The organism is Myxococcus sp. CA056 (assembly GCF_013336715.1).
Lineage (GTDB): Bacteria > Myxococcota > Myxococcia > Myxococcales > Myxococcaceae > Myxococcus > Myxococcus llanfairpwllgwyngyllgogerychwyrndrobwllllantysiliogogogochensis.
In genome coordinates this window covers 1-113,307 of the sequence record NZ_JABUMT010000001.1, presented here as the reverse complement: position 1 = coordinate 113,307, position 113,307 = coordinate 1, and the positions used below count along the sequence as shown (strand labels likewise).

The following is a 113,307-nucleotide window of genomic DNA, read 5'->3' as shown; positions in this document are numbered from 1 at the left end:
GAGGACGTGGACACCCTGTACCTCCTCGGCGTGGCGTACCTGGGCTCCGGAGACGCGCGCCGCGGTGAGCTGCTGTTGGACGAAGCGGCCAAGCTGGACGCGGGCTACCGGCAGGGCGCCATCGACCTGGAGCGAGGCCGCTTCCGGCTGAAGCGCGGCGAGGTGAAGGGCGCGATTGAAGCCCTGGAGCGCTTCTGCGCGGTGCGGCTGGGCTCGGTGGAGGGGCGCTATCTGCTGGCGCGCGCGCTGGCGAAGGACGGGCGCGCGGCGGACGCGGCGCGGATGCGAGAGCTGGCGTGGGGCGAGTACGTGGCGGCGCCGGGCTTCCAGCGTCGCCGCGAGCGCCGGTGGGCGTGGCTGTCGCGCCCCAGCCGGCCTCTCACCTACGCGGTGCTGCTGGCGTTGGTGCTGGGGACGGGCGCGGCGGTGGCGAACCAGCTGGGCCTGTTCGCCCCGCGCGCGCACGGCCGCCACGGGTATTACGGCGACCGGTACTCCGGCGAGATGCCCTCGGCCACCGGCCTGGAAGAGGACGTGGACTAGCCTGGAGGTCGCCGCGGGCCCGCGTTGCAATGACAGACCCGGGCGCGCGGCTCGTGATGCGAGGGCCCGTTCAGGGCCCGTCGTAGCAAGCGAAGTTGCAGTATGGCTTGCTCTGGTTGCCGTTGGGCGCCAGGTATCCGGGGCAGCACTGCACGCTGCCGCAGACCACGGTGGGCGCGGCGAGGTCACACGTTGGAACGCAGGTGCCCACGACGCAGGTCTGGGTGCTGGGACATTGAGATTCGTGCGTGCACGGCCGGCTGTGTTGCTCCGTCGTGCCCAGCTCCTGACCGGGGTCCTCCACCGAGCCGCCACAAGCGGCGGTGAGACAGAGCAGCGTGACAGCGATGCTGCGTGAGAGTGACTTCATGGGAGTCCTCCAGGGGTGTGGAGCCCCATCCTAGACCCCTCCGGGGCCAAGCCCGCGCCGTGTTCGAGTGACACAAGGGGCCGTCGCCCCGCGTCACCGTGGTGCCCCGGGCGCACCTGGCCGTGCGAGTCGTCAACGGTTGCATGTGAGGCTTCGCACCCTGAGTGAATCCGCCTTCGCTCGCTGTTCGAATCTCTCCGTGAAAGTACGACTCCCTGGAACATGTCTGGAGTCACTGGACAGCGGGAGCGAGGGGGAGCGTAGGCTTCCGGGGCCAGCCCTTCTCGCGTCCACAGCCGAGGCACCGCTCCATGTTTCCCACCCCGTCGCAGGTGCTCCGCCAGCGCGAGGGCTTGCTCGCCGACACGCCGTTCCCCCTGCTGGTGCATGCGCTGATGGTGGAGGAGCGCACCTGCACGCTGGAGCTGAAGGTGCGGCAGCGCGAGAAGCGCATCCTCTTCGAGGACGGCTCACCAGTGGCGTGCCAGTCCAACCTGCTGCACGAGACGCTGGGCAAGTACCTGGTGGAGAAGGGCCGGCTGACGGAGGCGGACTACCAGAAGTCGCTGGCGGAGAGCGTTTCCACGGGCATGCAGATGGGCGGGCTCCTGGTGCAGAAGGGGCTCATCAGCCCCTTTGACTTGTACAAGCAGCTCCAGGCGAACCTGGCCCACAAGCTCCTGGATTGCTTCCGGTGGGTGGACGCGAAGTACCGCCTCATCGCGGACGCGGAGACGCCGGACGCGAGCGTGCGGACCAACCCCGCGCAGCTCATCCTGACGGGCGTGGAAGGGGTGATGCCCTTCGACGCGGTGGCCACCCACTTCACCTTCACGGACGAGCGGAGATTCGGGCAGATGCCCGGCGTGGAGTCCGGGCCCAAGCTGTCGTCCAAGGACGCGCGGCTGTTGCAGCAGCTCCGGCAGCGGCCCACGTTCAACGAACTCCAGGAGCGCACGGGCTTCGACACGGAGACGGTGCTGCGGCGGCTCTACGCGCTGTGCCTGCTGGGCGTGGCGGGCTTCGTGGAGGACGCGGACGCGAAGGCGGCGGAGCTGTCCGCGCGCGCCGCGCCGGTGCCCGTGGCGCAACCCCCGGAGCCCGTCGCCCCGGAGCCCGTCGCCGCGCGGGGCACGCCGTTCGCCGACGAGGACGTGGCCGCCAGAGACGCCCTGGTGACGGCCTTCCTCGCGCACCGGAGCAAGGACCCGTTCGCCCTGCTGGAGGTCCCCGAGGACGTGCAGCCCCTGCCCCTGCGCCGCGCCTTCCTCGCGTGGGCGGAGCGGTACTCGCCCCTGCGCTTCCAGACGCCGGAGCTGAAGGAGAAGGCGGAGGCCCTGCTGGCGGCCTCCGCGAAGGCGTACGGCGTGCTGTCGGACGCGGAGCAGAACCTCTTGTGGCGCAAGCGCCGCGCGGCGCACCGCGAGAAGGAGCGCGCCACCACGGGCCGCCCCAGCACCGCCGAACAGTTCCGCATCCGCACCGACCTGCTGGATGCGACCACCCAGTTCGACGAAGCCCGACGCAGGCTCGCCGCGAAGCACTACGCGGGCGCGTTCGAGTACTTCGAATACGCCTGCGACATCGAACCCAAGCCGCTGCATCACGCCTGGCGCGCCTGGGCTCGCTACCTCATGAAGCCGGAGGCCCACGGCCGCCTGGCACTCCAGGAACTCCAGGAAGTCGTGCGTCAGGAGCCCGGGCTGGAGGACGGCTGGGGGTTCCTGGGCGAGGTGGCCCAGGGCGAGGGGCAGTGGGCCCTGGCGGAGGACTCCTTCCGCAAGGCGTTCAAGCTCAACCCCAAGAACCGCCGCTACGTGGAGCTCATCCAGGAGATCGCCCGACGGCGCTGAACCCGGGCACGGGACTCGCTCATCCGCCCGCCATGCGGGCGCGCCCATGGCCATCCGCGTCACTTGCTTTTGCAACCGTTGAGAGTTTTGGCGCGACCCATCGGTCATGTGGCCGCCGAGAGTCTTCTGGCGCGGCTTTTTTCCCAGGGAGAGGGATGCTTCGAGCCTGCGATGACGGCCCGCGAAGTTTTCGTCTCCGCGCCGGCAACATTAGGGTCGTGAATCGCGAGATCAGATTGTCAGTGTAACTTCGTGGTGCTCGGGGCGTGCGGTACCCCAGCGCCCTTTCGCGAGGCTGGATGCGCTCCCTCACCACAGCGACCCAATCAGGCCAGGCCGCGGTGGAGTCCGCCATCGTCCTGCCGCTCTTCGTGTTCCTCATCCTGGGCACGCTCCAACTCGGGCTGATGCACCAGGCCCGGCTCCTGACGAAGTACGCCGCCTACAAGGCGGTGCGAGCCGGCTCCCTCCACAACGCCAACGTGAAGACCATGGAGGCCGCCGCGCTCGGGGTGCTGCTGCCCATCCTCAGCAGCCGGGCTGGTGGCGCGGGTGGCATCGAGTACACCCGCCCGGTGGGCAGCGCGCAGGAGTTCGAGACCAAGTTCAACGAGCTGAAGAGCAACGAGATGCCCGGCGTGGACCTGAAGTACGCGGAGGTCACCGTCTGCGGCCCGACGCAGGAAGAGGTCTCCGGAGGGGCGGAGTTCGACTTCGACGACCCCAAGAACACCAGCCCGGCCAACTGGCGGCAGAACCACCGCACCAAGCTGCGCATCCAGCTCACGCTCAACTACCGGCTGCTGATTCCCTTCGCGGACTGGGTCATCTACCAGGCCGCGCGCGGCCGTGAGATGCCGATGCTGATGCGCATGGGGAAGGTGAAGGCGGCGGAGCAGGCCAAGGTCTCCACCCGCCGCTTCGGAGGCGCCGCCACGGGGGAGAGCCCCTACGAGAGCGCCGCCGGCCAGGGCATCTACATCATGCCCATCCGCGCCACGTACACCATGCGGATGCAGTCCAATCTCTATCTCAACACCAACGCCCTGCCAGCGAGCAACGCATGCATCTTCCCGTTCTCCTACTGAGCCGGTCGCGCCGTCGCATCCAGCGGGGGCAGGCCATCGTCCTGGGCTCGCTGTCGTTCCTGGTGCTCGCGCTGATGGTGACGCTGAGCTTCAACCTGAGCCACGCGCTGCGCCAGAAGATGAGCCTGCAGCAGCACAGCGACACCCTGTCGTTCTCCATGGCGGTGCTGGAGGCGCGCGCGCTCAACTACTACGCGGTCAGCAACCGGGCCATCGCCACCTCCTACGTGGCGATGAACAGCCTGCACGCATACATGTCCGCCGCCAGCCTCACCGGCGAGATGATGCGGGCCTCGTCCAACAACTTCATGCAGATCGCCCTCATTGAGTTCGGTCTGTGTGTCGCGTGCGAGTTCATGTGCGACCACTGCGAGCACATCGCGGAGGCGATCCAGATCGCCAACGACTTCAGTGACGCCGGCGACGACTACGACGACAAGGTCAAGGACTTCGAGTCCAACTTCAACACGGCCATGGAGGGGCTGGACCTGATGGTGGACAACATCCACACCGCCCAGCGCTCGGTCCACGACAAGACCCTTCAGGCGGTGAAGGATGGCAGGAGCCACGGCCTGTCCCAGCTCAAGAGCTACACCGCGCCCAACGCGAGCGAGCTCGTGTCGGCGGTGGGTTCCATCAACGCCAACGAGTTCAACTGCGCCGTGGATGGGATGGAGTGCCAGGGCAGCGAGAGCAACTCCTCACCGGAGGCCCGCGCGCGGGTGATGACGGAGATCGCCAACGCGACCCGCTCCGGATGGCCCGCGACCCGGACGAGCCCGGGAATGGGCTCCCCGATGAACAAGCCCAAGTACCTCAACGCCCAGTTCTTCCAGGAGATGGACGACATCCCGAACAACGAAGCCCAGAAGATGATCAACGGCACCCGGGGGACGGCCAAGACGGTGAAGGACAATGGACAGCTCACCCAGGGCGGCCAGGAGGGGGGCAACGAGGGCTCCATGGTGGCGGCGCAGGATGAGGGCAACATCACCCACCAATGGAAGCACGGCTTCGGGTTCAGTTCCTTCAAGTCGGAAATCTGGAGCGACGACAGCGGCGGCGACCACAAGGGTGATGGCGCACACTCGGGCCAGCATCGGTTCGAGGGCGTCAACGTCCGGGCGCTCACCGGCTGCGCGGGCTCTGGAAACTGCTTCATGAAGTTCCGCGCCAACCCGGACCCGGACCGGGACTGGGGCCAGCCGCGCGTCTACAGCTACCTGTCCATGCGCTTCCGCGTGGGCGACACGAAGCGCGCGCCCTGGGAGCTCAACTCCTCGGCGCAGGTGAAGCTCACCCATGGCCAGCAAGGCGATGGAAACCTCACCGTCGCGGCGACCGAGGGCATGGCCATGTCCAAGTCGCTCGTCTACTACCACCGCTTCGGCGACGACGGTTGGAAGGAGGCCCCCAACCTCTTCGCGCCCTACTGGCGCGCCAAGCTGCACCCCTACACCAAGGGAGATGCGCAGCAGGTGCTGGAGGCCGCGGGCAACTCGGAAGCCGCCCAGATGTCGCAGGTGGAAGGGGTTGCGCTGTGAGGACTTCCAGACATCGCGCGGCCAGGGGCGCCGCCGCCGTGGAGACGGCGCTGTGCATGTTGGTCATCATCCCCGTCTTCATGTACGCGCTCTTCCTGGACGACCTGCTGAGGCACACGCTGGATTCGCAGGAGACGGCGCTGTCCACTGTCTGGGATTACGCCGTGCAGGACTATCCGACCCCGCCCAAGGACCCGCCCGAGTCCGGCCCGGAGCCCTTCAATGGCTTCACCGGCGCGCAGTACTTCGCGCGGCTCATGTACTGCGACCACGAGTCGGGCCTCGACAGCTTCGGCCCTGGCAAGGGTCCCGAGTGTGAGAACGACGAGGGCCACCACGCGGAGGTGTCCGCGCATGCGTGCTGGCTCAACCCGGGAGCGCAGCAGGTGCAGTGCACGCTGAACCAGGCCGACCCCAATGGCGGCGGTGGTGGCGGTCCCGCGGGCGCGTACAACGTGGACCTGCACCAGTCGTACATGGACCAGTTCGGCAAGGGTGGCGTCATCCGCTGCTCGGCGCGCCTGGGCGTGCAGAACTACCTGCTGCCCAAGTCCTTCCTGCAGGACTTCAGTCAGGTGGGGCTCGCGCGGCAGACGAAGAAGCGCTCCGATGGCATCCACGGCAACGCGACGGGGGGCGACTTGCAGGACGACCCGCGCGGGCTCGAGGGCGACGTCTACCTGCTGCCCTGGGAGCGCATCGCCATCGTCACCGATACGTGGGCGCTCACGAAGGCCGCGAACCAGGGGCCGGGGACGGCGAACGGCGAAGAGGACAACCTCTACGTGCGGCTGGCACAGGTCTACAAGAACCAGGACAACGCGGGGTACACCCAGATGTCCTCGGCCGCCGAGGCGCTCGTCAGTCAGGCCACGCAGGAAGTGCTCAACAGCGCGATTCGCCTGGACTCCATGCCCCCCGGGGATGACCCGCGCGAGCCCAGCCTCTCCATCAAGCCCTTCCCGTCGAGCGGCGGGCCGGTGCAGACCCTGGATCAGAACGGCGGAAGCGCCAGCTACTTCAACAGCGAGTGGAAGGACTGGGACAAGGACAACAACGAGGCCACGCACAACGCCCGAGGGAACAACTACCTGGGCTGTGCCCAGGCGGAGAGCTGCTGATGTCGCGTGCCTCGAGCCTGGTCATCCGCGTGCCGGCGCTGCTGTTCTCCGTGGCCGTGGTGGGCTCGTTGATTGGCTTTGCCTGGGAGGGCGCCGTCTACGGGCGGCGCGACGCGACGGAGGAGTGGGCTCCTCCGCCCTCGCTCGATGATGCGCCCCCCGCGAAGCCCGCGGGGCGCTCGCCCGAGGAGGAGGCCGCGCTGAAGCGCGCGCTGGTGCACTTCCCCGCGTATCCCCGGGCGAGCCGCGCGGAGCTGCTCGCGGTGGACTACCTGGGCCCGGACGTGCCCATCGCCGTGGCGTGGTTCTCCACGAAGGACACGCCGGAGCAGGTCCTCTCCCATTACCGGCAGGTGCTGCTGGACAACGGGCTGCCGGTGCTCGGCGAGCGCCATGGCGAGCACGGGGGCTGGGTGGGGTACTGGAGCCCGGCGACGGAGGAGATGCGGCTCGTCTCCGTGCTGGCGCAGGGAGGAGAGACGCTGGGCTTCGTGTCGGCGGGGCAGGTGGCGCCGCTGTTGAAGCGGGCCTCGCGGGTGCCGCCCTGGATTCCGCTGCCGCCCGAGCTGGGTCAACCCGTCACGCTCTCCTTCTCCATGGAGGGGGCCTCGCACCACGTCGTCTCCGGCCAGCTGCCGGAGGGCTCTCCGACCTCGGTGGGCGAGCGGTACCGGAACCTGCTCACGCAGCAGGGCTGGGACGTGGGGGCCGTGGAGCCGGTGGATGCGAACGGCATCGCGTTCGAGTTGATGAAGGGCACCACCCTGGGGCGGGCCACCTTGCGCACGCGCGCGGAGGCGCCAGGAGTGGAGCTTCAGGTCTCGCTGCTCCAGCGAGGTGCCGCTCCGTGAACGACAGGAAGGATACAGCGATGGCGAAGTCACCCCGGAGGCTGGGGCTTGTTCGGGCGCGCGGTCAGTCGATGGTGGAGTACGCCGTGGTCACCGCCGCGCTGATGGGCTTTACCGTGATGGGCTGGCCGTTCCTGGTGCAGTTGCTGAACGCACTGCAGCGGTACTTCGGTTCCATCTACTACGTCATCCAGTCGCCCATCCCGTAGGGGCGTGGAGTCGCCCCCGGCATGGGGGCGGGGCCCGTGGCATCGAGGCCAGGACGGAGTTGTGACCCGCGGACGCCGTGAGTGAGGCCGCGCGGGCTTTCCCGTACGTGAGCGCACCGGAACCGCGCCACCTACGTGTTTCCCCCGAAACATCTGCTCAAGCGTGCGAGGGAGGCCTGGCTGCCCCACGGGCCAGCAGGCAGTGCATGGCCTCTCATGCCTCCCAATAATGTCGGGTGTTTGTCATATCTCCGTGTCGTGGGTTCCCACCATGGAGCATGGCTGTATTTGTCCGGTGCATGTGAGGGCAAGCGGCCAAGGTGACGCGATTGTGACGAAGGCAACGCCTCGTGGGGAATGATTGTCATTCGTGTGCAGGGGGCAACATTGCGGGTTTTGAGTGGAGGTTTTGAATCCCCGGGGTTTTGAGGGGGGCGCTGTGGGTGTGGTAGTGATTGGTGTATGCGATGTCGCCTCTGCCTTCGCCTTGCAAGGGCACAGTCTGGACAGGCCGCGGTGGAGTCCGCGATTGTCCTGCCGCTCTTCGTCTTTCTCATCCTGGGCATCCTGCAGTTGGGGTTGATGCACCAGGCGCGGCTCCTGACGAAGTACGCCGCCTACAAAGCGGTGCGGGCCGGCTCCATCCACAACGCGAGCGTGAAGGAGATGGAGCGGGCGGCGGTCGCCGTGCTCCTGCCGATGCTGGCCAAGCGCTCCTCGGGGCCGGACGGCATCGAATATGTCCGCCCGGTGAACAGCGGGCAGGACTTCACGACGAAGTGGAGCGAGCTGAAGAGCAACGAGATGGCGGACACGGACTTGAAGTACGCCGAGGTCACCATCTGCGGGCCGACGAAGGCGGACGTGGGCGGCGGCGGTGGTGAGCTGGACTTCGACGACCCGGACAACGCGACCTCCGACGACTGGAAGCAGAGCCACCGCACCAAGCTGCGTGTGCAGGTGACGTTCAACTACCGGCTCGTCATCCCGTTCGCGGATTGGGTCATCTACAACGCCGCGCGCGCCCGCGACATGCCCATGGTGGTGCGCATGGGCGAGGTGAAGGCGGCGGAGAAGAGCAAGGCCTCCGGGCGCAGGTTCGGGAGCGCCGGCAAGGGCGAGAGCCCCTACGACAGCGCCGCCTCCAAGGGCATCTACATCGCGCCCATCCGCGCCACGTACACGATGCGGATGCAGTCGAATCTCTACCTCAACACCAGCGACCTTCCAGGGAGCAACGTATGCCTCTTCCCGTTCTCCTACTGAGCCGGTCGCGCCGTCGCATCCAGCGCGGACAGGCCATTGTCCTGGGCTCGCTGTCGTTCCTGGTGCTCGCGCTGATGGTGACGCTGAGCTTCAACCTGAGCCACGCGCTGCGCCAGAAGATGAGCCTGCAGCAACATGGCGATGCCATGTCGTTCTCCATGGGCGTGTTGGAGGCGCGGGCACTCAACTATTACGCGGTGACCAACCGGGCCATCGCTGGCTCCTACGTGGCGATGAACAGCCTTCACGCGTACATGGCCACCGCGAGCATCACCGGCCAGATCATGCGCGCGGGGCAAATGAGCTTCCCCCTGATTATCGCGCAGGAGACCGCCAGGTGCGTCGCCTGCAAGGGGACGTGCCCTTGCTGCCAGCACGCGGTGGACGCCGGGCGGGTCATGGAGAAGTTCAGGAAGCAGGGCGATATGTACGACCGGAAGGTCAGGGGGCTGGAGGGGAACTTCAGGAGTGCCATGGAGGGACTGGACCTGATGGTGGACAACATCCACACCTCGCAGCGCTCGGTCCATGAGAAGACCGTGCAGGCGGTGAAGGACGGCTCCAGCCATGGCCTGTCCCGGCTCAAGACCGACGCCGCGCCCAATGTGAGTGACCTGTCTTCGGCGGTGGGTGCCCTCAACGCCAACGAGTTCAATTGCGCCGTGGATGGGATGCAATGCCAGGGCAGTGTGCCGAACTCCTCGCCCGAGGCCCGTGCGCGCGTCGTGACGGAGATTGGCAATGCGAGCCGTTCGGGATGGCCCGCGAACCGGAATATCACTGGGGGTATTCCGACGAATCTTCATCCTGAGTTCGTGAAGGAGGTCCTGGATCTTCCCGGCACGGGGGTGAACACACTGACCCTCCACAAGGGCTCTTCCAAGACGGTGCAGAGTCAGAACAATGTCTACGGAGGCGGTCAGAGTCCGGGCAACCAGGGGTCCACAGTGGCCGCCGCCGAGTCGGGGATCTTCACGCAGGTCTCCTGGCACGAATCGACAGGCCTGCCGTTGCCCTATGACGCCTCCATCTGGAGTGACTCAGGAGGCGGTGGTCACTCCGTCGGTGGGGCGCACCGGGGCCAGCATCGCTTCGAGGGCACCAACGTGCGGGCGCTCACGGCGTGCGCGGGCTCGGGCAACTGCTTCATGAAGTACCGCGCCAACCCGGATGTGAGACGGGACTGGGGTCAGCCGCGCGTCTACAGCTATTACACGATGAAGCTGAACGTGGGTGACCCGAAGAAGGCCCCGTGGGAGCTCAACAACTCCCGGCGCGTGAAGTTCGAGCACGGCGAGCAGGGCGCGGGGGACCTGACGGTGGCGGCTGGCGAGGGCATGAGCCTGTCCAAGTCCCTGGTCTACTACCACCGCTTCAAGCAGGGCGGCTGGTCGGAGCCTCCCAACCTCTTCGCTCCCTACTGGCGCGTGAAGCTGCATCCCTTCACCCCGGCGGAGGCCAAGAAGGTGCTGGAGGACGCGGGCAACAGCGACGCGGCCACCATCGCCGAGGCACCGGAGGTGTCGCTGTGAGGCCCATGAAGAGAGCTGGAACGCGAGTCGCTCGGGGTGCCGCCGCGGTGGAGACCGCCCTGTGCATGCTCGTCATCATCCCCGTGTTCATGTACGCCATCTTCCTGGACGACCTCTTGCGCCACGTGCTGGACGCGCAGGAGACCACGCTCTCCACCGTCTGGGATTACGCGGTGTCGGACTACGCGGCGGAGCCCAAGGGAGGGGATTCCTTCGCGGGCTTCGCCCAGACGCAGGGCCTGGCCCGGCAGATGTATTGCGACCACGAGTCGGGCCTCGACAGCTATGGGCCCGACAAGGGAATCGAATGCAAGGATGACGTGAGCCACCACCAGGAGTTGGTGGCCCACGCGTGCTGGCTGCACCCAGGAGCTCAGCAGGTGGAGTGTACGGTGGAGCAGCAGGCGGTCGGCAGCTACGGGGTCACGCTGCATGCGGCGTACATGACCCGGTTCAACCGGGGCGGGCTCATCCGCTGCTCGGCGCGGAGCGGCGTGCAGAACTACCTGCTCCCCAAGACGCTCTTCTCGGAGTTCAGCGACGTCGACCTGGCCAAGGAGCCGAAGGACAAGGGCGCCAAGGACGTCCACGGGAACGCCAAGAAGAAGCGTGACGTGGAGCAGGACACCTACCTGCTCCCCTGGGAGTACATCGCGCTGGTGACGGACACGTGGGCCCTCACCGAGAGCCAGAGCTTCCAGCCCGGCGACTCGCAGAAGAAGGCAGGCGACCTCTACGCACGCGTGGCGCAGGTGTACACGAACGGCGAGAACGCGGGTTACACCCAGATGCAGACCGCTGCCCAGGCGCTCGTCACGCAGGGCATCAGCAACAAGCTGCTCTCTCCCACGCTGGAGCTCAGCCTCTCGAAGCCCGGTGATGACCCGACCCGGGTCAGCATGTCCATCCGGCCCCAGAACGGTGGCGCGCCGACCCAGCGAATCAATCAGGGCCAGGGCAGTAGCACCTACTTCAACAACGAGTGGCGCGACTGGGACTCCGACAACAACCAGAAGACGCACGACAAGCGCGGCGACTACTACATGGGCTGCAAGAAGCCGGGGGAGTGCTGATGGCGTCGTTGTCGCGTCGCAAGCTGCACGGCCAGTCGATGGTGGAGTACGCCACCGTCACGGCCGCGCTGATGGGCTTCACGGTGATGGGCTGGCCGTTCCTGGTGCAACTGCTCAACGCGCTCCAGCGGTACTTCAGCTCCGTCTACTACGTCATCCAGTCCCCCATCCCTTGAGGACGGGGGACCGGGGCGTCACTACGGCTTCACCGTGGTGACGAACTCCGCCTTGCCGCCGGCGACCTTCAGGACGACGGCTTCCTTCACCGCGTCCCGGTTCGCATCCAGGGTGATGCGCCCCGCCACGCCCGGGAAGTCCTTCGTCGCGGCAATCGCGTCGCGCAGCGCCGGGCCGCTCGTGTCCGGGGCGCGCTTGAGCGCCTCCACCAGCACCCGCGCCGCGTCGTACGACAGCGCCGCCACGCTGTCCGGCACGCTGCCGTACTTCTCCTTGTACCGCGCGAGGAACGACTGCAGCACAGGGTCCGGGTTGCCCGGCGAGTAGTGGTTGGAGAAGTAGCTGCCCTCCAGCGCGGACCCGCCCAGCTCGAACAGCTTGTCGGAGTCCCAGCCGTCACCGCCGAGCAGCGGCACCTTCAGCCCCACCTCGCGCGCCTGCCGCGCGATGATGCCCACGTCCGTGTAGTACCCCGGCACGAACACCGCCTCCGGCTTCACCTGCTTGAGCGCCGTCAACTGCGCGCGGAAGTCCGTGTCGCCCTTCGAGTAGCTCTCGTTGCCGACAATCGTCCCGCCGAACTCCTGGAACTTCGCCGTGAAGACTTCCGCCAGTCCTATCGAGAAGGCGCTCTTGTTGTCCGTCAGCACCGCGACCTTCGACAGCTTCAGGTTCTCCCGAGCGAACTTCGCCATCACCAGGCCCTGGAACTCGTCGATGAAGCAGACGCGGAAGATGTAGTCGCCCTTCTTCGTCACCTCGGCGCTCGTCGAGGTGGGCGTAATCATCGGCACCTTGCCCACCTGCGCCTTCTCCGCCATCGCCATGGATACGGAGGAGGCCGCCTCGCCCAGGATCGCCACCACCCTGTCTTGGGTGATGAGCCGCGTCGCCGCCTGCGCCCCTTCCTCCGGACGCCCCTGGCTGTCGTACACGCGCACCGCCAGCGGGCGGCCCCGCACCCCGCCCGCGGCGTTCGCCTCGTTGAGGGCCAGCTCGATGCCGTTGCGCGCGGAGACGCCGAACGTCGCCTCGCTGCCCGTCAGGCTGCCCACCTCGCCGATGAGGATGGCCCCCTTCGAGTCAGGAGCCACGGCCTGGGCGTCCGAAGCCGCGGGCGCTTGCGCGGGTGTGCCTGCCTGGGTGCCAGCGGCCTGCGTGTCGCCAGCCTGCCCGGTGGGCGGAGTCTCGGTGGGGGCGGACTTCTTCTCGCAGCCCGCCAGGGCCAGGGCCAGCGTGGCGAGCAGCAGCAGTGAACGCATGAGCGGATTCCCTCCGGAAATCAGGACTCCCACCCTAGCCCTCTCCCCCTTGCCCTCCAACCCGGCGCATTTGAGCACGCGGCCCAAAATGCAATGTGGACTAAATCGGTCCAGATTACATATGACGCGCCCGGTGGCCATGAGGCCCCGTGGGAATGGACCCAGAGAGGAGAGGCGTCCCGCATGCTCCGGATGAGCAAGATGACCGACTACGGCATCGTGCTGATGACCGAGCTGGCTCGCGCGGAGGGTGGCACCCGCACCACTCGCGAGCTGGCGGCGCGCACCCGTGTGCCATTGCCCTCGGCCAGCAAGGTGCTCAAGGGCCTGCTGCAGGCGGGGCTCGTGGTGTCGCACCGGGGCGCCAACGGCGGCTACGGGCTGGCGCATCCCGCCGCGTCGCTCTCCCTGGCGGAGCTGGTGGCCTCGTTGGAGGGCCCCGTCTCGCTCACGGAGTGTGGCGTCCACACCACCGGCGGCGCGCCCTGTGAGCTGGAGGCCGTGTGCCAGGTGCGGGGCCACTGGCGGCTCATCAATCAGGCCATTCAGGAGGCCCTGGGGCGCCTGACGCTGGCGGACCTCATCGCCCCTGCGCCGCGCATGCCCGAGCGCCTCATCGGCCTGGGCATCCCCGCGCGGGCCGCCCCGGCAGCCGCCGCCAACACCTCGACATCTTCCGCCACGACAGGAGTTCGCTCATGACCACCGACACCCTCCAGGAACTGACGCGCCGCCCGTACGCGGCCGGCTTCGTCTCCGCGGTGGAGGCGGACACCTTCCCGCCGGGGCTGAACGAGGACGTCATCCGCGCGCTGTCGGAGAAGAAGGGCGAGCCCCCCTTCCTGCTCGAGTGGCGCCTGAAGTCCTACCGCCACTGGCTCACGCTGCGCGAGCCCACGTGGCAGGCCGTCACCTACAAGCCCATCGACTACCAGGCCATCAGCTACTACTCGGCGCCCCGGTTCAAGCCGAAGAAGGACAGCCTGGACGAGGTGGACCCGGAGATTCTCCGCACCTACGAGAAGCTGGGCATCCCCCTGGTGGAGCAGCAGCGGCTGCAGAACGTCGCGGTGGATGCCGTGTTCGACTCGGTGTCCGTGGCCACGACGTTCAAGGACAAGCTGGCCAAGGCGGGCGTCATCTTCTGCTCGTTCTCCGAAGCCGTGCGCGAGCACCCGGAGCTGCTCCGCAAGTACCTGGGCTCGGTGGTGCCGCACTCGGACAACTTCTTCGCGGCGCTCAACTCGGCCGTGTTCAGTGACGGCTCGTTCGTCTACATCCCCAAGGGCGTGCGCTGCCCCATGGAGCTGTCCACGTACTTCCGCATCAACGCCGCGGAGACGGGCCAGTTCGAGCGCACCCTCATCGTCGCCGACGAGGGCTCGTACGTGAGCTACCTGGAGGGCTGCACCGCGCCCCAGCGCGACACCAACCAGTTGCATGCGGCCGTGGTGGAGTTGGTGGCGCTCGAGGGGGCCACCATCAAGTACTCCACGGTGCAGAACTGGTATCCGGGTGACGCGGAGGGCAAGGGCGGCATCTACAACTTCGTCACCAAGCGCGGCATCGCCCACAAGCGCGCGAAGATTTCGTGGACGCAGGTGGAGACGGGCTCGGCGATTACGTGGAAGTACCCGAGCGTCATCCTCAAGGGGGATGACTCGGTGGGCGAGTTCTACTCGGTGGCGCTCACCAACAACCTCCAGCAGGCGGACACGGGCACGAAGATGGTGCACCTGGGGAAGAACACCCGCAGCACCATCGTGTCCAAGGGCATCTCCGCGGGACGCGGGCAGAACACGTACCGCGGGCTGGTGAAGGTGCTCAAGAGCGCGGAGAACGCGCGCAACTACACGCAATGCGACTCGTTGCTCCTCGGAGACAAGTGCGGCGCCCACACGGTGCCGTACATCGAGGTGAAGAACGCGTCGGCGCAGGTGGAGCATGAGGCGTCCACGTCGAAGATTGGCGAGGATCAGCTTTTCTACTGTCGGCAGCGCGGCATCTCTCAAGAGGACGCGGTGTCGATGATTGTGAATGGCTTCTGCCGGCAGGTGTTCAAGGAGCTCCCCATGGAGTTCGCGGTGGAAGCACAGAAGCTGCTCGGAGTGAGTCTGGAAGGGAGCGTGGGGTAGGTATGGCTTTGCTGTCCGTTCGGAATCTGCACGCCCGTGTGGGCGACAAGGACATCCTCAAGGGCATCGACCTGGAGGTGGGCGCCGGAGAGGTGCACGCCATCATGGGGCCCAATGGCTCTGGGAAGAGCACCCTGGCGAGCGTGCTCGCGGGGCGGGATGCCTATGAAGTGACGAAGGGCGAGGTCCTCCTCGACGGCAAGCCGTTGTTGGAGCTGGCCCCCGAGGCGCGCGCCGCCGAAGGTGTCTTCCTCGCCTTCCAGTACCCGGTGGAGATTCCGGGCGTGGGCAATCTGCACTTCCTTCGCACCGCGCTCAACGCGCAGCGCCGGGTGAAGGGGCTGGAGGAACTGGACGCGATGGACTTCCTCCAGATGGCCAAGGAGAAGTCCAAGCTGGTGCAGCTCGACGCGGCCTTCATGAACCGCTCGGTGAACGAGGGGTTCTCCGGCGGCGAGAAGAAGCGCAACGAAATCTTCCAGATGGCGGTGCTGGAGCCGCGTCTGGCCATCCTCGACGAGACGGACTCAGGGCTGGACATCGACGCCCTGCGCACGGTGGCGGGTGGGGTGAACGGGCTGCGCTCGCCCCAGCGCGCCATGGTGGTGATTACGCACTACCAGCGGCTGTTGGACTACATCGTCCCGGACAAGGTCCACGTCATGGCGGGCGGGCGAATCATCCGCTCCGGTGGACGCGAGCTGGCGCTGGAGCTGGAGGAGAAGGGCTACGGCTGGCTGGGGCTTCAGGACGGCAAGGGTGCCGCGACGAAGGGCGGGGAGGCACGGCGATGACGCCGGGGCTGACTCGTTATGTGGACGTGGCCTCGCGCTTCCAGGCGCGGGACACGGCGACCACGCCCGCGTGGCTCCAGCGCGTGCGGCAGGAGGGGCTCGCGCACTTCGCGCGGCTGGGTCTGCCCACGACGCGTGACGAGGCGTGGAAGTACACGAACCTCGCGCCCATCGCGGACGGGGCCTTCGTGCCTTCCGCGACTGCGGGGAGCACGGCGGAGCTGGCGGCGGTGGTGGCGCGGCTCGCGCTGCCCGGTCCCCGGCTGGTGTTCGTGGATGGTCGGCTGTCGCCGGAGCTGTCGTCGGTGGCGGGCCTGCCGCGGGGCCTGACGCTGAAGCCGCTGCGCGACGCACTGGTGGAGGACGGGGCATTCCTGGAGGCGGAGCTGGGGCAGCGGGCGCTCGCGGCGGAGCATGCCTTCACGGCGCTCAACGCGGCGTTGCTGGAGGACGGGGCCGTGCTGCGCCTGGCGCCGGGGGCGCTGAGCGAGGTGCCCGTGCAGCTCGTCTTCCTGACCCGGGGTGATGCGCCGGTGCTGGCCAGTCCGCGCATCCTCGTGGTGGCGGGAGAGGGCAGCGAGGCGACGCTGGTGGAGACGTATGCCAGCGCGACGGGCGGCGGCTCGGGCCAGGGCTTCACCAACGCGGTGACGGAGGTGACGCTCGGCGACAACGCCAGCTTGAAGCATTACCGGCTCCAGGCGGAGGGTGACGCGGCGGTGCACGTGGGAGGTCTGCACGTGCGGCAGGGCCGTGACAGCCGCTTCGTGTCGCACACCTTCGCCTTTGGCGGCGTGCTGGCTCGCAACGAGGTGCATGTCACCTTCGCGGGCGAGGGCGGCGACGCCACCCTCAATGGCCTGTACGTGGGGCGCGGAACGCAGCACCTGGACCAGCGGACGGCGCTGGACCACGCAGTGCCCCGCTGCACCAGCCGCGAGCTGTACAAGGGCGTGCTGGATGACCGCGCGCGAGGCACCTTCCACGGACTGGTGAAGGTGCGGCAGGACGCGCAGCGCACGGACTCGCGGCAGCAGAACCGCAACCTGCTCCTGTCGGAGCACGCGCAGGCGGACACCCGGCCGCAGCTCGAAATCCTGGCGGACGATGTGAAGTGCGCGCACGGCGCCGTGGTGGGGCGGCTGGACGCGCAGGCGCTGTTCTATCTGCGCTCGCGAGGCATTCCCCGCGCGGAGGCGGAGCGGTTGCTCACGTATGCCTTCGCTCGGGAGTTGGTGGATGCGGTGCCGGAAGGGCCGGTGCGCGCGAGCGTGGAAGGGCTGCTCGCCCCGAAGCTTCCGGGTGCACCCCGGACGGAGGTGACGGCATGAGCACGTTCGACGTGCAGCGCGTCCGTCAGGACTTCCCCCTGCTTCACCAGGAGGTGCGGGGCCGGCCCCTGGTGTACCTGGACAGCGCGGCGACGGCGCAGAAGCCGCAGGCCGTCATCGACGCCATCGTCCGCTTCTACCAGCACGACAACGCCAACGTTCACCGGGGGGTCCACGTCCTCTCGGAGCGGGCCACCGAGGCCTACGAGGGCGCGCGTGAGACGGTGCGTGGCTTCCTCAACGCTCGGGACGCGCGGGAAATCATCTTCGTGCGCGGTACCACCGAGGCCATCAACCTGGTGGCGCAGACGTATGGCCGCAAGCACGTGGGGCCCGGGGATGAAATCCTCATCACCCAGATGGAGCACCACGCGAACATCGTCCCCTGGAAGATGCTCTGCGAGCAGACGGGGGCGACGCTGCGGGTGATTCCGGTGGATGACCGGGGCGAGCTCGTGCTCGACGCGGTGGACGCGCTGCTCACGGAGAAGACGCGCATCCTCGCGGTGACCCACGTGTCCAACGCGCTGGGCACCGTGAATCCGGTGAAGGAGCTGACGCGCCGGGCCCACGCCAAGGGCATCCCCGTGCTGGTGGATGGGGCGCAGTCGGTCACGCACTTCCCGGTGGATGTGCAGGACCTGGGCTGCGACTTCTATGCGCTGAGCGGGCACAAGCTGTTCGGCCCCACGGGCATCGGCGTGCTGTACGGGCGCCTGGAGCGCCTGGAGCCGATGCCTCCGTATCAGGGCGGCGGCGACATGATTCTCTCCGTGACGATGGAGAAGATTACGTACAACCGCGTGCCGCACCGGTTCGAGGCGGGGACGCCGAACCTGGAGGGCGCGGTGGGACTGGCCGCCGCCATCCGCTATCTGCAGACGTTGGGGCTGGACGCCATCGCCGAGCATGACCGGGCGTTGATGGCCTACGCCACGCAGGCGCTGGAGTCGGTGCCGGGGCTGCGGCTGGTGGGCACCGCGCGCGAGAAGGCGGGCGTGCTGTCCTTCACGCTGGAGGACATCCATCCGCACGACGTGGGGACGATTCTGGACCGCGAGGGCATCTGCATCCGCACGGGCCACCACTGCGCGCAGCCGGTGATGCAGCACTTCAAGCTGCCGGCGACGGCGCGGGCGTCCCTGGCGCTCTACAACACGCGCGAGGATGTGGACGCGCTCGTGCGGGGACTGCACAAGGTGAGGGAGGTGTTCCGATGAGCTCGGGCTCGGACGACTTGAAGGACCTCTACCAGGAGGTCGTGCTGGAGCACTCCAAGAGGCCGCGCAACTACCGCGTGGTGGAGGGCGCCAACCACGAGGCGGCGGGGCACAACCCGCTGTGCGGAGACCAGCTCTCCGTGACGATGAAGGTGGATGGAGACGTCATCCGCGACATCGGCTTCCAGGGGCAGGGGTGCGCGATTTCCCGCGCGTCGGCGTCGCTGATGACCGGGGTGGTGAAGGACAAGACGCGCGCGGAGGCGGAGGCCCTCTTCGAGAAGGTGCACAAGCTGGTGACGGAGGGGCCGGAGTCGGTGGACGTGGAGGCGCTGGGCAAGCTCGCGGTGCTGTCCGGCGTGAGCGAGTTCCCCGCCCGGGTGAAGTGCGCCAGCCTCGCGTGGCATACGATGCGCGCGGCGCTGGAAGGGCGAGATGAAGCGGTTTCCACGGAGTAGGGAAGGAGGGAGCGGACCATGCGAGGCGTGACGGCGATGCTGGAGCGGGAGGTTCCCGCGACCATCATTCCCAGTGGTGACAGGGTGGTGCTGCCGGAGGGCGCGGAGCTGCGGGTGATGCAGACCCTGGGCGGCAACATCACGGTGCAGGACCCCTACGGGCAGCTCTTCCGCATCGACGAGAAGGACGGCGCGGCGCTGGGCGCGGAGTATGCGCCGCAGGAGAAGGCCGCCGGGGACGCGAGTGCCTTCCACGAGGAGCAGGTCTGGGAGCAGCTGCGCACGGTGTATGACCCGGAGATTCCGGTGAACATCGTGGAGCTGGGCCTGGTGTACGCGTGCAAGGCGGAGCCGCTGCCGGAAGGCGGCCAGCGCGTGGACATCCAGATGACCCTGACAGCGCCCGGCTGCGGCATGGGCCCGGTGCTGGTGGACGACGTGCGCACCAAGGTGGGCTCGGTGCCGGGCGTGAAGGAAGCCAACGTCGAGCTGGTCTGGGACCCGCCCTGGGACCAGGGCCGGATGACGGACGTGGCGCGGCTCCAGCTCGGCTGGATGTGACGCGCGGAGCGGCTGTTCGCGCGTGAAGTCGTCGTCGCCGAGCCGTGTGCCCCCGCACGCGGCTCAGGCGTGCGCCCGGGGTACCCTCGTGAGGTCCCCGCTGTGCATGAGGCGCGTCAGCGTGACGCGAGCCTGCGGACGCCGAAGCTCAAGGCCGCCGTGGCGAGGCTCCCCGCGAGCAGCCGAGGCCAGCGGCGCGTCGGCTCCGTCGGAGCATGGTAGCGCGCGGGCGCGGGGTGCTCCCCGGCGTGGCGGATGCGCTCGCGCACCTCCGGCATCTTCTCCTCGAACAGCTCCACCATGGCGCGCTCGAAGAGGGGCAGGTCTTGCGGCCCCCGGCTGGAGACCCAGTTGTCGTCGCGCACCATCGCCTCGTCGCGCCACTGCGCGCCGGAGTTCTTCACATCGTCGCGGATGCCGGGCCACGAGGTGAGCGTGCGCCCCTCGGTGAGCCCCGCCGAGATGAGCAGCCACGGCGCGTGACAGATGATGGCGATGGGCAGGTTGAGCGAATCCGCGTCGTGGATGAAGTCCTTCGCGAGCGCGCTCTGCCGGAGCGTGTCCGGGTTGATGAGACCTCCGGGCAGGAGCACCGCGTCGAAGTCCGCCGCCTTCACGTCCTTCAGCGTCGCGTCCACGCGGACCTTCTTGCCGGGGAGCATGTGGTTCATGCCTCGGATGTGGCCGGGCAGGAGCGACACGAGGGTCACCTCCGCTCCCTGGCGCTCCAGCTTCTTGACTGGCCGCGTCAGCTCCACCTGCTCGAAGCCGCTCGTCGCCAGCACCGCCACCCGCAAGCCCTTCAGCTTCTTCATCGCGCGCTCCTGTCCCCTGGACGCTCCGGACTCTGTGCATGGTGGTGCGTCCCTGCATGACGGGATGAAGCAGGCAGGCGGGCAGGCGTCGTTGTGCCTCCCGGGTCGCCGTGCTACCGACCCGACACCCTGTCCGGGACATCGGGTGTTGGTGCCACACACGCCTTGTCTCTCGGTTGCCGCTGGAGGTCGCCGAATGTTCGCTTCGCTCCCTTCTCTTCCCCGGAGCCTCGTCGCGGGGACCGCGCTGCTCCTCATTCCCATGGGCTGCACCAGCGCGGAGTCCGCGCGCGTCGATGATGCCCGGCTCACCCAGGAAGGCTCCGCTGCTCGCAAGCCACGCTGGGGTCTGGTCATCCACGGAGGCGCGGGGGGCATCTCCCGGGAGAACCTCTCCGCGGAGCGCGAGGCCGAGGTTCGCGCCGTGCTCCAGCAGGCACTCCAGGCCGGGCACTCGGTCCTTGCTCAGGGCGGCAGCAGCCTGGATGCGGTGACGGCGGCCATCCGCATCCTGGAGGACTCGCCCCACTTCAACGCGGGCAAGGGCGCGGTCTTCAACCATGACGGCATCAACGAGTTGGACGCCGCCATCATGGACGGAACGACGCGCGCGGCGGGCGCGGTGGCGGGCCTGCGGCACGTGAAGAACCCCATCGAGCTGGCGCGCCGGGTGATGGAGAAGTCGCCGCACGTGATGATGATTGGAGAGGGCGCGGAGTCCTTCGCGAAGGCCCAGGGCGTGGAGCTGGTCGACGCGAAGTACTTCTTCACAGAGGAGCGGTGGCAGAGCCTCCAGCGCGCGCTGGAGAAGGAGCGCGCCACGCCCGCTCCGGGACAGCCCTCGTCGTCGCTGCGTCCCGGCTATGACCCGGTGACGGGCGACCACAAGTTCGGCACCGTGGGCGCGGTGGCGTTGGACCAGGCTGGCAACCTCGCGGCGGGCACGTCCACCGGAGGCATGACGAACAAGCGCTACGGCCGCGTGGGCGACGCCCCCATCATCGGCGCAGGCACCTACGCGGACCCGCGCTGCGCGGTCTCCGCCACGGGCCATGGTGAGTTCTTCATCCGCTACACGGTGGCGCGCGACATCTGCGCACGCGTCGAGTACCAGCAACTCCCCCTGCCCGAGGCCGCCAACGTCGTCGTCCATGACGTGCTGGTGAAGGCTGGAGGCGAAGGCGGAGTCATCGCCATGGACCGCGAAGGCAACGTGGCCATGCCCTTCAACTCGTCGGGCATGTACCGGGGTTATGTGGGACAGGACGGCCAGCCGCACGTGGCCATCTTCAAGGACCCGGCGCCTCCTGCGTCGAAGTAGGCCGCCGTTGTCGGTCTGGGTGGGCGCGTGACGGGGAAGCGCGCCTGGAGTGCAATCGAGTTGCTCCTGTAGACTGTATCCAGGTCCGCGCAATGCCGCGCGGCCTGTGTGTGAGTCGAAAGGAGCATCCTCATGGTGTCACTTCGCAAGCACCTGCCGTGGAGCGTCGCGGCCCTTCTCGCCCTCTTCGCGGGAATCTTCTCCGCGCTGCCCGCCCACGCGGAATCCACGGAGGAGGCCGTCTGCATCGGCGGTGAGCAGGAGGCGGAGCGTGCCTCGCTCGCCATCTGCCACCAGTCCTTCTGTTCCGACGTGAGTGATTGCTGGGAGGCGTGTCCGAACGCGCGGACGGCGGCCTGTGTCGAAAGTGCGTGCGAGTACACGTATCCGAGCGGGGGTGGCGGTGGTGGTGGCCCTCTCTGCCACCAGCAGTTCTGCTCCGAGGATTCCCAGTGCGTGTGCAACAACGCTCAGGGCTTCTGCGGCGCCGACAGCACCTGCTACTTCTGACGCGCTGAGAGGGGCCTTCGAGAGGCGCCTTGCGTGTCTTCTCAGGGCGCCTGGGTCCGCTGTCGGGTCCGCGACGAAATCGCCGCGGACCCTTTTCAGAAAAGTCCGAGCGCGGTGTCTTGGAGGACATGCGCACGATACTGCTCGCACTGGCCCTCCTGGGATGCTCCGCCTCCGCCTCGGACGTCGAGGGCGTGTCTCCCGACACCACCGAGCTCGCGAATCCCGCCTTGTCGGTGACGGTGCTGGGGTCCGGGCAGGCGGAGGCTGGAGGTCAGCTCTGGCAGTACCATTTGCTGCGGCTCCAGGAGGCCGGCAAGGCGCCCACCTATGCCCAGTGGTTCCCGCCCCGGAACCCGGGCTTGTGGCCCACGATGATGCTCACCCGTCCCTATGACGGAATCACGTGGACGGGCGAGGTGGTGGACCAGAAGTGGGCCCTGCGAGGGCCTGGCATCCATCCAGACGACAGTGAGCCCCACCACCACGCGGGCTCGTCCGCCATCGCCTTCTCCATCAGCCCGCCCGAGTTCATCGCCGCGGAGTCGTTCTTCTATCTGTTCCACGACTTCGGCGTGCTCAACGTCTTCGGTCGCTTCTATGCGGGCGGCGACATCCAGAACGACCGGGACGACATGCACGCGGGCATGCGCTTTCTCGCGCAGGCCCCCGGCGTGGACCGCTCGCGCATCGGTGTCCATGGCGGCTCATGGGGCGGCTTCGAGGCGCTCTACGCCGCGGCGGATGCTCCGGTGGAGGCGCGGCCCAAGGTGGGCGTGGCGCTCTTCCCGCTGTCCGACTTCGCGCGCCAGTACGAATACCTCACGTCCGTCATCCCCGCGCGGGTGTCGGACCCGGTGGTGCGCAACCAGTACGCCACCTTCTTCGAGCCCTACCTGCGCCGCATCAACGCCACCACGGGAGGCGCTCCAGGCACGGCGGGGGCGGACTACAGCCGGTGGACGCGCGAGCACCTGGCACCGAAGCTCTCCACGCCGTTCCTCGTCATCCACGAGGACTGGGACACGCTCGTGCCGGTGGAGCAGACGCAGACGCTGGCGTCCCTTGTCGGCCCCAGCCTGACGGCGCTGTACCTCCTGCACCTGGACGCGCCGGACTGGAACACGCGAGGGCTGGACCACGGGCTGCTGGTGGGCCAGTACGGCCACGCGGTCAACACGGTGACGCTGGGGCACCTGCTGACGAATCTGGGGGGCCCGTCACAGGTGCTCTTCGTCCCCTTCGTGCAGGACACGCTGGTGGCCTGGCTGTGGGAGGTGCGCGTCCTCCAGTATTACGGCCGGGACATGTCCGCGGTGGCCCCCCGCCTGCGCGAACTGGCGGACCCGCGCGTGGGACTCTTCGAGCTGACCACGGGTGGGGTCGTGCTCGGCGCGGAGTGGGTGGCCCTGGCGGTGAACGCCCTCTGGGGAACGCAGTACACGGCCGCCAACATCCGCGAGGCGCTGTCCGCCGGACTGCCTCCCTGAGAGGACGGCACGAACTCCCGCTGCTACCGATGCGCCGTTGGAGCGCCTGACGTGGCCACGGAGCCGAGTGTTCCGGCCGCCGCTCGCGCCATGGCGCCGACGACCAGGTGATGGAAGGGCCGGATGACGTTGAAGTACACCGGCCCCGCCCAGTTCCGGTAGCGCACCACCGTCACGACGTGGAAGCGGCGCGGGAGGGTGGGGCCGGGCTCCACGCAGACGGCGAGGACCGCATCCAGGTGCGAGTCCTCCGCGCCCACCACCCAGGCGCGCTCCTCCTCCGCGTGGCGTACGGTGAAGAAGGAGGCCGTGGCGCCCCGGCTCATGGGCACGTCCTCCGCGCGCAGACGCCGGGGCTGAGGCACGCCGACCTGTCGCAGGCCGAGCAGACGGACGAAGACTCCGCGCACCCTGAACAGCGCGGTCACCCATGCGGGCTGATACGACATCAGCCGGGCGACGAACTCGCGCAGGGAGAGCTCCGACTCCACCGTCTTCACGTCCACGTGGTGGGCGCCCTCCAGGAACTCGGGCGGCACACCGGGCAGCGCCTTCACGAAGCGGCGCGCCCGCCGGAGCGCGAGCAGGCCCAGCGGCAGCAACACCCAGCCCCCTGTCACCGGCATGGGCACCACCAAGAACACGCCAAGGCCCAGCAGTCCCCAGCCGAAGCTCGCCGGGGGCGGGCGGCCCGTCTCGCGTTCCACCCAGCGCGCCAGGGCACCCAGCAGCACCATTCCCCAGCCAGCGACGAGGAACCAGAAGGCCGCCGCACGGGCGCCCATGTCCTCCGGCACGCTGGCGAGGACTCCCGCGCTCGCCATCTCCCACAAGGGCCCCCGGTAGAGCACCAGCCCCACGAGCTGGTGCAGCCCTCCGACGACCATCAGCAGCGTCCCCGTCGTCACTCGCATGCGCGGCCTCCCCTCTGACATACGGCTCCGAATGTCCATACGGTACCGTATGGAGGAGACGTAACAAGAAGAGGGTCCTGGACGCCAGTGGCGCGGTCCGCCAGACTTCGAGGGGCGATGAGCCGCGCTTCTTCCCGCCCGCCGAGTCCTTCCACCTTTCGGACCTTCGAGGAGATTCGCGCCCGGCGTCGGGGCCCTGGGCTGACGGCCGAGGACTGGGCGGACGCGGCGCTGTGGAGCCTCGTCGATGGCGTGGATGCGCTGTCGGTGGAGCGCCTGGCCGGGAAGCTGGGGGTGACGAAGGGCAGCTTCTACTGGCACTTCAAGGGGCGCCCGGCGCTGGTGCGGGCCGCGCTCGAGCGGTGGGAGCAATTGGCCACCCAGGATGTCATCACCCGCCTGGACGCCCTGCCGACGCCCGAGGCGCGGCTGCGTCAGTTGCTCGTGGTGACGTTCGAGCCCGAGCCCGCGGGCAGAATCGAGGTGGCCATCGCCGCCGCCGCCGCGAATCCACTCATCCAGCCGGTGCTCGCGCGCGTGTCCCGACGGCGCATCGACTATCTGGTGTCGTTGTACCGCGCCATGGGCATGCCACTTCGGGACGCTCGCGCGTGGGCGCTCCAGGCGTATTCCACCTACGTGGGCCTGCTGCACCTGTCCATCGCCAGCCCGGACACGCTGCGCTCCGCGAGGGAGCGCTCCGACTACGTCAAGCACCTCGCCCGGGCGCTGATGCCCTCCACGTGAGGCCTGGCAGGTGGAGGGGCGCTGGCGGTGACTACGGCGACGGTGGTCGATGGACGGTGCCGATGTAGTTGATGCGGCGGACCTCTCCGCCGCCCTCGTACGTCGTGTAGTAGAGCGACGTCCCGGTGCTGGAGGGGCCGAAGCGCAGCGACACCGCGGAGCCGCTGCCCAGGCCCGTGGCGAACGCGCTCACCGTCACTGCGCCGCCAGGGCCTTGGGTCAGCTTGAACACCTTGCCGCAGACGAAGTCGCTGAAGAAGTACGCGTCGTCATCGTTGGACGCCCATGCTCCCTGCGGCACGAAGGCACCCCCGGTGATGGAGTTGCAGCCCTGGAAGGGGGAGCCGCCGGGGTTGGCGCCATGCTTGTAGTCGAACAGCGGATTGGTCATCCCGGCGGGAGGTGCTCCACAGTTCGTGGCGGAGGCGGTGACACAGTGTCCCTCCCGTGTGTTCCAGCCGTAGTCCGCGCCCTCGATGCCCTCGTCGATTTCCTCCCAGACGCTCTGGCCCACGTCGTTGATGAAGAAGCTGCTCGTGCCGGGACGGAACGCGATGCGGAACGGGTTGCGCAGGCCCGTGGCGTAGATTTCCTGGCAGGGACCGGTGCCTGGCGGAACGCCCGCGGGGTTGCCACAGCGTCGGGCTCCTGGCGCGTCGAACCAGGGGTTGTTCGGGGCCATGTTGCCGTCCTTGCGGACGCGCAGAATCTTTCCCAGCAGCACGTCCAGCCTGCGCGCCGTGTTGTTCAGTCCGCCGCAGCGGCTCGGGTCCCCGAGCTGGCAGCCACCGTCACCCACGCTGATGTAGAGCCGCCCGTCCGAGCCGAAGGCCAGGTCCCCTCCATTGTGGTTGCCTGCTGTGGAGGGGATGTTGTCCAGCAGCACCACCTCGCTGGCGGGATTGATGGTGTTTCCATCCGACAGCGTGAAGCGCGAGACGCGGTTCACCGGCACGTTGGGGATGTTCGTCCCGCAGGTGTTGAACTTGTTGAACGTGTAATAGAGGAAGATGTGGGCCGTGTTGATGAAGTTCGGGTCCACCGCGATGCCCAGGAGGCCTCGCTCCGAATCGCTGCACAGCCTGGCGGAGAGGTTCAGTGCCGGCGTCGGCAAGAGCACGCCCCCGGTGAACACTCGCAGCTGTCCCCCTTGTGTGGTGATGAGCAGCCGCCCATCCGGCGTGAAGGCGAGCGCGGTGGGCTCCGAGATGTTCGTCACCAGTGCGTCGGTATACGACGGCGGCAGGGTGACGGCGGCGCGCGTGGCACTGACTTCGTCCGGGGCTTCGGCCATGTCGGACGAGGGTTCGGGCGCGCAAGCCACGGACAGGAGGAGCAGGGGCAGTACCCGCGCGAAACGACAGGGCCAGGGGGGCATGGGAGACTCCGAAAGAGGGGCGTGAGGCGCATGGCCCTTGGCGCCGGCGCCGACTTTTCGCGAGCTTGAACGAGGCTCCTTGTCGGTGGGTGAACGGGGATGCCTGGGGCCTCCACCGGGGCTGTCCGCCGGCGCTCAGTGGTGGTGGTCGCCGGGGCGTCGTTCCTGTCCTGCGCGCCGCCGCCGGCGGGCGTCGTGTCCTGTGCACGAAGGCGGTGGCGGGGTACGCCTCGCCCGGGCGCGACTGACTGCGTACGGGAGGCAGCGCTGTCCCGGGCGAGGTGTGTCCTGGACTACTGCTGCTCCACGTCCACGAAGTTGACCTTGTTGTTGGCGGCGCCGCTGCCGTTGGTGAGCGTCAGCCTGCCGTCGGAGACGTTGACGGTGGTCGTCGTGGTGAAGAAGTGCGTGGTGGCGGTGGGCGTTCCGGACAGCGCGGGCTGTCCTTCCAGCGCGAGCGAGAAGACGCTGTCGACGTGGTCCGGGTCTCCAGCGGCAATCGTCACGCGGTACTGGCCGGAGGGCACGGCGAGCTCCCACACCGCGTTCGGGTTCTCCGTCTTCTGCAGGTGCGTGAAGGTGTCGTAGCGCGCGTCCGGTGAAGCCGCGCTGCCCCTCGCGCGGGTCTGCGTGGAGTTGTCCGTGTTCCATCCGTAGGACAGCCCGTTGCCCCGGTCACCGAATGTCAGTCCGGTGTCCGCGACGTAGCCGGAAGGTACGGCCGAGGTGGCGGGCAGGAAGTCCACCCGGGCCGCGAAGCCGTTCTGATAGGTGGCGGAGAGGCTGGAGTTGGACGCGGGCGTCAGGTAGCCGTGCGCCAGCGCGCCGCCGTCGGACCAGGAGGCCCAGACCTTCCACACCCCGCTGGAGTCGGTCTGTGAGGGTGCCGCCACGTTGAGCGTGTAGCGCTCCCAGGACTTGATGACGGTGGGCGTGGTGAAGGAGGTGCCATTGACCTCCAGCGTCAGCCCCGAGGGCACCGAGTCCAGCGCCACGTCGACGATGTGGGGCAGCAGGTTGCGCGTCACCGTGGTGGTGCGGCCCTGGGAGTCGGTGGCGGTGAGCTGCACTTCCACGAAGTTCGTCAGCACCGCGGGCAGGTCTTCCGGCTGGGGCGCGGTGAGGGGAATGTTGTTGCCGTTCGTCGCCGCGAGCAGCGGGTGCGTGTGCTCGTTGTGGTGCAAGAGCGCGCGCCAGGTGAGCTGCGTTGCCGGCAGGGTGCCATCCTCCGCGTCGGTGGCGCTGCCCGTCAGCACCAGCGGCTGGCCCGCGTAGAAGCGCAGGCTCTCCAGGGGACCGGTGATGACGGGCACGGGCGCGGTGTTGCCCGCGTCGATGCGGAGCGTGGCCGCCTGCGCGGACGTGGCGCCGCGCGCGTCGCGCACCGAGAGGGAGGCCGTGAAGGCGCCGCTCGCGGTGTAGACGTGGCTGGTGGTGGCGGTGGTCGTCTCCACTCCGGCGCTGCCGTCCCCGAAGTTCCAGACGTACGTCAGCGCATCCCCGTCCGGGTCGCTGCTGGCGCCGCCGTTGAAATTGACCGTCAAGGGCGTGGCGCCCGCGGTGGGGCTCGCGGACAGCGCGGCCGTGGGTGCCCGGTTGCGCGTGCCGGTGAAGTCGATGCGGCGGACCTCTCCACCGCCCGCGTACGTCGTGTAGTAGAGCGACTGGCCCGTACCGGCGGGGCCGAAGCGCAGCGTCACCGCGGAGCTGCCCCCCAGGCCGGTGGCGAACGCGTCCACCGTCACGGCGCCCCCCGAGCCTCGCGTCAGCTTGAACACCTTGCCGCAGACGTAGTCGCTGAAGAAGTACGCGTTGTCATCCGAGGAGGCCCAGGCCCCGGGAGGCGCGAAGGTGCCACCGGTGATGGAGTTGCAACCCTGGAAGGGCGAGCCCGTGGGGTTGGTGCCGTGCTTGTAGTCGAACAGCGGATTGGTCATCCCGGCGGGAGGCGCCCCACAACTGGTGGTGGAGTTGTTGGCGCAGTGGCCCTCGCGCGTGTTCCAGCCGTAGTCCGCGCCCTTGATGCCCTCGTCGATTTCCTCCCAGACGCCCTGGCCCACGTCGTTGATGAAGAAGGTGTTGGTGCCCGGCTGGAAGGCGAAGCGGAACGGGTTGCGCAGGCCCGTGGCGTAGTTCTCCTGGCACGGCCCGGTGCCTGTCGGCACGCCCGTGGGGTTGCCGCAGCGACGGCTGCCGGAGGCCGCGTACCAGGGGTTGTCCGTGGGGATGGTGCCGTCCTTGCGGATGCGCAGCATCTTCCCCAGCAGGACGTCCAGGCGGCGCGCGGTGGTGTTCTGGCCCGCGCAGCGGCTCGGGTCCCCGAGCTGGCAGCCACCGTCACCCACGCTGACGTAGAGCAATCCGTCCGCGCCGAAGTGCAAATCACCTCCGTTGTGGTTGCCCGCCGTGGAGGGGATGTTGTCCAGCACCACCAGCTCGCTGGCCGGGTTCACCACGTTCCCCGTCGACAGCGTGAAGCGCGAGACGCGGTTCACCGCGACGTTGGTGATGTTCGTGGTGCAGGTGTTGAACTTGTTGAACGTGTAATAGAGATACAGATGACCGGTGCTGCTGAAGTCCGGGTCCACCGCGATGCCCAGGAGCCCGCGCTCCGAGTTGGTGCACAGCCTGGCGGCGAGGTTCAGCGCCGGGGTCGCCACCAGGACGCCGCCCGCGAAGACGCGCAGCTGGCCTCCCTGGGTGGTGATGAGCAGCCGCCCATCCGGAGTGAAGGCCAACGCGGTGGGCTGGGAGACAGCCGTCACCAGCGCATCGGCATATGACGGCGGCAGGGTGATGGCGGCGCTCGTGGTGCCGACCTCGCTCGGGGCTTCCGCCGCTTCGAGCGAGGGCTCGGGCTCACACGCCACGGCCAGCAAACACAGGGGTACCAACCACGCGAAACCACGAATCCAGGATGTCATGGAGCACTCCAGGGGGAGGGTCATGAAGCACCTTGGATTTGCTGTTTAATCTTGATTTTCGCGAGTCTGAACGAGGCTGCTGTCTGCCAGTGAACGGCGGAGGCCGGGGCGCCTCCGCCTTGGGTGCCGGGCGATGTTCAGTGGCGGTCACCACGTCCCCGGCCGCGGCCATGGCCATGGGAGCCACCGCCGGCGGGCGTCGCGTCGTGGGTGCGCGAGCGCTGGCTGGGGGAGCGCCAGCGGTCCTGGCGTCGCGACGGCTGCTGACCCTTCCAGCGGTCATCGCGGTGCGAGCGGTCATTACCACGGTTGCGCCAGGAGTCATCGCGGTCGTGGTGCCTGGGGCCGCCGCGGTCCCTCCAGTAGCTGTGGTAGGTCGGCGAGCGCCAGACGCGGTCATGCCGGTAGTAGTGGCCGGAGGTCCGCCACGGGCGGTGGTAGTAGTAGCGGACGGCCGGCGCGCGGTACCACGTGTGGGCGAAGTAGTTGGGGTGGCCCCAGCCCACGGTGACGCGCGCGTGGCGGAAGACGGGGATGGTGACATTCACGGAGCCGCGAGGCGCCCAGCCTCCGCCGAGGAAGTGCCACGCCAGTCCGCGCTGCACCCAGCGGGGCGAGACGAAGACCAGGTCGGCTCGCGGCGGCGCGGCCCACGTGCCGTCCACCCAGTCCCAGTCGTTCCCGGACCAGTACCAATAGCCGGGCTCCCACACGAGGTTCGCGGAGGGCGCCGCCGGGCGCATCTCCTGGCGAGGCGCGGGAGGCGCCTGCTGGGTGGAGAGCGTCTCCGCGGAGACGGCAATGGGAATCTCCACCTCCGTGGTGCCCTGGCGCGCCCAGCCGCCGGAGACCCAGTACCAGGAGCCCCGGTCCTCTTCCCAGTAGCCGTTGACGAACTGGTAGCCCGCCATGGGGGCTACCCAGGTGCCGGGGTTGAAGCGCCACTCGCCGCCGTCCCAGTACCAGTGACCGGAGGCCCACACGGCGCCGGAGTAGGGCCGCCGCGACGGCCGCTCCGTGGGCAGCGACGGAGGAGGCTGGGGGGCCATGGGCGCCATCTCCTCGTCGGAGTCCTCGTCGTAGTCGCCGTCGGCGTACTCGCGGCCGTCATCGGCATAACCCGTGTCCGAGGGCACCGGGGCTGTCTGCGCCTGCACCACCGGGGCCGACAGCAGGGCCACCATCCAGAGCCAGCTTCGAGGACTCATGACGTCGTCTCCGTGTTGAGAATGCCATCCCCCTCGCGAGGGACTTCGATGGGCCTTCAGACGCGAGCGGGCCTCCCGTATTCAACCCGGGAGGCCCGCCGAAGTCGCCTGAAAGGGTGGGACGCCGGGGGGCCAGGCGGGCGACGGAGCGTCCGCTTCCCGCTGGCCAGCTCGGCCTGGACTACGGCTTCACGAGGAACATCTCGCGTGTCTGGATGAGGTCCACGTCGCCGGTGAAGCCGGAGAACTGCTCGTACTGGCGCGGGGCGACGCGCGCGCGGGGCAGCCGCAGCGACTCCGTGATTGTGAGCGTCGAGCCCTCCTGCTTCTCCGTGCGGGTGAAGCGGCCGAACGGGTTCTTCACGTCGAGCGCCGGCTGCGGGTCCGGCAGCTTCCAGCCGGAGGGCAGGGCCACCGTCACCTGCGTGCTGCTGGCCTCCGTGTTGTCGATGTACAGCGGCGTGCGGCGCGAGCTGAGCTGCACGTAGCGCCGTCCGAGCTGCGCGGGGAAGGTGAGGGGCCCCAGCGCCATGCGCTTGTCGCCTTCCAGTCGCCCGAAGCGCGGCACGGTGAACTCGTAGCGCAGCACGAAGGGCGCGCCCACCACGTCCTCGTGGTCCAGCTTCACGCTCGACAGCGCCGCGCCTCCGAAGTACCGCGCCACCGCGCCCTGGAGCGCCTGGTTGCGGCTCTCCGCGGACAGCTGGTTGAAGGCCTCGGCCAGCTGCGCCGCCTCGAACCCCAGGTATGTCTCCTCGCCCTTGCCGCTGAGCTTGCCTTCCGCGTCGAGCGACAGCGTCAGCCGCACCTGCTTGCCCGCGGACTCCTTCATCGCGGGCGTCTTCACCACCTCCAGCTTCCGGCCCGGCTCCGGCACCAGGTACGCGTCACGCCCGCCCATGGCGAACTCCGGCAGCTCGCCGAAGGGGCCAAAGCGCACCGACGTATCCACCCACACCGGCTCGCTGCCCGGCACCTCCACGCGCAGCGCCGCGTAGGGCAGCAGGCTGTCGTTGGGGAAGAGGTAGTCGTTGGGGTCCACGTTGAAGGTGCGCACCGCCGCCACGCGCGAGGGGATGCCCAGCTCCTCCAGGCCCGCCTTCAGCACCGCCAGCCGGCTGCCCCGGTCCTGCGCCACCGTGGACGCCGCGGACTGGCCCAGCCCGTTGTCCCGTCCGGAGAAGCGCTGCATCACCGCCGCATGCAGCGCCTTCACCGCGTCCAGGCCCTGCTTGCCCTGGGTGGCCTTGCGCGTGAAGTCCACGACTTCCGCCGTGCGCAGCCAGCGGTCCTGGAAGGCGTCGCCGTAGACGCGAATCAGGCCCTCGTTGCCCGTGGCGCCCGCGCCCACCATGACGAAGGGCAGGTACTCGTTGCCGGAGGGAGGGGCGTCCGGCTCGGGGATGAACGGCGGCACGCGGCGCGCCTCGTAGTGGAAGACCTCCTCGTCGCCCTTCACCGTCGGCGGGGGCGCCTTCATCCCGTGCGCGTCCACCTTCATGCCCGAGCCCTTGGGCGCCACCACCGTGTACGTGGTCCACGCGTTGGGCTGGTTGGCGATTTGGAAGTAGAACGCGGACGCCGTGAAGCCCGGCTGCGCGGGGCCGCGAGGGCTCTCCGCGAGCAGGTACTCCACTTCCACGCTGTCGCCCACCTGCACGCCGGGCAGGCTCACCGTGTCCTTGCCCTCGATGTTCTCCGGCTCCAGCACGCGCCCGTCCGCCTTCAGCGTGCGCAGCGCCAGCACCTGCGCGCCGCGCGGCACGTTCACCTCCGCGATTTCCTGCACGCCCGACTGCTCCAGCGCCTTCTGGATGGTGTGGATGCGGTTGACGATGCTGCCGTCGGGGTACACGCGCACCGCCGCCGCATCCAGCACGAACACGGCCGCGCCGCCGGTGACGGGCTCCGCGTCGTAGGCGCGCATCGCCTCGCGTCCCTCGATGGCGTGCTCCTGCAAGAGCTCCTTGCCCGTCTTCGCGCGCTCCACCGCGCGCCGCAGCGACAGGTCCTCGCCCTCCAGCGCCAGCGCCTTCTCCCTCAGCGCGAGCGCCTCCGCGCTCTGTCCCGCGTACTCGCGCACGTCCGCCATGCGCTTGAGCAGCTCCGCGTTGCGCGGCCACGTCACCGTCAGGGCCTGGAGCACCGCCAGCGCGTCGTCGTGGCGGCGCAGCCCCACGTAGAGGGTGGCCAGCGACGTGCCCGCGCTCACGCTGGTGGGGTCTCGCGCCAGCATCTCCGCGAAGGCGCGCGCGGCCGTCTCCAAATCGCCGCGCGTGCGCGCGTGGTCGGCCCGCCGCGCCTGGACGCCAGGGCAGTTCTGCTGCGCCTCCACGAGCGCGTCCGAGCGCTCCACCGCGTCGCGCCGCCGCGCCAGGTTGTACTGGAGCCCCAGCGCCTCACACAGGTTGGGCTGAATCTGCAGCGCCGCCGCCAGCGACTCCTCCGCCAGCGCGTCCACGTCCAGCGTCAGCGCCGCGCGCGCCCGCATCAGGAACAGCGGGAAGCCCGGGGGCTGCACGGCCTCGCTCGCCGTCTTCAGCGTCTCCAGCGCGGAGGCGGGCTGGCCGTCGTCCATGAAGAGGTCCGCGCGCAGGAGCAGCGCGCCCACGTTGCCCGGGTCCTTGGGCAGGAGCGCTTCCAAGTCCCGCGTGGCCCGACCGCGCGCCACCTTGGCGGGCACCGTGCGGTCCGCCGCCGCCAGCTCCGCGCGCAGCGACAGCAGCGCGGGCGTCGTGGCCTCCACGTCCGCCATCAGCCGGCGCGCCCCATCCGCGTCGCGCGACAGCCCGTCGCGGGCCGCGAGCACGGTGGACAACAGGTCTCCGGCCTCACCGGACAGCGCGTCCTTCAGGCTCTGCGTCGTGGGGTACACGCCCACGGCCTCGGACGTCTTCGGCGCGCTGCCCCAGGACGCGGGGGCCGCGCCCGTGGCGGCGGTGAAGCGCACGTTGGAGGGCCGGCCGTCGGCGCGCATCAGCGAGAAGGACAACACGCCGGAGGTCGCGCCCTTGAGCTGGCGGACGATGAAGCGGTGCTTGCCCGCGGGCAGCGCCACGGCGCGGGTGGTGACGGTGCTGGTGGCACGCTCCCAGCCCCGGCGCTCCATGAGCGGCGCGCCGTCCACGAGGAGCTGGTGGGTCGCGGCGCTCACCGAGCGCGCCACGTAGGTGGCCGCTTCCGGCACCTCCGCGTCGAAGGCCATGAGGTAGACGTCGCCCTCGCCGGGCTCGCCCGCCAGGTCCAGCCGTCCGTCCGGCGCGAGCAGCTTGCGCGGCGTCACCGCCCCGAAGGCGCCAGTGAAGGGGCCCGCGAGCGAGCCGTCCTGCTTCGTGGGGAACGGCTCATCCCAGGACAGGACGTGGAAGGCGGAGAAGGGGCCCACGAGCGTCGCCTCGGACACGCCGCCCAGCTCCCGCAGCACCGCGTCGCGCGCCTTCGTGTCCCCGCGCGCCACGGCGACGGACAGCCGCGCGCCGCGCAGCAGGTAGGCCGTCTCTCCGGTGGCGCCCGCGCCGAGCGCCTGCTGTGCGGCCTTGAGGATGGCGTCATCCAGCGGCGGCGCGGTGCCCACGGTGTCCAGCGCGTAGCGCGCGGCGATGAGGGCCAGCGGGTGGGTGGGCGCGCGCGTCACCAGCTCCAGCGCGGCGGTGAGGGCCCGGTCCGGCCGTCCCGCGCGCCGCGCGAGCAGGTGCTGACCGATGAGTGCGTACGGGTCCCCCGGGTCCTTGGCGATGGCCGCGTCGAAGCGCTGCTGCGCCTGGACGGAGTCGCCCGCGAGCAGGTGCGCATGGAAGCCGGCGAACGCGAGCGTGCGCGCCTCGTCCGAACCGGACTGGGCTTTCTCCGCGGCGGACTCCAGCACGCGCGGCGCGATGCTGGCGGAGGAGGGTGAGTGGGAGCAGCCCGAGAGGCCGGCGACGAGAGCGAACGCGGTCAGGCCGCGGCGGAAGGTGCGCATAGGAGGGTCGAGGGATAATGCAATCCCCCGTCACTGGCCATATTCCCCTGCGAGTCTCTGTCCGCTTCGAGTGCTCGGAAGGGGGCTAGCGGCGCTTGCCGTTCTTCGGAGCGGGCTTGGCGGGCTGCTTCTTGGGGGGAGGGGGCGGCGCCTTCTTGGGCACCACCGCCTTGGCGGGCACCGCGACGGCCACCGTCTTCACCGGCGGGGGCAGCGGGGTGGGCACCGGGGCCGTGGTTCCCCCGGGCGGGGACTGCTTCAGCACGTAGGTGATGCCGGCGACGCGGCAGGTGGCCTCCATGCAGCCGAAGCCGGGGAAGGGCGCGTCGCCGAACTGGTCCATCCAACCGATGCCGAGCACCAGCGGCTCGAAGATGGCCCGACGGTCCTTGCCGGTGCCCATGAAGGCCTCCAGCCGGCCCTCGGCGTCCACCGCCAGCTCGAGCGACACCGGGCCGCTTCGGGGCGACTCCATGCCCAGCATCGCGCCCCGGCGCTCACCCAGCGCCCACTCCAGGCGCAAGGGCTCGCCCACTCCGTTGTGCACCAGCGCCACGTAGCGGCCGGTGCTTCCCGTCAGCAGCATGGCCACGGTGGGGGGCGCAGAAGGCTGGTACAGGCTGAACATGTCCCGCAGGCGGCGCTCCCAGGTGGGCGGCGGCGCTTCGGTGAGCAGTTGGCCCGTCAGGCTGAGGATGTCTCCCTCCCGTCGCGTGACGTCCACGCGCACCCGCCCCACGCCCGTCGTGTCGTCCTGCCAGGGGAACACGAGCGTCTTGTCCTCGAGGTTCACCGGCCTGCCGGCGACCACGAGGCTCTGCTCGGCGAGGCCCTCGCCCAGCGTCACCTTGCGGCGCTCCGGACCGGCTTCCTCCCGCCCGGGCACGGGCTGGATTCGAGGCTCGCCCAGGTACGCCATGATGGTGGCGCCCGGTGAGGTGGGGACGCGCCGCTCGCCGCTCAGGTAGAACGCGGTGCCCAGCACGAAGCTCGCCGCCAGCACCATCAGCACGGCGACCGTCTGCATCACGACGCGCACGACCTTGCGCACGCCCGCCTTGACGCGCTGCACGCGCGTGAGCTTCACCGGCAGCATCGACGGGAGGCTTCCGGGGACGAGCAGCTCCAGGTCCGCGATGAGCGCCGCCACCGACGGGTAGCGGTCCTCCGGGTCCGGCTTGAGGCACTTGGTGACGATGCTGTCGACGCGCGGGTCCAGCCCCGGCTTGCGCTGGGACGGGGGGTCGAACGTGCCCAGCGGCACCTCGCCGGTCAGCCACTCGTAGAGGATGACGCCCAGCGAGAAGATGTCCGCGCGCGCGTCCGCGTTCTTCGCGTCCACCCGCTGCTCGGGCGCCATGTACGACAGCGTGCCCATGGACACGTGCGTGGACGTCAGCGCGTAGCGCGAGGAGGGACTCGCGTCGTCCAGGAACGAGGCGAGCCCGAAGTCGGACACCTTGGCGATGCCACCCGCCTGCTGGTCCAGCAGGATGTTCTCCGGCTTCAGGTCGCGGTGGATGACGCCTCGGCCGTGCGCGTACTCAATGGCCCGGCAGATTTCGAGCATCCGCCGCAGCGCGCCGAAGATGTCGAGCTGGGGGGCGCGGATCAACTCGCGCAGCGACGGCCCGTCCACGAACTCCATCACCAGGTAGTAGGTGACGTCCGTCTTCCCCTTGTCGACGATGGAGACGACGTTGGGGTGGCTCAGCGCGGCGAGGGCCGCGGCTTCCTTCTGGAAGCGCGCGATGAAGGACGGGTCCTTGGCCAGCTCCGCGTTGAGCAGCTTCACCGCCACCGTGCGGCCCAGCGACAACTGGGTGGCCTTGTGGACCTCTCCCATGCCTCCGGTACCCACGAGTTTTTCGAGGCGGTAACCGCTGATGAGATCCGGGGAACGGGTCCGGCTTATCGCCGTCGGGTCAATGGAGGACATGGCGGTAGGGCAGGGGGGCCGCCAGGGTAACAGAAACGCTCGGCGGAGGTGTCCACGCGCGAGAGAGGGGGTCGCCGATGCCCAGGCTGCCCGGCGACCAGGGGAGCGACTTCGAGTCTCAGTGCCCCGAAGCCGGAGTGCGACCCACCGCCGCGCGCAGGCTGGTGCGGACCTGATCCAACGACGAGCGCATCTGCCCGTGGCGCACCGACGCCGCCACCGCCCGCGCCAGCGACTTCAGGAGCGATACCTCTTCGGGCTTCCACGCCCGGGGACGGCGGCAGTCCTCGAAGACGGCCACCCCCCACCACTGCTGGCGCGAGGGGTTGATGGGGCACAGCAGGATCGACTGCGTTCCCTGGCGCTCCAACAAGTCCCGCATCATGGGCGGCGCGTCACGGGTGGGGCACGCCACCACCATTCCCGCCTCCAGCATGTCCACCCAGCCCGGCGCGAAGTCCCGGAAGGAGAAGGCGCGCAGCACGGGGTTGGCCAGCGCGGACGCGGTGGGCGGCTCCGCCCAGGCGTAGCGCAGGTCCGTCACGAACCGGCCGTACGTCTGCTGCGTGCGGTTCTCGAAGATGTACGCCCGGTCCACGCCCAGCGCATGGCCGACCATCCCCAGGGACTCGACGGCGGTGCTGGGCCCGAGCCCCTTCTCCAGCAAGAGCTTCGAGGCTTCCGACACCTTCGAGAAGGCTTCCACCATGGGGTGACTCCAGGAAAAGACGAATTGCAACGGGTTCCGCAAGTATCCGGAACGGACTGTCATCCTCTGAAGTCACATTAAGCGCGATTACTGTGTTTCTGTCAAATCCCAGTTTTACTGAAAGTCAAGAGTTCGTGCCGCAGACAATGACCCAGGAGGGGTGTAGATGACACAGGTGCTTTTCCGAGCAGGCAGGGCCGGCGACGAAGTGTCCGGGGCAGGACAGACCCTGAAAATGCCACGAGGGCGCCCCCTTGGAAGGGCACCCTCGTGTGGATTCCTCAGAACGAGGAAGTCGAGACTACTTGGTCTCGGCGGCGGTCTCGGCCTTGGGGGCCGCCTTCTTGGCCTTCTTGCCAGCCTTCGGCTTGGCCTCGGCGGCGGCGGGCTTGGCCTCCTCGGCCTTCACCTCGGCGGCGGGCGCGGGCTGCGCCTCGGCGGGAGCCGCGACGGGCGCGGCGGCGGCCGGCTTGGCCTCGGCGGCGGGGGCGGCGGCGGGAGCCGGGGTGTTGGCAAACGCGGTGGCGGCGGCGAGCAGGGCGGCGGCGAACACGGTCTTCATGGAAAGCTCCGTTGAGGGGGGACGACGCGAGATTGCGCCGTATCAGCGGGCAGGCGCTTGAGCAGCACGCGTGCCAGCGGCCTCTTCCGAGTGAGGCGCGGCGCTCGCGGGCCGGACGCTGGGGAGAAACTCCTCAGTTGAAGCTCCAACATTGGGGGCTTGCTCCCCAGACAGGCACTTGTCGCTTTGACGACACCGGGGCACTTGAGCAAGCTTCGCGCCCATCCTCGGCGAGAGGGTATGGGCCCGTGGCACCGCGTCGTCGCGAATCTCTCGCGACCGCGGCGCGGGAGAGACGGTGTATGCGGTTCCTGTGGTTCGCGACGGCTGTGGCGTGGCTGGCGACGGGGTGCGCGCGAATCACGCCTGAGCGCCTGGAGGCGCAGGTCCAGGAGACCTTGCGCTGGCAGCGCGAGTACCAGGTGGAGCGCGAGCGCACCGAAGCGGTGGCGATGCGACTGGCGGCGCTGGAGGCGACCATCGAGCGGCTGACGCAGGAGCGCGCCGAGGTGGAGCAGGGCCGGCTGGCGCTGATGGAGGAGCTGGTGCGCACGGAGGCGGACCGGCACGCGCTGGAGGAGCACAACACGCAGCTGCTCGCGCGCGAGCGGGAGCTGAACGAGCTGCGGGAGATGCACGAGCAGCTCTCCGACGTCTTCTATGAGTCAGCGTTGGAGCGGGCGCGGCGGCGGCTGCCGTCGGCCCGGCAGCCGGACGCCCCTGAAGCAGGCGACGGGACGGCGGTGCCTTGACGGAGGGCTGGGTCCTCGGGCCCGTGCCGCCGTGGTAGAGGTCGGACCCTGGTGAGCTCCCGCACGTCCATTCGCGGTTATCGCGCAGGCTTCTTCTTCGTGGTGGCCCTGCTGTCCGCCGTCACGGCCTTCACGCTGTGGACGGAGGTCCGCACGGGCACGCAGGTGGACGCGCTGGTGCAGGAGGCGCTCGAGCGCGCCAGCCTCATTGGCCGCATCCGCGTGGACGCGCTGTCGCTGGAGTCCGCCATCGAGGCGCACATCCGCGCCACGGACGACGCCGAACGCAAGGCCGCGGACGCGGTGATGGAGGAGATTCTCACCGACATCCGCTTCGCCTCGGAGGCGTACACGCGCAACCTGCCGCCGGGCGACAAGGCGGTGTGGGAGCGCTTCAACGCGGCCTGCCAGGGGTTGGCGGACCAGGTGCGCGCGGCGGCGGTGTTCTCCCAGCGGCGCGAGGCGGACCGGGCGCGCCGGCATCTGGCCGAGCGCATCCGTCCGGTGGCCGCGCAATTGGACGCGCTGGGCGGCTCGCTGTCGGAGGAGAACGCGAACGAGGCGCGCCGGTTGGTGGGGCGCCTGGCGGACCTGCGCGTGCGCAACACGGCGCTGGGCGCGGGCACCACGCTCCTGGCGATGCTGCTGTCCATGCTGGTGGGGTGGCACATCACCACGCTGCTCAAGCGCCAGGACGCGACGATTCAGGGGCAGCTCACGGAGCTGGGGCGGCACAACGAGGAGCTGGATTCCTTCACGCGTCGCGTGGCGCATGACCTCATCAGTCCGCTGGCGCCGCTCAAGGGCTACCTGACGCTCATCCGTCGCACGGGCGCGGTGAAGGACGCGGGCGCGTTGGAGATGCTGGCGCAGTGCGAGTCGAGCGCGGTGCGCATGGGTGAGCTGATTGAAGCGCTGCTGCGCTTCTGTCGCGCGGGCACGCGCGGTGAGCGCACCGTGGGCGAGCTGGACACGGCGGTGACGACGGTGCTGCTGGAGGTGGCGCAGACGGCGGCGGCGCAGGGCGTGGCGCTGGAGCGGACGCTGCAAGCGGGGGTGGCGGTGGATTGTCCGGGGCAGTTGCTGCAAGTCACGGCGCGCAATCTCCTGACGAACGCGGTGAAGTACACGGCGGGCCGGCCGGAGCCTCGGGTGACGGTGAGTGTGTCCACCGAGGGGACGGACGCGGTGTTGGAGGTGGTGGACAACGGCATCGGCATGGGGCCGGTGGCGATGGCCTCGCTGTTCCAGCCGTTCTTCCGCGCGCCGGAAGTCCGCTCGTTGCCAGGGCATGGGTTGGGCATGGCCACCACGAAGCGCGTGGTGGAGGCGCACGGTGGGACGTTGACGGTGCGCTCGGAAGAGGGGAAGGGCACGCGCGTGGTGGTGCGCTTCGCGCGCGTGACGCGGCCGACGGTGGGGAGCACCGTCGAGTCCGTGGAGTCGTCCACTGCTTCCGCGAATCGCAAGGTGGCCTCATGAGTACATCCCGCATCCTCGTCGTGGACGATGACCCTCAGGCGAGGGACTTGCTCCAGCGGTTGCTGGGGCCCCTGGGCGCGGTGTCGCAGGCGGCGCACCCGAAGGCGGCGCAGGAGAAGCTGGCGGAGGGCTCGTTCGACCTGGTGCTGACGGACATGGCCATGCCCGAGCCGGGCGATGGCCTCAAGGTGTTGCAGGAGGTGAAGGCGCACCTTCCGGACACGCCGGTGATTGTGGTGACGGCGTTCGGCAACATCGAGGGCGCGCTGGACAGCATCCAGTTGGGGGCCTTCGACTACCTGGCCAAGCCCTTCGACGTGGACGCGATTCTGCGCGTGGCGCGGCGGGCGTTGGAGCAGAAGCGGTTGGTGGAGGAGAACCGCTCGCTGCGCCAGCACGTGGACCGCAGCGCGCTGGTGGGGCGCAGCCCGGCGCTGCTGGAGGTGTACAAGCAGGTGGCCCGCGCGGCGGCGAGCAACGTGCCGGTGCTGATTACGGGTGAGACGGGCACGGGCAAGGAGATGGTGGCGCGGGCGCTGCACAATCGCTCGCCCCGCTCCAACGGTCCGTTCATCCCCGTGGACTGCGGCGCCATCACCGAATCGTTGATGGAGAGCGAGCTGTTCGGCCATGCGAAGGGCAGCTTCACCGGCGCTTCGGGCGCGAGGCGGGGTGTGTTCGAGGAGGCGAATGGCGGGACGCTGTTCCTTGACGAGATTGGCGACGTGGGGATGAAGGTGCAGTCGCAGCTCCTGCGCGTGTTGCAGGAGGGCGAAATCCGGCGCGTGGGTGAGAGCGTGCCGGTGAAGGTGGACGCGCGCGTCGTCGCGGCGACGAACCGGGACTTGAAGGAGCGGGTGGCGGAGGGCGTGTTCCGCGAGGACCTGCTGTATCGGCTGGACGTGGTGCACCTGCACCTGCCGCCTTTGCGCGAGCGGCGCGAGGACATCCCGGCGCTGGTGGTGCACTTCGCGTCGCGACATGCGCGGGGCGGAGTGAGCCCGGTGGTGACGTCGGAGGCGATGTCGCGGCTGACGGCCTACGACTGGCCGGGTAACGTGCGGCAGTTGGAGAACGTGGTGGCGCGGGCCCTGGCGCTCAACGTGACGGGCGTGCTGGGTCCGCAGGACTTCCCGGAGCCGATTGGCGATGCTCCCAAGCGACTGACGGGGCTGGCGGGAGACATGCCGAGCCTCGCGGAACTGTCGCGGCGGTACGCGGCGCACGTGCTCCAGGCGGTGGGTGGCAACAAGAGCGAGGCGGCTCGGCTGCTCGATGTGGACCGCAAGACGCTCTACAAGCTGCTGGAGGCGTCGGGCGCGGAGGCGGAGTCGTAGGGCCGAGAGGCGTCGCCGCCGTCCGGCTGAGTCGGCGGTGCTTTGCCTCCGAGGGAATCGGAGCGGTGCCTCGCATGGCTCGGAGGCAGCGTTCGTGAGAGGCGAAGCGGGATGCGCGGCTTCGACACTGCCTGAAGGAGTCGGAGCGGTGCCTCGCATGGCTTGGGGGCAGCGTTCGTGAGAGGCGAAGCGGGATGCGCGGCTTCGACACTGCCTGAAGGAGTCGGAGCGGTGCCTCGCATGGCTCGGAGGCAGCGTTCGTGAGGGGCTCCGAGAGGCGGCGAAGCGGGATGCGCGGCTTCGACACTGCCTGAGGGAGTCGGAGCGGTGCCTTGCGTGCCGTGGCGACCGCCTGGTTCGTCACCGTTCAGGTGAGGACCCTTCGGTGCGTGTCATTCCGCTGCGCCTGAGAATGAACGTCGTGGGCGCATGACGTCACGTCGGTGGAGTGCGCCAACGCTGCGATGCGCCTTGTGCTGGGTGGGGCCGGTTTCGCAGACTCCGCGCCGTGAACGCGCGCTCCCTGTCGACGCTGGCTCTTCTCCTTGCTTCCACGCAGACGGCTTGTGTCTCGCAGCAGAAAGGTCGTGAGGACTCACCTTCGGACGAGCCGGGGCCCCCGGCTCGACTGTGGCGGCGCAGCGCCGTGGAGCGCGACTTCGAGCGCTTCACGCGCGAGGGCACCGCGCTCACCGGGGATGGAGCGTTGGTGCTGGACGCGTCGGCGCGGACGGACAGCGTGCCCGTTCCCACGGGACGTAACGAGGACGGTGGCACGCGCTATCACGAGGCAACCTACCGGCTGGGGAGCGCCGTCTCCGAGGTCCAGCTCGTGCCGGGCGGCTTCACCAGCGTGGTGCCGTCCTTCGATGCGCAGACGCCCCCGGGCACCTGGGTGAAGGTGACGCTCGCCGCGCGCATCGAGGGCGCCTGGACGAAGGACTACGAGCTGGGCGTGTGGGCCTTCGACAAGGTGCCCGTGGCCCGGCACAGCGTGGACGGGCAGGGGGACGCGGACGGTCAGGTGTACACGGACACGCTCAACCTCAAGCGTCGCGCGAATGCGCTGCGGATGACGGTGTGGCTGTTCTCGTCGCAGCCGGAGGCCACGCCTCGGGTTCGCGCGCTGACGGCGGCGGTGAGCGACAAGCAAGGTGTCGTCGCGGATGCGTCGTCGGACCGGGCGGCCTGGGGCACCGTGCTGGAGGTGCCCGGCCACTCGCAGATGCTGTACCCCGAGGGTGGCCCCGTGTGGTGTTCGCCCACGTCCACCACGATGTTGCTTGGGTACTGGGGGCGGAAGCTGGGGCGGCCCGAGCTGACCACGACGGTGCCTTCGTCCGCCGACCGGACCTATGACTGGGTCTACAAGGGGACGGGCAACTGGGCCTTCAACACGGCGTATGCCTCCGCCATCGGTGACGGGGCGCTGCACGGCGCGGTGTTGCGCCTGGATGGCTTCGCGCAGGTGGAGCGGCTCATCGCCGCGGGCATTCCGGTCAGCATCAGCATCGCCTACGAGGAGGGGGAGCTCACCGGCTCGCCCGTGCGCAGCTCGGATGGGCATCTCATCGTGCTGAAGGGCTTCACGCCCGAAGGCGATGTCGTGTGCAATGACCCCGCGTTCAAGACCGACGAGACGGTGTCCGTGACATACAAGCGCGACGAACTCTGGCGCGCGTGGCAGCACTCGCGGGGCGCGGCCTACGTGCTCTGGCCTTCCGGCACGGCGTTCCCCGCGGAGATCATCGGACTGCTGCGCTGAACCGGTGCCCTCGTTCCGGGCAACGCCACGGTCCGGGGCGCCGAGAGTTCATCGCGTCGGGCGCGCGTTCATCGCGTCGGGCGCGCGCTCATCGCGCCGGGCTCGCGCTCATTGCGCCGGGCTCGCGTTCATCGCGCCTCGTGTCACACGGAGGGCGCAGGCTCGAAGTAGTGGCGCTCGGCGAGGTCGGCGAGCAGCCCCGGATGTGTCGGCTGCCAGCCCAGGAGGTCGCGCGTGTGCGCGCTGGACGTGGGGTTGTCGAGCTGGGCGAAGGCGGCGAGGAAGCCGAGGTAATTGCTCGCATCTCCAGTCGAGACGCTCCTGGCCGGTAGTCCGAGGCCACGGCCGATGGCCTCGGCGATGTCGCGAAAAGAGATGCCTTCCTCGGCGACCCCGTGGATGCGAGAGCCCGCGGGCGCGACCTCCAACGCCAATCGGTAGAGTCGCGCAGTGTCGAGCGTGTGCACCGCCGGCCAGCGGTTGGCGCCGTCCCCGACGTAGGCGGCGAAGCCGTTCTTTCGTGCCATGGCGATGAGCGACGGGACGAAGCCCTGATGGTCGAGCGAGCTGTGTACCGTCGGCGCGAGGCGGATGACGGAGGACCGGACGCCGCGCTTTCCGAGCGCGACCACCGCATTCTCCGCGTCGATGCGGGGGCCGCCCGCGAGCGCATCATGTTCGGTGCCAGGGCGACCGAGCACGGCATGAGCCAGCGCGAGCGTCCCCGCCGTGCCCACGAACGGCTTGCCAGAGCCCTCGAGCACCGCGCTCATCGCTTCGATGGCGCGGAGGTCGGCCATCACCGCACCCGCGTAGTCGCCGGTGAAGGCCACGTCATGCTTGAACGCGAGGTGGATGACGCCATCCGCGGTGGCAGCGGCCTCCCGCAGACCTTCGAGGTCATCGAGGTTGCCTCGCCGCACCTCCGCGCCAGCGGACCTCAGGGCGGCGACCGAGGAGTCGGAGCGGGCGAGCCCGACGACCTGGTGGCCGGCCGAGAGCAACTCGCGGATGACCACGGAACCGATGTGCCCCGATGCACCCGTGACAAAGACGCGCATGTGAACCTCCGATGTCAGAAGCTGACATGACTTCTAACACCTGATGTCAGTCGCTGCAATCAGGTAGGGTGGCGCCATGGGTCGTTGGGAACCGAACGCGCTCGAACGCCTGCAAGACGCTGCGATGCAGCTGTTCCAGGAGCGCGGGTACGACCGCACGACGGTGGAGGAGATCGCCGCGCGTGCGGGGCTCACCGAGCGGACATTCTTTCGCTACTTCGCTGACAAGCGAGAGGTCCTGTTCTCGCGCTCGAAGGAACTCGAGGCGCTCATCGTCAACGCCATCGCGGATGCTCCGAAAGGGATGGCTCCCATCGATGTTGTCGCCGCCGCGCTCGAGGCCCTCTCGCCGGGATTCGAGGAGCGCCGTGCGCACGCATCCAAGCGGCAACCGCTCATCTTGGCGCACGCGGAGCTTCGGGAGCGCGAGCTGATCAAACTCGCGTCACTCGCCTCGGCGATGGCGGAGAGCCTCCGGGGACGTGGCGTCGAAAAGACGGTGGCCAACCTGGTCGCCGAAGCGGGCATCGCCATCTTCAAGAGCGCGTTCGAGCGTTGGGTCGAGGACACGAAGAAGCACGAGCTCGCGCATCATGTGCGCGTGGCACTCGCGGAGCTGCGGCTCATCACCGCCGGAGCGAGCGTGGCTCCTTCCTCGCCACTCCCGACCAGGAAGGCACCGCGACGCAGCCGCTCCACCTCCCGGTAGGCTCGAGGAGCGCGGGGCCGAGTGACGCGGGATATGTCTCACGTGAGACATGTCTCGGGGTATCCGGGGCCATAGGGGATTCCTCTCGTGCGGGAGACGGGCAGGGCCCCTCCATTCCGTTGCATGTGACATCCACCGTCAGGACCGCACGGATTACGCACCCGCGCGGAGTCGCGCGCAGGCGGCCCCACCTCGGACGACGTTGAGCAAGCGGGCGAGCCCTCGTACCGTGTCGTCCACATGCGACGTTGGCTTCAGCTCGCCCTTCTCCTGCCTGGAATCGCCTGCACGCCTTCGTCGAAGACGGAGGATTCCCCCTCTCCCGTTGAAGGTGTAGCGCCGAGCCCGTCCCTCCCCACGACAGGCAATCCCTCCGCGCCCACGGAGTTCGTCCAAGAGGGAGGAGGGAAGCAAGCAGTCCCGTCGTCTCTCCCCACGGAAGCGCCGACCGTGGCGGGAACCCCGGTGTCGCCTCCTGCGGATGCGACCGTCCAGGGGAGTCCAGTGGCGCCCTCGACCGTGGCGGGAGGCGCTGGCGCGCCGACCTCGGGCGGGAGTGTCCAAGACAGTCCAGCGGCGCCGTCGGCTCAGCCTCCGACGGTCGCGGGAAGCTCGATGTCTCCGACCTTGGGCGGGAGTGTCCAAGCGACTCCGGTGGCACCCTCGGCTCAGCCTCCGACGGTCGCGGGAAGCTCGATGTCTCCGACGTCGAGCGCGACCATCCAAGGGGGTGCTGTGTCTCCCATGGCAGAGGTTCCGACCGTCGCTGGAAGCACGGTGTCGCCTCCCTTGGGCGGGAGTGTCCAAGCGACTCCGGTGGCACCCTCGGCTCAGCCTCCGACGGTCGCGGGAAGCTCGATATCTCCGACGTCGAGCGCGACCATCCAAGGGGGTGCTGTGTCTCCCATGGCAGAGGTTCCGACCGTCGCTGGAAGCACGGTGTCGCCTCCCACGGGAGCGACTGTCCCAAGCAGTCCAGCGGCTCCGACGGTAGAGGCTCGGCCCGGTGTGGTGTCGCCCTCCGCGGGGGCGAACGGTGCTCAGGTCGCGGGCACGACGGTTCCCGCGGGAGATGCCGCCGTGCCCGCTCATGGCCCCGTGCCGAACGGGCTCACCTCCGCTGAGACAGTCGGCTCGGAAGACGGTGGCACGCCACGGTCCGGAGTGGCGGGAAGCCAGGCTCCCGTGGCCTCCACTCCCGGAGACCTGCTCGCCGCCTGGAATCGGACCGCGCCCGTGCTCGACACGGATGGGGGACCCTCGCGTCCGGCTTCCGCCGCGCGTCCAGGCTCGGACTCCCGCGACTCGGAGGACGATTCCTCCGCGCACGACGAGCCCTCGCTCGCCATCGACCCCGCGCTCAGCGCGATGCCCAAGCCCGAGCGCCACGAGGACGCCCCCATCGTGGACCCCGAGGAGTCACCGCCTCCACCCGCCGAGCAGCTCGTCGTCATCCCCGACAAGCGGAACCCGGGCGTGGAGCTGGTGCTCGGCCCGGATGGTGAGCCGCTGGAGGACACCAGCCTCGTGCTCGACGACCCATCCCTGGAGCCCGACGAAGACACCTCCGGCACCCCCACTGCCAGCGGCGCTGACGCGGGCACCGAGCCCGTCGCGATTCCCTATCAGCCCGACGCGGGCTCGCTGCGCGTGCGGCGCTCCATCGCGGTCCGCTCCGCGCCTCGTCAGGACGCGCCTCCCCTGGGCACCGTGGCCCAGGACATGCGCGTGCTCTGGAAGGGCGAGACGGCCATGCGTGGCCCCGAGTGCGAGACCTGGGTGGAAATCCAGCCCCGTGGTTGGGTCTGCGAGCGCTACCTGGAGCGCAACTTCCGCGAGCCTCGCGTCAGGGATTTGCCCCGCCTGCGCGAAGGCGAGCTGACACCCGGCACCTATGCCCGCGTCGTGGGCAAGCGCGTGCGCGCCTACCCGAGCCTCGCCCTGGCCCGCTCGCGCAGAAGGGGTGTGCTGCTGAAGGGCTCGGTGACGGTGCAGCTGCGCGGACAGGTGCGCGTGGGTCGACGCACCTTCTGGCGCACGACGGATGGCCAGTACCTGGAGGCCCGCGTCCTGCGAGAGTACCGGCCCTCCGCCTTCGTCGGCGTGGACGCGGACCAGTTGTCGGAGCTGTCCTCGCCCTTCGCCTGGGCCCAGTCGCGCGTGAAGCCCACGGCGCCCATCGAGGTGAAGGTGGCCCCGGACGCGAAGGCCGCTCGGGAGACGGTGCTGCCCCCTCGGACCCTGGTGGCCGTGCGCGAGCTGTCTCCCGACGGCAACTGGGTGCTCATCGCGGAGGACCACTGGGTGGCGCGCGAGGACCTCCACGTCGCCTGGTTCACCCACGCACCCCCCGGTGTGGAGCCCGGCGCGCGCTGGCTCGACGTGGACCTGGATGCCCAGGTTCTCGTCGCGTACGAGGGCGAGCGCCCCGTCTACGCCACGCTCATCTCCTCCGGGAAGCCCGGCACGGACACCCCCGAGGGCCTCTACCGCGTGTGGATCAAATTCGCGGAGGCCGACATGACGGGCAACGGCACCGCGGGCAATGACACCTACCGCGTGGCCACCGTGCCGTGGACCATGTTCTTCGAGGAGGACTACGCGCTGCACACCGCCTACTGGCATGACCGCTTCGGCGAGCCGATGAGCCACGGCTGCGTCAACCTCGCGCCCAGGGACGCTCGGGCCCTCTACGGCTGGGCCGCGCCGGAGGTCCCCACCGGCTGGTCCATGGTGCACGCCACGCCCGAATCGCCCGGCTCCTGGGTGCGCATCCGGGGGCAGGCGCGCATCCCCCTCAAGGAGCGCAAGGTGCGCGTCGTCGCCAGCACGCGCGGACTGCGCTGACGCTCAGCCCACCACCGACACGGTGACGCGTCGGCGGTGGGGCGAGGCGCGGTGCTCCCAGACGTAGACGCCCTGCCACGTCCCCAGGCTCGCCGCGCCGTCCTTCACCGGAATGCTCAGCGAGTTCTGCGTGAGCACCGTGCGCACGTGCGCGGGCATGTCGTCGGGCCCCTCCGCGTCGTGCACGAAGAGAGGGTCCCCGTCCTTCACCAGCCGCGCGAAGAAGGACTCCAAATCCCGGCGCACGTCGGGGTCCGCGTTCTCACACAGAATCAGGGACGCGCTCGTGTGGTGGAGGAACACGGTGCACAGGCCCTGCTTCGCGCCGCTGTCCGCCACCGCTTGCTGCACGTCCCGGGTGATGTCCGTGAAGCCGCGCCCCTGCGTGGGCACCGTGAACTCCTTCGCGTGGTACATGCCTCAGTCCCCCAGCCGCGCCTTCAGGAACGCGGCCAGCCGCTCCAGTTCCTCGACGTCCAGCGTGTGCGGTCCATCGAAAGGGAAGAAGTCCACGGACAGCCCCGACTGCACCAGCGCGTCGCGCAGCCGCTCGCCCGTCGCGAAGGGCAGTACGTCATCGTGACGGCCGTGGCCCTGGAACACCGGCAGCCCTTGCCGGGCCTGGGCCTTCTGCTTCCACTCCGCCTCCGCGATGAGGGTGCCCGACAGGATGAACAGCCCGGCCGGCCGTTCCTCCAGCCGCAGGGCCACGTCCGTCGTCACCATGCCGCCCTGGCTGAAGCCGCCCAGGACGATGCGTCCATAGGGCAGCTTCGACGTGGTCGACAACGCGTCCACCACGGACATGAGGGCTCGACGGGCGGCGGGAAGCCCCTCGGGCACTTCCTTCGAGTAGGCCTCCCAATCCCGCATCTGTCCGCGCATGAAGGCCTCGGGCAGGTGGAACCAGGCGCACCCCTGGGGCATGCCCCACTGGGCCATCGTCAGGGGGCCCGCAGGAACGACGAAGCGCACGCGCTCCGCCAGCACCGGCTCCATGGCCATCAGCTCCGGCACCAGCGAGACCAGGTCCGTCCCCGCGGCGCCGAGGCCGTGGCAGAGAATCACCGCCAGGTCCGGCACGGTGCCCTCGGCGAGCCCGTCCACCACCTGGCAGTCCAGCTCGCCCAGGCGCGTGGCCACGCGTCGGAGGTTGCGTCGGTCCATCACTGCGCGCCGGCCGCGTCCGCGAGGGTAATCTTCTGGATGATGACGGGGTCCACAGGGCGGTCGCCCGGGCCCGTGGCGACCTTGGAGATCTTCTCCACGACGTCATAACCCTTCACCACCTCGCCGAAGATGGTGTGCTTGTTGTTGAGGTAGCTCGGCGTGGACGTGGTGATGAAGAACTGGCTGCCGTTGGTGCCCGGTCCCGCGTTGGCCATGGCCAGCAGGCCCGGCTTGTCGAACGTGCGGCCGCTCTGGAACTCGTCCGCGAAGCGGTAGCCCGGGTCACCCCGGCCGGAACCCGTGGGGTCTCCACCCTGAATCATGAAGCCCGGAATCACGCGGTGGAAGACGACGCCGTCGTACAGCGGCTTGCCCGTCACGCGCTCACCGTTGCGAGGGTCCGTCCACGTCTTCTCACCCGTGGCGAGCCCCACGAAGTTGGACACCGTGTTCGGCGCGTCCTTGGAGAACAGCCGCACGACGATGGGGCCCTGGTTCGTCTCCAGCGTGGCCTGGATGTCCTGGCCGCCGTACGCCTTCTTCATCCACTCGCCCGGGCCTTCCGCTGCGGGCGCGGGGGCCTTGGGGGTGGCCGAGGCGGGGGTGGAACCACCCGTGGATTCCTTCTTCTCGGAGTCCTTGCAGGCGGCGACGGTGAGGCACAGGAGGAGGGCGCTGAGGATTCGGATGTTCATGGGGCGCGCAGATTACCCGACCTCCGCCGGATTACAGGGGGTTACGTCGTCCCGCGCGGGCAGGGCGTTGTCTGGGAGGCAAAATCGCCCGCCAGCGACCCGGGTCGACGCAACATCTGGAACCAGGGCACGATGATCCCCACAGAACACCCTGAATTGCGTCTGGAGTCCTGAGTTGGCGCCCATCGAGCCTCGTCCCACCGCCCCGAGTTCCGCTCCCACCGCGCGGCCCGCACAGCCGTCGGCCGCGCCGCCTCCGGCGCCCCGGGCTGACGTCCTGGCGCCGCCCGCCGCGAGGTCGGACCGCTGGGAACAGCTTGGCAACGAGGTGGCCCGGGGAACCAACGGGGTGAGGCAGTTCTCCGACGCAGTGGGCGCCACCCAGGTGCGTCGCACGCAGGGCCCCATCCGCTTCGGACCGCTCGAGACGGGGCTCACCGGCACCACCGTGGAAGGCGTGAACACCCGAAGCGCCCGCTGGGCCGGCGGCGTGTCCACGGCGGCCAGCGTGGCGCAGCTCCCGGGCGCGGCCTACCTGTCGTTCCGCGACGTGCGCGATGCCTTCCGCAACCCGTCCGGCGAGTCCGCCAACAGGGCGCTCGGCTCCGTGTCGGGCCTCGCGTCCACCGGCCTCAACGTGGCCAAGGGGGGCCTGGACCTCGCGGGCAACGTGAGCAACTTCCGCGCGGCGGCCAACGCGGCGCGCACCGCCTTCACGCAGGCCGCTCCGGAGGCCACGGGCGCGGTGGCGAACCGCGTGGCGACCTCCGCCGCGTCCGAGGCCGCGCAGGGCTCGTCCCGCCAGGTCACGCGTCACGCCGCCGCTCGCGCCGCGGGCGAGGGACTGGAGGACGCGGGCCGTCTGGGCGCCAACGCCGCTCGCACCGCGCTGCAGGGGGGCGGCACGGCCGTGGCCAGGGCCGCGGGCCGCTTCGCGCCGGGCCTCAACGTCGCCATCGCCGCCGCGGACACCGCCGCCGCCGCGAGCACGCTCGCGGACCCGAACGCCGCGGTGGGCAAGAAGGTCACCGCCGGCGTCACCGCGCTGGGCTCCATCGCCGCGGCCACCAACATCCCGGTGGTCAGCCAGGCGGGCGCCGTCGTCTCGACGGTGTCCAGCTTCGTGGGCGCGTTCTTCTAGGCGCCGCGCGCCTCCTCCGCTCTGTGTTATCCGGAGCTTCCGGAGCGGAGGAAGCATGACGTCCCAGAACGACCCGAAGGGTGGCGGTGCGCGCTCGCTGGCCGAGCTGCACGCGCTCGGAATCATGAAGCGCATGCCCGCGTCGCTGTCGCTGGGCAGCACCGAGCCTGTCTCCCTCCCCACCGTGCAGGCGCCGTCCCTGGAAGGGCTGACGGTGGCCGTGGTCGCACCCGGCCCCATCGACGAGCAGGCCCTGGTGGAGCGCTTCGATTCGCTGCGCCGCCAGCATGCCGACCGCCGTGAGCGACTGGCGGGCGAGGCGGTGGGGCCCGACGACGAGGTGCTGCTGGACGTGCTCGGCTTCGCCGACGGTCGGCTCATCCCCTACTCCGCGCGGGAGAACTGGCGCGCGGAGGTCGCGCCAGACGCGCTGCTGCCCGGCTTCTTCGAGGCGCTGGTGGGCGCGAAGGTGGGCCAGTCCTTCGGCATCGAGCTGAAGCTGCCGGACACCTACGTGGTGGAATCGCTGCGCGGCGTGACCGCGCGCTTCCTGCTCGACGTGAAGGCGGCCTCCGAGCTGAAGCTGTTGGAGGATGACTCGCCGGAGCTGCTCAAGCGCCTGGGGCTGGGCACCCTCACCGACGTGATGGCCCACCTGGGTGACACGCTCGCCCGCGAGCGCACCGAGGAGATGGACCGGCTCACCCAGGAGCGCGTGCTGGACGAAGTGGTGTCGCGCACGAAGGTGACGCTGACGCCCGCGCTGGTGGACGAGGAGATTCGCCGCCGCTGGGCGGAGACCGAACGCCCCATGCTGATTCGCAAGGACTTCCAGCCGAACGAGCTTCAGGAGGCGCTGGAGGGTTGGCTCAGGGAGCCCCTCACCCGCGCGGACACGGAGCGACGGCTGACGTTGGCGCTGGCGCTCCGGGCCATCGCCGCGCGCGACCACGTGAAGCTCGCGAAGGGCGCCGTGGATGCGCTGGTGGCCGACCTGGCCGGGCTGTCCGGCGTCTCCCGCCAGGACCTCATCCGCGCGATGAAGGAAGACACCCTGCTGGCCAAGCGGGTGGAGGACCTGGCGCTGCACTTCGCCACCATCGACAGCGTGATGCGGCGCGTGTCGCTGACGCCGCCGACCTGACATCGCGGCGGTGGTTTCAAGGCGTCTGGAGCGCCAGCGCCACCATCACCTCGGTGACATCGCCGGGGTGGTAGCGGCCCAGTCCCGGGAAGGCGCGCAGCGCGGCCTCCGCGTGGTCCATGTCGTCCAGTCGCACCACGCGCGCGCCAGGCACCTCCGCGTCCAGCGCGGTCACCATGCCGTCGGACGCGTAGCGGTAGCGCTCGTCCAGGTAGCGCTGGAGCGGATAGAGCGACGACAAGCGGGACAGCCGCGAGGTGGCCAGCGACACGGTGGGGATGTCCGCCGGGTAGGGGTGCTGGCGGATGAACGCCATGCGCTGGGGATAGGACAGCTCCTCCACCGAGCGGGACACCCCGTGGAACAGCAGCGGGAAGGCGAAGTCGATGAGCCTGCGCATGTCCGGCGTCGAGGCCAGGTCATGGGCGATGGACGAGCCTCCATAAGGCGCCTGGAGCGTCACCACCGCGCGCACCACCCGGCGCAGCTCCGGGTACAGGGCGAGCACGGCGGTGCACTCGACGCCGCCCTTGCTGTGGCCCACCAGCACCACCGAGCGGCCGAAGTGCTCCGCGTCCAGCAGCGCCTCGCGCAGCACCGCGACGTTGTCGAGCAGCAACCCCTCCGTGTCCACCGACGCCTCGAGCACGTCCAGGCCCCGGCGCTCCAGTCGCTGCACGTTGTCCAGCAGGTAGCCGGGCAGCTCGTCCCCCAGCATCCCGCGCACCAGCACGTACTGATGGCGCCGCGCCTCGTCCGGGAGCACGGGCTCGCCCTCGCGCACGGCTCGCAGCAGGTCGTGGAAGCGGCGGGTCAGGTCCACCGTGGGTGGAGTCATCCCCGCGGGCACGCGCTTGAGCCAGCCGGCCATGCCACCGCAGCCAGGGCCCCACCAGCGCGGCGCCGCGGGCAGTCCTCGGAGCCCCCGCGTCAGCCGGGCGATGGCACCCGGCTCGCGAGGCGGCGAGGGCGTGGAAATGGGGGGAGGGGGCGCGGGGACTTCGGGGGAGGACCGCTGCGTCATTTCACGCGGAAGCGTACCGGCAAGGGGTGGCGCGGCGCCAACATCCGGGGCCCTGGCGCGAGCGGCTTTCGTGCGTCGCCTCTCGTGCTAAGTAGTCCAGCAGAGGCGGGAGGACTTCGAAGCTGACCACCGGACAGGAGTGGCTGGTTGATGCGAGCGGCTGCTCGCCTGGATTGCTCAAGGACGCGGCGGCGTTGGCGGCGCTCTTCGAGGAGCTCCTCGTCCTGCTCGACTTGAAGGTCGTGGGCCAGCCGCAGTGGCATGTATTCCCCGAGCCCGGTGGCATCACCGGACTGACGCTGCTTGCGGAGAGTCACCTGGCCATCCACACCTTCCCCGAGCATGGCTTCGCCGCGCTCAATGTCTACTGCTGCCGCCCCAGGACGCGCCCCGACTTCGAGTCGCTGTTGGCGCGTCACCTGAAGGCGGCCTCCTGCGAGGTGCGGGAGCTGAAGCGGGGGGTGATGGCGTGAGTCAGGGGAGGTGTCCGTCGTGCGGCGCGGATGTGGAGTTCACCGCCGGTTCGGCGCAGGTGGTGGTGTGTGGCCACTGCCAGACGGTGGTGGCCCGTAAGGGCGCGGACTTCGAGTCGCACGGGAAGATTGGCCGCGTCGTCGTCACCGACTCGCCGCTCCAACTGGGCGCGGAGGGGCGCTACGCGCGCACGGCGTTCCAGGTCGTGGGCCACCTCCAGAAGGACCATGGCGCGGGCCCGTGGGACGAATGGTACGTGGAGTTCTCCGACGGCCGCACCGCGTGGGTGAGCGAGTCCGAGGGCGCCTTCCACCTGCTGCTGGAAGCGGGTGTGGAAGAGGGCGTGTCGCTGTCGGACCTGCACCCCGGTGAGCGGCTGCGCCTGCGCAACCGCGTCTGGGTGGTGGAGGAGCGCGGCCACGGCAAGGTGGTGGCCGCCGAGGGGCAGCTCCCCAGCGACGTGGACCCCACGCAGGACTCCTATTACGTCGACGCCACCGGCTCCAAGGGCGCCTTCGTCACGCTCGACTTCGGCACGCGGAACAAGGACCCGGAAGTCTTCATCGGCGAGCGACTCAAGCTGGAGCAGCTCGGGATTCCCGCCGAGCAGCTCCGCCCGCGCGCCCGCCGCAAGGTGGACCTCCAGCAGGCGCGCTGCACCGAGTGCAACGGCCCCCTGGAGCTGCGGGCCCCGGACAAGTCCCTGCGCGTGGGCTGCCCGTTCTGCGGCGCGCTCCTGGACGTCAGCAAGGGCAAGCTGTCCTTCCTGCGGCTCCTGGAGAAGCCGGACCACGCGCCCATCATCCCCCTGGGGGCGAAGGGCACGCTGAAGAACACCGAGTGGATGTGCATCGGCTTCCTGGTGCGCTCCTGCACCGTGGAGGGCGTGCGCTACCCGTGGGAAGAGTACCTGCTCTTCCACAAGTCCAAGGGCTTCGTCTGGTTGATGCTCTCCAACGGCCACTGGGTGTTCCTGGAGCCGCTGGCGGCCGGTGACGTGGAGCTGTCGCCCCTGTCGTCCGCGTACTTCGAGGGCCGCCGCTACAAGGCCTTCCAGAACGTCCACGCCGTCACGGAGAACGTGCAGGGCGAGTTCTACTGGGAGGTGACGGCGGGCGAGTACGCCGAGGCCGCCGAGTACGTGTCCCCGCCGTACTCCATCAACGTGGACGCCACCGAGGACGAGGTGACGTACACGTATGGCGAGTACCTGCAGCCCGAGGTGGTGAAGGAGGCGTTCAAGCTGAAGGAGGTGGGGCCGACGTACGGCATCCTCCCCAGCCAGCCCAATCCCTACGCGGCGGGCATGCGCTCCACCATGCTGTGGTCCTTCCTCTGGCTTCTGGGGTTGCTGGTGCTGTCGGGCATCTTCTCCGTGAACTCGAGGGAAGAGGTGGTGCTCCAGGAGAACGTGACGGTGCCTGCGGACGCGGCCTCTGGGACGCCCGCCGCGATGAAGTTCAGCGCGCCCTTCGAGCTGACCAAGCGCGGCAACATGAAGGTGGAGGTCGCCGCGGGCCTCAGCAACGCCTGGATGGGCGTGCAGGGCGACCTGGTGAACCAGGAGACGGGTGACGTGGTGAGCTTCTACCAGGAGCTCAGCTACTACCAGGGCAACGACAGCGACGGTTTCTGGAGCGAGGGCAGCCCGAGCGACAGCCTGTACCTGTCCGCGCTTCCTGCGGGCAAGTACGTGCTGCGCACCACGGCGGCCTTCGACGCGTCACCCCGGCCGAGCGTGCGCAACTACAGCGTGAAGCTGGTGCACGACACGCCCAATGGCACCTGGCTCTGCGTGGCGCTGGTGCTGATGCTGCTGGCGCCGGTGTTCGCCTTCGTCCGCTCCCACGGCTTCGAGACGCGCCGGTGGGCGGACAGCAACCTGACGGAATAGACGCGCATGGCACGACACGGAGGCGCGGCATGAAGTGGTTCGGTGGACTGGTGCTGCTGGGTTACACGGCCATGATGATGTCCGGGTGGTCGCCCTTCACCAGTGAGGAGAGGGACCGTGTGCCGGGCAACGTGCGCCGAGGCCCGGGTGGCATCCTGTTGTGGACCGGTGGTTTTCAGGGAGGGAAGTGATGCTGTTACTCGGCGTCGTCGTGAGCTGGCAGGGTGTGCTGGCGAGCGTCATCTATTCGCTCATTGGCCTGGCGGTGTTCGTGGCGGGCTTCTTCGTCATCCGCCTCATCATGCCGTTCGACGTGCACAAGGAGCTGGAGGTCGACCAGAACACGGCGGTCGGCATCGTCATCGGCTCCTTCATCCTCGGCCTGTCCATCATCGTGGCCGCGGCCATCGGTGGTTGAGGGGCGGGGACTCCCGCTCGAAGAAGAAGTGAAGTGACGACGTGAACAAGACGCTGCTGTACATCACCGTCATCGTCATCGCGACGTGCGGGCTCGTCTACGAGCTCGTCGTCGGGGCGCTCGCCAGCTACCTGCTGGGTGATTCGATTACCCAGTTCTCCACCGTCATCGGTGGCTACCTCTTCGCGATGGGCATCGGCAGCTACCTGTCGCGCTACATCGACAAGGGGGTGGCGCAGCGGTTCGTGGAGGTGGAGCTGGCGGTGGCGCTCCTGGGCGGGCTGTGCGCCCCGGTGCTGTTCCTCACCTTCACGCTGACGGACCTGTTCCAGGTGGCGCTGTACGGCAGCGTCATCATCATCGGCACGCTGGTGGGGCTGGAGATTCCCCTCCTGCTGCGCATCCTCAAGGACCAGCTCAAGTTCAAGGACCTGGTCAGCCAGGTGCTGTCGCTCGACTACCTGGGCGCACTCGCCGCCAGCGTCGCCTTCCCGCTGCTCCTGGTGCCGAAGCTGGGGCTGGTGCGCACCTCGCTCCTGTTCGGCATCCTGAACGCGGCGGTGGGCCTGTGGAGCACGTGGCTGCTCGCGCCGCTGTTGGGCAACCCGCTGCGCCTGCGCGTCAAGGCGGTGCTGCTCACGGTGCTGCTGGTGGTGGGCTTCGTGCTCGGAGACCGGCTCACGACGTTCTACGAGGACCAGCTCTACGCGGACGACGTGGTGCACGCGTCCAGCTCCCCCTACCAGCGCATCATCCTCACGCGTGGCAAGCGGGGCTTCTCGCTGTTCCTCAACGGCAACCTCCAGTTCGCCAGCGTGGACGAGTACCGCTACCACGAGTCCCTCGTGCACCCGGCCATGGTGCGCGCGGGAAGAATCGAGCACGTGCTCATCCTGGGCGGTGGCGACGGGCTCGCCGCGCGCGAGGTGCTGCGCTACCCGGAGGTCCGCTCCGTCACGCTGGTGGACCTGGACCCGGCGATTACCGGCCTGGCCATGGGCTACGGCGAACTGGCGAAGCTCAACGGGAACGCGCTGACGGATGCGCGCATGCGCGTCGTCAACGCGGACGCCATGCAGTTCCTGATGGAGGGAGACCAGCGCTACGACGTGGTGATTGTGGACTTCCCGGACCCGAACAACTTCGCGCTGGGCAAGCTGTACACCACGGGCTTCTACAAGCTCCTGAAGAAGCGGGTGGCGCAGGACGGGGTGGCGGTGGTGCAAAGCACCAGCCCCCTGTTCGCCCGGCGCTCCTTCTGGTGCGTGGAGACGACGCTGAAGGCCGCGGGCTTCTGGACGCAGCCGTACCACGCGCTGGTGCCCTCGTTCGGCGAGTGGGGCTACGTGCTGGTGTCCCACGAGGCCCCCGGCCACCACCGGCCGCTGCCGGAGGGCCTGCGCTTCCTGGACCTGCCCACGCTGGAGTCGCTGACGCTGTTCCCTCCGGACATGAGCCCCCTGCCCGTGGAGGTGAACCGGCTGAACAACCAGGTGCTGGTGCACTACTACGAGGAGGAGTGGCGGCGGTGGAACTGACGCGGCGAGAGCTGGTCGCCGCGTTCCTCGGCTCGGCGGTGGCGAGCGGGTGCAAGCGCGAGCAGCCCCGTGCCCCCATTCCGGGCGCTGTCGTCGACCGCGCGGTGGAGGTGGGGCACCGGTTGCGTGGCGGGCCGCTGCCTCGCGCGGAGACGCTCGAAACGGTGGACGTGCTGGTGGTGGGCGCGGGCGTGGCGGGCCTGTCCGCCGCGTGGCGGCTGGCGGGCGCGGGCGTGAAGGACGTGCGCGTGGTGGAGCTGGAGTCGGAGGCCGGGGGCACGTCGCGCTCGGGGCGCAACTCCGTATCGGCCTTCCCCTGGGGCGCGCACTACCTGCCGGCGCCGCTGGAGGACAGGGGCCCGGTGGTGCGGCTGCTTCGCGAGATGGGCGCGGTGTCCGGCGTGGACGCGCAAGGCCTGCCGACCTTCGAGGAGACGCTGCTCATCCAGGAGCCGGAGGAGCGCCACTTCTACCGGGGCCACTGGTACGACGGGCTCTACCTGCGCGTGGGCGCGACGGCGGAGGACCTGGCGGAGCTGGAGCGCTTCGATGCGCGGATGAATGCCTTCGCCGCCGCCCGGGACGCGAAGGGACGCAAGGCGTTCGCGGTGCCGACGGCGCGCTCCAGCGACGACGCCGAATGGACGGCGCTGGACACGCTGAGCATGGCGGCCTGGCTTGCGCGCGAGGGCTTCCGCTCCACGCGGCTGAAGTGGCTGGTGGACTACGCGTGCCGCGACGACTACGGCGCCACGTCCGAGCACATCTCCGCGTGGGCCGGAATCTGGTACTTCGCCGCGCGCCAGGACGGGCAGGGCGAGCGCAGCGAGGGCTTCCTGAGCTGGCCCGAGGGCAATGGCCGGCTGGTGCACCAACTGCTCTCCGCGCTGCCTCCCCGCGCGGTGGAGCGCGACGTGCTGGTGCACACGGTGGAGCCGGGCGAGCAGGGCTGCCGGGTGGACGCGTTGGATGCTCGCACGGGCAAGCCTCGCTCCTTCCAGGCGCGACAGGTGGTGCTCGCGTGCCCGCGCTTCCTCGCGGCGCACCTGGTGGCGCCGTGGCGGACAGCGCGGCCGGCGTGGTTGGAGGCCTTCACCTACGCGCCGTGGGTGGTGGCCAACCTGACGCTGTCGTCGCCGCCGGTGTCGAGAGGCTTCCCGCTGGCCTGGGACAACGTGTTCCAGGAGAGCAACAGCCTGGGCTACGTGGTGGCCACGCATCAGCGCCTGCGTCAGGACGAGAACGGCCCCACGGTGCTCACGTGGTACCTGCCCATGGCCGGCGCGGACGTGAAGGCCGAGCGCACCAAGGCGCTCTCCGCCAGCTACGCGGACTGGGAGGCGCTCGTCATGGCGGACATGCGTCCGGCGCACCCGGGCATCGCCCAGCAGGCGCAGCGCCTGGAGGTGCAGCGCTGGGGCCACGCCATGGTGCGGCCGACGCCGGGCTTCATGTGGGGACCGGAGCGCCGGGCCGCGCAGGAGAGCGTGGGGCGCCATCTGCACTTCGCGCACACGGACCTGGGTGGGCTGGCCCTCTTCGAGGAAGCCAACTGGTTCGGAGTGAAGGCCGCGGAGCGCGTGCTGGCCGAGCTGGGGCAGGCTTCCGCGAGCTGGCTCTAGCCTCCCTCCATCCGCGAGGTGCCAGGGGCTGGCGGGCCGGGCCTTGCCTGCTCGGGTCCGTCCCGGGGGCAGCGGTCAGTGTCCGGGGGTGTGCCCATTTCTGACCCTCGGGGTCGGGACGTGTCCGTCTGGAACATCCGAGGACGCGCGACGGTGGCCCCACGGGCACGACTTCGCGGAGGCACACCATGTCGCTCAAGGAATACAAACCCGGCAGCACCTTCCCTGGCACCATCGGCCGGACGTGGGAGCAGTCGTCTCCGGCGTGGCCCCAACCGCTGCGCGCGAAGGCGGGCGCACCCAACGTCCTCTTCATCGTCCTGGACGACACGGGCTTCGGGCACCTGGGCTGCTATGGCTCGCCCATCCGCACGCCGAACCTGGACAAGCTGGCGAAGGGCGGCCTGCTCTACAGCAACATGCACACCACCGCGCTGTGTTCGCCCACGCGCTCGTGCATCCTCACCGGCCGCAACCACCACTCCAACGGCATGGCCACCATCACCGAGGTCTCCCTCGGCTACCCGGGCTACAACGGCACCATCCCCTTCGAGAACGGGTTCCTCTCGGAGATGCTGTCGAAACAGGGTTACAACACGTATGCGGTGGGCAAGTGGCACCTGACGCCCACGGAGCAGACGAGCGCGGCGGGGCCCTATGACCGCTGGCCGTTGGGTCGTGGCTTCGAGCGGTTCTATGGCTTCCTTGGCGGCGACACGCACCAGTACTACCCGGACCTCGTCCACGACAACCATCCGGTGCTGCCGCACAAGACTCCCGAGGAGGGCTACCACCTCACCGAGGACCTGGTGGACCGCGCCGTGGACTTCATCGCGGACTCCAAGCAGGTGGCGCCGGACAAGCCGTTCTTCATGTACTTCTGCACGGGCGCGATGCACGCCCCGCATCACGTCCCCAAGGAGTGGGTGGACAAGTACAAGGGCCAGTTCGACGACGGCTGGGACGAGTTCCGCAAGAAGGTGTTCCAGCGTCAGCTCAAGCTCGGCGTCATCCCTCCCGGCACGAAGCTGTCCCGACATGACCCGGACGTGGCGGAGTGGGACAGCCTGCCGCCCGAGGAGAAGCGCCTCTATGCGCGGATGATGGAGGTCTTCGCGGGCTACCTGGAGCACACGGACCATCACATCGGCCGGCTGCTGAAGTCCCTGGAGGAGAGCGGTGAGCTGGACAACACGCTCATCATGGTCATCTCCGACAACGGCGCGAGTGCCGAGGGCGGGCCCCATGGCTCCGTCAACGAGCTGAAGTTCTTCAACAACACGCCGGAGTCGCTGGAGCAGAACATCGCGGCCATGGACGACCTGGGTGGGCCCAAGTACTTCAATCACTACTCGTGGGGCTGGGCGTGGGCCGGGGATACGCCGTTCCGCCGGTGGAAGCGCGAGGTGTACCGGGGCGGCACGACGGACCCGTTCATCGTCCACTGGCCCAAGGGCATCCGCGCGCGGGGCGAGGTCCGCACGCAGTACTGCCACGCCATCGACATGGTGCCCACGGTGCTGGACTGCCTGGGCGTGGAGCCTCCCCAGGACATCCGGGGTGTCACGCAGTCGCCCATCGAGGGCGTCAGCTTCCGCCACTCCTTCGACGACGCGCGCGCGGAGAGCCACCACCACACGCAGTACTTCGAGATGTTCACCAGTCGCGCCATCTACCATGACGGCTGGCGGGCGGTGTGCCCCTTCCCCGGGCCGTCCTTCACGGAGGCGGGCGAGGCGTTCGGCGAGTCGGCCATCACCGAGGAGCGGCTGCGCAAGCTCGACGCGGAGGGGTGGGAGCTGTACCACGTGGCGGAGGACTGCTCGGAGACGAAGAACCTCGCCCAAGAAGAGCGGGGCAAGCTCATCGAGATGATTGCCCTCTGGTACGTGGAGGCGGGCCGCTACAAGGTCCTTCCGCTCGCGGCGCTGGACCGGGCGGTGTTCGCCGCGGAGCGTCCGCAAATCACCAAGGACCGCAAGCGCTACGTCTACCGGCCGCACACCTCACCCGCGCCGGAGAACGTGGCGGTGCATGTGCTCAACCGGCCGCACTCCATCACCGCGAAGGTGGACGTGGATGGAGACGCGGAGGGCGTGCTGCTCAGCCACGGCGGGATTACGGGCGGCTACACCTTCTTCATCCAGGACCGGAAGCTGCACTACGTCTACAACTTCGTGGGCGAGCGGGAGTTCCACATCGAGTCGGCGATGGAGATACCCGCCGGCCGCACGGAGCTGCGCTTCGAGTTCGAGCCCACGGGGGAGCCGGACCTCGACGCCGGCAAGGGCGCGCCGGGACGCGGCAAGCTCTTCATCGACGGGGACCTGGTCGCCCAGAGCGACATCTCCTCGACGATGCCGCTGCTCATCAGCCTGGGTGAGGGGTTGACGTGCGGGCGGGATGACAACTCGTCGGTGAGCACGATGTACCGCCCACCCTTCACGTTCCGGGGCGGCACGCTGCGCGAGGTGGTGGTGGACGTGTCCGGTGAACACCTCCACGACGAGCAGAAGGAGCGCAAGACGGTGATGGCTCGGCAGTAGGGGGAGGCGACACGTCGTCGCCTGATGGGGCCCGGCCTCTTCCCAGCGCTTCAGGGAGGCCGGGCCCTCTTTTCTTCAGAGCACCGGGGTGGGCGGGTCGAAGCCCAGCAGGATTCCGCCGGTGAGCTCCAGCGTGGGCCGGGCCACCATGGCGTGCTGGGTGAGGGTGTGGACGTCGCGGAAGCAGCGCTGGAGCGCGCTGGTGTGGAACACGGCGGGGCCGCCCGCGGCCTCGTACATCCGGTCCACCGCGCGCGCGGAGCTTCGCGTGGCATGCGTCATGGCCAGGCGCAGGTCCGCCCTGCCGCGCACGGAGACGGGACCTCGGGTGGCTTCGTCATGGAGGGCGTGAATCGTCTCCAGCAGAAAGGCGCGGGACGCGCGCACCTCGGCCTCCGCTTCGGCGACGGCCTCCTGTACGGCGGGCCGCGCGGCCAGCAGCCTGCGCTCCACCACCACCGTCTTCTGTCGGGCCAGCGCGGTCAGCTCATCGATGGCGCGCCGGGCGATGCCCAGGGCCACGGCGGGGATGCCCAGGCCCAAGAGGCCGAAGGGAAAGCCATACAGCGGGCGCGCGACGTGGGGCGGCGCGAAGAAGGAGAAGCCGTGGTCGTCCGGGACGAAGAGGTCCTTCACCTCCATGTCGCCGCTGCCGGTGCCGCACAGGCCGGAGGCGAACCACGTGTCGTGGAGCGTGACGTCCCTGGCGGGGAGGAAGAACAGGCGCGTCTCCGGCACGCCCTCGCGCACCATGCGCGGCTTGCCGCCCTCGGTGACGAGCGCGCCGCCCACGAGCCAGTGACAGTGCTGGCTTCCGCTGGCCCAGGCCCATCGGCCGGTGAGCCGGTGGCCACCCTCGACGCGCTCGGCGCGGCCCAGGGGCGCGGCCACGCCTCCGGTGATGATGTCCGGCGCGGAGAAGATGGCGCGGCCCACGGGCTCCGGGAGCCACGCCGCCGTCAGCGCGGTGGCGGAGCCAATCATCGCGCACCAGCCGGTGGCGCCGTCCGCGCGCGAGAGGGCCTCGATGACCTGGAAGGAGAGCGCGGGGTGGAGCTCCAGCCCACCGTACGTCTCCGGAATCATCATCCGGAAGATGCCGGCGCGAGTCAGCTCCGCGACGAGGTCCTCGGGCAGCCGGCGCGCGGTCTCGATTTCGGCGGAGCGCGCGGACAGGCGCGGCGCGAGCTCCACGGCGGTGGCGAGCAGGGGATGGGCGGGGAGTGGGAAGGAACTCGTCATGGCCGACAGCCTAGGAAGTCCTGACTCCTGGTTGCCAGCGGGGAGGTGGAAGGAAGATGGTGGGGCGCCTCGAACCCGGAGCCGCCGATGAGCACCCTCCCGAGTCGTCAAGTCGTCCTCGCGCGCCACATCCCCGGACTGCCCGAGCCGGAGCACTTCCGCGTGGAGCGCGTGGAAGTGGGCGAGCCTCGGGACGGAGAGCTGCGGGTGAGGACGCTGTTCGCGTCCGTGGACCCGGGCACGCTGGCCCGGTTGGGGGGCGTGGACTCGTACGCACCGGCCCTCGAATTGGGTGAGGTCATCGGGAGTGCGACGGTGGGCGAGGTGCTGGCGTCCCGTGACACGCGCTACGCCGTGGGAGACGTGGTGGTGGGAGGCTGGGGCTGGCGGGAGCACGCGGTGGTGAGCGCGCGGGGACTTCGCAAGGTGGACCCTGGACCGGAGTCCGCCTCGGCGGAGCTGGGCGTGCTCGGCATTCCCGGGCTGACGGCGTACTTCGGCATCCTGGAGCTGGGGCGTCCCCAGGCTGGGGAGACGGTGCTGGTGTCCTCCGCCGCGGGCGCGGTGGGCTCCATCTCGGGACAAATCGCGAAGCGTCAGGGCGCTCGCGTGGTGGGCATCGCTGGCGGCCCGGAGAAGTGTCGCTGGGTGGTGGAGGCGCTGGGCTTCGACGCCTGCATCGACTACCGCGCGGAGAAGGACCTGGCCGCCGCCATCCGACGGGAGTGTCCCCAGGGTGTGGGCGTGTACCTGGACAACGTGGGCGGCTCGACGCTGGACGCGGCGCTCACGTGCATGGCGCTGAAGGGCCGCGTGGTGGTGTCGGGGCTCGTCGCGGACTACGGCGTTCCGCCGGAGGCTCGCGCGGGGTTGAAGAACACGCCGTTCCTCATCATCCAGCGGCTGCGCATGGAGGGCTTCGTGGTGTTCGACTACGCCGCGCGCTTCGGTGAGGCGCGGGCGGCGCTGCGTGCGTGGCTCCAGGATGGAACGCTGAAGCACCGCGAGCACGTGGTGGAGGGCCTGGAGTCCGCGCCCGCCGTGTTCGCCGGCCTGTTCCGAGGCGAGAACTTCGGCCGCGCGGTGGTGAAGGTGGGGTGAGGCCGTTGCAGGCCTCACCCGGGAACATCGTTCAGGCCATCTTCTCGCGCAGGTAGGCCTCGAGCTCGGAGATGGCCACGCGCTCCTGGGTCATCGAGTCGCGGTGGCGCACCGTCACGGTGTCCTTCGAGGAAGCGGACTCGCCATCTCCAAGCGTGTCGAAGTCGACCGTGACGCAGAAGGGGGTGCCAATCTCGTCCTGGCGGCGGTACAGCTTTCCGATGGCGCCAGTGTCGTCGTAGACGACCCGCATCGAGCCCGAGGACTGCAACTGGCGACGGATGCCCTTGGCCACGCCCACGATGCCCGGATGGTTCTTCTTCAGCGGGAGCACCGCCACCTTGATGGGCGCCAGGCGCGGCTTGAAGTGCAGCACCGTCCGGTAGAACTCGTCGACGACGGGGTCGACCTGCCCGCGGAGCTTCTTCGCGACCTCGATGCTCTCCGCGCCCGGCATGGAGAGCAGTCCGGTCATGGACGCGAGCCGCTCACCGAGCGCGCCGGCGATTCGCTCACCCTCGGCGAGGAGGGCGTTCTTCGCCTCCACCGGGAGCTTCTCGTTGCGACCAACGGACTTGAGGAAGGCGCCGAGCGCCTCCTCGACGGGCTTCAGGCGCTCCGCCGGAGCGGGCTTCACCTGCTCCTCGGCATACGCCTCGCTCAGCACCGCGAGCACGCCACGGTCGACGCCCGCGGACGGCTCGATGACGAACGGCACCACGTGCTGCTTCGTCTCGGGGTCGAAGTACGTGAGCTTCTCGGTGCTGTGGCCGTTGGGGGACACGCGCGCCTTCAAGCCGAGCGAGCCCTGGTCCTTGCTGTGTGAGCCCAGGTCATAGTCGGTGCGGTTGGCGATGCCCTCGAGCTCCTCCAGCCCATGAGGGAAGCGGTAGAGCAGGTCGACGGTGGCCTTGGCGTAGTGCGCGAGCTCGTCCGGCTTCTGGTGGTACGGCACCAGGTTCTCGCGGGAGAGACCGACGGAAATCCACCAGTTGATGCGGTCCTCGACCCACTTCTGGTGCCAGGCCTCGTCCTCGCCGGGCTTCACGAAGAACTCGACCTCCATCTGCTCGAACTCCCGCACCCGGAAGATGAAGTTGCGCGGGGTGATTTCGTTGCGGAACGCCTTGCCTATCTGCGCGACGCCGAACGGGAGCTTGCGGGAGGTCGAATCCAGCACGTGCTTGAAGTTGACGAAGATGCCCTGCGCCGTCTCGGGGCGCAGGTACGAGAACGACTCGGGGTCTGGCACCGGTCCGACCTGTGTCTTGAACATCAGGTTGAACGGGCGGGGCTCGGTCAGCTCGGTGGAGGCACAGTTCGGACACTTGCCGGCGATCTGGTCCGCGCGCCAGCGCATCTTGCAGCTCTTGCAGTCGACCATCGGGTCCACGAAGGTCTCTTCGTGCCCCGAGTAGCGCCACGTGAGCTTGTTCATGAGGATGGCGGCGTCGATGCCCTCCATGTCCTCACGCTCCCAGACATTGGCGCGCCACCAGGCCAGCTTCAGGTTGTTCTTTAGCTCGACGCCCAGCGGACCGTAGTCGTACGTACCCTGAAGGCCTCCATAGATGGCGGACCCCGGGAAGATGAAGCCCCGGCGCTTACACAGGGAAACGAGCTGCTCCATCGTCTGCGCGGCCATCGGTGTGTGGCTCCTTCGTGAACAGCGAGGCGTCCGAGCCTACACCGGTCATGGCGGGAAACCGTCACCCCGCGGTGTCACCAGGGGCTGGGCTCAGGGGCCTCCCAGGTGGGTGATGTAGCGCATGCGCCCGTCGGGGAGCGCCTCCTGGTGGAGCAGGGGCTCGGTGTCCACCGCGATGATGACGATGTCCCTTCGCTGTCCCAGGGCGACCAGCTCGCTGGGCCGGGGCTCCACGGGGCTCGCACCCCCGCCCACTCCATCGGGGAAGAAGAGGGCATGGCCCTTCTCCAGATAGAGGACGGGGACGTGTGCATCCTCGTCCTCGGGCACGAAGACATGCACCGTGCGCGCGAGCGGTGCCAGGTCCAGTCCACACGAGGTGAGCAGGACGAGCAGTGGGAGCATCCAGAAACGCATGACGGTCCTCCAGGCCTCGGCGCGCGGCCGGGCACTCCGTGAGTCGTGAAGCTCGCGAGTCGCGAGCAGGGCTGTGACGTGACTCGGGCTGGAGCCGGCCACCGAGGACGCGGCCCTCGTCGATGCAAGGGCCGCGTCGGTGCTTCAGTCGGACCGTGCTTCGTCCGAGCCTTCCCCGCTCAAGTCGGCGGCGCGACGTCGCAGCGTCCCGAGGCCTTTTGGGAGAGGTCCTCCGCCACGGTGCGCAGCAGCGTGCCTGTCAGGGTGGAGCGGTCTGTCTCTCCTGCTCCCTCTGTCCGCGAGAGCCAGGAGGCCATTCGTCCCAGGCTGGCCGCCGTCACCACGTTCAGCTTCACCTCCACCTGGACGATGAGGCGCTCACCGTCCTCGGGGCGCGCCTCCAGCGTCCAGGCGACGCGGTCCAGCTCCAGCGTGGCGGGCCCTTCCGGAAGCGGCCTTCCATCCAGCATGTAGCCCTCACGGGTGAAGGCAATCACCTGGGTGAGCCTGGCGCCGTCCACCCGGGTGTTGAACCAGAGCGCGCGGCGCTTCCACAGCGTCAGCTCCACCTCCAGCTTCCCCGCCATGCCCAGCCGCACCAGCCGGTCCAGCTCCGCCGAGAGGAAGGAGAAGGCCTCCGAGCGTGCCAGCACGCGCCGCCCGGAGAGGGTGGCGGTGCAGGCGACGCGTGGCTCCTCCGCCCAGGCCCCGGGCGCGAACAGTCCCGCCGCGGCCACCAGGGCCGCGCCGAGCGTGCGTCTTGTCCGTGTCCCCATTCGTTTCATGGGCCTCAGAAAGTCCGCACGAAGAACAGGCGGGCCTCGGGCGTGGCCGTGGCCTTCTCGTCCGTGCGCCACGCGACATCCACGCGCACGTCGTCGCTGAAGTGGAACGTGCCACCGACGCCCAGCCGCGCGTCCTGCCACTCACCGGCACCGCGCACCGTGCCCAGGTCCGCGAAGACGCCGAAGGAATGCCACCGGTACTCGGCCGTCCCCAGCACCGACACGTCGCCCTTGAACTCCTTGAAGCCAAAGCCTCGCAGCGCGCTCCAGCCACCCAGCGCCTCCCGCTTCTGCTCGGGGAGGTTGTCGCCGCCCGCGCCGCGCAGCCGCAGCCGCAGGCCCGTCTCCCAGCCCGTGGGCACCACCATCGTCACGTCACCCAGGAGCTTCCAGAAGCGCTCGTCCGGACCCGTCGCGGCGGGACCCTCGCCCACCTCCAGCGTGACGAACCCATGCAGGAACGGGCTGCGTCCCCAGTCCTTGTCCACGTGGAAGAGGGGCGTCTCCGGCGTGCGGAACAGCGAGCCCACCTTCGCGTTGCGAGGGCTGCCGCTGGCGTACTCCAGCCGGGCGATGACGGACTGGAAGCGGCCCTCGTCCACCGGTGCGTTGGGGAAGGGAGGCGAGTCGCGGCGGAACAGCGAGAGCGGCGGGGTGAAGCTGCGCAGCGTCTCGTAGCGGTCGGAGCGGTACTCGACGCCCGCGAGCCAGTCCTCGGACCAGCGGAAGGTCGCGAACGCCGCCACGCCCTTGCGGCGGAAGTAGTCGCGGTCCGGCCGGTTGATGAGGGCCGAATAGATGGACGAGTCGATGTCGCTCATCCGCCACCGGTCCAGCGTGTCCGTGAAGTCGTACGCCTGTCCGCCCAGCTCCGCGAGCCCCACCGCCGGAACCTCCACGCGCGCGCCGCCCAGCAGGTTGAGTTCGCGCTGCCGCTTCGTGCCCTCGGGGTCATCCGGCAGGCGCTGCCCACCCCAGCGAAGGGGGATGAAGGCGGCGGCGTCCAGCGTGGTGTGGAGGCGGTCCTTCGAGTCCCAGATGCGCAGCGAGCCCGCCAGGCCCGGAGCGAACCCCGTCACCTGCGTGTGGATGGGCAGCAGGTCCAGGTCCAGGTCCGGGCGACGCGTGCGCACGTGCACCACGAGGCGCCGTCCCTCCAGCGTGATTCCCTCGCCATCGTGGCCGTGCCGCCAGGACTCGAACAGCTCTCCCCAGCTCAGGTCGAACTCGACCTTCTCACGGCGACGGCGCTCCCCGCGCTTCTGCTCTTCGGTCCGGTAGTGGCGCACGCCGTCGGCCGCGCGCTCCTCGACGATGCGCGCGTCGCGTCGGCGCGCGGCTTCGTCGGAGTCCGTGTCCACGCTCGACGCTTGCAGGAAGGGCAGGCGAGACTCCAGTCGCTCCATGGCGCGGCGCGCGTCACTGCGAAGGAAGACGTCTCCGGCCTTCAGGTCCAGCGACTCGCGCACCCGGTCCGCGACGGGGCCGTCCACGCCCACCACGTCCACGCCCTCCAGGCGGCCCTCGTCCACGATGATGGTGAGCTGGCCCTTCGGCGTCAGCGTGCCGGACAGGCTCGCGAGCATGTAGCCGTCGCCGCGCAAGTCCCTCAGCGCGCGTTGCAGCGCGGCCGACACTCCTCCGAGGACGAGACCGGGGCGGTACTCCTCACTCTCCATCCGGGCCAGCCACTCACGAGGCGGACGCTGCGGCGGGCACGGAGTGCTGACGACAGTCAGAGTCCCACGCGCGCCATTCACGCGCACGGTGAACTCCTCATCCTCGTCTTCGTCCTCATCGGGGAAGCGGCGCGGGAGACGGAAGACCTCCTCGAGGATTTCGGTGCGCCGCAGGTCCTGGAGTCCCTCCACCTCCACCGACGTGACGACGGGGTTCTCTTCCAGATGCACTTCCAGGACGACAGGCCCCTGCTCGGGGAGGCGCAGGCGCGGCTCCACGCGGGCGAACAGGCCGGTGTGCGCCAGGCGGCGCAGCATCCGCTGGAGGTCGCGGGTTTGAAGGGCCGCGCCAGGCTCGGTGGACGGCGAGCCGATGAAGGCGCGCACCTGGTCCTCCGTCAGCCGCTTGAGACCATGCAGCTCGACTCGCTCCGGCGTGAGCGCGCGGCCATCCACGTTGAGCTCCAGCGGATGGAGGATGGCGAGGTCTTCCACCTCTTCGTCGAGGTAGTCCTCGTCGCACTTCTCCTTCTCGCGCCTGCGCTCGCGCTCGCGCCGGTCCGCTGCCCGTTCGTTGCGCGACTCCGTTCGAGCCGCTGCCCGGGCGTCCTCTTCCTCCTCCTCGCGCTCGTCCGCCGCCTGCTCGTTGCGAGCCTCGGTCCGAGCGTCTTCTTCGCGCCGACTCGCCGCCCGCTCGTTCCGGGCTTCGGCTCGCGAGTCTTCCTCCTCCTCGCTTCGCCAGCGCTCCGACCGCTTGTTACGAGTCTCGTCCCGTGTGTCCTCCTCGCGCTCGGGCGAGGTCTTCGTGCCCTGGGGGAGCGGAAGGGGCAGGCCGTGCTCCTCCTCGGCAGGGGCCACGGGAGCCACGGGGGTGGGGGGCGCGCCGACAACGCGGGTCGGGTCGGGCACGCCCGCGTCGGGCACGGGCTGCGCACCGGCGAGGAGGGAGACGAAGCAGAAGAGAAGCGCGATGCGGTTCATGCGCATGGGACAGAGCACGCTGCGTTCCAGCCGCCGCGTCGGGGCAAGTGCTTGAAAGGACGAGAGCCGGCCAGCCGTGCCGATGTCATGGACACATCCTGATGTCGAATCGAGATGTGATACTGACATCGAGCCCGGCGATTGCCGCGAGCCACCGGGTCCCTTCGAAGTGGCACTCCGTGTCCGGGCGGCCCGTGCTGCTGGCGGGCTGGCCTCAACTCAGTGAGGCGCCCCAGGGAGGCAACGCGGGTTCAGCCGGGCCAGGCGGCCTGGTTCTCACTCCACCACTTCAGCCACCCCTGGCGATTCGCCTCCAGGTTGCCCACCACGCCGTCACCGAACGTGGTGACGCCGGTGATGCGTCGCAGCGCCGCGCCCCAGAAGACGCTGCCTTCGCGATAGCGCTCGATGATGAGCGGCACCGCGGGCCGTCCCAGCGCGACGAGCGCGTCGAACGACGGATGGTCCAGGAACACGTAGGGGTTGGACGACTCCCGGTGTTCCGCGCAGTGCCGCCCCCACTCTTCGGCGAGGGAGTCGAAGCGGGCGACAGGCTCGCTCATGAGGCACTCACGGGGGACTGACGGGGACGCACGTAGACTCGCACGGGCTCACCATACGAAGGGCCGGTGAGGTCGTCAGCGCTGTTGTGACGGATGAGCGGCTGGGTGCCAATCTTGCTCGTGAAGCGGCCCTGCTCGTCCATCAGCGCGCCGTGCGTCACCTCGAGGGGGCCGTTGCCCGTCATCGGCTTGCGCCCGTAGATGACCACCTTCTCCAGGCTGGGGTCGTTGCTCAGGTCCAACGAGTCCATCGGCTTGTAGCCCTGCGTCGCGTAGAGCTTGTCGAAGTCCTCCACGCGCGTGCCCGGCCACACCCACTCGTCGCGCTTGCCCACCGTCCACGCGATGCAGTTGTAGCGCTCCGACGCGGGGCCGATGCCCACGAACTTGTCCGCGCTCAGGTTGGGGAAGCTCTTGCTCTTGAGCAGCTCGTTCTTCCACCCTGGCTCGGCGTCGTCGCGCGTGACGCCGACGGGGAACTTGAAGTTCTGCCCGTTGGCCGAGTCCCACGTGGTGTTGTCGTCCGCCTTGCCCCGGAACCAGACCTGCACATCCGTCGCCTCGAAAGGCACGCGGACCGACGGCAGGAAGTCGCCGCCCGCGTTGCCGGCCTGCCCTGGCTGGAGGTCGAGCGGGAACTCCAGGGGCGGGCCGCCATTGAAGGACACGCAGGCGACGACGTCGGAGGGCGTCTTGCCGCCCGCGAGCGCCTTGAGGCGGTCCTGGTCATACGCGAGCTGGAGCTTGTCACCGGCGCGCAGCGTGCCGTCGACCTGCGTCTTGAAGTCCTCGGTGAAGGACACCGTCGCGCCCTCTTTCGAGGCGACCGACGCGTCGTTGCTCGGGTCCCACTGGTTGCTCACGCGCCCGTCGGCGCCCGTGGTGCGGAACGACAGGCGCACCAGACCCGTGGCGTCGGGAGGAAGGTCGAACGTGCCGGGCTGGATGTTCAGCCGGCCATTCGCATCGCGGCTGCCGTCGGTGAGGGGAATCGCCGTCTCCGTGCCTCCGGGGACCAGCCGCCACACCAGCTCCACCTTCTCGGTCTGTGACGAGAAGCGCGCCGGGTCCGCCGTCACCGTCAGCGGCTTGCCCGCCTCCGCGTGGAAGGACGGGCCTCTGCCCGGGCCGGTGGGCAGGTTCACCTGTCCCTGGCCTTCCACGAAGGCAGTGGCCTTCCGACCGCCCTGCTCGAAGCGGGCCTCGTAGCCCGTGGCCTCGTGCAACTGGGGCTGGAGGTCGAGCGACTTCGCGCTCACGGCCGTCGTCGCGGCGGGTCCACTCAGGAGGGATGCACTGACGTGGGGGCGCGTGGCGCGGGACTCGAACTGGTCGACCTGCGAGTGGCCCTGGTTCGCCTTCTCACCCGGGGGGCGGGCCGCTCGCTCACGCTCCGCGCTGATTCCAGGCTGGGTGGCGGGGACGAAGGTGGGGCGGCCGATGCGGTTCGACATGGGGCGGCTTTTCCTGAAGGGGCGACCTGGGGGTGGGTCCGGAGGGATTATCGCACCCAGGGCTTTCGGGGTTTCCTGCTCGCTGAGAATCGCGCGGGGAGTGTGGGTGCGGGTGACTCTGGAACCCGGCTTCACTCGGGCTTGTGGCAGGCTGCCGGGCCCTCTTCCAGCAAGGAGCTTCACCGTGAATCGCAGTGTTCCCACCCGGTTGGCCCTGGCGTGCGCGTTGCTGCTCATGCCCCTGGGCTGTGCGCATGTCGACCATGCGAGGGACGAGCAGGCCATCCGCCAGATGGTGGACGTGCAGACCCAGGCGTGGAACCGCCAGGACGCGGTGGTGTGGTCCCAGGACTTCGCGCCCGACGCGGACTTCATCAACATCGTCGGGACGCTGTACGAGGGCCAGCCGCAGATTCAGGAGCGCCACGCGGCCATCTTCCAGACGCTCTTCAAGGGCAGTCAGAGCAAGGTCACCATCCGTCGGGTCGCCTTCCCCGCGAGCGACGTGGCCGTGGTGGACACCACGCATGAGGTGACGGGGCACCAGGGCCTGCCTCCCGGCGTGCAGAACACGGAGCCGGGACTGCTGCGGACCCAGATGCGGTACGTGATGAATCGCGTGGGCGGCATGTGGCGCATCGTCGCGGCGCAGAACACCGACGTGAAGCCCCGGCCGTAGCGCGGGGAAGGTGTCGAGGCGCTCAGCTCACGGGGAGCCCGAGCGCCTTGATGCGTCGGTAGAGGTTGCCCCGGTCCACCTGCAACAGCCGCGCGGCCCCGGCGATGCTCTCCCCTTCGAGGAGCGCGGCGCGGATGAGGTCCCGCTCGAAGTCCTCCACGTGCTCGCGGTAGCTCTTCTCTCCGAGGCTGGGGCGCGCGGCTGTCGCGGGGGCCTGGGGCGAGGAGACTGCCTCGGGGCCGAGCGTCAGCGGGCCGCCGCCGCGCAGCAGGTTGAGCCGCTCGATGACGTTGCGCAGCTCGCGCACGTTGCCCGGCCATGGGTACGCACGCAGCGCTGTCTCGGCGCCGGGAGCCAGCACCAGCGGGGCTTCCGGTCCGGCGAACTCGGCCGCGAAGGCGCGCGCCAGCGGGAGCAGGTCCTCGGGGCGCTCTCGCAGGGGAGGGATGTGCAGGGGCATGACGTTGAGGCGGAAGAAGAGGTCCTGACGGAAGCGACCCTCCTTCACCGCGCGGGCAAGCTCCTGATGTGTCGCCGCGAGGATGCGCGCGTCCACGGGCACGGGCACCGAGCCACCCAGTCGCTCCACTTCGCGCGTCTCCAGCACGCGCAAGAGCTTGGCCTGGAGCTCCAGCGGCATGTCTCCAATCTCGTCGAGGAGCAGCGTGCCGCCGTGGGCCTGCTCGATGCGCCCCGCGCGGCGACTCACGGCGCCGGAGAACGCGCCCTTCTCATGACCGAACAGCTCGCTCTCCAGCAGCGTGGCGGGAATCGCGGCGCAGTTGACGGCGACGAGCCGGCCCTTGCGTCCCGACGCCAGGTGCAGCGCCCGCGCGACGCGCTCCTTGCCTGTGCCTGTCTCGCCGGTGATCAGCACCGCCGTGTCGCTGGGACCCACGCGTGTGATGAGCTGCCGCAAGGCCCCCATGGCGGGGCTGTCTCCCACGAGATGACCCGGGCGCGCGAGCGCATCCAGCAGTCGCTCGCGTTCCTCCTGGAGCGCGCCGAGCGCCAGGGCGTTGCGCAGCGCCGTGACGAGTCGCTCGGGTGAGGGCGGCTTCTCCACGAAGTCCGTGGCGCCGAGCTTCAGTGCCTGCGCGGCCTCTGACGGTGACGCCTCGCCCGACAGCACGACGACGGGCACGGGCAGCGGACGCGGCAGCCGTGCGAGGAACTCCAGGCCCGTCTCGCCCGGCATGCGCAGGTCGAGCAGCATCATCGCGGGGAGGCCCTCGGGGGCTTCGAGGACGCGGGTGGCCTCGGCGGTGGAGCGGGCTTCCACGGAGGTGAAGCCCTCGTCGCTCAAGAGGCCGCGCAGGGCCTTGAGGACGCCAGGGTCGTCGTCGACGACGAGGATTCGGGGGCCGGGCTTCATGTCGTGGGCACGGGGGACGAAGGAGGGAGGAGGGGCAGCTCCACGCGCGCGAGCGTACCGCCGCCGGGCGCGGGCTCCAGTCGGAGGGTGCCGCCATGTTCGTGGGTGATTTTCTGGGAGATGGGCAGCCCCAGCCCACTGCCTTCGGGCTTCGTGCTGAAGAGACCGCGTGTGAGGGCCGCGCCCTCCAGCACGGTGGGCACGCCGCTGCCACCATCGGTCACGGTGATGCGCACGACGCTCTCCGTCGCGGGCTCCAGCGCGACACGTACGGGTGGCGCGCCTTCGGGGGAGGCCTCGGTGGCGTTCTTCACGAGGTTGCCGAACAGCCGGCGCAGGCCGTCCGGGTCCGCGCGCAGCGAGACATCTGGACCGGGCAGCAGCTCCACCGGCACGGGCGAGGTCTCCGCGTACAGTGCGCAGATTTCCGAGAGCAGCGGGCGCAGAGGCACGTCCTGGAAGCGCGGCGCGGGCAGGCGCGCGAAGGTGGAGAAGCTCTGCGTCATCCGCATCAGCAGATCCACTTCCTCCTGGAGCAGGGCGACGGACTCGGTGACGCGGGTGGCGTCAGAGGGGGAGCCTGTGTCCGCGCGAGACAGCCGTGCGAGCGAGAGCTTCATCGCGGTGAGCGGGTTCTTCAGCTCGTGGGCCAGGGAGCGGGCGACGTCCTGCCACGCGGCGATCTGCTCGGCGGACTTGAGCCGCTCGCGTTGGGCGACCAGTTCCTGGCCCATGCGGTTGAACTGGCCCAGGAGGAACTGGAGTTCGTCGCGAGGCGGGTCCGTGGCGGGCAGTCGCACGGAGAGGTCTCCTCGTGCATAGGCCCACATGCCCTCGGTGAGCGTCGTCACAGGGCGGGTCAGCGCACGGCCAAGCAGCACGGCGGCCACCGCCAGCACGCCGCCCGACACGAGGACGAGGACGGTGATGAACGCGGGCACGCGCCGCACCAGGGCCCGGCGTGTCAGCTCCGCCTGGGCCAGATGCAGCCGTGCTTCATCCAGGGAGCCGCGAGGCAGGCCCCGGCGCTCCAGGTCAAGGGACACGTCATCCAGCACTGCTTCCACGGGAGCCACGGAGACGGACAACACCCGTTCCAGCGCGCCCTGGGCCACGATGCCCAGGAGCACGAGAGGGACGAGCCCCGCGAGCAGCATCACCGCCAGCAGCCGGCGACGGAAGCGAGGGGGCGGGGGAGTCGAGGACATGGCGGACGCGGGTGGGCTCACGGCAAGAGGGCGACAGGCGCACTACGCGGGACGCGTGCCGCGCTTGCCTCGGGTTGTACCGCTCCAGCGGCCCGTCGCCCAACCTGGGCATGAGTGCTGATAGCCTCATGGGCCGGATGCCCCGCTTCCTCGCGCCCTCTCAGAGTTGGTTGTTCGGTCCGCGCGTGGACCTCGCCGTCTTCGCCGGCAGTGCGCTCGTCTCCGTGGCCATGGTGCTTGGGGCGCCCTGGCTGGGGGCCGTGGGTGACACGCCTCTCTGGGCGTGGCTCCTGCTCGTCGTCTGCGTGGACGTGGCCCACGTCTGGTCCACGCTGTTCCGCACCTACCTGGACCCGAACGAACTGCGCCAGCGGCCGGGCCTGTATCTGGGCGCGCCCCTTGTCGCCTGGGTGGTGGGCGTGCTGGCCCACCACGTGTCACCGGGCGCGTTCTGGACGCTGTTCGCCTACGTGGCCTTGTTCCACTTCGTCCGTCAGCAGTACGGCTGGGTCGCGCTGTACACACGCAAGGCGCGAGCCTCCGACGTCGAGCGCCGCCTGGACGCCGCCGCCATCTACGCGGCCACCGTGGGCCCCGTCGTGTGGTGGCATGCGAACCTGCCGCGCGCGTTCTGGTGGTTCGTGGAGGGCGACTTCCTCCCGGGCCTTCCCGCATGGATGGGCACGCTCGCGCTGGCGCTGCACTCGGTGGTGCTCGTGGCGTGGGTCGCCTTCCAGGGACTGCGCGTGACGCGCGGCGAGGGACTCCAGGTCGGCAAGGTGCTCCTCGTCGGCGCCACGTGGGTGACGTGGTTCGGCGGCATCGTCCTCGCGCGCGATGACTTCACCTTCACGGTGATGAACGTGGTGCTGCACGGCGTGCCGTACTTCGCGCTGCTGTTCCGCTACTCGCGCGGGCGTGGAGAGGAGGGCGGATATGGCGCCGCGGGCACCGTGCTGCGTGCGGGGCTGCCCGGCTTCCTCCTGTTCCTCGTGGCGCTGGCGTTCACCGAGGAACTGTTGTGGGACCGCTTCATCTGGCATGACCGCCCCGGCCTCTTCGGAGGCGCGGACGTGGGGCTCTCGCCGGACCTGCTGGCGCTGGTGGTGCCGCTGCTCGCGTTGCCGCAGGCCACGCACTACGTACTGGATGCGTTCATCTGGAAACCGGGCCGCCAGCCCGCATTGTTGGCCCGGCTCGGTTGGGCGCCGCGCTCCGTGCAAGAGGGTCCACCAATCGCCACCTCGCGCGATTCGACGATGGTCATTCGCGGAGGGAGTGAATAAGGGTCAGAGGCTCTATGCCTCGACTCCTGCTCGTCTCCAATCGTCTCCCTGTCACCGTCAAGGTGGAGAAGGACAGCGTCGCCGTGGTGCGCAGTGCCGGCGGACTGGCCACGGGATTGCGCCGACCCCATGAGCGCTCCGGCGGCCAGTGGATTGGCTGGCCCGGGGACATGTCCCGGCTGTCGGAAAGCCAACGGACGCGCGTGGAGGAACAGTTCGCCGAGCAGCGCTACGTGCCCATCCACCTCACCGCGAGCGAGGTGAGCCGCTACTACGAGGGCTACTCCAACCGGGTCCTCTGGCCGCTGTGCCACTACATGCTGGACCGCATCCCCCGTCAGGACCGTGACTGGGAGGTGTACCGCAAGGTCAACGAACGTTTCGCGGACCTCACCGCGAAGCAGTACCAGCCGGGCGACACCATCTGGGTGCATGACTACCAGCTCATGCTGGTGCCGGGGATGTTGCGCGAGCGGCTCCCCGAAGCCCGCATCGGGTACTTCCACCACATCCCGTTCCCCTCGTCGGAAATCTTCCGGACGCTGCCCCGCAGGGAGGCGCTGCTGAAGGGCCTGCTCGGCGCGGACCTCATCGGCTTCCACACGGTGAGCTACGTGCGGCACTTCTCCGGCTCGCTGTTGCGGCAGCTCAGCCTGGACACGGATGTCGACAGCATCATGTGGCAGGGGCGGCAGGTGCGGGTGGGCGCCTTCCCCATGGGAATCGACTCCGACTCCTTCGACTCGCTCGCGAAGGAGGTGAGCGTGCTGGAGGAAGTGGCCTCGCTGCGGCGCACCGCGGAGGGACAGCGCATCCTGCTGGGCATCGACCGGCTCGACTACACCAAGGGCATCCCCCGCAGGCTGCTGGCGGTGCAGCGCCTGCTGGAGCGCGAGCCCGCGTGGCGCGGACGCCTGCGTTTCATCCAGGTGGCCGTGCCCAGCCGCACCCAGGTGGAGGCGTATGCCACGTACCGCGAGCAGGTGAACGAGCTGGTGGGGCGCATCAATGGCCAGTACGGCAGCGTGCAGAACGTGCCGGTGCATTACCTCTACCGCTCCTTCAACGAGAAGCAGCTCGCCGGGCTGTACCGCGCCGCGGACGTCATGCTGGTGACGCCCGTGAGGGATGGCATGAACCTGGTGGCCAAGGAGTTCTGTGCCTCCCGGCCGGACGAGGACGGCGTGTTGGTGCTCAGCGAACTCGCCGGCGCCGCCGACGAGCTGAACAAGGCGCTCACCGTCAACCCCTACGACGTGGAGGCGACGGCGGACGCCATCGAGCAGGCGCTGGAGATGGGCGAGCACGAGCGCCGCGAGCGCATGCGCGCCTTGCGCGCGCAGGTGAAGGCCCACGACGTGCACTGGTGGGTGTCCCACTTCCTGGGCCGGCTCCAGGGGCTGCCCTCGGTCTCCGTGCGTGACGTCAAGGGCGGCGATGAGGCGCTGGAGGTGATGAAGTCGGCGGAGCGCCTGTCGCTGATGCTCGACTATGACGGGACGCTGGTGGGCTTCGCGCCACGGCCGGAGCTGGCCGCGCCGGATGATGCCCTGCGGGCGTTGCTGGCGAAGCTGGTGGCGAGGCCGAACACCACGGTGAGCGTGGTCAGCGGCCGGCCCAAGGAGACGCTGGAGTCGTGGTTCGGGACGCTGCCCATGGGGCTGCACGCGGAGCACGGCCTGTGGTCCCGCTCGAGGCCGGGGGATGCGTGGCGGATGCTCGACGGGGTGACGGCGGAGTGGAAGGACGCCGCGCGCCCCATGCTCGACGAGTTCGCCGCGCGCGTCCCCGGCTCGTTCGTGGAGGAGAAGTCCGCGTCGCTGGCGTGGCACTACCGCCAGGTGGACCCGGAGTTCGGCGCGCTCCAATCCCGTGAGCTGCGATTGAAGCTGGCGGAGACCTTCGCCCGGCGGCCCGTGGACATCCTCCCCGGCGACAAGGTGGTGGAGGTGCGGCCTCATGGCGTGAACAAGGGCCGGGTCGTGGACGCGGTGACTCGCCAGTTGGAGGCGGGCACGCTGGTGGTGGCCGTGGGCGATGACCGCACGGACGAGGACATGTTCGCGGCCATGCCCGAGGGCGGGCTCACGATTCACGCGGGCAACAAACCCTCGCGCGCCACGTATCGCGTCAGCGGCCCGGAGGAAGTGCGCAAGTTGTTGGCCGCGCTCGTGGAGACCTGACCGCGCATCCTCCGCACCCGGGGGCGACGTCGAGGCCGGGGCTCGACGGTTTCGTTGGCAAGTCGTAGGACATTCCACGAAATGCCGAGGAGTCGGGTGACAGGCTCCCTCTCCGCTGGTGTTCTGCTTCCGGGCCGGATTTTCACGGGGAGATGGAACATGGATGTCCCGCGCCGTGGTCTGCGGGTGGGTGCAGCGGTGCTGGTGGTGAGCTTCTCCGGGGCGGGATGTGGCCCGGGTGACGATGCCGTCACCAACGAAGTGGAGACCAGTGAACAGGGCCTGGACTGGGAGCAGTCGCTCCTGGCCCCCCTGGACCGGGATGCGCTGCGACAAGCCATCGCCGGCTTGCCGGACGCGAGGACGACAGCGGCGCAGGTCCGCATCAATGGCACCGCGGGACGCTGGCTCGGCGCGTCCGGAGTCGCGGATGTCCACGCGGGCACGCCCGTGCCCACGGATGCGCGCTTCCGCATCGGCAGCATCACCAAGACGTTCACCGCCACCGTGGTGTTGCAGCTCGCCGCCGAGCGCCGCGTGGACCTGGACCGCCCGGTGCAGCACTACCTGCCCGGGCTGCTGCCCCCCAATTTCGGCCTCATCACCGTGCGTCAGCTCTTGAATCACACGCACGGCCTGCCCAACGTCCCGCTGCCGTCGAAGGACCCGGAGTGGTTCTTCGACAACCGGTTCCGCCGCTGGTCGCCCCGCGAGCTCGTCGCGCTGGCGCTGCCGCCCGGGCCCCGCTTCGTGCCGGGCACCCAGCAGGAGTACGGCAACATCGGCTACCTCGTCGCGGGGCTGCTCATCGAGAAGGTCACCGGCAGGCCCTACGCCCATGCGGTACGCGAGCGCATCCTCACGCCGCTCGACCTGCGGGACACGTCCGTGCCCGGCAATGACCCGACGATTCCCGGCCCTCATTCCAGGGGCTACGAGGCCGTCACCAAGGCCGACGGCACGGTGCACCTGGTCGACGTCACCGAGGCGAACCAGTCCATCCCCTGGGCCGCCGGGGAGATGATCTCCACCACGGCCGACCTGGACACGTTCCTCTCCGCGCTCTTCCGGGGCCGGCTGCTGCCACCCGCGCAGCTCCAGGAACTCTTCACCGTGCCGGACGTGCCCACCCTGGGCGGAGGGCGCGCGAGCTACAGCGCGGGCCTGACGCGCTTCGAGGTCAACGGCCTGACGCTGTGGGGCAAGAGCGGAGACCGGCACGGCTACAACAACGGCATGGGGGCCACGCGGGACTTGCGCCGGCGCCTGGTCTACTCCGTCAACACGCTGCACATGGGACAGGAGCGGCCGGCCATCGCCGACCGCATCGTCGCCACCACCTTCGCCGCCCGTTCCCCCCGTCCCTGAACGAAGCGCACGGCCTCCGCGCGCGTGAAGCGAGCGGAGGCCGCGGCGAATGACTACCGCACGAGGGACGCGGTGCGACCGCCGGGGCCCTGGATGATGACCCGGCGCGCGAAGGCGCGGTCCACGCGGCCGAGGAAGTCCCTGAACGCCGGGTACTCGTCCGCCTTCACGCGCGCGACGGAGAGCTTCACCTCACCCTCGGCGACGAGCTTGCCCTCCTCCACGCGGTAGGTGAGCTTGAGGCGGCCGAACGCGTTCGTCTCCTCCACCGCCTGCGGCAACTCCGTCACGGACCAGCCCGCGGGCAGCGTGTAGCGCAGGTTGAAGCTGTTGACCCACGGGCTCTGCATCACCAGGTCGAACCGGCGCTCCGCCAGCGGGGCGAAGGCCTGCTGGTAGGTGCGGCCCGTGCCGAAGGGCAGGAAGCGCACCGCGTTGGGCATCACCTCCGCGTAGCGGGGGATGCTCATCCGGAAGTCCATGGACACGTCGTCGTCCAGCTTCGTGGTGTCGCTCAACGACACCTCGTTCACCGTCAGGCCGGGGAAGCTCTGTGCCCACGCCCGCTCGAAGGTGGACTTGCGCGTGGCCTCCGGACGGTACGCCCGGCGGTATTCCGGCGCGCTCTGGCCGCTCACCGTGCTGGCGCCCGTCACTTCCGCGCTGCCATCCGCGCGCAGCGCCACGTCCATCTTCAGGCCCGTGGCGTTGTCCTCCGCCCTGGCCTCCGGCGTGGTGAGGAAGGTGCTCTTGCCGTCCGGCTCCACCACCAGCACGTTGGCGACGCGGTCCGCGCTGGGCAGCTCCTTCGCCCCGTGGAACTCCGCCGTGCCATCCAGGTACAAATCAAACTTGGGAACATACGCAATCGCGTGGTTGAAGGCCGCCAGGCTCGCGGGCTCCGCGTCCAGCGCGCCCAGGTTGCGCATGCGCAGGAGCACCAGCCGGCTGTCCACGCCCGCCACCCGCAGCATGGCGTGGATGAGGCTCGCCTTGTCCTTGCAGTCACCGAAGCGCCGCGACAGCACCCGGTCCACGCGGTACGGCTTGAAGCCGTGGATGCCGAACTCCAGCGCGACGTAGCGCGTGTTCGTCACCACGAAGTTGTAGATGGCGCGCACCACCGCCAGCTCGTTCTTCCGGTCCACGCCCGTGAGCACCTGGTCCACCGTCTGCTTCAGCTCCGAGTTCGGCTGGAGCTGGTCCCTCACGAGGCCCCACCAGTAGCGGCCCACCTGGTCCCACGTCTGGTAGGTGGAGACGTGGAGGTTCTGGGCGACTTCCGCCCAGCCCGGCATGCCCGGCTCCGGCACCACCTTGGCCACGTGCTTCGCGTTCCAGCGGTACAGCACGCGCCCGCCGTCCACCGACTCCTGCGCGCTCTCCACGCCCTGCAGCCGGCTCTTGTTCCAGTAGAGCGGGCGCTCCTTGGGCATCTCCACCAGGTACTGGAAGCGCAGCTTGGGATAGACGCCCTGCACGCTCTCCACGTCACCCCAGTAGTCCGACAGGAGGTTCTCCTGCGCGGTGTCGTCCAGGCGGTACGTCACCTCCAGCGTGTCGCCGGCGGCCAGGGACGGGAAGGAGAGCACCTTGGCGCGGGCGTCGTAGTACATGCCCGTCCACGGCTCGTTGATGTTGCGGTCGTTCTCCCCGTAGCTCTCCACCACGGAGCCATCCGTCTTCGTCACCCGGGCGCGCAGCACGCGCACCTCCTGGCGGTCCGGCGAGTAGGTGATGGGCATGGTGCGGAAGGCGTCCACGCCGCGCGCGTTCTGCACCTTCACCACCATCTGCATCAGCCGGCTGGACAGGCCGCTCTTCTGGACGTGCACGAAGGTGTTGTCGACCAGGTAGATGGCGTCCTCGTGGACGTACGCCTCGGCCTCCTTCGCCAGGGGCTTGGCGTCCACCACGTGCTGCATGCCGGCGCCGGCGCCCTCGCCCTTGAGGGCGCGCAGGGCCTCCTTCAGGCCGGGGTTCTGCGGACGCAGCACCAGTGAGCGCTCGAAGGCGGCCAGCGCGGGCTCCCGGCGGCCGGCGGCGAGCAGCGCGCGACCCTCGCGCTCGTAGACCTCCGGCTCATCCGGGGACAGGGCACGGGCCTCCGCGAACAGGGCCACCGCCGGCTCCACCGCGCCGTTGCTGGCCTTCAGCTCCGCGAGCCTCACGCGGGCGCCGTTGTCGAACGGGTTGAGGGCGACCAACTGCGAGTACTCGCGCTCGGCGGCCTCCACCTGACCGGAGTCCGCCAGCAGCGCGGCCAGCGCGCGGCGCGTGCCGGTGTCGTCGAAGCGCAGCGCCAGCACCACGCGCATCCGGTCCATGGCCTCGCGATGGCGGCCGAGCTGCCGGGAAATCTGCGCCGCGGTCCGCACCGCGCGCGGCTGCCGGGGCTGATGGCGGAAGGCCTCCTCCACCAGCGCGTGCGCGCGCGGACGCTCACCCAGGGCCTCGTAGGCGCGGGCCAGCGCCAGCCGGGCGGAGGCCTCCTCGGGCGTCTTCTCCAGCACGGGCGCCACCAGCGCCATGACGCGCTCCGGGTGTCCGCGCTCCATCTCATGGTCCGCCAGGGCCACGCGGGCCTCGGGCAGCGTGGGGTCGGCGGCCACGGCGGCCTCCAGGAAGCGCCGGCGCTCGTTCAGGTCATCTCGCTGCAGGCTCGCCGCGAGCATCTGCAGGCGCGCGTCCTTGGGCGCGAGCTCCGCGGCGCGCGTGGCCTCCACCGTGGCGGTGTGCTCGCGGTCATCGAAGCCCCGGTAGAAGCCGAGCACCCGCGCGTAGTCCCCGTGCAGGGTGGCGTCGTTGGGGTTCTTCTCCACCAGGGTGCGCAGCGCGGAGGTCAGCGTGGGCAGCGTCTGCGGAGCGGGGGCCGCGCCGCGCTCGATGGCGGGCGCCCTGGCCGGCAGCGACGCGCGCACGGACGGCGACTCCTGGCGCAGGTAGAAGCCCAGCGGGCCCGTCTCCTGGCACACCTTGAGGAGCACGCGGTTGAGGCCCTTGCGCAGCTTCACGGACACGCGGGACTGGTCCGGGCGCGGCAGGTTGTAGCGGTCCTCCTTGGCGGCCAACTGCCCGTTCACCCACAGGCGGAAGGCGCCGGAGGTGCCCAGGCCGAGCGCCACGCGCGTCTCCTGTGAGGACTCCAACCAGGTGACGGCGTAGGCCACGGCCTCGCGGTTGGGGCGCACGGCGGTGGCCAGGTCCACGTAGCCGTCCGCGGTGGTCGCGGTCAGCTTGCGCCAGGACACCTGACGGCCCTTGGCGCCCGCGTAGTTGGCGGCCAGGTCCAGGTTGGCGGCCTCCGGGCCGAAGTCCGTGTCACACCCGGACTTGCCCTCGTTGTCGAAGCCGCCGACGACGTAGTAGTCGCCGAGGAAGCCCATCCACTGCTTCACCTCGCCCGCGCGCGTCAGCCGGCCCCGGGCGCGCTCGGTGTCCAAGAGGAGCAGCTGCGCGGTGGCGCGCGTGTTCGCGTCGAACTGCCGCCGCGAGGCCACGTAGGAGTAGGTGCTCACCAGCGGCGTGAGGTCTTCCACCTCGTCCACCAGCGAGTGCAGCCGGAGGAGGCCCGCGGCGCCCCGGGGCGAGGAGGCCTGCTTCAGCGCCTCGGCCGCGTACAAGCGGGCCGTCTCGTCCGCCGCGGGCCGGGCCTGCACCCAGAGGGGGCAGGTGAGCACGAAGACTGCGGCCAGCCATGTGAAGCGGGACATCCGTTCTCCTCGGTGCGACATGCGTGTAGGGCGAAGGCCCCGCGCATTCCGGGGCCGCCGACGCCGATGAACAGGCGGGCCCTTTGGGGCCTTCCCCTGCATGCGGCCCTGGATGGCGGACAGGCAACCGAAAACGTCACCCGGCGTGCGGAGGGGAACGGGGTAGGTGCGGGTGGGTTTGGAGTGGCGCGGGGCAAGTCAGGGGCTTGGGGTCTCGAAAACCCCGCCTACACTGCGGCTCCCGGCGCCCCCGAGGAAGCCCCTGGAGCGCCCGACTTCGTCCTCACACCCCCCGGAGCCCCCCATGCGTCGTCTCGTCATCCTGCTCACCGCGCTGAACCTCGTGGCCTGTGCCCACGGAGGGAGCGCCTCGGAGCCGGCCGCTCCGGAGGCCGCCTCCGCGAAGCCCCCGGCACCCAAGCCCGTCGCCACGCCGGAGGCGATGAAGGCGGCCTCCGAGGGGTATGCGCTGTCCCGGAAGGGCGACAACGCGGGCGCGCTGGCCCTGTTCCGGACGGCCTGGGAGGGCGGGGCGCGGGGCAAGAGCCTGGCCTACACCGCGGCTTGCGTGGCCTCCCTCGCGAAGGTGAACGAGGAGGGGCTGGTCTGGTTGGAGCGCGCCGTGGACGAGGGCTTCAATGACGCGAAGCACCTCGCGAAGGACCCGGACCTGGACAACATCCGGAGCCTGCCTGGCTTCGCGCCGCTGGCAGAGCGAGTCGCCGCGGCCGACGCGAAGCAGTACGAGGCCGCGGACCCGGCGCTGCGCGACGAGCTGCTGAAGCGCGCGGACGAGGACCAGGACGTGCGCAAGCTCCTCGTGGCCTCGAATTTCAAGGACGAGGCCGTCAAGACGAAGATGCGCGAGGTCGACGCCAGCAACACGGCCTTCCTCAAGGACGTCATCGCGAAGCGGGGCTGGCCGGGCAAGGCCCTGGTGGGCGCGCGCGCCACCTTCAGTGCGTGGCTGATGGTGCAGCACGCGGACCAGGACGTGGCGTTCCAGGAGCAGGTCCTGCCGATGCTGGAGCAGGCCGTGGCGCGAGGCGAGGGTTCGGCCAAGGAGCTCGCGTACCTCACCGACCGGGTGCTGGTGAACACCGACAAGCCGCAGCGTTACGGCACCCAGCTGGAGCCGGTGGACGGGAAGATGGTGCCCAAGCAGTTGGAGGACCCGGCGAACGTGAACGCGCGTCGCGCCGCCGTGGGCCTCGACTCGGTGGAGGAGTACATCCAGAGCGTCGAGCGGATGAAGGCCGCGATGAACAAGCCGTGAGCTCGCGCGGGACCTAGAGCACGACGCCGAAGTATTCCGCGAGCGCCCGTCGGCGGGAGTCCTCGTCCAGCACGGTCAGCTCGCGGCGCTCCTTCCCCTCGGTGATGACGAGGGCGCCTTCCTTGAGGGTGACGCGGCCCTTCGGCGTCGCCTTCGTGCACAGCCGTCGCTGCGTGAAGATGGACTCCGGCGAAGTCTGGTGGTGGTGGCACATGCCGGTGAAGTCCTCCAGCGCGCGCGGGACGAGGGAGAGCGCGTACTGCGCCTCCCAGCCCTGCTCCGAGTCGCGCCACAGCAAGAGCCCCGCGCCGTCGGCGGCCAGCCGGTAGTCGCGTCCGGCGCGTGTCTGCACGCCCCGCTCGTCCAGGCGCAAGGGCTCCAGGAAGCCCTCTCCGAAGCCGACGTCGACGAGCCACTGCTCGCCCCCGTCCTCCACCTGGAGCGTCAGGTGGTCGAACTCCGGGCCGAACGTCCCGTCCCTGGCGTCGGAGGCGACACGCGCGGACAGCGGCGTGACGCTGTAGCCACGCGCGGTGAGCAGCCGGGAGAACAGGCCGTTGAGCTCGTAGCAGAAGCCGCCGCGCCGGCGGGTGACGACCTTGTCGAAGAGGGCGTCCGTGTCGAGCCGGATGGGGCGGCTCAGGTGGATGTCCAGGTTCTCGAACGGCACCGACTCAAGATGCGCCCGGTGCAGCGTGGCCAGCGACGCATCGGCGGGGGCCTGGATGCGTTCCATGTATCGCGCGGCGTCGAACATGGCGCATGTCTAGCGCGGTCCACCCGGTGGGTGGAACGGGCTTTCCGGGCGGGCGTTGTCGGCCTGACGCGGCGGGAGGCTCCCTCCACTGACGAGGGAGCCTCTGCGGTGAATCCTACTTCGCCGGAGTGCTGGTGACGGGAGGCGGGCGGCGCAGGAAGGACCGGACGCTTTCGAGCTGCAGGCGGTCCGACTCCACGCACAGGCGGATGGACTCCAGCGCCCGGGCGTAGGCGCGCGGCGCGCCCTCCAGCTTGTCGACGCGGGGGCCGAGGAAGGCCTCCAGCTCCGCGCGGTGCTTGTCGTCACAGAGCGAGCCCGTCATCGCGATGAGCCAGCCCAGTTCGTCCGAGCGGACGCGGGTGGCGAGCGTGTCGAAGTGCTCGCGGTAGAAGCTCCACGCCACCTCGCGCGTCTCCGGCTCGGAGAAGGCCCCGGCGAACAGCGGGCGCGCGTCGCGCACGTCGAACTCCGTCATCGCCAGGGTCAGGTTCTCTTTCACGAGGGCCGGGTCCCGGAAGCTGGCGAGCACGTTGATCATCTGGCTGCGCTCGTTGCGGTCCTCCGCCTTGCGCGCGCGGGCGAGCAGCGTGTCGTAGAGGGCGCGGTCGGCGTTGCGCGCGGCCACCGACAGCACCAGCGGCACGGCCTCCGGGTCCACGCTGTCGCGCTTGGCGAGCCACTGGGTCGCCAGGCCCTGGGCCTCGCGCACCAGGGCGGGGTGGTGTCCCGTCATCGTCGCCAGGGCGAGGTGCAGCGAGCGCGTCTGCTTCAGTTCGTCGCTGTCGTTCTTCTTGGGCAACCAGCCCAGGGCCTTGGCGCGAGCGCCGTAGAGCTGCCCCACCCAGGTGCGGAAGCGTGCGCGCTCGGCCGGGGTGAGGTGGTCCTCGTTCACCAGGTAGAGCAGGCGGGCGCCGCCCATGACGAGGGAGCGGCTCGCGTCGGACGCGGTCGCCGGCACCATCTTCAGCGCCTCGCCGAGCGGCAGGTCACCCCGGCGCACCGACGCCTCCACGTCCGCGAGGAGCGCCAGCCGCTCCGGCACCGACAGCGTCTTCTGCGTCGCGGCGAGCACCTGGGTGAGCTGCTGGGACGAGTAGCCCGCGCGGTAGTAGCCCATGCCGCCCGCGTTGAGCAGGACCCACTGGGGACACTTCTCGAGCGGCAGCTCCAGCTCTCCAGTGCTCTCGGAGAGCAGCTGGCAGACGCGCACGTCCTCCGCGCCGACACCCGCGCGCACGCACACGGGGACGGACCAGGTCTGGTCCTTGGAGGCGTTGGAGCCCGCGGGCAGGTAGCGCTCCTGGGACAGCTTCAGCTTCGGCCGCTTGCCGGCGTCGCACTGCACCTGGGCGGAGACGCGGGGGGCGCCCGGCTGGTCGATGAAGCTTCGGAAGGAGCGGGCGACGTCGGGGCCCGCGGTCTCCGAGAGCGTGGTGGCGAAGTCGTCGGACGTCGCGGTGCCCCACTCGTGCTTGCGCACGTGGGTGCGCAGCATGTCGCGCATCTTGTCCGGTCCCAGCCAGGACTCGAACATGCCGATGATGGCCGAGCCCTTGGCGTAGGTGGTGGAGTTGTCGAAGGAGCCGATGACCTCGTCATGCGTCGTCGCGGGCTTGCGCACCGGCAGCGCGGCGGCGAGCTCGTCCGCGCTCATGGCGCCGGACAGCGCGTGGGTGCTGGCGTCCTGACCGAAGCCCCAGCTCGGGTCGAACCCGTCCATCTGCTTGCGGTCCAGCCACGACGTCAGCGACTCGTTCAGCCAGATGTCGTCCCACCAGCGGCAGGTGACGATGTTGCCGAACCAGTAGTGGCCCAGTTCATGGCCCGCGATGTTGACGTACCACTTGCGGCGCTGGAGCGTTTCCTCGCCGGGGCGGATGAGCGTCAGGGGCTGACCCAGGGCGACGAGGCCCGGGTGCTCCATGGTGCCCCAGTAGCGAGGCACCACCGCGACGTCGAGCTTCTCGTACGGGTAGGCCTGGTCGAAGAAGTCCTCGAGCACGGTGACGATGCGCGGGGTGACGCTCGCCGCGTACGCCGTCTCCGGGCCGCGACCCTTGGGGACGATGAAGCGCAGCGGCACCTTGTTGCGGCCGGTGGTGCCCGCGTCCACCACGTCGAAGGGGCCCACGACAAAGGCCACGAGGTAGCTGGGCATGGGCTTGCTGTCGCGGAAGGTGATGCGCTGGAGCCCGTCGGGCAGCGTCTCCTTCGCCTCGATGGCGTGGTTGGCGAGCGCCACGTCACCGGCCTTCACGGTGAAGCGCAGCCGCCAGGGTACCTTGAAGGTCGGCTCGTCGAAGCAGGGGAAGGCGCGGCGCGCGTCCACCGGCTCGAAGAAGGTGTAGAGGTAGTTGTTGCCGCCTTCCTCCTGCGAGTAGATGCCCCGGCTGCGCTCGGCATCCACCTTGCCGGAGAAGGTGATGACGATGCGCGCGCGTCCAGGCGCGAGCGTCTCCGGCAGCAGCAGGCCGAGTCGTCCGTCGCTCGCGGTGACGGCCCGGGCCTCCAGCGTGAGCGAGTCCTTCTCCACGCGGGCCGCGCTCACGTCCAAATCCTGTCCGTGCAGCCAGACCTGGCGCACCGGCTCGCGCACGTCCACGTCGATGGTGACGGTGCCCGAGTACGTCGGCTCCGAGGACAGCAGCTTCAGGTCCAGCGTGTAGTGGGTGGGCTGGACGGTGTCCGGGAGCCGCAGCGCGGGGGGCTGGGCTTCGGGCCACTCGGGCGTCGCCGCCGCCGTGGCCTCGGGCTTGGAGGGGACGGTGGTCTCGGTGGCGTGGGTACAGTGAAGCGAGACCAACGCGGGGACGAGGAGGAGGAGGTGCCTGCGCATGCCGCGAGGCTACCGCGCCCCTCGCGTTTGGCTACCGAGAAGGGCGCGGCGATGCGTGTCTATGAATTCCGCGTGGGTGCCGGCAGAGCCGGATTCCATCAGAAGCGGCAGAGGAACGCGTCGTAGCCGCCGGCGCTGGGGTTGCCCGCCAGGCCGCCGAAGGTGAATCCGGTGACGTACGTGTTTCCCGAGGCATCCACGGCCACACCCCGTCCGATGTCCGAGCGGTTCGTGCCGAGCGTGCGGGTGCCAATCTTGCTGCCGAGGGCGTCGAAGCGGGAGAGGAACACGTCCTGGGAGCCCGCGTAGGCGTTGCCGTCCAGTGAAGCGGTCGTGTAGCCCGTCACCTGCACGGTGCCATTGGGGGCGACGGCGACGCCGAACGCGTAGTCGGTCTGCGTCCCGCCGAGCAGGCGGCTCCACTCGCGATTGCCGGAGGCGTCATAGCGCGCGAGCAGCACATCGATGAGGCCATTGTTGGTGTTGCCGTCGAGCGTGCCGAACGTCTCACCCGCGATGTAGACGCCGCCATCCGCGCTCACGGCGACGCCCTTGGCGTCGTCGAGGTCGGAGCTGTCGACCTGGCGGACCCACTGCTGGGTGCCGAGGATGTCGAGCTTCATGAGGAAGATGTCGGTGCCCACGGGCGTGGTGACGCCGTCGAGGCTGCCGAACGTGTTGCCCACCACGTAGACTTCATAGGTGGACGTCACGGCGATGCCGCGCGCCATGTCGCTGCTGGGCGAGCCGAGTTGCTGGAGCCAGTACGGGTTGCCGCCGTCGTCGTAGAGCGCAACGATGATGTCGTAGTTGTTGGGGTTGCCGCCGTTGGCGAAGCTGCCGCCGGTGTAGCCGGAGATGAAGACCTTGTCGTTGTCGGCGACGGCGATGCCGGTGGCGAAGTCATCCATCTGCGTGCCGTTCTGCCGCAGCCACTGCTGGTTGCCCTGCGCGTCGTACTGGGTGACGAAGTAGTCGAGCCCGCCCGCGTTCACGTAGAAGCCGAAGCCGCCGAAGGTGTGGCCGGTGACATAGACGTTGCCAGCCGCGTCGGTGGCCACGGCCGTGGCGCGGTCATCCTGCGCGGTGCCCAGCTGGTGCACCCACTGCAGCGTGCCGGCGGTGTCGTACTTCGCGAGGAAGACGTCCAGGCCACCGGCCTTCGGCTCCGGGCCAAGCTGGCTGGAGGTGTGGCCCACGACGTAGACGCTGTTGCCGGAGACGGCGACAGCCTGGGCCTGCTCATCGATGTTGGCGCCGAGCTGGCGGACCCAACTCGGAGGAGGAACCTGGGCCTCGGCGGAGGAGGGGGCGCCCAGCGCGCAGACGGCACCAGCCACGGCGAACGTGCTCAACAGGGGGTGTTTCATCTCGGACTCCATTCTCAGTGGGGGAACTGAGCCGTGGAGCGGATGGGAAATCTGTCACCACGGCAAGTATGCAAGACCACGGGACGCGTGCGCGTGGAAGATGGGTAATGAAAGACAGCCCGAAGCTGTGTTTGACCCGGGCGTGAGTTGTTGTTGACCCCGTTGCAGATGACGCGGTGTGACAGCTTCAGTGCGTGGTGGTCTGGTGACGTGCGGGTGTCTCAACGTGACACGTGGGTTTCGGGCGGCTCGCTCAGGTGAGGGTGAAGGCGCGCGCGAGCGTCAGCACTTCGACGCGGGTGGCGCCAGCCGCGTGCAGGGCGATGGCCGCGGCGCGGGCCGTGGCGCCAGTGGTGAAGACATCGTCGAGCAGCAGCACCTCGTGTCCCGTGACGTCGGACGACGCGGTGAAGGCCTCCGCGACGTTGTCGGCGCGCTCCGCTTCGGTGAGGCCCACCTGTCGCTGTGTCTCTCGCGTGCGTGTGAGCCAACCCACCGGAGCTTGTCGGCCCACGCACTTCGCCAACGAGCCCGCGAGCAGCTGGGCCTGGTCGTACTTGCGCGAGTGATACCGGCGCGTGTGCAGGGGGAGCGCCACCACGCGGTCCGGGGACCGGGAGAGGAAGCTCCTCGCCTCGTCCGCGAGCAGCTCCGCGAGGGGCCCGGCGAGCTCCGGATGGTCCTCGTACTTGAAGCGGTGGATGGCTCGCGCGAGGGGGCCCTCGTGCGCGAAGGGGGCCCAGGCGCGGGAGAAGGGTGGAGGGTGGGCCCGGCAGCGCGGGCATGAGCCGCCAGGGAAGGTGCCGGGCTCGGCGCAGGTGCGGCAGCACCCGGGAGGCAAGCGCTCCAGGGCCGTGTCACACGTCTCGCAGAAGAAGGCCCCGGGACCGGGAAGGACTCTCGCGCAGGCGATGCACGCGGGAGGGTAGAGGACGTCCAGCAGGGCTCTGAGCATGCGGGGGGTGGCTTGCAGCGGGGATGCCACGCTGTCGAGTCAGGAGTTGGCGGTGATGCTCCCGCACCCGGGGGGATGTTGACGCGCCACCGGGTTCCTCGACATCGTTGCGGAGCGCATGACGTTCCACGGCGTCCCGATGAACTTCATCCCAGGGAGACGCAGATGAGCGGTGGGCGGGTCTGGCAGGGGAACTGGAGGGTTCGCCTGTATGCGCGGGTCCGCGAGCGGGGTTACGACTCGCTGACCGCCTTCGCTGATGCACGGCCCGCCGTCTCGCTGATGGGACTGGCGGATGAGCTCGGGAAGGGCGAGGTCGCCGGTCTCCAGATTTTGAGCGTGCTGCGCTCCGAGGCGGAGTCTTGCGAGCAGGTCACCCGCTTCGTGCGCGATGCGCTGGTGCGCAAAATGGCCGAGTACCTTCCGAATGGCTGGCCCGAGGTCATGGACGACGAGTCCCGCTTCGTGGTCGCCAAGCTGCTGACCTTCTGGTCCACCGACATCCCGGAGACGCATCGCAAGCGCGTAGAGAACGCCCGCGTCTCGCTCCGGACTTCTCCACCGCCCTCTGGCTGGCGCCCGCTCGGACCCGACGACGCGCTGCTATGCGCGCTGCTGCCCGATGACGAAGCGCGTGGGTGAGCCCACGGCCAGCGTCTGGTTCGACGCTCGGTGCCATCCACGAGGGGCTCGCGGTCGAAGGGCCTTTCTGTCCGGGGACCCGCCGCGGTGACGGACTGTCCCTGACTCAGTCACCGAGCCGGATGACGACCTTGCCGACGAGTCCACGTTTCTCGGCGACCTCGAAGGCGCGCCGATGGTCGGAGAGCTCGAACACCTGCGTGGGGCCAGGAGTCAGCTCGCCCGCGTCGAAGTGCCGGCCCAGTTCCTCGAGGGCGGCCGTGGTGGACTGGGTGATGACGAAGCGGTGCTTCTGGGCGCGGAACGGGTTCTGGACGGCGGCGCTGGCGAGCTTCGCGGGGCCCGGCTCGAAGTCGACGTAGACGCCGTGGGGCTCCAGGAGGGCGCGAGCCTCGCTGAAGGGAAGCCGCGCGGAGAGGTCGAGCACCGCGTCGAAGGTCTTCCCTGACGCCAGGATGGAGTCGCGCCGGTAGTCGATGACCGTGTCAGCGCCGAGTTCGTGAGCCAACGCGACGCCGTCGGTGCCACTGACCGCCGTGACGTGTGCCCCCGCCCGTCTGGCGAGCTGGAGGGCGTACGGCCCCAGCCCTCCGCTGGCGCCGTTGAGCAGCACGTGGTCACCCTCCTTGACGCGCGCGACGGCTCGCACGGCGGTCTGGGCCGCGAGTCCGACGACCGCGACGGCCGCGGCCTGCACGGCGTCCAGCGACCTGGGCGCCTTCGCGACGACTCGCGCCGGGACGGAGATGTGCTCGGAGAGGTAGCCCGCCTTGAAGGAGCCCATGCCGCCGAAGACGTCGTCCCCGACGCGGAAGCCGGACACGCCCTCGCCCACCTGCTCCACCACGCCCGCGAAATCGAGGCCCGGGGTCTTCGGGAACCTCGTGCCACTGAGCAGCCGGGCATCGCCGCGCCGAATCTTTCCGTCGAGCGGGTTGATGGACACGGCACGCACGCGCACGACGAGGTGCCCGGCGCGAGGAGCCGGCGGGGCCACGTCGGAGAGGGTCAGGACGTCAGGACCACCAAAGCGTTCGTAGGTCACGGTTTTCATGCGGAAAGGAGTAAGTCCGCTGAGCCATTCGCGGAACTTGATGTTCGGAAGGCCTATGCTTCATGAAATGAATGTCTCGACGTTCGACCTGAACCACGCGCGTGCACTCCACTTCCTGCTGGAGGAGGGCCATGTCGCCCGGGCCGCGCGGAGACTGGGAATCACGCCCGCGGCGGCGAGCAATGCGTTGAGAGGTCTGCGCCGTGACTTCGATGACGCGCTGCTGGTCCGGACAGGGCGGACGCTCACGAGGACCGCTCTGGGGGAGCAGCTTCGCGGGCCCGCGCGTGAAGTCCTGGCCGCCGCGGAGCGCCTCTTCGTCGTGGGCGTGCCGTTCGAGCCGAGCGCGTACGACGGCGAGCTCATCCTCGCGACCTCGGACCGCGTGGCGGAGGTCCTGCTATCAGCGCTCGATGGGTTGCTGACCGCGCGGGCTCCACGAGCGCGTCTCTCCGTCCACACGATGACGGTCGACCTCGCGGCGTTCCTGCGAGAGAACGACGGCCTGGCCATCATGCCGGGGGCTGCCCGGGAGCGGGGACTCTCGTCGGAGAAGCTGTTCCTGGACGACTTCGTCTGCGTGCTCCGCAAGGGGCATCCGCTCCTCAAGGGGCCGTGGACGATTCGGCGCTTCGCGGCGGCCGAGCACCTCCTCGTCGCGCCCCTGGGGCGGACTCAGCGGGGCGCGGTGGACGCGCTGCTCGAAACGCAGGGACTCACCCGGAGGATAGCGCGCGTCGTGAATTCGTTCGCGCTGGCGATGCCCCTGCTCGCCGCCTCGGACCGAATCACCGTCCTGCCGCGCAGCTTTGCCCAGGCGCGAGCCCGGGAGTGGGGCATCGTGGTGAGACCGCTTCCCTTCGAGCTGCCCACCATCGAGATGGAGCTGTCGTGGCACCCGAGGCACGAGCGGGACCCGAAGCACGTCTGGTTTCGGGCCCTCCTGCAGGAAGCCGTGCGCGTCTCGGGGCTCCCGCGCCCCGCGACGCGATAGGCCTCACGGCAGCACGCCCTGCCGGTTCATCTCCTTGGACTGGGGCAGGCCCATCACCTTGCACAGCGTGGGGGCGATGTCCGCGAGGATGCCGGGGCGCAGCTTCTGCCCCCGGAACGCGGGATGGATGAGGTGGAACGGCACCGGGTTGAGCGTGTGCGCGGTGTGCGGCTCGCCGGTGATGGGGTCCACCATCTGCTCGCAGTTGCCGTGGTCCGCGGAGATGGCCATCACCCAGCCGGTGCGCTCGCACGCCTTGCCGAGCACTCCCAGGCACTCGTCCACCACGCGCACCGCCTGCATCGCCGCGTCCAGCCGGCCGCTGTGTCCCACCATGTCCGGGTTGGCGAAGTTCGCCAGCGCGAAGTCATACGTGCCCGAGTCCAGCCGACGCACCAGCTCCGCCGTCACCTCGCGCGCCGACATCTCCGGCTTCAAGTCGTACGTCTTCACGTCACGCGGACTGGGCACCAGGTGCCGGTCTTCTCCCGGGTAGACGACTTCGCGCCCGCCGTTGAAGAAGAACGTCACGTGCGCGTACTTCTCCGTCTCCGCCGTGCGGAACTGGCGCAAGCCCTGACGCGACAGCAGCTCCGGGAAGATGTCCTGCGGCTGGTCCGGCGCGAAGACCACCGGCAAATCGAACGTCTCGTCATACTGGGTCATGCAGACGTAGCGCCCCAGCCGCAGCCCACCCCGGTCGAAGTCCTTGAAGCTCGGGTACGCCAGCGCCTGCGTCAGCTCCCGCGCGCGGTCCGCGCGGAAGTTGAAGAACAGCACCGTGTCCCCATCCTGGATGCGGCCCACGGGAGTGCCGTCCCCACTGGCCAGCACCGTGGGCTTCACGAACTCGTCCGTCACCTTCTCCGCGTACGACGCACGAATCGCGCTCAGCGCGTCCGGAGCCTTGGGCCCCCTGCCGTACACCAGCGCCTCGTACGCGAGCTGCACCCGGTCCCAGCGCTTGTCGCGGTCCATCGCGTAATAGCGCCCGCTCACCGTGGCGATGCGCCCCGTGTGCGTCTCGTGAAGGAAGCGCTCCAGCTCCTCCACGTAGCCCAGCGCGCTCTGCGGCGGCGTGTCGCGCCCATCCAGGAACGCATGCACGTAGACGTGCGCGACGCCCCGCTCACGCGCGGCCTTCAGCAGCGCGTACAGGTGCTCCATCGACGAGTGCACGCCGCCCGGAGACACCAGCCCCAACAGGTGCAGCGCCTTGCCGTCCGCCTTCACGCCGTCCATCGCGGCGCGCAGCACGGGGTTGCGCGCCAGCTCCCCGGACTCCGCCGCGCGGTTGATGCGCACCAGGTCCTGGTAGACGATTCGGCCCGCGCCGATGTTGGTGTGGCCGACCTCCGAGTTGCCCATCTGCCCCTCGGGCAGGCCCACGGCCAGTCCCGAGGTCTGTAGCTCGGTGAACGGGTAGGGGCTCGTCAGCTTGTCGAGGTGCGGGGTTCCGGCCAGGAGGATGGCATTCGCCTCTCGCTCGTGACGGATGCCCCAGCCATCCAAAATGCAGAGCAGGACCTTGTGCGCGGCAGTCATGCCCGAACCCTAACCACGCAGGCGCCGGACGGAGAGGGCAAAAAGCACCGGACCACCCCGTTTCCGGGCTCCGGGCTCGGGGCCGCGCTACTCCTCGCGGGAGCGCGTCTTGTACGTCAGCACCGGCGCCAGGGTGGCCACCACCCGCACCAGCCCCGCCTCCACCAGGTCCGTCACCACGCGGTCAATCGGCTTGTACGCGGGCGGCGCCTCCTCGAAGAGCAGGTCCTTGTTCTCGCAGACGACGTGACTCTTGAAGGGGGTGCGCGTGAGCGACTCCGCGGTGAAGCGCTCCTTCATGCGCTCGCGTGCGGCCGTGCGCGTCCACTTGCGGCCCGCGCCATGCGCCAGGCTGTACGCGCTGCCCGTCCCATCCCCCAGCGGAACCACCAGATAGCTCAGCGCGCCACGGCTGCCCGGAATCACCACGGGCCCCTCGTCCGACGGCGCCGCGCCCTTGCGGTGCAGCCACCGCGTGCCACCCGCGTCCCGCCGAGGCGTCACGCTGTTGTGGCAGACATCCAACACCCGCCGGGCCGGAGCGCCAATGCCATCCAGCACCCGCCGCGCCACCAGCGCCCGGTTCGCCCGAGCCCACGCCACCGCGTGGTCATGCCGCGTCAGATACGCCCGCGCGTCGTCCGAGTCCTCCAGCAACCCGCCCGCCGCATGCCGGTCCACGTGTGCCCGGAGAATCGCCTCGCCCAGTCCACGTGAACCCGAGTGCACCAGCAGGAGCAACCGGTCCGCCGCCAGCCCCAGCGCCGCGAAGCCCTCCGCGTCGTGCACCGCGTCCACCCGCTGCACCTCCGCGAAGTGGTTGCCGCCGCCCACCGTCCCCAGCGCCGCCTCGAACCCGGAGGCCTTCACGCCTTCTTCCGCCAGGAAGCCTTCCGCGTCTCCGCTCCAGGCACCCTCGACGTCCAGCTTCGCCGCCCAACGCTCCGCCTTGGCCTTGCGCGCCAACATCCCCACGTCCCACAGCCCCATGCCACAGCCGATGTCGCTGCCCACCAGGTATGGATAGAGGATGCCTTCCGAGGTGAAGGCGGCACCCACCGGCGCGCCCTTGCCGGGGTGCAAATCCGGAAGTCCCACCGCGTGCCTCATGCCGGGCAGGCGCGCCACGGCCTCCAACTGCCGCACCGCCTCTCCCTCCACCCACGATTGGGGCGAGGCGATGATGCGGACGGTCGCGGGTGGAGACGTCAGGGGGGCCTGGGTGCCGGCGGTGCTCATGAGGCCCGTTGACGCCCCCTGTCTGGTGGGCCTGACGCAGGCGAGCGCGGCAGGGACCGGAGTCCCGCTCCCGCCGCCTGCTCGCCTGGTGGGCTACTTGTGGTACGGCTCGCCCTTGAGAATGGTGAACGCGCGGTAGAGCTGCTCCACGAGCACCACGCGCGCCAGCCGGTGGGGCAGCGTCATCTTTGACAGGGACAGCGTGAGGTTCGCCGCGTCCCGCACGCTCGAGTCCAGCCCCTCGTCACCACCGATGACGAAGAGCAGGTCCTTGGCGCCCGTCTGAGCCTTGCCCACGTAGCGGCTGAGCTCCACCGAGTCGAGCAGCGAGCCACGCTCGTCCAGCGCGATGACCCAGTCCTGCGGCTTGCGCTTGGAGAGAATCGCCTCCGCCTCGGCGGCCTTCGCGTCGCCCGGCTTGAGCTTCTTTCCGCTCGCCTCGGTCAGCTCCACCAGCTCGAAGCGGGTGTAGTGGCCCAGGCGGCGGGCGTACTCCTGGACCGCCGGCTCGTAGAGACCCGAGCGGTCCTTGCCGATGGTCAGGAGGCGGACCTTCAGGAGACCTTCTCCCGGTTCGCGTCCGCCCAGAGACCTTCCAGGTCATAGTGCGCGCGCAGGTCCGCGAGGAACAGGTGCGCCACCACCTCGCCGTAGTCGAGCAACACCCACTGGCCCGTCTCGACACCCTCGGTGCCGAGCGCGCGCACCGGCTGCTCGCCCTGCTTGAGCTGCACGTGGACGTTCTCCGCCATCGCGCTGACCTGACGGTCGCTCTCGCCGGAGGCGATGACGATGTAGTCCGCGTAGGACGTCATGCCCCGAACGTCCAGGATGACGACGTCCAGCGCCTTCTTGTCGAGCAGCAGCTGGGCCATGCGCCGCGCCAGCGCCTGCGCCTGCGGGTTCTCCGCCGGGCCCGCCTTCTGCTGGGCGGCGCCTGGCAGCTTCGCCTTCTTCTTCGCCCTCAGGGGGACCTTGCCCGGGGTCTTCTTGCGAGCCGGCGCCTTCTTGGGAGCGGGAGCCTTGCCCTTGGGGGCCGTCCTGCCCGTCGCCGTCTTCTTCTGCTTCCGCGCCGGGGCCTTGGCCTTGGTCGCGCTCTTCTTTCGTGGGGTCGTCTTCTTCTTCGTTGCCATGTGCGGCGCACCCTACCGCACCCTTGGCAACACGGCATGGGTCCTCTATGGGGTGTTGTCCATGAGCGACGCCCGCCTGGAACAGTTCAAGAAGATGGCCGCTGACTTCCCGGACTCCCCCATGAGCCACTTCTCCCTGGGGAAGTTGTACCTGGAGCGAAAGCAGTACGCCGAGGCGGCGTCTGCCCTGGAGGCGGCCGTGCGCCTGGACCCGACCTACGCCGCCGCCCTGGTCTCCCTGGGGGACGCGCTCTCCGGGGCCGGGCAGGTGGAGCGGGCCCGCGAGGTGCTCACCCAGGCCCGTGAGCACGCCCTGGCCCAGGGCCACCCGGGACTCGCCGAGGAAATCGACGAGCGCATCTCCGACCTGTGATGAACACGAGGGCCTTCGAGTCCTCGCCGGGCCTGCTCAGTCTCGCCAGGTGAAGCCGACGCCGAACACCTGTCGCGAGTAGGAGAGCTGATTGCGGGGCAGCCGGGTGCTCCACAGGCCCCAGGACACCTCCAGGTCCACCCGCTCCGACACCGGGCGCGCCAGCTTCAGGGACAGGGAGTTCTGTCCCTCGTCCTCCTCGACGAGGATGATTTCGGGCGACAGGTAGATGCCATCCGGATAGCGGGTGATGCCCAGTGAACCCTGCGCCAGCAGCGTCACCTTCCAGGGCAGGCGCACCCCCGCGTTGCCCGTCACGCGGTGGCGCAGCACCGTCTCCCCGAAGCTGTTGGACGTGACTTCCTGGTACGCGTACGTCAGCCCCAGCGTCACCGGGCCCCGGTAGTTGTAGCTGGCGCCCGCCGTGAGCGCGCCGTCCTCGCGCCGGCCCAGGGACGAAGCACCGGAGGCGCCGGGCCTGGGCCGCGCCAGGGGACCGTAGCGGCGCGCGCCCCAATCACCGAAGAGCGACAGGCTGTGGCGCCGGTCGAAGCGGTAGCGGCCCACCACGCCCAGCTCCGCCCCGCCGAAGTTGGCTGTCTTATCCGGCCGATACACGAAGCGACGCGCGCCTGCCCGCACCCGCAGCGCCAGTCGCACGTCCGGCGCGTACTCGGCGAACACGCTTGCTCCCAGGTCCGAGTACGCCCGCGTGCCGCCCCGCCGGTCCTTCGCGTGTCCCTCCGCCCCCAGGCCGAACTCGGTGCCCAGCGCCAGCGACGCCTCCAGGGCCCCGGTCTGGATGAGCGTGTCCTCATCCGAGAAGCCCACGTACTTGCGCGCGCCCAGCTCGTAGCGGCCCACCAACTGGGTGCGCTCGAACGTCGCGCGCCCCTCGGCCGAGCCCAGCACGCTCAGCGCCGGGTCCGCTCCAGGCGAGGGCGTGCTGCCGTCGGAGAAGTCGCGTGGCGCGTTGGTGTCCACCAGCAGCCGCGCGGTGCCCTTCAGCGCGCCCTCCCACTCGACCGCGGACGCGGGCCGAGCGGCGAGCAACACGAGGAGGACCAGGAGGGTAGGGCGGGAGCGGGACACGACGCCGGGCAACATAGCCGGCCTCGTGCCTGCACGCCCCACTCGCGGGAGGGCGGGCCCGTTCGCCAGGTTGGCGGCAGTGACGTCACGCCGGCCGCCCGGTACATTGGTGGAATGCGCCCTGTCTCACTTCTCGCGGCGGCGGTCGGCTTGGGACTCGCCGCCTGCGCCCAGTCCTCGTTCATCACCGAGGTGAGGGGCGAAACCACCGTGCCCGCGACCCTGCCCGGCGGAAGCACGGAGCTCAACGCCTTTCCCCCCATCAGCAGCCTGGCGGGGATGGACTTCGACCAGAACCAGGACTTCAAGAACCAGGGGCTTTCCAAGGACGAGGTGACGTCCGTCCACGTCGACTCCCTGTCGCTCCAGATTCTCAGCCCCAACGACGTGGACTTCACCTTCCTGGACAACGTGGAGTTCTTCGTCCGGGCGGGAGACCGGGAGTCGCGCATCGCCTGGAAGAACGACCTGGCGCGCTCGAATCTCCGTCCGCCCAACCCCACGCTGAGGCTGGATTTGGGGGACGTGGAAATGCAGCCCTACGTGTCCGCGCCGACGATGAGCATCATCATCCGCGGCAAGGGCCGCACGCCGGAGCGGGAAGTCCGCCTGCGCGCGGTGGTGCGGTTGGAAGTCGAGTCCGGACTGCTCTAGGGCGTCGCCAGTTCCTGGGCGCGGTGCTCCAGCGCTCCGGCCCGGCCGTCCAGCTCGTGGGCGAGGGCCTCCAGCCGCTTCGCCTCCGCCTCCATCGCCGCCAGGTCCACCGGGCCACCAGCCGCGAGTGTCTGGGCGCGCACGCCGTCCACCTGCGGGCGACGGTCCGTGGCACGCGCGGGCTCGGGCTCCGGAAGCGCGGGGTCCCTGCCGGTGCCTGTGCCAGGCTGGGGCGTGGTGGGAATGCCCGGGGTGTCGGTGCCCTCCCCTGGCGGCGGGCCCCCGGAGACATCCGCCTCTCCGGCGAACATGCCTCCGCCCCGGTCGCTGGGCGCCACGCGGAGGTTCCCCGAGCGCATGCGCAGCCGCAGCCGACGGTCCTGCTCGTCGAACATGGACTCCTCGCCGAGGAAGTCGCTCATGCGCCGGTCCAGGTCCTTCTCCTCGCGCACCTCGGTGATGCGCGCACGCAGGGACTTGAGGCGCTCGCGCACCTTGTCCTCGGCGTCACGCAGCGTGTCCGCCTGCTCCAGCAGGTCCTCCGGGTCATCTCCGCCGGCGGTGGCCTTGTCCATCATGGGCACCCGCGAGGCAGGCAGCGCCGCGCGCACCGCGTCCCGCTCCGTGCGAGTGGTGCGCAGCGCCTCCAACAGCGTGGCGCGCTGGCCCCGGTCCGCTGTCTGGTCCCAAGCGCCGCGCAGCCGCGCCAGTTCGTCCGACAGTGCCTGATGCAGCGCCAGGTGCGCGCGCTCCGACTCGCCCTCCGCCGTGGACACCGACTGCGCCAGTCCGGTGAGCGAGCCGCTCAGCTCCTGCGAGCGCCGCAGCGCCGCCTCCAGCTCCGTGCCCGTCGTCAGCCGACCCTTGCGCTCCGCCTTCAGCGCTTCGATTCGCGCGGCCACGCCCTGCAGTTCGTCCCGCAGCGCCTGCTGCTGGGTGCGCAGCGAGCGCGCCTCCGTCCTCGCCGCCTGCGCCCGCGAGCGCGCCGCCTCCAGCCCGGACGCGGCCCAGACGGGCACGGCGCAGAGCAGGCACAGCAAAAGCGCGAGGGGGCGGGGACTCATCAGCGGCCTCCCTTGAGCAAAGCGGATGCCAGCCTGCTCTGTCCTCTCCTCCACCGGAGCCCGGGAAAAGCCCTGGGATTCCAGGCGCCTGGACACACCAGGTGGGGGCAGGTGGGGGAGGGGTGGCGGTGGAAAGTCACGGGGAGGGGACCCTGGGTCACGGATTTTCGAGACTACCCCTCGTCGGGTGGCGTGCCCTTGGGGAGGAAGCCGTACTTCTCCAGCTTGTAGTACAGCGCGGACGTCTTGATGCCCAGCAACCGGGCGGTCTCCGTCTTCACGCCCCCCGCCTTCTCGTAGGCGCGGGCGATCAGCTGCCGCTCCAAATCCTCCAGGATGTCTGGAAGGGGTCGGTCTCCATGGGGCACGGGCAGCCCCGCGTCCATGCGCGGCGCGGCGCCGGTGAGGTGCGAGGGCAGGTCCGTGACGGTGAGCACGTCGCCCTCGGCGAAGACGAGCGCCTGCTCCACGACGTTCTCCAGTTCACGCACGTTGCCGGGCCACACATGCCGGGCCAGGGCGCGCAGCGCGCCTTCATCCATGCCCGTCACCCGGCGGTTCACCCGGGGGGCGTGCTTGGCCACGAAGTGCCGGGCCAGGGAGGTGATGTCCTCGGGGCGCTCGCGCAGGGGCGGCAGCATCAGCGGGACGATGTGCAGCCGGTAGTAGAGGTCCTCGCGGAAGCGGCCCGCCTTGACCTCGGCCTGGAGGTCCCGGTGCGTGGCGCTCACCACGCGCACGTCCACCTTGAGGGTCTCCTCGCCGCCCACGCGCTGGATTTCCTTCTCCTGCAGCACGCGCAGGAGCTTGGTCTGCACCGAGTGGGGAATCTCTCCGATTTCGTCGAGGAAGAGGGTGCCGCCGTCGGCCAGCTCGAAGCGGCCCAGCTTGCGCTTCACCGCGCCGGTGAAGGCGCCGCGCTCGTGGCCGAACAGCTCGCTCTCCAGCAGCGTCTCCGCCAGCGCCGCGCAGTGCACGACGACGAAGGGGCCGTCCTTGCGCGGGGACTCCTGATGCAGCATGCGGGCGATGAGCTCCTTGCCGGTGCCGCTCTCGCCGCGCACCAGCACCGTCGCGTTGCTGTGCGCCGCCTTGCGTGCCTGGCTGAGCAGCCGCTGCATGGGCTCGCTGTCGCCCACCATGCTGCCGTGGGAGAGCGCCGCGTCCGCGTCATGCGCGGCGGTGCGCGCCTCCAGCTTCTCCACCTTGCGCCGGGTGCTGGCCAGCTCCAGGCCCTTGTCCACCTTGGCGCGCAGCACGTCGGGCGTGAAGGGCTTGGTGATGAAGTCGTAGGCGCCCTCCTGCATCGCCCGCACGGCGGTCTCAATGGTGCCGAAGGCCGTCACCACCATGACGACGGCGGAGGCGTCCAGCGCCTTGAGCGCCTGCGTGACGGCGATGCCGTCCAGGCCGTCCATCTTGAGGTCCGTGACGACCAGGTCGAAGGGGGCCTTGCGGTATGCGGCCAGGCCGTCCGCCCCGCCTCGGACAGCGGACACGGCGTGGCCGGAGCGCGTGAGGGTGACGGTCATCCCCTCGCGCAGCGTGTCGTGGTCGTCGATGACGAGAATGCGCGCCATGGTGTTTCGATTTCCTCATGCCACGGGGGCGCCGGCCGCCCGGGTGCGTCCGCATGAGAGCACACCCGGGGCGGCACCCTACACCGGACCGTGGCGGTCGGCCGCTTCCAGAAGGCGCTGGCGCGCGAGGGCTCCCCAGGGGTACGTGGGCGCGCATGGAATCCCCGAACGCCGCCGCCCTGCGTGAATTGCTCGCGCGCCATGTCCCCCAGGACGACAAGGAGCGAGAAGATCTGGAGCGCATGCGCCACCACGCGGCCACGCTGCCGTCTCCCTTCTCCCGCGCGCAGCCCGAAGCGCACTTCACCGGCAGCGCCGTGGTGGTGGACCCGGAGGGCGCGCGCGTGGTGATGGTGCTGCACGGCAAGCTCAAGCGCTGGCTGCAACCAGGCGGGCATGCGGACGCCGTGGACGCAGGCCTGATGGAGACCACCGCGCTGCGCGAGGCCCGCGAGGAGACCGGCTGCCGCGTCACGCTCCACCCCCGAGCGCCCCGGCCGCTCGACGTGGACATCCACACCATCCCCGCCCTGCGCGACGAGCCCGAGCACCAGCACCTGGACGTGCGCTACCTCGTCGTGGCGGAGGACCCCGCGTCGCTCGCGCATGACCCCGCCGAGTCCACCGGCGCGCAGTGGCTCACCTGGGACGAAGCGCTCGCCCGCGCCGATGAAGCGCCCTTGCGCCGCATGCTCGAGAAGGCGCGCCACGCGGTGGCCCGCACGCCGTGAGCCATGCCCGCCCGCCCGCGACATGCGGGCGGCCTCGCGTGTGGAAGGGGAAACACAGACGCCGCGGTGCGACAGACCCCTCGGGGTGCTCCAGAGCGAATTCTGAAACATGGCGGTGAGAAAAGCGTCGCATGCGAACAGTTGCATGGCCGCGTGCAGGTGCTGTCACCACTATGGGCCGCTCCGGCGGGTGAGGGGGGGCCATGTCGGTCTGGCACCCGCCGCGAAAAGGAGCGTCCTGGAGCCATGTCGTCGACCAGCCTGGAAGTGAATGTTCCCTCGTTCGAGCCACTCGTGCGTCGCTATGGGCCTCCGCCCCTGAAGCCCTCGCCGCATCCGCGCTGGCTGGAGTCGATGCTGGAGTCGACGCGCGCGGACTGGAACGCGGCCTGTTGGCCTCCGCTGTTTCGCGACACGGCGGAGGGACGTCGCCCGCCGCTGGGGTACTGGCGGCGCGTGCTGTCGCAGTTCTTCCTCATCGTCGAGTCCTTCCCCAAATACATGGGCCTGTCGCTCGCGAAGACGACGTATGGGCGGCATGAAGGGGACGCGAGCATCCGGCGCTGGCTCCTGCAGAACCTGGGCGTCGAGGCGAAACACGCGGAGTGGTTCATCGACTGGGTGCGTGCCATCGGCATGGAGCCCGACTCTCTCTTCTCCGTGCGCCCGTTGCCGGAAATCCAGGCGCTGCACGCGCACCTGCGCGACACCTGCGCGCGCGGCACGCTGGCGGAGGGCATCGCCGCGTCCAACTGGGCCATCGAGGGCATCACCGGTGTGTGGACGAAGGAGGTGGTGGAGCCCTTCCGGGGCTACGCCTCGGATGGAGCGCGCATCGACGCGAGCGCCATGATGTGGCTCAAGGCCCACGCCCGCTACGACGACCTGCACCCGGTGGAAGCGCTCGAAATCCTCAAGCTCTCCGTGGACTCGGAGAGCACCGAGCCCGCCCGTGTCGCCGCCGCCGCGCGCAAGTCCCTGCGCCTGTACTCCGCGGCCATTCGCGCCTGCTGCGCGGACTGAGCTCGACCGCCTCCTCGCCCTTGTTTGCTTGGGGAGGAGGTTTTCCTGGATGTGTATGTCTTTCAACAAGCTCTGGCATGACGGTTGTGCAGTGTCTGGAACCGGGCGCGGCCCTCTCGCTTTCCACTCGATGACGTGCGGAGAATGGTGTCTGGAGCCATCCCGTCAGCATGGATTCTTCGTGGCCGCATGACGCGGGAAAGCGACCGGTATGAGCATCGAAGACAAGGTGATTCGCGAGTATCGGTGGCGTGCGCTCAAGGTGTTCATGGCGTGGGTGGTGCCAGCCGCGCCCATCGCCGCGTACCTCAATGGCATGTCCATGGGAGTGGCGGGCTGGGAGGGCGTGAAGGCGGTGGCGTGGGTGTTGCCGCCCATCCTCGTGGGCCTGGGGATGATCTACCCCGCTGTATTCATGCGGTGGCTGGTGGGCAGCGCGCTGCGGACGTACGCGGGTGACAGGCCGGGTGCGCGGCTGGAGCGCATCCTCCGACTCCCGTGGCGCGTGGCGGTGGGAACGTCCTGGGTCGGATGGACGCTGGGAGGCTTCTGGTTCAGCCTCCACGTGTGTCTGACCTGGCACAAGGATTTGGGCCTCGTCGTGCTGGGCACCATCATCGGCGTGTGCTGCGGCGTGCTGCTGGGCTTTCCCATCAGCGTCTCGCTGGAGCGGATGCTGCTGCCGCTGGCGCTCGAGGAGCAGCGCAAGGACCCGACGGTGGTGCTCCAGGGCGGCGGCTTCTCGTGGCCCCGACAGGCGTGGTTCCTGCCCTTCACTTTTGGAGGCTCCATCGTCGCCGCGCTGGTGCTCAGCGGATGCGTGGTGATGGTGAAGCTGGAGGGCATCCGCGACACGCTTCATCTGGAGCTGGTGGCGGAGGGCGCGCAGCGCTCGGCGCGGATGTTGATGGAGCTGGGCGGAGTGCTGGCGGGAGAGCTGGCCTTCAGCCTGGCGTGGGTCGGTGGGCTGCTGCTGTTGCCGGGCATCACCACGTGGATGCTGGCGCGCCGTCAGGCGCGGGCGGCGGAGGCGGTGGGACAGGCCATCGAGTCCGTGGCGGCGGGACGCGTCGTCGCGCCCGCGTGGGTGTCCACCGACGAGGTGGGAGACCTGGCGGCGGGGATGAACGCGGTGCTGGCCCGGCTGCGACAGCTTCCGCTGGCGCTCCAGGCGTCGGCCGCGCGGCTGGGCGAGGCGGGCAGCCACCTGCGCACGGCCAACGACGAGCAACAACAGAGCTTCACGAAGCAGGCCGCCGCGCTGCATGAGGCGCAGGTGACGTCGGAGGAGATTCGTCGCACGTCGCGCATGGCGGCGGACCGGGCGGACGCGGTGCTCCAGGTGGCGAAGCGCGCGGAGGAGCTGGGCCTCAAGGGCGAGGCGGCGGTGGAGCGCAGCGTGGCGGGGCTTGCGGACATTCGCGGCGCGGTGGACGGAATCCAACAGCGGCTGGCGAAGCTGGCGGAGAGCACCACGCAGATTGGCGACATCACCGAGACGGTGAAGGACCTGGCGGCCCAGTCCCACCTGCTCGCCGTCAACGCGGCCATCGAAGCGGCGCGCTCGGGAGAGCAGGGCAAGGGCTTCGCGGTGGTGGCCCGGGAGGTCCGCGCGTTGGCGGACCAGTCCATCCAGTCCACGCAGCGCATCCGGCGCATCCTCCAGGAAATCACCGAGGGCATCCGGGACGCGGCGAGCATGGGTGAGCAGGGCGTGCGCACCATCGGCACGGGGTTGGACCAGATGCGCTCGTCGGGAGACTCGCTGCGCGAGCTGTCGCTCATGTCCCAGGAGAACTCGGCCGCGGCGCGGCAGATCGCCGCCGCGGTGACGCAGCAGAACGCCGGCATCTCCCAGATTTCCATCGCCATCGCCGACCTGTCGCAAATCATGGACGCGACGATGAAGCGGCTGGAGTCCACGCAGGAGGCCACGCGCTCGCTGGCCCATGTCTCGGGCGAGGTGGGGCAGATGGCGCGTCAGTTCAACGTGGCGAGCTGACGCCCGAGGGCCTCAGTGGAAGCGTCAGGGTGAACGTCGTGTCGCCCGGCGCGGACGTCAGGTGCAGCTCTCCCCCGTGCGCGCGGGCAATCTTGCGCGCCAGGGGCAGGCCCAGGCCGGTGCCCTTCTCGCGGGTGGTGAAGAAGGGCTCGAAGATGCGCTCGCGCTCGGCCTCCGGTACCCCCGCGCCGGCGTCGTGGACGCGGATGGCGTAGCGCCCGTCGTGTTCGGCGCCGGAGATGCGCACGCGGCCTCCGGAGGCGGAGGCCTGCACCGCGTTCTTCACCAGGTTCAGCAGCGCGGCGGTGAGCAGGCTGCCGTCGGCCTCCAGCACGGCGGGCGTGGCGTCCACCTCCAGCGTCACGTCGCGGATGCTGGCCTCCGCGGAGGACAGCTCCTGGACGACGGAGAGCAGGGCGGGGGCCTCCACGGGGGCGCGGGCCAGGGGCTGCTCGCGCGCGAAGGCGAGGAAGTCCTCGACGATGCGCTGGAGGAAGGCGACCTCTCGCTGGATGCGCTCGACGTGCTCCTGGGCCTCCTCGTGGGCGCCCGCGCGCAGGTCCTCCTGGAGGATGCCGGAGAACAGGGCGATGCCGCCCAGGGGGTTGCGCACCTCGTGGGCCACGCCCGCGAGCATCATCTTCAACTGTCGGTCCCGACTCTCCAGCGCGCCGCGCATCACCTCCAGCTCACGGGCGAGTACGCCGATTTCGCGCGTGGGCTCCGGAGGCACGGGCGTGGTGAGGTCTCCCCGGCCGATTCTCAGCGCGGAGTCCATCAGCCGGCCGAGCGGACGCGCCAGCCCCCGGGCGGTGAGCAGCGCGATGATGGCGAGCGCGGTGAGGGCCAGCGCGCCCATGATGACGAACGTGCGCGACAGGTGCTGGAGCGGGCCGAAGAACGCGGCGCTGCCCTCCACGCCCACCGCGCCCACCACCTTCCCGGCGTGGACGATGGGGGCATAACCCGTCTTGTACAGCCGCCCATCCGAGCCGGTGAAGAGGACCTGACTGGCCGCGTGCTCGCCCGCGAAGACCCGCGCCAGCTCCAGCCTGTCGCGCGCCAGCTCCGGCACCTCCGAGCCCACTGGCAGGCCGCCGCCCACGTCCGCGCGCACCCGGCCCTGGACGTCCACGGCGAAGACGCGGCGCGCGCCGCTGGCCTCGCGCACGCCTTCCAGCAGGCGCACCAGGTTGCGCCACGTCCGGGTGCCGCCCGAGTCGTCGCCGGCCTCAATCGTGAGCATGCGCTCGCCGTTGAGCTGGCTGGCGGTGGCGGCGGCGATGTTGGAGAGGCTGGTGCCCAGCTCCTCCTCGAGGATGGAGCGCGCCAGTTGGTAGACGGCCGTGCCCGCCACCGCGACGAAGAGCAGGGTGGGGACGAGGAACGCCGCCAGCAGCCGCGTCGACAGCAGGCTGGGGAGCTCTCTCCAGGGGAAGGCGTTTCGTCGCTCCGCGCTCATGCGTGGCGCGGACTCTAGCCGAGCGCCCCCGTGCGCGGTCCGTCTTCGAGCGGACGTCCCTCATCTGGTAGAAGCCCGAGGCACCCCCGCATGCGCTCTCTTTCTTCGCCCCGTCTCCGTGAGCCCCTGGTCGTCCTGGGTGCGTCGGTCGTCGCCACGCTGCTGTTCTTCCACCGACTCCTCTCGACGGGAGGCGCGCTCTGCGAGCGGGACATGCTGCGGGTGTTCGCCCCGGCCAAGGCGTACTGGGCGCACGCGGTGAGCCAGGGCGTCTGGCCCGGTTGGTATCCCTTCAACGCGCTGGGACAGCCCTTCGCGGGCGCCACCGTCACGGGGGTCTTCCATCCAGCCAACGTGCTGGCGCTGCTGTTCGACGGGCCCGGCGCGCTGACCGCGATGGCGCTGCTGTGCTACCCGCTGGCCGCCACCGGGACGTACCTCTTCCTGCGGGCCCGTGATGCTTTCCCCTTCGCCGCCGCGCTGGGCGCCCTGGCCTTCGCCCTGAGTGGCTACCTGGTCAGCCTCACCAACAACCTGCTGTACCTCCAGGCCGCCACCGCCTTGCCCTGGCTCCTGCTCATCGCGGACTCGGTGCTGGCACGCGGCTCCTGGTCGATGGCGGGCGCGCTGGGATGTGTCCTTCCGACGGTCCTCTTCGCGGGAGACCCGCAGGGCTTCACGGTGTGCGGCGCCACGGTGCTCCTCGTCGTGGTGCTGTGTCCGCTCGGTGTTGGTGTGACGCGTCGTCGGGTGCTGCTCGTCACGGGGACGGGACTGCTGCTCGCGGCGCTGGTGGCCACCGCGCAGCTCTGGGCCTCCGCGTCCGTGCTGGGGGAGACCTTCGCGGAGCGCCGCACCGCCGAGTCCGCGCAGCTCTGGTCGGTGCATCCGCTGCGGTTGCTCGACCTGGCGGTGGGCAATGTCTTCGCGCTGGAGCCGCCCCTTCGCGGCCCCGTCGCCCAGGGACTGCTGGGCATGCAGACGACGGACTTCTGGGCGCGCTCGCTCTATGTCGGGCTGCCGGTGTTGTTCCTGGCGGGCGTGTGCGTGGTGGCGCGTCGCCGGGAGCGCTGGGTGCAGGTGGCGGTGGGCTTCTCGGTGCTGGGGTTGTTGCTGATGTTCGGCAGACACACGCCTCTGTATGGCTTTGTCTATGACCTCGTTCCTCCGTGGCGGGCCTTCCGCTATCCGGAGAAGCTCACGGTGCATGTGACCTTCTGGCTGGCGGTGCTCGCGGCGTGGGGGGCCCAGGACCTGTTGGACCGCGCCAGGGGCGGACGTCGTCGCGCGGGCTGGGGACTGGTGGGCCTGGGCGCCGGGATGCTGCTGCTGGCGCTGACGGGCGCGGGGCTGTGGCTGGCGCAGGCGCTGCGAGGCTTCTATTCGGGGCCGGACGCGTCCTGGGCGGAGCTGTCGCGTCAGGTCGGGGAGCGGCTCACGGTGGACGCCGCCTGTGTGGCGGTGACCTGTGTGGGGATGGGCCTGTTCGCCCTCTTCGCGGCACACCCGAGGCAGGTGGGCCTGGGCTGGGTGTTGCTGCTCGCGGCGGACCTGTATCGCGTCAGCGAGCCCATCTATGTCTCGTGTGACCAGCGGCTGCTCACCACGGCGCCGCCGTTCGTGGAGGAGCTCCAGCGTCGCGAGGGCCCGTCCCTGCCAGGCCGTGCGCGTGTCTACACCGCGTCGGGCATCGCCCTGCCGGAGACGGTGGAAGGGCTGACTCCGGATGAGGCGCAGGTGGCGGGCACGCGGATGGTGCTCGCGGCGGACAGCGCGTCGGCGTGGGGCGTGGAGAGCGCGAACTGGTACCTGCCCGCGTTGTCCGCTCGCGTGGCGGACCTCCTGAAGGATCAGCGTCAGTGGTGGAACCGGTATGGGCCGCTCGCGGGCGTGGGCTACTTCGTCGCGGATGAGACCCAGGTGGAGGAGCGCCGGCTGCGGAACAACGTGCTGTCCACGAGCGAGCCCTTCAAGGTCTCCCTGCTCGCGCATCCCCGACCCCTGCCGCGCGTCTACCTCGCCCCGCCTCGGTGCGTGTCGGGCCCGGAGGAGAGCCTGGCCGTCATCGCCTCGCCCGACTTCGTCCCCGGCCAGCAGGCCGTCGTCGAGTGTCGCGAGCCCTTGCCCACGGCGCCTCCGGGAGGGGACTCCGGGAAGGCCACGCTCACGCGGTACGGAGTGGACGAAGTGGAGGTGGAGGTCGATGCCACGCGTCCCTCCGTCCTGGTGCTGTCGGACGCGTACTTCACGGGCTGGAGCGCCACCGTGGATGAGGTCCCGACGGAGGTCCTTCCCGCGAACCACGCGCTGCGCGCCGTGGCCGTCCCCGCGGGAGCACACCGCGTGGTGTGGCGGTATGCCTCTCCCGGTGAAGCGGCCTCCCTGGCGGTGAGCGGACTGGGCCTGCTGCTCTGTCTGCTCACCTGGGTGGCCGCGCCGCTGCGCAGGCGGCTGCGTCGCGAAGGGTCCTCATCCTCCGAGGCCCCACGCGCGGCGACGACGCCCTGACGCACCCGCGCCAGGGCGTCAGGGTGCCGCTAGTTACATGAGAACGTGTACGTGCCCGGGGTGCTCCAGGTGCCATCCGCGTTGATGTTGCGCACGGTGTAGCCGCTGAACGGATACGTCGTGGTCCAGCAGTCGCGAGCGCGCACGTCGTTGCGGACGGCGGCGGAGAGGTCCCAGTTGCCCCTGCGACGCAGCTTCTCGTACGCGGCGATTCGGTCGATGGCGTCCACCCACGTGGAGTCGGCGGCCAGCACGTCGCGGCGCTTCTCGATGAACTTCTGGAGCCACGCCGACTCGGTGATGCCGTTGTAGCCCACCGAGGGCGCCACCTGCCCGGTGTTGCCCAGCGCGATGTTCGTCGCGCGCGTCAGGCTCTTCACGCCGGACTCGCCGTGGTTGATGTACGCGTCATACAGCGCCATCTTCGACAGGGCCTGGGTGGCGCCCCACTTGTTCGCCTCGTTCATCGCTGGCGTGTAATAGAACTGGTCGCTGACCTGGTCCTGGCACGCCTTGAAGTCCGCGCGAGTCGTCGTGTTGTTGTAGCTGGTGGCCCAATCCGCCGTCCAATTGCCGATGACGTCCAGCTCCGACGTGGATGGCTGGGATTGACCCGTGGACAGGAAGCGGTTGTTGATGGTCGTCAGCCCCGGCATGTACTTGGCCATGATGTTGCCGTTGGCCGCGCTGCGCCGGGCGTTGTAGCACTGGATGACCTGGATGGCGTCGCCCGTGCCCGTGCAGAAGCCCGCGCGTCCATTCGTGTAGCCACGCCCGTCCTGGATGTTCTCCGAGTACGCATAGTCGATGGTGGGCGTGTCGTTCTCCCAGATGCTGGTGAGCGCCTCCGCCACCTTCTTCTGGTTCGCCGTCAGCCCCGTCACCGGCGGCACGGTGCCCCCACAGCTCGGGTCGCTGATGACGACGTTCGTCGCGGTGAACGACGTGTTCGTGTTCGTCGAATAGTAGAATGTGTACGACGCATTCACGCCCACGGTGAGCCCCGACGTCCGCGAGTACGTACACGTGGAGCCGCTCTGCGTGTGCGTCCAGCCCGGCTCGTCGTGGTCACACGTCACGCCGCTGGGGACGCCGAACGCAATCGTCGGACTCGTCATCGCGCTGGTGCCCGTGTTCTGGAACACCAGGGTGCCCCACCAGTCCGCGCCCACGTAGGTGTTCGTCGTAATCACATACGAGCAGGCCGCGAGCTCCTGCTCCGCCTGTCCCACCTCCGCCCCGTCCTCACCCGCCTCCGGTGCGCAGCCGGCGACCGCCGCTCCCACCCACACCAGCATTCCCCACTTCATCCACAATGAATCATTCCGACGCTGTCCCATGCGCGCTCTCCTTGGCTTCGGCCGGCTCCGACACCTGGAGCGGCTGAAGCTTCAGCTACCTCTGGAAGAACAGAAAGTCAGTTAAATCCGGTCGGACGCCTTCTTGCTTGTCTTGCGAACGACCTGGCTTCCAGCCGAGCGCGAACCGGCGTGCTTATCGTGTCTTCAGGTCACTTCAGCGCGAGGAGGGACGTGATGTCTTTGGAGACGATTCTAGTGTGGGCGGTCATCGGCCTCATCGCCGGGTGGTTGGCGTCGGCCGTCGTGGGAGGCGGCTATGGCATCATCGGAGACATCGTGGTGGGTGTGGTGGGCGCGTTCCTGGGTGGTTTCATCTTCCGCGCCCTGGGGGCGGGGCAGCCCTTCGGTGGAATCGCGGGGACCATCTTCGTGGCATTCATCGGAGCCGTCGTCCTGCTGCTCATCTTGAGAGCCATTCGTTCGAGCACCGTCCGCAGAACATGAGTGGGCGGTGTCAGGTGCTGCGCCAGCCTTCGATGGCGGTGACGACGGCGGCGAGCATCATGAGGCCACCCACGGCTTGACCGACGCGCGCGCTGGCGGAGGGACGTGACTCCAGCCAGCCGCGTGCGCGGTCCGCGGCGAGCGCGACGGCGCCATACACCGCGGCTTGCGTGAGCGCGATGATGGCGCCGAGCGCCAGGGCCTGGAGCCAGATGGGCCCATATTCCGGCCGCAGGAACTGCGGGAAGACGGCGAGCATGAAGACGTACGCCTTCGGGTTGAGCAGGTTGGTGAGGGCTCCCTGACGGAACGTCGCCGCCGCCGAGCGCTGCCCCGACTGTGACGACGCGGAGAACGCGGCCGGGCTGCGCACGAGCGACAGGCCCATCCAGGCCACGTACAGCGCGCCCACCCACAAGAGGGCATTGAACGCGGCGGGCATGACGGTGAGCAGCACTGCGACGCCCGTCGCGCCGACCAGGACGTGGCACGCGGCCCCGGCGATGATGCCGCCCACCGCGGACAGCCCCGCGCGACGGCCTCCCATCAGGGAACTGGCCAGGACGAACGCCATGTCCAGCCCCGGGAGGATGACGATGCCAAACACCAACACGAAGAACAGCCACAGGTGCGAGGTCTGCGTCATCGGATTCCGCGAGCCTTTCCGTCAGCGCCAGCGCGCCCGGACTGGGGCGAGGCCATGAATGGCACCGTACGGGGCATGTAGGGCGGAATCGGTCCTGATTCGGACAGGGCTCCAGCGTGAAGCCGAAGTCCGTCCCTGCTCGGACCAGCGGTGCCGCGAATCGGGGTGACGCCTGGCCCGTGACGGGTGGGAGCGAAATTCCTTCACGACGGGTGTGGGACGCCGACCCGGGACCCTTCTGGTTTTTCTTCACCTGGGGTGAATACGAGCGGGCTTCGTCGGACTTCGGGCGCCCTGGGCATTAGGTTCGCGCCCCATGTCCCGTCCCACCACGCGTGTGCTCACCGTGCTCGAGCTGTTGCAGACGCATGGGCGGATGAGCGGCTCGGAGCTGGCGCGGCGACTGGAGGTGGACCGGCGCACGGTGCGTCGCTACATCCTGAAGCTGGAGGAGCTGGGCATCCCCATCACCGCCGAGCGCGGACGCGACGGGGCGTACATGCTGGTGGCGGGCTTCAAGCTGCCACCCATGATGTTCACCGATGACGAAGTCCTGGCGCTGTCCGTGGGCCTGCTGGCCGCGCGGGGCATGGGGCTGTCGGAGGCGGCGCCCGCGGTGGCCAGCGCCCAGGCGAAGCTGGAGCGGGTGATGCCCGCGCCGCTCAAGCGGCGCGTGCGGGCGGTGGACGAGTCGGTGACGCTCGACATCTCCGGCTCGCGGGCGACGCTGGACAACACCGCGCTCGTCGCGCTCAGCGCCGCGGCGCAGCAGCGGCAGCGGGTGCGCCTGTCCTACCGCGCGGCGCGGGACGAGGACACCGAACGCGAGTTCGACACCTATGGCCTCGTCTGGCGCGGCGGACGCTGGTACGCGGTGGGCGTCTGCCACCTGCGCCAGGGGCTGCGCACGTTCCGGTTGGACCGCGTGCGCGCCGTGCAGTCGCTCGACATGAGCTTCGAGCGGCCCGACGGCTTCGATGCGCTGGCGCATGTGACGCTCGCGGTGGCCAGCCTGCCGCGAGCGCACGCGGTGGAGGTGCGGCTCGACACGGACCTGGCGACCGCGCGGCGCGCCATCTTCGCCACGCTGGGCGTGCTGGAGCCGATGGATGGAGGCGGCGTGCGGCTGCTCGGACAGACCGAAGACCTGGACTGGTTCGCCCGCGAGCTGTCTCGGCTGCCCTTCGCCTTTCACGTCGAACAGCCGGAGGAGATGCGTGCCGCGCTGGAGGCCCAGGCCCGCAGGCTCCTGGCGCTGGCTCGGGCGACCTAAACCCCTTCAGGGAAGTCGGGTTAGGGGCTGAGGGTTATGCCATGGAGGGGGGCGTCCATGGCGTGGCAGCCAAAGCACTGGACAGTGCAGCAGCTTGAGGAGCGGCGGCTTGCGGCCGGGAAA

94 protein-coding genes (1 of these 94 only partly in view) are annotated in these 113,307 nt (G+C 69.7%); 53 read left to right on the top strand and 41 right to left on the bottom strand.

The window, feature by feature from the left end:
• Nucleotides 1–543, top strand: partial view of a hypothetical protein gene (locus HUA76_RS00470; RefSeq protein ID WP_174454627.1) — the 3' portion only. 291 nt of this gene lie to the left of the window's left edge; only the last 543 of its 834 coding nucleotides appear in the window; its start codon lies beyond the left edge, outside the window; its stop codon occupies nucleotides 541–543.
• A gap of 70 nt (nucleotides 544–613) precedes the next feature.
• Here the strand turns inward: HUA76_RS00470 and HUA76_RS00465 are convergent, their stop codons facing one another.
• A complete protein-coding gene (locus HUA76_RS00465; RefSeq protein ID WP_141644464.1) occupies nucleotides 614–913 on the bottom strand; it encodes a hypothetical protein in 300 nt (99 codons plus the stop codon).
• A 311-nt stretch (nucleotides 914–1,224) separates the two neighbouring features.
• Between HUA76_RS00465 and HUA76_RS00460 the strand changes: the two genes are divergently transcribed.
• The 10 genes from HUA76_RS00460 (at nucleotide 1,225) to HUA76_RS00415 (ending at nucleotide 11,626) form a co-directional block, all read left to right on the top strand.
• Complete coding sequence (locus tag HUA76_RS00460) at nucleotides 1,225–2,766, top strand: DUF4388 domain-containing protein (RefSeq protein WP_174459686.1); 1,542 nt, start codon at nucleotides 1,225–1,227, stop codon at nucleotides 2,764–2,766.
• 299 nt (nucleotides 2,767–3,065) lie between these two features.
• Nucleotides 3,066–3,854, top strand: a complete 789-nt coding sequence (locus HUA76_RS00455; protein WP_141644462.1) for a TadE/TadG family type IV pilus assembly protein — start codon at nucleotides 3,066–3,068, stop codon at nucleotides 3,852–3,854.
• On the top strand, nucleotides 3,830–5,398 hold the full coding sequence (locus HUA76_RS00450; RefSeq protein ID WP_174454629.1) for a hypothetical protein: 1,569 nt from the start codon (nucleotides 3,830–3,832) through the stop codon (nucleotides 5,396–5,398). Before HUA76_RS00455 ends, HUA76_RS00450 begins: the two co-directional genes overlap by 25 nt.
• On the top strand, nucleotides 5,395–6,519 hold the full coding sequence (locus HUA76_RS00445) for a hypothetical protein (RefSeq protein WP_371823411.1): 1,125 nt from the start codon (nucleotides 5,395–5,397) through the stop codon (nucleotides 6,517–6,519). The genes HUA76_RS00450 and HUA76_RS00445 overlap by 4 nt, the downstream gene beginning before the upstream one ends.
• Complete coding sequence (locus tag HUA76_RS00440; RefSeq protein ID WP_174454631.1) at nucleotides 6,519–7,370, top strand: hypothetical protein; 852 nt, start codon at nucleotides 6,519–6,521, stop codon at nucleotides 7,368–7,370. The genes HUA76_RS00445 and HUA76_RS00440 overlap by 1 nt, the downstream gene beginning before the upstream one ends.
• A 20-nt stretch (nucleotides 7,371–7,390) precedes the next feature.
• On the top strand, nucleotides 7,391–7,579 hold the full coding sequence (locus tag HUA76_RS00435) for a hypothetical protein (protein WP_141644460.1): 189 nt from the start codon (nucleotides 7,391–7,393) through the stop codon (nucleotides 7,577–7,579).
• A 462-nt stretch (nucleotides 7,580–8,041) separates the two neighbouring features.
• A complete protein-coding gene (locus HUA76_RS00430) occupies nucleotides 8,042–8,845 on the top strand; it encodes a TadE/TadG family type IV pilus assembly protein (protein WP_174454632.1) in 804 nt (267 codons plus the stop codon).
• A complete protein-coding gene (locus HUA76_RS00425) occupies nucleotides 8,821–10,377 on the top strand; it encodes a hypothetical protein (protein WP_174454633.1) in 1,557 nt (518 codons plus the stop codon). Before HUA76_RS00430 ends, HUA76_RS00425 begins: the two co-directional genes overlap by 25 nt.
• Nucleotides 10,378–10,382: 5 nt before the next feature.
• Nucleotides 10,383–11,450: a hypothetical protein gene (locus HUA76_RS00420; RefSeq protein WP_174454634.1), complete on the top strand. Its 1,068-nt coding sequence runs from the start codon at nucleotides 10,383–10,385 to the stop codon at nucleotides 11,448–11,450.
• Entirely contained in the window at nucleotides 11,450–11,626 is a 177-nt protein-coding gene (locus HUA76_RS00415) for a hypothetical protein (RefSeq protein ID WP_174454635.1), read from the top strand. The genes HUA76_RS00420 and HUA76_RS00415 overlap by 1 nt, the downstream gene beginning before the upstream one ends.
• Nucleotides 11,627–11,647: 21 nt before the next feature.
• On the opposite strand, the gene HUA76_RS00410 is transcribed toward HUA76_RS00415, so the two are convergent.
• Nucleotides 11,648–12,889 carry an ABC transporter substrate-binding protein gene (locus HUA76_RS00410; RefSeq protein WP_174454636.1) on the bottom strand — a complete coding sequence of 414 codons (1,242 nt, stop codon included), beginning with the start codon at nucleotides 12,887–12,889 and terminating at the stop codon, nucleotides 11,648–11,650.
• A gap of 183 nt (nucleotides 12,890–13,072) precedes the next feature.
• Here HUA76_RS00410 and HUA76_RS00405 point away from each other — a divergent pair, with 183 nt between their 5' ends.
• The 7 genes from HUA76_RS00405 to sufT are packed head-to-tail and all read left to right on the top strand — an operon-like array spanning nucleotide 13,073 to nucleotide 19,388.
• Nucleotides 13,073–13,591, top strand: coding sequence for an SUF system Fe-S cluster assembly regulator (locus HUA76_RS00405; RefSeq protein ID WP_141644454.1), 519 nt, complete (start codon nucleotides 13,073–13,075; stop codon nucleotides 13,589–13,591).
• Nucleotides 13,588–15,024 carry a Fe-S cluster assembly protein SufB gene (sufB, locus tag HUA76_RS00400; protein ID WP_141644453.1) on the top strand — a complete coding sequence of 479 codons (1,437 nt, stop codon included), beginning with the start codon at nucleotides 13,588–13,590 and terminating at the stop codon, nucleotides 15,022–15,024. The genes HUA76_RS00405 and sufB overlap by 4 nt, the downstream gene beginning before the upstream one ends.
• A gap of 2 nt (nucleotides 15,025–15,026) precedes the next feature.
• Nucleotides 15,027–15,818 (top strand): Fe-S cluster assembly ATPase SufC, encoded by a 792-nt coding sequence (sufC, locus tag HUA76_RS00395; protein ID WP_141644452.1) that lies wholly within the window; start codon nucleotides 15,027–15,029, stop codon nucleotides 15,816–15,818.
• Complete coding sequence (sufD, locus tag HUA76_RS00390) at nucleotides 15,815–17,149, top strand: Fe-S cluster assembly protein SufD (protein ID WP_141644451.1); 1,335 nt, start codon at nucleotides 15,815–15,817, stop codon at nucleotides 17,147–17,149. The genes sufC and sufD overlap by 4 nt, the downstream gene beginning before the upstream one ends.
• Nucleotides 17,146–18,369 carry a cysteine desulfurase gene (locus HUA76_RS00385; RefSeq protein ID WP_174459685.1) on the top strand — a complete coding sequence of 408 codons (1,224 nt, stop codon included), beginning with the start codon at nucleotides 17,146–17,148 and terminating at the stop codon, nucleotides 18,367–18,369. Before sufD ends, HUA76_RS00385 begins: the two co-directional genes overlap by 4 nt.
• A complete protein-coding gene (gene sufU / locus HUA76_RS00380) occupies nucleotides 18,366–18,827 on the top strand; it encodes a Fe-S cluster assembly sulfur transfer protein SufU (RefSeq protein WP_141644449.1) in 462 nt (153 codons plus the stop codon). The genes HUA76_RS00385 and sufU overlap by 4 nt, the downstream gene beginning before the upstream one ends.
• Before the next feature lie 18 nt (nucleotides 18,828–18,845).
• On the top strand, nucleotides 18,846–19,388 hold the full coding sequence (sufT, locus tag HUA76_RS00375; RefSeq protein WP_141644448.1) for a putative Fe-S cluster assembly protein SufT: 543 nt from the start codon (nucleotides 18,846–18,848) through the stop codon (nucleotides 19,386–19,388).
• A gap of 116 nt (nucleotides 19,389–19,504) precedes the next feature.
• Here the strand turns inward: sufT and HUA76_RS00370 are convergent, their stop codons facing one another.
• Nucleotides 19,505–20,203 carry a type 1 glutamine amidotransferase domain-containing protein gene (locus HUA76_RS00370; RefSeq protein ID WP_141644447.1) on the bottom strand — a complete coding sequence of 233 codons (699 nt, stop codon included), beginning with the start codon at nucleotides 20,201–20,203 and terminating at the stop codon, nucleotides 19,505–19,507.
• A gap of 196 nt (nucleotides 20,204–20,399) precedes the next feature.
• Here HUA76_RS00370 and HUA76_RS00365 point away from each other — a divergent pair, with 196 nt between their 5' ends.
• The 3 genes from HUA76_RS00365 (at nucleotide 20,400) to HUA76_RS00355 (ending at nucleotide 23,524) form a co-directional block, all read left to right on the top strand.
• Nucleotides 20,400–21,524: an isoaspartyl peptidase/L-asparaginase family protein gene (locus tag HUA76_RS00365; protein ID WP_174459684.1), complete on the top strand. Its 1,125-nt coding sequence runs from the start codon at nucleotides 20,400–20,402 to the stop codon at nucleotides 21,522–21,524.
• A 132-nt stretch (nucleotides 21,525–21,656) separates the two neighbouring features.
• Nucleotides 21,657–22,034 carry a hypothetical protein gene (locus tag HUA76_RS00360; RefSeq protein ID WP_141644445.1) on the top strand — a complete coding sequence of 126 codons (378 nt, stop codon included), beginning with the start codon at nucleotides 21,657–21,659 and terminating at the stop codon, nucleotides 22,032–22,034.
• Between the two features lie 128 nt (nucleotides 22,035–22,162).
• The gene (locus tag HUA76_RS00355) at nucleotides 22,163–23,524 is read left to right on the top strand and encodes a S9 family peptidase (RefSeq protein ID WP_174459683.1); all 1,362 of its coding nucleotides are present in this window, start codon (nucleotides 22,163–22,165) and stop codon (nucleotides 23,522–23,524) included.
• A 23-nt stretch (nucleotides 23,525–23,547) separates the two neighbouring features.
• Here the strand turns inward: HUA76_RS00355 and HUA76_RS00350 are convergent, their stop codons facing one another.
• Nucleotides 23,548–24,438 carry a DUF6463 family protein gene (locus tag HUA76_RS00350; protein ID WP_174459682.1) on the bottom strand — a complete coding sequence of 297 codons (891 nt, stop codon included), beginning with the start codon at nucleotides 24,436–24,438 and terminating at the stop codon, nucleotides 23,548–23,550.
• Nucleotides 24,439–24,555: 117 nt separating this feature from the next.
• On the opposite strand from HUA76_RS00350, the gene HUA76_RS00345 reads away from it, so the two are divergent.
• Complete coding sequence (locus tag HUA76_RS00345) at nucleotides 24,556–25,185, top strand: TetR/AcrR family transcriptional regulator (RefSeq protein WP_141644442.1); 630 nt, start codon at nucleotides 24,556–24,558, stop codon at nucleotides 25,183–25,185.
• A 31-nt stretch (nucleotides 25,186–25,216) separates the two neighbouring features.
• Here the strand turns inward: HUA76_RS00345 and HUA76_RS00340 are convergent, their stop codons facing one another.
• The 7 genes from HUA76_RS00340 to HUA76_RS00310 all read right to left on the bottom strand — a co-directional run bounded on the left by HUA76_RS00340 (nucleotide 25,217) and on the right by HUA76_RS00310 (nucleotide 37,866).
• Complete coding sequence (locus HUA76_RS00340) at nucleotides 25,217–26,563, bottom strand: sorbosone dehydrogenase family protein (protein ID WP_174459681.1); 1,347 nt, start codon at nucleotides 26,561–26,563, stop codon at nucleotides 25,217–25,219.
• Between the two features lie 293 nt (nucleotides 26,564–26,856).
• Nucleotides 26,857–29,487: a PQQ-dependent sugar dehydrogenase gene (locus HUA76_RS00335; RefSeq protein WP_254613953.1), complete on the bottom strand. Its 2,631-nt coding sequence runs from the start codon at nucleotides 29,485–29,487 to the stop codon at nucleotides 26,857–26,859.
• 137 nt (nucleotides 29,488–29,624) lie between these two features.
• Nucleotides 29,625–30,695 carry a YXWGXW repeat-containing protein gene (locus HUA76_RS00330; protein ID WP_174459679.1) on the bottom strand — a complete coding sequence of 357 codons (1,071 nt, stop codon included), beginning with the start codon at nucleotides 30,693–30,695 and terminating at the stop codon, nucleotides 29,625–29,627.
• Between the two features lie 181 nt (nucleotides 30,696–30,876).
• Nucleotides 30,877–34,656 (bottom strand): tetratricopeptide repeat protein, encoded by a 3,780-nt coding sequence (locus HUA76_RS00325; protein WP_174459678.1) that lies wholly within the window; start codon nucleotides 34,654–34,656, stop codon nucleotides 30,877–30,879.
• An 85-nt stretch (nucleotides 34,657–34,741) separates the two neighbouring features.
• Nucleotides 34,742–36,595, bottom strand: coding sequence for a serine/threonine-protein kinase (locus HUA76_RS00320; RefSeq protein WP_174454648.1), 1,854 nt, complete (start codon nucleotides 36,593–36,595; stop codon nucleotides 34,742–34,744).
• A gap of 118 nt (nucleotides 36,596–36,713) precedes the next feature.
• A complete protein-coding gene (locus HUA76_RS00315; protein ID WP_141647437.1) occupies nucleotides 36,714–37,304 on the bottom strand; it encodes a GAF domain-containing protein in 591 nt (196 codons plus the stop codon).
• Between the two features lie 301 nt (nucleotides 37,305–37,605).
• A complete protein-coding gene (locus tag HUA76_RS00310; protein WP_141647436.1) occupies nucleotides 37,606–37,866 on the bottom strand; it encodes a hypothetical protein in 261 nt (86 codons plus the stop codon).
• 302 nt (nucleotides 37,867–38,168) lie between these two features.
• Between HUA76_RS00310 and HUA76_RS00305 the strand changes: the two genes are divergently transcribed.
• The 4 genes from HUA76_RS00305 (at nucleotide 38,169) to HUA76_RS00290 (ending at nucleotide 43,202) form a co-directional block, all read left to right on the top strand.
• The gene (locus HUA76_RS00305) at nucleotides 38,169–38,618 is read left to right on the top strand and encodes a hypothetical protein (protein WP_141647435.1); all 450 of its coding nucleotides are present in this window, start codon (nucleotides 38,169–38,171) and stop codon (nucleotides 38,616–38,618) included.
• Nucleotides 38,619–38,666: 48 nt separating this feature from the next.
• Nucleotides 38,667–40,100, top strand: a complete 1,434-nt coding sequence (locus HUA76_RS00300; protein WP_174460424.1) for an ATP-binding protein — start codon at nucleotides 38,667–38,669, stop codon at nucleotides 40,098–40,100.
• Nucleotides 40,097–41,437 (top strand): sigma-54 dependent transcriptional regulator, encoded by a 1,341-nt coding sequence (locus tag HUA76_RS00295; protein ID WP_141647433.1) that lies wholly within the window; start codon nucleotides 40,097–40,099, stop codon nucleotides 41,435–41,437. Before HUA76_RS00300 ends, HUA76_RS00295 begins: the two co-directional genes overlap by 4 nt.
• A gap of 508 nt (nucleotides 41,438–41,945) precedes the next feature.
• Nucleotides 41,946–43,202, top strand: coding sequence for a peptidase C39 family protein (locus tag HUA76_RS00290; RefSeq protein WP_174459677.1), 1,257 nt, complete (start codon nucleotides 41,946–41,948; stop codon nucleotides 43,200–43,202).
• 143 nt (nucleotides 43,203–43,345) lie between these two features.
• Here HUA76_RS00290 and HUA76_RS00285 read toward each other — a convergent pair whose 3' ends face one another.
• Nucleotides 43,346–44,263: an SDR family oxidoreductase gene (locus tag HUA76_RS00285; RefSeq protein WP_174459676.1), complete on the bottom strand. Its 918-nt coding sequence runs from the start codon at nucleotides 44,261–44,263 to the stop codon at nucleotides 43,346–43,348.
• 76 nt (nucleotides 44,264–44,339) lie between these two features.
• Between HUA76_RS00285 and HUA76_RS00280 the strand changes: the two genes are divergently transcribed.
• Entirely contained in the window at nucleotides 44,340–44,972 is a 633-nt protein-coding gene (locus HUA76_RS00280) for a TetR family transcriptional regulator (protein ID WP_174459675.1), read from the top strand.
• A 1,185-nt stretch (nucleotides 44,973–46,157) separates the two neighbouring features.
• Entirely contained in the window at nucleotides 46,158–47,819 is a 1,662-nt protein-coding gene (locus tag HUA76_RS00275; protein ID WP_371823410.1) for a L,D-transpeptidase family protein, read from the top strand.
• 3 nt (nucleotides 47,820–47,822) lie between these two features.
• Here HUA76_RS00275 and HUA76_RS00270 read toward each other — a convergent pair whose 3' ends face one another.
• From HUA76_RS00270 to HUA76_RS00260, 3 genes are read right to left on the bottom strand one after another with little or no spacing between them, the layout of a single operon-like run.
• Nucleotides 47,823–48,236 (bottom strand): secondary thiamine-phosphate synthase enzyme YjbQ, encoded by a 414-nt coding sequence (locus HUA76_RS00270; RefSeq protein WP_141647429.1) that lies wholly within the window; start codon nucleotides 48,234–48,236, stop codon nucleotides 47,823–47,825.
• Between the two features lie 3 nt (nucleotides 48,237–48,239).
• Complete coding sequence (locus tag HUA76_RS00265; protein WP_174459674.1) at nucleotides 48,240–48,986, bottom strand: alpha/beta hydrolase; 747 nt, start codon at nucleotides 48,984–48,986, stop codon at nucleotides 48,240–48,242.
• A complete protein-coding gene (locus tag HUA76_RS00260; RefSeq protein WP_141647427.1) occupies nucleotides 48,986–49,684 on the bottom strand; it encodes a peptidylprolyl isomerase in 699 nt (232 codons plus the stop codon). The genes HUA76_RS00265 and HUA76_RS00260 overlap by 1 nt, the downstream gene beginning before the upstream one ends.
• A gap of 175 nt (nucleotides 49,685–49,859) precedes the next feature.
• Here HUA76_RS00260 and HUA76_RS00255 point away from each other — a divergent pair, with 175 nt between their 5' ends.
• Both HUA76_RS00255 and HUA76_RS00250 read left to right on the top strand, forming a co-directional pair.
• A complete protein-coding gene (locus tag HUA76_RS00255) occupies nucleotides 49,860–50,825 on the top strand; it encodes a hypothetical protein (RefSeq protein WP_141647426.1) in 966 nt (321 codons plus the stop codon).
• Nucleotides 50,826–50,880: 55 nt separating this feature from the next.
• Complete coding sequence (locus tag HUA76_RS00250; RefSeq protein WP_174459673.1) at nucleotides 50,881–51,969, top strand: peptidylprolyl isomerase; 1,089 nt, start codon at nucleotides 50,881–50,883, stop codon at nucleotides 51,967–51,969.
• 16 nt (nucleotides 51,970–51,985) lie between these two features.
• Here the strand turns inward: HUA76_RS00250 and HUA76_RS00245 are convergent, their stop codons facing one another.
• A complete protein-coding gene (locus HUA76_RS00245) occupies nucleotides 51,986–52,993 on the bottom strand; it encodes a lipase (RefSeq protein ID WP_174454655.1) in 1,008 nt (335 codons plus the stop codon).
• 173 nt (nucleotides 52,994–53,166) lie between these two features.
• Here HUA76_RS00245 and speD point away from each other — a divergent pair, with 173 nt between their 5' ends.
• The 7 genes from speD to HUA76_RS00210 all read left to right on the top strand — a co-directional run bounded on the left by speD (nucleotide 53,167) and on the right by HUA76_RS00210 (nucleotide 61,485).
• On the top strand, nucleotides 53,167–53,466 hold the full coding sequence (gene speD / locus HUA76_RS00240) for an S-adenosylmethionine decarboxylase (RefSeq protein WP_246137686.1): 300 nt from the start codon (nucleotides 53,167–53,169) through the stop codon (nucleotides 53,464–53,466).
• Nucleotides 53,463–55,361: a DUF4178 domain-containing protein gene (locus HUA76_RS00235; protein ID WP_174459672.1), complete on the top strand. Its 1,899-nt coding sequence runs from the start codon at nucleotides 53,463–53,465 to the stop codon at nucleotides 55,359–55,361. The genes speD and HUA76_RS00235 overlap by 4 nt, the downstream gene beginning before the upstream one ends.
• A 29-nt stretch (nucleotides 55,362–55,390) precedes the next feature.
• Nucleotides 55,391–55,552, top strand: coding sequence for a hypothetical protein (locus HUA76_RS00230; RefSeq protein WP_174454657.1), 162 nt, complete (start codon nucleotides 55,391–55,393; stop codon nucleotides 55,550–55,552).
• Nucleotides 55,552–55,779, top strand: a complete 228-nt coding sequence (locus tag HUA76_RS00225) for a DUF350 domain-containing protein (protein WP_141647619.1) — start codon at nucleotides 55,552–55,554, stop codon at nucleotides 55,777–55,779. Before HUA76_RS00230 ends, HUA76_RS00225 begins: the two co-directional genes overlap by 1 nt.
• Nucleotides 55,780–55,820: 41 nt before the next feature.
• Entirely contained in the window at nucleotides 55,821–57,317 is a 1,497-nt protein-coding gene (locus HUA76_RS00220; RefSeq protein ID WP_141647618.1) for a polyamine aminopropyltransferase, read from the top strand.
• Nucleotides 57,308–58,939: an FAD-dependent oxidoreductase gene (locus HUA76_RS00215; RefSeq protein ID WP_174459671.1), complete on the top strand. Its 1,632-nt coding sequence runs from the start codon at nucleotides 57,308–57,310 to the stop codon at nucleotides 58,937–58,939. The genes HUA76_RS00220 and HUA76_RS00215 overlap by 10 nt, the downstream gene beginning before the upstream one ends.
• Nucleotides 58,940–59,127: 188 nt before the next feature.
• Nucleotides 59,128–61,485, top strand: coding sequence for an arylsulfatase (locus HUA76_RS00210; RefSeq protein WP_141647616.1), 2,358 nt, complete (start codon nucleotides 59,128–59,130; stop codon nucleotides 61,483–61,485).
• 75 nt (nucleotides 61,486–61,560) lie between these two features.
• Here the strand turns inward: HUA76_RS00210 and HUA76_RS00205 are convergent, their stop codons facing one another.
• On the bottom strand, nucleotides 61,561–62,727 hold the full coding sequence (locus tag HUA76_RS00205; protein WP_174459670.1) for an acyl-CoA dehydrogenase family protein: 1,167 nt from the start codon (nucleotides 62,725–62,727) through the stop codon (nucleotides 61,561–61,563).
• Nucleotides 62,728–62,814: 87 nt separating this feature from the next.
• On the opposite strand from HUA76_RS00205, the gene HUA76_RS00200 reads away from it, so the two are divergent.
• Entirely contained in the window at nucleotides 62,815–63,828 is a 1,014-nt protein-coding gene (locus HUA76_RS00200; RefSeq protein WP_174459669.1) for an NADP-dependent oxidoreductase, read from the top strand.
• 31 nt (nucleotides 63,829–63,859) lie between these two features.
• On the opposite strand, the gene HUA76_RS00195 is transcribed toward HUA76_RS00200, so the two are convergent.
• From HUA76_RS00195 to HUA76_RS00170, 6 genes are all read right to left on the bottom strand, one after another.
• The gene (locus HUA76_RS00195) at nucleotides 63,860–65,473 is read right to left on the bottom strand and encodes a glycine--tRNA ligase (protein WP_141647613.1); all 1,614 of its coding nucleotides are present in this window, start codon (nucleotides 65,471–65,473) and stop codon (nucleotides 63,860–63,862) included.
• Nucleotides 65,474–65,566: 93 nt separating this feature from the next.
• Nucleotides 65,567–65,893, bottom strand: a complete 327-nt coding sequence (locus HUA76_RS00190; protein WP_174454662.1) for a hypothetical protein — start codon at nucleotides 65,891–65,893, stop codon at nucleotides 65,567–65,569.
• Between the two features lie 179 nt (nucleotides 65,894–66,072).
• Nucleotides 66,073–66,669 carry a hypothetical protein gene (locus HUA76_RS00185; RefSeq protein WP_254613952.1) on the bottom strand — a complete coding sequence of 199 codons (597 nt, stop codon included), beginning with the start codon at nucleotides 66,667–66,669 and terminating at the stop codon, nucleotides 66,073–66,075.
• Between the two features lie 14 nt (nucleotides 66,670–66,683).
• Entirely contained in the window at nucleotides 66,684–69,338 is a 2,655-nt protein-coding gene (locus HUA76_RS00180; protein WP_174459667.1) for a hypothetical protein, read from the bottom strand.
• Between the two features lie 251 nt (nucleotides 69,339–69,589).
• Nucleotides 69,590–69,901 carry a hypothetical protein gene (locus HUA76_RS00175; protein ID WP_174454665.1) on the bottom strand — a complete coding sequence of 104 codons (312 nt, stop codon included), beginning with the start codon at nucleotides 69,899–69,901 and terminating at the stop codon, nucleotides 69,590–69,592.
• Nucleotides 69,898–71,355: a DUF6209 family protein gene (locus tag HUA76_RS00170; protein ID WP_174459666.1), complete on the bottom strand. Its 1,458-nt coding sequence runs from the start codon at nucleotides 71,353–71,355 to the stop codon at nucleotides 69,898–69,900. Before HUA76_RS00170 ends, HUA76_RS00175 begins: the two co-directional genes overlap by 4 nt.
• A gap of 184 nt (nucleotides 71,356–71,539) precedes the next feature.
• On the opposite strand from HUA76_RS00170, the gene HUA76_RS00165 reads away from it, so the two are divergent.
• A complete protein-coding gene (locus tag HUA76_RS00165) occupies nucleotides 71,540–72,034 on the top strand; it encodes an SgcJ/EcaC family oxidoreductase (protein WP_371745737.1) in 495 nt (164 codons plus the stop codon).
• 22 nt (nucleotides 72,035–72,056) lie between these two features.
• Here the strand turns inward: HUA76_RS00165 and HUA76_RS00160 are convergent, their stop codons facing one another.
• Together HUA76_RS00160 and HUA76_RS00155 are read right to left on the bottom strand one after the other, a co-directional pair.
• Entirely contained in the window at nucleotides 72,057–73,409 is a 1,353-nt protein-coding gene (locus tag HUA76_RS00160; protein WP_174459665.1) for a sigma-54 dependent transcriptional regulator, read from the bottom strand.
• Nucleotides 73,406–74,617 (bottom strand): PAS domain-containing sensor histidine kinase, encoded by a 1,212-nt coding sequence (locus tag HUA76_RS00155; RefSeq protein WP_174459664.1) that lies wholly within the window; start codon nucleotides 74,615–74,617, stop codon nucleotides 73,406–73,408. Before HUA76_RS00155 ends, HUA76_RS00160 begins: the two co-directional genes overlap by 4 nt.
• 137 nt (nucleotides 74,618–74,754) lie before the next feature.
• On the opposite strand from HUA76_RS00155, the gene HUA76_RS00150 reads away from it, so the two are divergent.
• The 3 genes from HUA76_RS00150 (at nucleotide 74,755) to HUA76_RS00140 (ending at nucleotide 79,454) form a co-directional block, all read left to right on the top strand.
• The gene (locus tag HUA76_RS00150; RefSeq protein WP_174459663.1) at nucleotides 74,755–75,903 is read left to right on the top strand and encodes a hypothetical protein; all 1,149 of its coding nucleotides are present in this window, start codon (nucleotides 74,755–74,757) and stop codon (nucleotides 75,901–75,903) included.
• A 14-nt stretch (nucleotides 75,904–75,917) separates the two neighbouring features.
• Nucleotides 75,918–78,086, top strand: coding sequence for a bifunctional alpha,alpha-trehalose-phosphate synthase (UDP-forming)/trehalose-phosphatase (locus tag HUA76_RS00145; RefSeq protein ID WP_174459662.1), 2,169 nt, complete (start codon nucleotides 75,918–75,920; stop codon nucleotides 78,084–78,086).
• 159 nt (nucleotides 78,087–78,245) lie between these two features.
• Nucleotides 78,246–79,454, top strand: coding sequence for a serine hydrolase (locus HUA76_RS00140; protein WP_174459661.1), 1,209 nt, complete (start codon nucleotides 78,246–78,248; stop codon nucleotides 79,452–79,454).
• 53 nt (nucleotides 79,455–79,507) lie between these two features.
• Here HUA76_RS00140 and HUA76_RS00135 read toward each other — a convergent pair whose 3' ends face one another.
• The gene (locus tag HUA76_RS00135) at nucleotides 79,508–83,167 is read right to left on the bottom strand and encodes a DUF3857 domain-containing protein (protein ID WP_174459660.1); all 3,660 of its coding nucleotides are present in this window, start codon (nucleotides 83,165–83,167) and stop codon (nucleotides 79,508–79,510) included.
• Nucleotides 83,168–83,471: 304 nt separating this feature from the next.
• On the opposite strand from HUA76_RS00135, the gene HUA76_RS00130 reads away from it, so the two are divergent.
• A complete protein-coding gene (locus HUA76_RS00130) occupies nucleotides 83,472–84,443 on the top strand; it encodes a DUF6624 domain-containing protein (protein WP_174459659.1) in 972 nt (323 codons plus the stop codon).
• A gap of 13 nt (nucleotides 84,444–84,456) precedes the next feature.
• On the opposite strand, the gene HUA76_RS00125 is transcribed toward HUA76_RS00130, so the two are convergent.
• From HUA76_RS00125 to HUA76_RS00110, 4 genes are all read right to left on the bottom strand, one after another.
• Nucleotides 84,457–85,200, bottom strand: coding sequence for an arylamine N-acetyltransferase (locus HUA76_RS00125; protein ID WP_174454672.1), 744 nt, complete (start codon nucleotides 85,198–85,200; stop codon nucleotides 84,457–84,459).
• A 115-nt stretch (nucleotides 85,201–85,315) separates the two neighbouring features.
• Complete coding sequence (locus HUA76_RS00120; RefSeq protein WP_174454673.1) at nucleotides 85,316–88,039, bottom strand: M1 family metallopeptidase; 2,724 nt, start codon at nucleotides 88,037–88,039, stop codon at nucleotides 85,316–85,318.
• Between the two features lie 98 nt (nucleotides 88,040–88,137).
• Nucleotides 88,138–89,409: an SBBP repeat-containing protein gene (locus HUA76_RS00115; protein ID WP_141642194.1), complete on the bottom strand. Its 1,272-nt coding sequence runs from the start codon at nucleotides 89,407–89,409 to the stop codon at nucleotides 88,138–88,140.
• A 253-nt stretch (nucleotides 89,410–89,662) separates the two neighbouring features.
• Entirely contained in the window at nucleotides 89,663–90,364 is a 702-nt protein-coding gene (locus HUA76_RS00110; RefSeq protein ID WP_174459658.1) for a ComF family protein, read from the bottom strand.
• A 165-nt stretch (nucleotides 90,365–90,529) separates the two neighbouring features.
• On the opposite strand from HUA76_RS00110, the gene HUA76_RS00105 reads away from it, so the two are divergent.
• Nucleotides 90,530–91,006, top strand: coding sequence for an NUDIX hydrolase (locus HUA76_RS00105; RefSeq protein ID WP_174459657.1), 477 nt, complete (start codon nucleotides 90,530–90,532; stop codon nucleotides 91,004–91,006).
• 106 nt (nucleotides 91,007–91,112) lie between these two features.
• On the opposite strand, the gene HUA76_RS00100 is transcribed toward HUA76_RS00105, so the two are convergent.
• The gene (locus HUA76_RS00100) at nucleotides 91,113–92,060 is read right to left on the bottom strand and encodes an NAD(P)-dependent alcohol dehydrogenase (RefSeq protein WP_174459656.1); all 948 of its coding nucleotides are present in this window, start codon (nucleotides 92,058–92,060) and stop codon (nucleotides 91,113–91,115) included.
• A 67-nt stretch (nucleotides 92,061–92,127) separates the two neighbouring features.
• On the opposite strand from HUA76_RS00100, the gene HUA76_RS00095 reads away from it, so the two are divergent.
• The gene (locus tag HUA76_RS00095; RefSeq protein ID WP_174459655.1) at nucleotides 92,128–93,054 is read left to right on the top strand and encodes a LysR family transcriptional regulator; all 927 of its coding nucleotides are present in this window, start codon (nucleotides 92,128–92,130) and stop codon (nucleotides 93,052–93,054) included.
• 3 nt (nucleotides 93,055–93,057) lie between these two features.
• On the opposite strand, the gene gpmI is transcribed toward HUA76_RS00095, so the two are convergent.
• The 4 genes from gpmI to rsfS all read right to left on the bottom strand — a co-directional run bounded on the left by gpmI (nucleotide 93,058) and on the right by rsfS (nucleotide 96,971).
• On the bottom strand, nucleotides 93,058–94,599 hold the full coding sequence (gpmI, locus tag HUA76_RS00090; protein WP_174459654.1) for a 2,3-bisphosphoglycerate-independent phosphoglycerate mutase: 1,542 nt from the start codon (nucleotides 94,597–94,599) through the stop codon (nucleotides 93,058–93,060).
• An 87-nt stretch (nucleotides 94,600–94,686) separates the two neighbouring features.
• Nucleotides 94,687–95,838 carry an RNA ligase RtcB family protein gene (locus tag HUA76_RS00085; protein ID WP_174459653.1) on the bottom strand — a complete coding sequence of 384 codons (1,152 nt, stop codon included), beginning with the start codon at nucleotides 95,836–95,838 and terminating at the stop codon, nucleotides 94,687–94,689.
• Nucleotides 95,839–95,931: 93 nt separating this feature from the next.
• Nucleotides 95,932–96,396: a 23S rRNA (pseudouridine(1915)-N(3))-methyltransferase RlmH gene (locus HUA76_RS00080; RefSeq protein WP_141642232.1), complete on the bottom strand. Its 465-nt coding sequence runs from the start codon at nucleotides 96,394–96,396 to the stop codon at nucleotides 95,932–95,934.
• Entirely contained in the window at nucleotides 96,393–96,971 is a 579-nt protein-coding gene (gene rsfS / locus HUA76_RS00075) for a ribosome silencing factor (protein WP_174454681.1), read from the bottom strand. The genes HUA76_RS00080 and rsfS overlap by 4 nt, the downstream gene beginning before the upstream one ends.
• Before the next feature lie 61 nt (nucleotides 96,972–97,032).
• On the opposite strand from rsfS, the gene HUA76_RS00070 reads away from it, so the two are divergent.
• Nucleotides 97,033–97,344, top strand: a complete 312-nt coding sequence (locus HUA76_RS00070) for a tetratricopeptide repeat protein (protein ID WP_254613951.1) — start codon at nucleotides 97,033–97,035, stop codon at nucleotides 97,342–97,344.
• Between the two features lie 36 nt (nucleotides 97,345–97,380).
• On the opposite strand, the gene HUA76_RS00065 is transcribed toward HUA76_RS00070, so the two are convergent.
• A complete protein-coding gene (locus HUA76_RS00065) occupies nucleotides 97,381–98,451 on the bottom strand; it encodes a hypothetical protein (RefSeq protein WP_141642234.1) in 1,071 nt (356 codons plus the stop codon).
• Between the two features lie 99 nt (nucleotides 98,452–98,550).
• Between HUA76_RS00065 and HUA76_RS00060 the strand changes: the two genes are divergently transcribed.
• Nucleotides 98,551–99,090: a hypothetical protein gene (locus tag HUA76_RS00060; RefSeq protein ID WP_141642235.1), complete on the top strand. Its 540-nt coding sequence runs from the start codon at nucleotides 98,551–98,553 to the stop codon at nucleotides 99,088–99,090.
• Here HUA76_RS00060 and HUA76_RS00055 read toward each other — a convergent pair.
• Nucleotides 99,087–100,154: a TetR family transcriptional regulator gene (locus HUA76_RS00055; protein ID WP_174454683.1), complete on the bottom strand. Its 1,068-nt coding sequence runs from the start codon at nucleotides 100,152–100,154 to the stop codon at nucleotides 99,087–99,089. The two genes, HUA76_RS00060 and HUA76_RS00055, sit on opposite strands and share 4 nt — an antisense overlap.
• Nucleotides 100,155–100,327: 173 nt before the next feature.
• Entirely contained in the window at nucleotides 100,328–101,734 is a 1,407-nt protein-coding gene (locus HUA76_RS00050; protein ID WP_141648476.1) for a sigma-54 dependent transcriptional regulator, read from the bottom strand.
• A 155-nt stretch (nucleotides 101,735–101,889) separates the two neighbouring features.
• Here HUA76_RS00050 and HUA76_RS00045 point away from each other — a divergent pair, with 155 nt between their 5' ends.
• The 3 genes from HUA76_RS00045 (at nucleotide 101,890) to HUA76_RS00035 (ending at nucleotide 105,490) form a co-directional block, all read left to right on the top strand.
• Entirely contained in the window at nucleotides 101,890–102,465 is a 576-nt protein-coding gene (locus HUA76_RS00045; protein ID WP_174454684.1) for an NUDIX hydrolase, read from the top strand.
• A gap of 246 nt (nucleotides 102,466–102,711) precedes the next feature.
• Nucleotides 102,712–103,488: a TenA family transcriptional regulator gene (locus HUA76_RS00040; protein WP_141648474.1), complete on the top strand. Its 777-nt coding sequence runs from the start codon at nucleotides 102,712–102,714 to the stop codon at nucleotides 103,486–103,488.
• 211 nt (nucleotides 103,489–103,699) lie between these two features.
• Nucleotides 103,700–105,490, top strand: coding sequence for a methyl-accepting chemotaxis protein (locus tag HUA76_RS00035; protein ID WP_174459651.1), 1,791 nt, complete (start codon nucleotides 103,700–103,702; stop codon nucleotides 105,488–105,490).
• On the opposite strand, the gene HUA76_RS00030 is transcribed toward HUA76_RS00035, so the two are convergent.
• Nucleotides 105,474–106,952 carry an ATP-binding protein gene (locus HUA76_RS00030; protein WP_174459650.1) on the bottom strand — a complete coding sequence of 493 codons (1,479 nt, stop codon included), beginning with the start codon at nucleotides 106,950–106,952 and terminating at the stop codon, nucleotides 105,474–105,476. The two genes, HUA76_RS00035 and HUA76_RS00030, sit on opposite strands and share 17 nt — an antisense overlap.
• A gap of 90 nt (nucleotides 106,953–107,042) precedes the next feature.
• Between HUA76_RS00030 and HUA76_RS00025 the strand changes: the two genes are divergently transcribed.
• The gene (locus HUA76_RS00025; RefSeq protein ID WP_174459649.1) at nucleotides 107,043–109,460 is read left to right on the top strand and encodes a hypothetical protein; all 2,418 of its coding nucleotides are present in this window, start codon (nucleotides 107,043–107,045) and stop codon (nucleotides 109,458–109,460) included.
• A gap of 29 nt (nucleotides 109,461–109,489) precedes the next feature.
• Here the strand turns inward: HUA76_RS00025 and HUA76_RS00020 are convergent, their stop codons facing one another.
• Nucleotides 109,490–110,800 carry a chitosanase gene (locus tag HUA76_RS00020; RefSeq protein WP_174459648.1) on the bottom strand — a complete coding sequence of 437 codons (1,311 nt, stop codon included), beginning with the start codon at nucleotides 110,798–110,800 and terminating at the stop codon, nucleotides 109,490–109,492.
• A gap of 195 nt (nucleotides 110,801–110,995) precedes the next feature.
• On the opposite strand from HUA76_RS00020, the gene HUA76_RS00015 reads away from it, so the two are divergent.
• A complete protein-coding gene (locus HUA76_RS00015; RefSeq protein ID WP_141648469.1) occupies nucleotides 110,996–111,265 on the top strand; it encodes a GlsB/YeaQ/YmgE family stress response membrane protein in 270 nt (89 codons plus the stop codon).
• Between the two features lie 10 nt (nucleotides 111,266–111,275).
• On the opposite strand, the gene HUA76_RS00010 is transcribed toward HUA76_RS00015, so the two are convergent.
• Nucleotides 111,276–111,911, bottom strand: coding sequence for a LysE family translocator (locus HUA76_RS00010; protein WP_174459647.1), 636 nt, complete (start codon nucleotides 111,909–111,911; stop codon nucleotides 111,276–111,278).
• Between the two features lie 316 nt (nucleotides 111,912–112,227).
• Between HUA76_RS00010 and HUA76_RS00005 the strand changes: the two genes are divergently transcribed.
• Nucleotides 112,228–113,184, top strand: a complete 957-nt coding sequence (locus HUA76_RS00005; RefSeq protein ID WP_174459646.1) for a YafY family protein — start codon at nucleotides 112,228–112,230, stop codon at nucleotides 113,182–113,184.
• Nucleotides 113,185–113,307: the final 123 nt, after the last annotated feature.

Coding starts and splice junctions, on each gene's coding strand:
- HUA76_RS00465 (WP_141644464.1), bottom strand. CDS start 913: ATGAAGTCACTCTCACGCAGCATCGCTGTCACGCTGCTCTGTCTCACC.
- HUA76_RS00460 (WP_174459686.1), top strand. CDS start 1,225: ATGTTTCCCACCCCGTCGCAGGTGCTCCGCCAGCGCGAGGGCTTGCTC.
- HUA76_RS00455 (WP_141644462.1), top strand. CDS start 3,066: ATGCGCTCCCTCACCACAGCGACCCAATCAGGCCAGGCCGCGGTGGAG.
- HUA76_RS00450 (WP_174454629.1), top strand. CDS start 3,830: ATGCATCTTCCCGTTCTCCTACTGAGCCGGTCGCGCCGTCGCATCCAG.
- HUA76_RS00440 (WP_174454631.1), top strand. CDS start 6,519: ATGTCGCGTGCCTCGAGCCTGGTCATCCGCGTGCCGGCGCTGCTGTTC.
- HUA76_RS00435 (WP_141644460.1), top strand. CDS start 7,391: ATGGCGAAGTCACCCCGGAGGCTGGGGCTTGTTCGGGCGCGCGGTCAG.
- HUA76_RS00430 (WP_174454632.1), top strand. CDS start 8,042: ATGCGATGTCGCCTCTGCCTTCGCCTTGCAAGGGCACAGTCTGGACAG.
- HUA76_RS00425 (WP_174454633.1), top strand. CDS start 8,821: ATGCCTCTTCCCGTTCTCCTACTGAGCCGGTCGCGCCGTCGCATCCAG.
- HUA76_RS00420 (WP_174454634.1), top strand. CDS start 10,383: ATGAAGAGAGCTGGAACGCGAGTCGCTCGGGGTGCCGCCGCGGTGGAG.
- HUA76_RS00415 (WP_174454635.1), top strand. CDS start 11,450: ATGGCGTCGTTGTCGCGTCGCAAGCTGCACGGCCAGTCGATGGTGGAG.
- HUA76_RS00410 (WP_174454636.1), bottom strand. CDS start 12,889: ATGCGTTCACTGCTGCTGCTCGCCACGCTGGCCCTGGCCCTGGCGGGC.
- HUA76_RS00405 (WP_141644454.1), top strand. CDS start 13,073: ATGCTCCGGATGAGCAAGATGACCGACTACGGCATCGTGCTGATGACC.
- sufB (WP_141644453.1), top strand. CDS start 13,588: ATGACCACCGACACCCTCCAGGAACTGACGCGCCGCCCGTACGCGGCC.
- sufC (WP_141644452.1), top strand. CDS start 15,027: ATGGCTTTGCTGTCCGTTCGGAATCTGCACGCCCGTGTGGGCGACAAG.
- sufD (WP_141644451.1), top strand. CDS start 15,815: ATGACGCCGGGGCTGACTCGTTATGTGGACGTGGCCTCGCGCTTCCAG.
- HUA76_RS00385 (WP_174459685.1), top strand. CDS start 17,146: ATGAGCACGTTCGACGTGCAGCGCGTCCGTCAGGACTTCCCCCTGCTT.
- sufU (WP_141644449.1), top strand. CDS start 18,366: ATGAGCTCGGGCTCGGACGACTTGAAGGACCTCTACCAGGAGGTCGTG.
- sufT (WP_141644448.1), top strand. CDS start 18,846: ATGCGAGGCGTGACGGCGATGCTGGAGCGGGAGGTTCCCGCGACCATC.
- HUA76_RS00370 (WP_141644447.1), bottom strand. CDS start 20,203: ATGAAGAAGCTGAAGGGCTTGCGGGTGGCGGTGCTGGCGACGAGCGGC.
- HUA76_RS00365 (WP_174459684.1), top strand. CDS start 20,400: ATGTTCGCTTCGCTCCCTTCTCTTCCCCGGAGCCTCGTCGCGGGGACC.
- HUA76_RS00360 (WP_141644445.1), top strand. CDS start 21,657: ATGGTGTCACTTCGCAAGCACCTGCCGTGGAGCGTCGCGGCCCTTCTC.
- HUA76_RS00355 (WP_174459683.1), top strand. CDS start 22,163: ATGCGCACGATACTGCTCGCACTGGCCCTCCTGGGATGCTCCGCCTCC.
- HUA76_RS00350 (WP_174459682.1), bottom strand. CDS start 24,438: ATGCGAGTGACGACGGGGACGCTGCTGATGGTCGTCGGAGGGCTGCAC.
- HUA76_RS00345 (WP_141644442.1), top strand. CDS start 24,556: ATGAGCCGCGCTTCTTCCCGCCCGCCGAGTCCTTCCACCTTTCGGACC.
- HUA76_RS00340 (WP_174459681.1), bottom strand. CDS start 26,563: ATGCCCCCCTGGCCCTGTCGTTTCGCGCGGGTACTGCCCCTGCTCCTC.
- HUA76_RS00335 (WP_254613953.1), bottom strand. CDS start 29,487: ATGACATCCTGGATTCGTGGTTTCGCGTGGTTGGTACCCCTGTGTTTG.
- HUA76_RS00330 (WP_174459679.1), bottom strand. CDS start 30,695: ATGAGTCCTCGAAGCTGGCTCTGGATGGTGGCCCTGCTGTCGGCCCCG.
- HUA76_RS00325 (WP_174459678.1), bottom strand. CDS start 34,656: ATGCGCACCTTCCGCCGCGGCCTGACCGCGTTCGCTCTCGTCGCCGGC.
- HUA76_RS00320 (WP_174454648.1), bottom strand. CDS start 36,595: ATGTCCTCCATTGACCCGACGGCGATAAGCCGGACCCGTTCCCCGGAT.
- HUA76_RS00315 (WP_141647437.1), bottom strand. CDS start 37,304: ATGGTGGAAGCCTTCTCGAAGGTGTCGGAAGCCTCGAAGCTCTTGCTG.
- HUA76_RS00310 (WP_141647436.1), bottom strand. CDS start 37,866: ATGAAGACCGTGTTCGCCGCCGCCCTGCTCGCCGCCGCCACCGCGTTT.
- HUA76_RS00305 (WP_141647435.1), top strand. CDS start 38,169: ATGCGGTTCCTGTGGTTCGCGACGGCTGTGGCGTGGCTGGCGACGGGG.
- HUA76_RS00295 (WP_141647433.1), top strand. CDS start 40,097: ATGAGTACATCCCGCATCCTCGTCGTGGACGATGACCCTCAGGCGAGG.
- HUA76_RS00285 (WP_174459676.1), bottom strand. CDS start 44,263: ATGCGCGTCTTTGTCACGGGTGCATCGGGGCACATCGGTTCCGTGGTC.
- HUA76_RS00280 (WP_174459675.1), top strand. CDS start 44,340: ATGGGTCGTTGGGAACCGAACGCGCTCGAACGCCTGCAAGACGCTGCG.
- HUA76_RS00270 (WP_141647429.1), bottom strand. CDS start 48,236: ATGTACCACGCGAAGGAGTTCACGGTGCCCACGCAGGGGCGCGGCTTC.
- HUA76_RS00265 (WP_174459674.1), bottom strand. CDS start 48,986: ATGGACCGACGCAACCTCCGACGCGTGGCCACGCGCCTGGGCGAGCTG.
- HUA76_RS00260 (WP_141647427.1), bottom strand. CDS start 49,684: ATGAACATCCGAATCCTCAGCGCCCTCCTCCTGTGCCTCACCGTCGCC.
- HUA76_RS00250 (WP_174459673.1), top strand. CDS start 50,881: ATGACGTCCCAGAACGACCCGAAGGGTGGCGGTGCGCGCTCGCTGGCC.
- HUA76_RS00245 (WP_174454655.1), bottom strand. CDS start 52,993: ATGACGCAGCGGTCCTCCCCCGAAGTCCCCGCGCCCCCTCCCCCCATT.
- HUA76_RS00230 (WP_174454657.1), top strand. CDS start 55,391: ATGAAGTGGTTCGGTGGACTGGTGCTGCTGGGTTACACGGCCATGATG.
- HUA76_RS00225 (WP_141647619.1), top strand. CDS start 55,552: ATGCTGTTACTCGGCGTCGTCGTGAGCTGGCAGGGTGTGCTGGCGAGC.
- HUA76_RS00210 (WP_141647616.1), top strand. CDS start 59,128: ATGTCGCTCAAGGAATACAAACCCGGCAGCACCTTCCCTGGCACCATC.
- HUA76_RS00205 (WP_174459670.1), bottom strand. CDS start 62,727: ATGACGAGTTCCTTCCCACTCCCCGCCCATCCCCTGCTCGCCACCGCC.
- HUA76_RS00200 (WP_174459669.1), top strand. CDS start 62,815: ATGAGCACCCTCCCGAGTCGTCAAGTCGTCCTCGCGCGCCACATCCCC.
- HUA76_RS00195 (WP_141647613.1), bottom strand. CDS start 65,473: ATGGCCGCGCAGACGATGGAGCAGCTCGTTTCCCTGTGTAAGCGCCGG.
- HUA76_RS00190 (WP_174454662.1), bottom strand. CDS start 65,893: ATGCGTTTCTGGATGCTCCCACTGCTCGTCCTGCTCACCTCGTGTGGA.
- HUA76_RS00185 (WP_254613952.1), bottom strand. CDS start 66,669: ATGGGGACACGGACAAGACGCACGCTCGGCGCGGCCCTGGTGGCCGCG.
- HUA76_RS00180 (WP_174459667.1), bottom strand. CDS start 69,338: ATGAACCGCATCGCGCTTCTCTTCTGCTTCGTCTCCCTCCTCGCCGGT.
- HUA76_RS00175 (WP_174454665.1), bottom strand. CDS start 69,901: ATGAGCGAGCCTGTCGCCCGCTTCGACTCCCTCGCCGAAGAGTGGGGG.
- HUA76_RS00170 (WP_174459666.1), bottom strand. CDS start 71,355: ATGTCGAACCGCATCGGCCGCCCCACCTTCGTCCCCGCCACCCAGCCT.
- HUA76_RS00160 (WP_174459665.1), bottom strand. CDS start 73,409: ATGAAGCCCGGCCCCCGAATCCTCGTCGTCGACGACGACCCTGGCGTC.
- HUA76_RS00155 (WP_174459664.1), bottom strand. CDS start 74,617: ATGTCCTCGACTCCCCCGCCCCCTCGCTTCCGTCGCCGGCTGCTGGCG.
- HUA76_RS00150 (WP_174459663.1), top strand. CDS start 74,755: ATGCCCCGCTTCCTCGCGCCCTCTCAGAGTTGGTTGTTCGGTCCGCGC.
- HUA76_RS00145 (WP_174459662.1), top strand. CDS start 75,918: ATGCCTCGACTCCTGCTCGTCTCCAATCGTCTCCCTGTCACCGTCAAG.
- HUA76_RS00140 (WP_174459661.1), top strand. CDS start 78,246: ATGGATGTCCCGCGCCGTGGTCTGCGGGTGGGTGCAGCGGTGCTGGTG.
- HUA76_RS00135 (WP_174459660.1), bottom strand. CDS start 83,167: ATGTCCCGCTTCACATGGCTGGCCGCAGTCTTCGTGCTCACCTGCCCC.
- HUA76_RS00130 (WP_174459659.1), top strand. CDS start 83,472: ATGCGTCGTCTCGTCATCCTGCTCACCGCGCTGAACCTCGTGGCCTGT.
- HUA76_RS00125 (WP_174454672.1), bottom strand. CDS start 85,200: ATGTTCGACGCCGCGCGATACATGGAACGCATCCAGGCCCCCGCCGAT.
- HUA76_RS00120 (WP_174454673.1), bottom strand. CDS start 88,039: ATGCGCAGGCACCTCCTCCTCCTCGTCCCCGCGTTGGTCTCGCTTCAC.
- HUA76_RS00115 (WP_141642194.1), bottom strand. CDS start 89,409: ATGAAACACCCCCTGTTGAGCACGTTCGCCGTGGCTGGTGCCGTCTGC.
- HUA76_RS00110 (WP_174459658.1), bottom strand. CDS start 90,364: ATGCTCAGAGCCCTGCTGGACGTCCTCTACCCTCCCGCGTGCATCGCC.
- HUA76_RS00105 (WP_174459657.1), top strand. CDS start 90,530: ATGAGCGGTGGGCGGGTCTGGCAGGGGAACTGGAGGGTTCGCCTGTAT.
- HUA76_RS00100 (WP_174459656.1), bottom strand. CDS start 92,060: ATGAAAACCGTGACCTACGAACGCTTTGGTGGTCCTGACGTCCTGACC.
- HUA76_RS00095 (WP_174459655.1), top strand. CDS start 92,128: ATGAATGTCTCGACGTTCGACCTGAACCACGCGCGTGCACTCCACTTC.
- gpmI (WP_174459654.1), bottom strand. CDS start 94,599: ATGACTGCCGCGCACAAGGTCCTGCTCTGCATTTTGGATGGCTGGGGC.
- HUA76_RS00085 (WP_174459653.1), bottom strand. CDS start 95,838: ATGAGCACCGCCGGCACCCAGGCCCCCCTGACGTCTCCACCCGCGACC.
- rsfS (WP_174454681.1), bottom strand. CDS start 96,971: ATGGCAACGAAGAAGAAGACGACCCCACGAAAGAAGAGCGCGACCAAG.
- HUA76_RS00070 (WP_254613951.1), top strand. CDS start 97,033: ATGAGCGACGCCCGCCTGGAACAGTTCAAGAAGATGGCCGCTGACTTC.
- HUA76_RS00065 (WP_141642234.1), bottom strand. CDS start 98,451: ATGTTGCCCGGCGTCGTGTCCCGCTCCCGCCCTACCCTCCTGGTCCTC.
- HUA76_RS00060 (WP_141642235.1), top strand. CDS start 98,551: ATGCGCCCTGTCTCACTTCTCGCGGCGGCGGTCGGCTTGGGACTCGCC.
- HUA76_RS00055 (WP_174454683.1), bottom strand. CDS start 100,154: ATGAGTCCCCGCCCCCTCGCGCTTTTGCTGTGCCTGCTCTGCGCCGTG.
- HUA76_RS00050 (WP_141648476.1), bottom strand. CDS start 101,734: ATGGCGCGCATTCTCGTCATCGACGACCACGACACGCTGCGCGAGGGG.
- HUA76_RS00045 (WP_174454684.1), top strand. CDS start 101,890: ATGGAATCCCCGAACGCCGCCGCCCTGCGTGAATTGCTCGCGCGCCAT.
- HUA76_RS00040 (WP_141648474.1), top strand. CDS start 102,712: ATGTCGTCGACCAGCCTGGAAGTGAATGTTCCCTCGTTCGAGCCACTC.
- HUA76_RS00035 (WP_174459651.1), top strand. CDS start 103,700: ATGAGCATCGAAGACAAGGTGATTCGCGAGTATCGGTGGCGTGCGCTC.
- HUA76_RS00030 (WP_174459650.1), bottom strand. CDS start 106,952: ATGAGCGCGGAGCGACGAAACGCCTTCCCCTGGAGAGAGCTCCCCAGC.
- HUA76_RS00025 (WP_174459649.1), top strand. CDS start 107,043: ATGCGCTCTCTTTCTTCGCCCCGTCTCCGTGAGCCCCTGGTCGTCCTG.
- HUA76_RS00020 (WP_174459648.1), bottom strand. CDS start 110,800: ATGGGACAGCGTCGGAATGATTCATTGTGGATGAAGTGGGGAATGCTG.
- HUA76_RS00015 (WP_141648469.1), top strand. CDS start 110,996: ATGTCTTTGGAGACGATTCTAGTGTGGGCGGTCATCGGCCTCATCGCC.
- HUA76_RS00010 (WP_174459647.1), bottom strand. CDS start 111,911: ATGACGCAGACCTCGCACCTGTGGCTGTTCTTCGTGTTGGTGTTTGGC.
- HUA76_RS00005 (WP_174459646.1), top strand. CDS start 112,228: ATGTCCCGTCCCACCACGCGTGTGCTCACCGTGCTCGAGCTGTTGCAG.